The organism is Bradyrhizobium tropiciagri (genome assembly GCF_001189845.1).
GTDB classification, from domain to species: Bacteria; Pseudomonadota; Alphaproteobacteria; order Rhizobiales; family Xanthobacteraceae; genus Bradyrhizobium; species Bradyrhizobium tropiciagri.
This window is the reverse complement of sequence record NZ_LFLZ01000004.1, coordinates 114,164-229,506: the sequence shown is the minus strand read 5'-3', so window position 1 is coordinate 229,506 and position 115,343 is coordinate 114,164. Positions and strand designations below refer to the sequence as shown.

The following is a 115,343-nucleotide window of genomic DNA, read 5'->3' as shown; positions in this document are numbered from 1 at the left end:
TCGTTTCGATCTGCGATCGGTCGATGGTCCATCAGCTGACGCGATCGTGACGCGGAAAGGCCCTACCAAGAACCGTCTGCGCTTGTCGCCGCCATTGGCGGTTGCGGACTCTAATGCCCGTCCGCCCAACCAATGTCACGCAGCGTGAAACCCAACGCATGAAGCGCCAATTCAGCGTCTTCGTCGACCGGGTCGCGCAGCCCCTTTGTATGCGCCTCGTTGGTCTTGCCGCGGGAATGCAGTCTCGCCACGACTTGGGCGAGGTTGCTTACCATGCCTTTTTTGTAAGGTGGCTGGCCGACGATCGTCGCGATCCTTCCAAGGTCTTCGCCGAGAATGGAACGGTCATGCCCTTGGGTGACGAGCCAGCGCGACAGGAGCGCGGTCAAGGCGTTTCGACATTGGTCGATCATTGATACCGGCGTTTCCCGAAAGGCCGAATCGAGTGCGCGCGCGACGGTTTGAGAAATCGCGGGCTCGAATTCTGCGGGAATCGTTGCCATGTCGACCGCAGGAAGGATGCCGAATGCCGAAAACGACTTGAGCGTGATCATGACGCAGCCGTTGGCGACGACCTCGGTTTGTATGATGCGCCAGGCGGAGGCTGCATCCCTCACTCCCAACGCGAGCTTCAATCCCATGCCCCGCTGAGGCTCTCGAAGCAACGACGCGCATGCCTTGTAGCCATAGAGGGTCTTCGTCGTTCGGCCTTGGGCGCCGACGGACCGCCCGTGGGGATCTTCGTATGGGTCCGGCAGAACCTTGTATTGCGCCGGCTGTGCACCCTCCGGCTGGAAAAGTCGCCCGCGTCGAGTGCGCGTGACGGGATCGAACGTGTCTTCCCGGAAAATCCACGACATCGGAGAGTGTGCAATTCCGGTCGGCAGGTCGTTCCAATCTTCCTCGCGCCTGATAAGCTTGGCTTGCGTGACGGTCGGTCTAGGCACGACCGGAAGAACGGGGGCATCGAAGCTTCGTAGACTAGGCCGGACTGTTGGTCGATTCCCAGATACATCGCGGTCCCCTCGTCTCGTTTGCCTGTGCGGTGGTAAGCCGAGCTCCGGGCAAGTCGGATGTTCAATTGTTGCGCAGGCTCGGGGTCTCGACGAAGAACGGATAGCTGATGTTGTCGATGTCCGGAGCATCGTCGACCAGAGCCACTCTCGTCATCGTCAGCTCGGGACCGACATGTCGCTTGAAGATCGCGGCGGTGAAGCCGAATGCGAATTCCGACAGGTCGTTCGCCACCGGCGCCATCTCGCCGAGCAGCTTGCGGGCGGCCTCGTTGACGTCGGACTCGCCCAGCGCCTGCGCCATGCCGTGGACCAACACGTAGTCGGACACGAAGAAGAACGTGTTGAGCAGCGCGGTGTTGAAGTAAGCGGCCCAGTCCGCTTCCTCGCTGTCGATTTCGCCGGCAGCCTTCTCGAAGGCCGCGTCGATGTCGTCGATCGTGGGATGATGGAAGGCGAAGTTGTTGCGGACCGTCGATAGGCCGCTTCCTTTGCCGAACCGCTTCTTCAGGCGGTCCAGCGCCTCGGCCGCCGGTCGGTCGAGCAGCGGCAGGAATTCCCTGCCCAGGGGCCGCTTGAGGAAGCGGTCGTCGACCAAGCGCCACGCTTCCCACATCGCGCCGATCGTCATGTGTGCGGACTCTTTGAGAACGACTCGATCTCCGCATTAGGAACGACTCGATTTCGCTTTGAAAACGACTCGGTTTTCCAAACCCCTGACGCGACTAACGAATTTCCCCTCGATTTTTCGCCGATCTTTGGGCGCGAAAAAACCGAGGGGGTCAAATCGAGTATGCAGAGGCATCATCTCTATGGAAAAACGCTCAAGAAGTACGTTTTTCACGAAGTTGAAGTGGGTGGCACCGCCTTCAAGGCCACTTTCGACGAAGGCACGGCGGGTCTTCACGTCGAAGACGCAACCGGTCGGGAATCCCGAGTCTATCTGATGGGATCAGAATCGCCCTCGCTGTTCTACGCGGAGTCCTGGACTATGAGAGGGCGCGAACTCGGCCCGGTTGGGCGCTCTGTCATGACACCGCGAAGGAACCCGTCATGCATCTCGGCGACCTGACCGATGGCGACATCTCGCACCTTGTTCACGAATTCGGCCTGCACGCCGATCTTTCCAGAGAGGCAGTCATGTTTCCGGAATCGGCCGCGGCCCAATCGCTGAAGCACATCTTTGCGGAGGATCCGGATCGCGCGGCGCTCTTCCGCAAGAATGCTAGATGGCTCGAAGCGTGGCTGGATAACCCACGCGACGAAATTGTTTCTCCGCCGCTTCCAGGATTCTCACGCGCGCCGGAATCTTTTCCCGTTTTGGACCGGACGGTACATCGAATTGAGCGAGCTTTATTCGGCAGCCAATGCTGGTCGTAACTCCGGCTGCTCCGCCGAATTGTGATGGACCCGATCTGCAGTTGGCTTGATCCGAAACCACGCAGCATAAAGCGCAGGAAGGAACAGCAGGATCAGCACCGTGCCGACCGCCGTGCCGCCGATCAGGGTGTAGGCCATCGATCCCCAGAAGACGGAGTGCGTGAGGGGAATGAAGGCCAGCACGGCGGCCAGCGCGGTCAGGATCACGGGCCTCGTGCGTTGTACCGTGGCCTCGATCACGGCGTGATAATCGTCAAGACCCGCAGCTCGATTCTCCTTGATCTGTTCGGTCAGGATCAGCGTATTGCGCATCAGGATGCCGGCCAGCCCGATCAGACCAAGAATGGCATTAAATCCGAAAGGCTGGTTGAACGTCAGCAACATGGGCACGACGCCCACAAGGCCGAGCGGTGCCGTCAGCACGACCAGAGCCATTGTTGAGAACGACCGCACCTGTAGCATGATGACGATCAGCGTGGCGGCGATCATGGCAGGGAAGACCAGAAAAAGCGCGGAATTCGCTTTGCCAGCCTCTTCGATCGATCCCCCCATTTCGATGCGATAGCCGGCAGGAAGAGATGCGATCAGCGGCTCAAGGGCTGTCTTGATTTCCTTGGAGACCTCTGGAGGCTGCGTCGCCTCATTGATGTCCGAGCGGATCGTAATGACGGGCGTACGATCGCGACGCTTCAGAATCGGCTCTTCAAGTCGGACTTCGGAATGGCCGACCTGGTCGAGCGGAATCGAGCGGCCGTCCCGGCTCATCAACGAGAAATCGGCCAGACGCGTCGGATCCAGCCGCTCTCCGCCGGCGCTACGTGCCACAATGGGAACGTTGCGGATGTCCTCGCGGACCTGCGTTACCGTGATGCCCGTGAGAAGGAACTGAAGTTGCCGGCCCACCTCGGCTGGCGAAAGGCCGATGAGGTTCAGTCGGTCCTGATCCGGAATAAAGCGGAGCACGGGCGTGCGATTACCCCAGTCGCGATTCGCCTGCCGCACATCGGGAACGCCACGCATGATATCGAGAGCCTTGTCAGAGATCGCGTACAATTGCGCGGGGTTGGGCCCCATGACCCGAAACTCCACCGGGAACGGTGTGTAGGGTCCGAACACAATCTGGGTGACGCGGACATAGGCCTCAGGCGCCAGCCCTTGTGACACCGCCTCTCGGAGCCGGTGCTTCAAGGCTTCGCGCGCCTCCGCGTCGGGCGTCAGCACGACGATCTTGGCGAAGGCAGGATCAGGCAGTTCCGGCGCCATCGCAATGAAGAAGCGAGGAGCGCCCTGACCGACATAGCTGGTGACGATCTTTGCCTCAGGCTGATCGTGCAGCCAACCTTCGAGTTTCTCGACAGCGGCGGTCGTCGTCTCAATGCTGGTGCCTTCCGGCAGGCGAACCTCCACCAGCACTTCGGGGCGGTCGGATGTCGGGAAGAATTGCTGTTTGAGGGCGCCCATTCCCGCGCCGGAGAGCGCGAACGCGATGGCGACGATGCCTACGGTCAAGAATTTGTGGCGCACGGCGAAGGTGATAAGCCGCCGTAAGCGCCGATAGTTTGGCGTGTCGTAGATCGCATGGTGACCGCCCTCAATCGGTTTGATCGCGGGCAGCATCTTGACGCCAAGATAGGGCGTAAAGACTACCGCAACGATCCACGAGACGATGAGAGCGAACCCGAGGACCCAGAAAATGTTGCCGGCATATTCGCCGGCCGACGAGCGCGCGAAGCCTACGGGCAGAAAGCCGGCGACCGTCACGAGTGTTCCTGACAGCATCGGCGCCGCGGTGTGGCTCCAGGCATAGGCCGCCGCCTTGATGCGGTCCATGCCCTCTTCCATTTTGACCACCATGACCTCGATGGCGATGATCGCGTCGTCGACGAGAAGGCCAAGCGCCAGGATGAGAGCGCCGAGCGTGATGCGGTCGAAGAATCGGCCTGTTTCCAGCATGATGAGGAACACGGCGGCAAGCGTCAGAGGGACGGCAGCCGCCACGACCATGCCGACGCGCCAACCGAGGCTGAGCAGGCTCACCAGCAGTACCACGCTGAGCGCCATCGCAAACTTCATCATGAATTCATCAACCGCCGAGGTGATGTTGACGGCCTGATCAGTCACCTTTTCGAGCGTCATCCCGAGCGGCAGCGTCCGTGCGATCGCTGCGGATCTCTCTTCCAGCTTCCTGCCTAGCGCCAGACCATTCCAGCCCTCCTGCATGACCGCCGCGAGCATGATTGTTGGCTCACCCTGGTGTCGGATGATGTAGGTGGGCGGATCCTCGTAGCCGCGGCGGACCTCGGCAATGTCGGAGAGCTTGAGCGTTCGCCCGCCAGCGACGATTGGCGTGTCGGCGATCGCCTGGACACTGTCATAGGCGCCGTCGAGCCGGATGAAGACTTGCGGGCCCTTGGTGTCGATCGAGCCTGCCGGCGTGACGGTGTTCTGCCGCTGCAAGGCGGCCACAATATCCTGTGCCGACACGCCGAGGGTCGCCAATTTGGCAAAGGAAAACTCAACGAATATCTGCTCAGGACGTTCGCCGAGGATGTTGATCTTCTTGACGCCGGGCACATGCAGGAGTTCCTGGCGGATCACCTCGGCCTTCCTGGAGAGCTCGCGCATCGGCATGCCCTTGGCCTTGAGGGCATAGAGAGCGAAGCTCACGTCCGAATATTCGTCGTTGACGAAGGGGCCGAGCACGCCAGATGGCAGGTTGCGGGCTTCATCCCCGAGCTTCTTGCGGGCCTGATAAAACTCCTCCTGGACGACGGATGGCGGTGTGCTGTCCTTCAGCGTGACGGTCAGATACGCATAACCCGGCCGCGTCGTCGTCTCGACCCGGTCGTACCAGGTCAACTCCTGGAGCCGCTTCTCCAGGGGTTCAGCAACGAGGTCCTGCATCTCGCGCGCAGTCGCGCCCGGCCATACCGTGGTGACCGTCAGGGTCTTGATGGTGAATTTGGGGTCCTCCGCGCGCCCAAGCACAAAGAATGCATAAGCGCCGGCGGCGGCCAGCAGGAGGATGAAGAACAGGGTGACAGCCCGTTCGCGCACGGCGATCGCGGAAAGATTGAAGCTCATGAGCTGCTCCTGTTTTGAGAGGCGGCCCTGACGCGAACACCCTCCTGCAGGAGATGAGCGCCGAGCGAAACAACCCGATCACCAGAGCTCAGCCCAGAGATCACGGCGGTTTCGCTGCTCACGCGCACAAGCTTGATCGGCTGAAAGCGCACGGTCGAGGTAGCGCTGTCGAAAACCCAAACACCGGTCTTCCGGCCGTCATCCAGCACGGCTCCCAGCGGCACCTGGACCTCCGGGTGAGTCTCCCGGCTTGCAAGCCGAATGGTGACGGTCGCGCCAAGCGGTGCCGCCGCAGCCTCGCCGTCGAGCACGTAGCGGGCCTCATAGGTCCTGATCTGGGCATCGGCGGAATCCGACAACTGCCGAAGATGCGCCGCATAGTGCTGTCCATCGCTCCCATACAGGCTCGCCTCGGCCACCGAGCCGATCGCCGGCCGGATTGTTTCAGGAAGCGCGACCACCGCTTCGCGGGGACCAGCCTGGGCAAGCCTGACAACTGTCTGGCCGGCAGAGACAACTTGTCCTGGCTCACCAAGCGTTTGCATGACCGTTCCGTCCGCATCCGCCACCAGGACAGAATATGTCGCCTGGTTCTCGGCCACCTTGGCCTCGGCTTCCGCCGCAGCGAGTTGTGCGTTGGCTGTATCCGACGCGGCCTTCGCCTGCTCGTAGCGCTGTTTGGGAGTCCATCCGTCGTTGACCAGGTTGGCGTATCGTCGCTCATCAGCTTCCGTCTGAACGACTGTTGCGCGCGCCGCGGCAACCGCGTTGCGCTTCGCCGCAAGCGCAAGGCGGAGGTCGGTTTCGTCGACCCGCATCAGCGGCTGCCCGGCTTTGACCTGCTCACCAACATTCACGAGCCGCTCGACTATCTTGCCGGCGACGCGAAAGCCAAGATTGCTTTCGACCCTCGCGCCGATCGTACCTGTGAAGCCGCGTTCGGATCCGCTCACCCGCGCGGCGCTCACCAAGCTGACCACGGGCGGCTCCTGCCTCGGGTCACGCGCTGCCGAGGCTTCATGAGCAGGAATGGCGAGAGTAGCGAAGACGGCTGCTCCGGACGCCGCGACAAGGACGCCTGCCAAGACCACAAGTCTGTTCTTTTTCATCGCCGTCTCCACGCCATTTAGATTTCGTTCGAACTCTATAATCAAATTAGATTTCGTTCGAAATCTAAAATAGTACCCTAACGAGAATGTGATCGCCGAAAACCGGCCATTTCGGCCCTTCGGGACGGTAAATCCGACCAAGCAACTTGATAGATTGCATTCGAACGCTATCTGAGATATAGAGTTCGAACGAAATCCAAATGGAGGTCCAAGATGCGAGTGAGTCGCATTCAGGCTGCGGAGAACCGCCAGACCGTGATCAACGTGGCCAGCCGCCTCTTCAGGGAGCGCGGCTTTGATGGCATCGGGCTCAAGGATCTGATGGAGGGGGCCGGGCTAACCCAAGGTGCCTTCTACAAGCAGTTCGAGTCCAAGGAGGATTTGGCGGCACAGGCGTCCAGACGCGCATTGGAGAGCGCCTCCCAACGCTGGTCCTCCGCGATCGCGGAGAATCCTGATGATCCGCTTGGCGCGGTGATCGCGTCCTATCTGAGTGCGGGCCATCGCGAAGAAAAACTGGACGGCTGCCCCGTCGTGGCGCTCGGCTCTGACGCCGCCAGGCAGGGGCCCGGCGTGAAAGCTGCGTTCGAAGAGGGCATCAAGGCGTATCTCGAAGTCCTCGGCCCCTTGCTTCCCAAGACCGACGGCGAGGATTCCAACAGGAAGGCCATGGTCGTTCTGTCGACAATGGTCGGCGCCATGACGCTATCGCGCGCCGTCAACGACCCGGATCTCGCGCAGGCCTTTCAGAATGCGGCCGTCGAACACATTCGCGAAGCCGCTGCCGCTTGAAGATCGCCCCCTCAGAGCACAGAGAACTCAGCGTGACCGAACTCAAACCAAGTTTGCTGAAAATATCCGACAAGCTAAGCGTACGTTTTCAAAAGACCGGCAGCGGACTTGCGTTGCTCCTCTTGCATACAATCCGCACTCAGCTCGAATATTTCCGGAGCCTTGCGCCCCTCCTGGCGTTTGACGGGGTAAAGTCCGCTAAGGCTGTACGGCAGGCAGAAATCCCGACACGGCTGTTGTTCATCGATATGTTTGCGTCGCGTAAGGACGCTGACGCCTATTTTCAGTGGCGCAGGTCGACAGGAGACCTGGATTTGCTCGCCACGCTTGTCAGCGAGCCGCCAGTGATCGAGGTCTGGCCGCTCATGGCCGGCTCTCCCGGTTGAGCACACTCGAGTTGTGATGGTTGGCGCGAGATAGCCGCGCAGCGTCGTAAGCAGCCGAATTTCCAGTTGTTCGAAATCAAAGATCGGCCTCGATGCCGATGAGGACTTGCCGTGACCAAAAAAACAACTCCCACCTCTGAACATAACCGGATGCCGGTTGCAGTCCTCATCTTGACGCTAAGCACCTTCGCACTTGGTACATCAGAGTTCGTCATCATGGGGCTGTTGCCGGAGGTGGCGCACGATCTTTACGTTTCGATCCCCGCGGCTGGTTGGATCGTCACCGCCTACGCTCTTGGAATTGCTATTGGCGGTCCAGCCATGGCACTGGTCTCGGCGCGTCTTCCCCGAAAGCGCGCTTTAATCACGTTGATGGGCGTGTTTGTACTAGGCAACGCGCTGTGCGCGCTTTCATCGGCGTACGGGTTTCTAATTGTGGCTCGCGTCGTCACCGCGATGGGTCAAGGTTCGTTCTTTGGCATCGGAGCCGTGCTGGCGGCGAGCCTCGTTCCTGAACACCGAAAAGCATCGGCGATAGCGACGATGTTCGCAGGGCTGACCCTCGCCAACGTCGCAGGGGTGCCGCTTGGTACCGCTCTCGGGAATTGGGCGGGCTGGCGCATGCCATTTTGGGCCATCTCGGCTTTCGGCATTGCGGCGTTCGTAGGGCTCGCGACCTTGCTTCCCGTGAGGCACGATGAAGAGCGTGCTGATTTCGTAACTGAGTTTCGCGCCCTCACGGATCTGCGCATCTGGGCCGCGTTAGGCACCACCGTCTTGTTTACTGGATGCGCCTTTCCCCTATTCACATATATCGTCCCGATGATGGAGAATCTTTCAGGCGTTACTCCGAACGCCGTGACGCTCAACCTCCTCTCGGTCGGCATAGGATTAACCATCGGCAATTTCATTGGAGGCCGATTGGCCGATTGGAATGTTGGGCGCGCGCTTGCGCGTATCGCAATCGCGATCGCCATCGTCTCCGTTGCCCTGCGCTGGACGAGTTCTTCGTTGATCCCATCGGAAATCAATTGGTTCTTCTGGGGCGTTACGACCTTCGCGGCAATTCCTGCGTCGCAAGTAAACGTCATGCGCTTCGGAAAACAGGCACCAAATCTGGTTTCCACGTTGAATATTTCCGCGTTCAACATTGGCATAGCCCTTGGCGCTTGGATCGGCGGCGAAGTCCTCGCGACCGGTTATGAACTCGCAGGAATCCCTGTGGCGGCCACCGCCGTCGCTCTGCTCGCCTGGTTTGCGACCGTCACGACGGAAAGGCTAAACCGCCGTTCCGTCCGAAAAATACAGGCGCTTGAGATTTGACCGCGTCCGCCATGCTGGAAGCTCCAGGAGCCCAAGCACGGTGGGTATCGTGGGCGAAACGACGAACAAATTTTCCCCTGACTCCCCACGTCGTTCGATTCAGCCGCGCCATGCATGTGCCGCGCCGGCCGGTGGACCCAGGCAAGCTTGCCGATCGACCAGACGTCGTGCAAAAATAGCGGACCGCGGCCCCCGACCGTCGAGATGTTCAGGCGTCGCTGATACGTGCGCAAGCTGCGTAGCTCAAGGGTGGTCAATAATCAGTCAAGGTGAATCCTGAGCGGAGGTCGCCGGCGCGCGCAGACGCCGCGTAGAGGAGAGGAGCGTAGTAGCGGAAGAACCGTCCTCCTAACCCACGGCGAAAACACTACAGCGTTCGCGAAGAATTGGCGCGAGACCGCGGAATTCTTCGGTGGTTTAGCGGCAAATTCAAACAATCGGATACAGCGGAGAGCTGTGGCGTAGCGTGGCGGAGAGAGTGTCAGTCAATCCTCATTGAAAGAGAAGGCATTTTCGACCTTCGTAGACCAAAACCCACCAATTGAGCTACGGCGAAATTGTCGGTTCCATGCTTCGCTGGGAACCTGAAAGCGAACGTCCGCTTTCCGCCCAAAAATGACTGGATCCGCCATGCGAACTCTTCTCGGACTTCTTGATGAGCATCTTTCACTTTAGCGGCGCCTCCGATTAGTTGCGACAGGCTCCGGGTTGTCGTTCTGCCACCGATCGGAAGTTGCGGGTGCGAAGATCTTCAAAGTGTCATGAGGTCTTTGTTATGCCTTGGCCGTTGGCGTGCATTCGGAACAACTAACGATCTGAAGCCGGCGACCTCGCGCCAAAATCGTAAGTTTGGCGTACAAAATCGCGTAAATGGCGGAGAGAGAGAAACATGTCTCCAACTATTCGCCTTTAAGGGCGCCCCTGTTCGTCGCTACTCTCCGCCGTCGAGAATCCCTTAGAGCTGGCTCGCGTGATACTGGCGACAGAATCAGCGTAATGATCGAACACAGGCGGCAAGCAGAAGCTCGGTGCAACCTCCAAAATGGGCGAACGCACGCTCAGACGCCTACTCATCATCGGCAGTAGCGCCGTCGTAACCCGAGCGAACCTCCATATGGCGCGCAGGCAAGGAAGTGAAGGTAGCCCGAGCACAAGGGTGCGGTTGCCTCGGCGCCGTGCAATGCGCTCACTCTGCGGCGAGCGCGTTGTGTCGCCGTGGCAATCCAAGTCGCCCCCACACATCGACCAGCGCTTCTGCGAGCACGTCGATCAGCACGTAATCGTGATATGGCGTCGGCGTAATGCGCAGCCGTTCGGTCCCGCGCGGGACGGTCGGATAGTTGATCGGCTGGACATAGATGCCGTACTCGGCAAGCAGGAGATCGCTCGCTTCCTTACACTTCTCCGGATCGCCCACCATGACCGGCACAATATGCGTCTCGCTCGGCATCACTGGCAGGCCGGCAGCATTGAGCACGGCCTTGACCCGTGCCGCGCGGTTCTGGTGTCGGTCGCGCTCCCATTGCGAAGTCTTGAGGTGCCGGATCGCCGCGGTAGCGGCGGCGCAGATCGCCGGCGGAAGCGCGGTGGTAAAGATGAATCCCGGCGCATAGGAACGCACCGCGTCGATGACGTCGACGCTGCCCGCGATGTAGCCACCCAGGCATCCGAATGCCTTCGCCAGCGTGCCTTCGACCACGTCGATGCGGTGCAGGGCCCCTTCCCGCGCCGCGATGCCGGCCCCGCGTGGCCCGTACATGCCGGCCGAATGGACCTCGTCGATATAGGTCATGGCGCCGTAGCGCTCAGCGAGATCGCAAATGCGGTTGACCGGCGCGACGTCGCCGTCCATCGAGTAGAGCGCCTCGAACACGATCAGCTTCGGGCGGTCGGGCGCCGCGGCCGCCAGCAGATCTTCGAGATGACTCACGTCGTTGTGGCACCAGATCTTCTTTTCAACGCCGGCGCGCTGCACGCCCTCGATCATCGAATTGTGGTTCAAGGCGTCCGCGAAGATCACGCAGTTTGGAAGCAGCTTGGCGATGGTCGCGATGCCGGTCTCGTTCGACACGTACCCCGAGGTAAAGACCAGGGCGGTCTCCTTGCCGTGCAGGTCGGCGAGCTCGCGCTCCAACTCGACCAGCGGGTGACTGGTGCCGGAAATGTTGCGGGTGCCGCCGGCGCCGGCGCCCATGCGAGTGGCGGTTTCGACCATCGCACCGATCACCTTTGGGTGCTGGCCCATACCGAGGTAGTCGTTCGAGCACCAGATCACCACCGGGCGCGGGCCGTCCGGCGAATGCCAAATTGCGTACGGGAAACGACCGGCAATGCGCTCGATATCGGCAAACACGCGGTAGCGCCGTTCGGCGTGAAGCCGGACAAGCGCAGCGGAAAAGAAATTATCATAGATCATGAGGCAAATCTCCTTTCCGTTTTCTTGGTGCTTCCACACTCATCGAGTTAGACCTCGACGCAATCGCCGCCGTCGATCCGTTCACGGCAGAAGGGCGCGGCCGGTCCTCGGGGGACAGGACCGGCCGCGGGGAGCCACGGCGAGGGAGGGGCGCCGGGGCAAGCTCTTGCGATGCTGTCTGCATCCGCGGAGCAAATTGGTATCCGACAACAAGCATCGGTGCGAGTGAAGCAATGCGAATCTCAGCAAATCGTGGCGAATGAGAATCTGGTTAAGTCAGTCGCAATGCCGCACAGTTTTGGTCTTCTCTTAAGTGGTACGCACGAGCATTAGAGTGCTGATATCGAGCACCCGCCACGGCGTTACCGAAGGCCAGAACAGCCCAAGCGGCCCAAATATACCGATGATATAAGGGGCAGCCACGAGCAAAGGCTCGTCCAGGTGAGTTCAGCACGACAATCCAGCTCAGTCCAGCAGGCTGCCAACCTGATTTCCACCCTAAGCTCCCCTGCCCGACCGCTTGCCGAACTCACAGCGCCATCCCGCAAGTCGCTCGGCCGGATGCTTTCTCCTCCAGTCGGCAAGCTGCGGTGCTCCCATCATGCAGGACTGCATCGAGACGTTAGCGAAGTCAGACGTCGTGACCGCCTGCTTGTGGCAATCCGCCGGCGTGGAGAGAGGCTGCAGAGCACGGCGACTAACTGGATCATAAGAAGGCTCCTTTGTTGCTGTATTGCGAACAAGTCGATTTTCAATGCGACTTGCCGAGTACAAAAGTGAAGGGCACCACGAAGAGAGCTCATCGCTCTGATCGTCGCTGACATGCAGGACCCAGTCGCCAATCCTCAAGGTTACGCTCGTTGGTGAAGGATTGCACCACACGGGTCGCGTGATCGCGCGCCTCGGCGAGGTCGTCCACCACAGCGCCCCGGTGGTCGACGAACACCTTCTTCGTATTAAAGCGGTGGAAATAGTCCTGGGTCACCTCCAGCCTCCTTCAAATGAGACGTGCAGCCGTGAGATCTCAGCGTTGCTGCTGTCCTCGACGGCGCGGTACGAAAGACAGAAGAGGTGATGCCGTGAAAATTTGGAACCACATCCACGTGGTCATAAGGGGAAACAGGATCATTTGCACACTCGCGGACCGTTATTGGTTGAGCAGTTGTGAAGCTCAGCTGCCGCACTTCGCCGCTAACAGGTCGTTGAAAGCGTCAATCACGGAATCGAGCGCGGCCAATACCCTCGCGCCGTCGACGCGGCTGGCTGCGACCTTCCGCAACATCACTGACTCATAGAATGACGCCGCGTAGGCCCGACAACTCTTCCCTTTGTCCTCGGCGTCGACTGGTTGGCTTTGTTCCGTTGGCCAGCGCGTGCAAAAGGCATCGATGTCCTTGTTCGTGCACTCAGCCGCGAGCGAGGGAATCGTGGACGCGTGTAGGGCGGCAGAAGCGATGAGAACAGAGATTCTCCTCATGAGGTAACTCCACAAAGCGAGCTGGTACGAGGAGAGTAAACTTTCTGCGTCTCCATCTTCTATTGCACGCGAGTCGTTCCGAGTACGGCTGTGGTTGCGCAACATAAACCTTCGCTTAGAAAGGTAGGTGACGGTTTGGATGCGGCAGTGGGGCCACCGGCCATATAACGGGTTGGCGGCACAATGCTCCGCCGACAGCGGACGCGATCTGCGCCTCTAGCTCGTAGCCCGCCTTCTACGGCGACAAAGACGAAGGGCTGGGAATGCAGCCTGGCCGCGCGGAAGCTTGGCCGGTCAATCCTAAGAAGCTCGTCTCGAGCTCTGCGCGAACTCTATCCAAGAGCGTTCCGCTCTTCCCTTCCTTACCGTCCCTGATCGTGACAGTTGCGGTCAAGCCCGACACCAGCGGCACGCCAGGCGGCACGTTGTCGATCGCGATCCGGACCGGCACGCGCTGCGCCAAGCGTACCCAGGTATAAACCGGATCGACGTTAGGCAGCCCCTGTGTGGAAGCCGCTGCGTTAGATACGCTGACGCCACGCGTCACCGTTGCGATGTGCCCCATGATCGGCGCCGAGTAACCCATCAGCTTGGCCTCGGTACGGTCAGCCACGCACAAGCGGGCCAGCTTGGTCTCCTCGAAATAGCCGTCGATCCAATAGCTGTCCGTGTCGATGATGGAAACGGTGGTCGCGCCCTGATGCGCGTAATCCCCCTCCCGCAGCAGGAGGTTCGTGACAATTCCGTTCACCGAGCTGCGCACCTCAGTGCGTCGCAGGTTGATCTCGGCCTGACGCACCTGCTGCTGCGCCGAATCGACGGCAGCTTTTGCCTGCAGCGCACTACCCTCGTAAACCTGCTTCTCCTCAGTGCTGCTCGCCAAATCCGACAAGCGCCGCCGACGCTCAGACTGCAACTCCTTCACGTTGAGGTCGGCCATTCTTTGTTGCAAAACCGCCTTGTTCGTGCGCAGCGCGACGTCGAAATCGAAGGGCTCGATGACGTACAGTATGTCCCCCTTATGAACGAATTGATTGTCCACGATTCGCAATTCGGTGATTTTGCCGGAGATTTCCGGCGCTACGCTTGCAACTTGAACCCGCACACGCGCGTCGCGTGTCCAAGGCCCGGCGTTATACTGGTCCCAAGCGACGAGAGCAATCAGCACCCCAACGACTGCGATCCCGGCTGTAGCCACCCTGCGCAACAGAAATCGCACGGTTCGCAAGGCGCCGTCTCGCTGCTGCACCACGGACTTTCCGAAGGACGAGACGATCGGTTTGTTGCTCGAATAGGTCTCCGATACCCTTCGCGCGACGTCGTCGATCTCATCGGCTTGGCGAGGCGATGCGTCACTAACACTCGGCGACGAGTGCGCTGCGAGTGCCTGCACCTCATCTCGCTGAAAGGCCTCAGCACTAATGGTCTCGGTCATGGCTGAGCGCCCGATGGATCGAGTTGATGGCCTCATTGTGGCGGTCCAAGTCCTTCAGGACTTGAAACGCCGCCGTACCCGGCGCACTCCGCGAACGACCGCGTTGCGCTGATTGCGGATGGACCGGCAGGCCCGTTCCAATCCTCGACCTTGAGGATGGGCAGCCCATTATCACTCGCGAAGGCGAACACTAACCCAGCGCGCGTTGAAAGTCGGCACGGCAACGGCTGGAGGCGACGACGGCGATAGCGTGCAACCGAGAGCGCTAATTTCTCGGTCTCGCACCGGATGACGCGCCCGAGCGCGTCGCATGCGACGCTCCAGCCTCCATCGCGGTTGATGTAGTACGCGGCCCAGTAGCCGAAGCAAGGTTTAGCTAGGGTCGTCATTTGCTGTTCCCTTGTGCTGTCAGTCGACCCCTCGACATCCTTGTCGTAGATCGCCTGGTAGTGAGTATACGGCCCCACACCCCAATTCATGCCGTTAGCGTCCATATTTTCAATTTCGCTTCGCATGCCACTCAGGAATCGTCGGGAATGTTGCATTCATCTTTGCGACGCGAGTGCCGCGAGCACGGCGGCTGGCCGGATTGGCAGGTGGCGCAGGCGAATCCCGGTTGCGGCAAAAATGGCATTGCCGATGGCCGGGGCGACGACCGTTGTAGCGGGCTCGCCGAGACCGACCGGAGCCTCGATGCTGTTGATGAATTCGATGTCCAGATCCGGCACGTCACCGATGCGCAGGGGCGTGTAGCTGTCGAAATTCGTGTCCTTGACCTGGCCTTTGACGAACTCGGTTCCCTCGTGGAGCGCCATGCTCAGGCCCCAGAGGGCACCGCCTTCCACCTGAGCGAGCGCACCGTCTGGATGGACGATGGTCCCTGCGTCTACAACGATGGTAAGCTTCTCCACTGCAATGGCGCCACTGGATCGATCGACGTGTACCCGCGCGACGCAAGCGCCCCATGTGGGCATTTCGCGCTCTTGGCCAAATGTGGTGGCAACACCCAGCCCCGTGTCCTTGGGCATGACAGTACCCCACCCGGCTTTTTCCGCTGCTCGCTTCAGCACTGCTGCCTGGCGTTTTGCGCCACCAATCGCATTGGGTGCCGTCCCTGCATTGCGGCCGGCGCCGTCCAACAGCTCGACCCGGAACGTGACGGGGTCCACCTGGGCCATCCGCGCCGCTTCATCCATAAACGTCTCGACGGCCCAGTTCGTCCATCCGGGCCCGACGGAGCGCAGATAGCCAGGACGAAATGCGCTATTGGCGAGCGTGTTTGAGAGCGCGCGCACGCGCTGCGCGCCCACGTTGTACCAATGGTCGGCGCCGTCAATGGCGTCCTGATCATATGGCGTTCCGTCGCGCGTCTTGCGCATGATGGCTGGCGCCACGATGGCGCTCGGCCAGCCGGCTGACGCATGATGCTCCATCGCTGTCACCTTTCCCTGAGCGTCGAATGCCAGCCGCAGCGTCTGGATCGATGGCGAGCGAAACGAGTCGAAGCGCATGTCGTCGGGGCGCGTCAGCACCAGCTTCACCGGTCTGCCGAGCGCCTTGGACGCCAGCGCCGCGGGAACCGCATAATCGCCGTTGAGCCTGCGCCCGAACCCTCCGCCCATCGGATAGGTGCGCATGACGATGCGCTCTTGCGGTAGACGGAGCGCATCGGCGAGCACGGGCAGGACCAGACTTTGCCATTGACTGCCGGTGTGGATCTCGAACCGGCCATCCTTCTCTAACGCGAGAGCGTTCACGGGTTCGAGCTGGGCATGCAGGACGCTGCCGGTGGTGTATGTCCGCTCGAGAACAGATCCGGCCGCTTCAAAGGCGGTATCGACACCTGGGTCGTCGACCACGAGCGCACCGCCGCTTGATGATGCGATCTGCGTCGCACCGTGGTCGAGGATATTCTGTTCGGAGACCTCGGTCGCAGAGCCCGAGGTCCAATCGACTTTGACGAGATCGGCGGCACGGATCGCCGCCGGATAGGATGTCGCGCATACGACCACCCATCCGGGCACCGTGTTGGACGGGTCCTCCAGCACGAGGCTGGTGAGATATCCTTTGACCTGCCTGGCGGCGGAATCGTCAACGGAGCGGACGACCGAATCATTGCGAGTCGGAGGAATCTTTGGCCGCGCGTAGACCATGCCTGACACGGACGCATCGATACCGTAACGCGCGGTGCCATTGATCTTTGCTGGAATGTCCAGCGCGTCGGCCTTCTGTCCGATGAGGCGCCGCTCCGAGGCCAGCTTGATCGGCAGCTCAGCCAGCTCGTTGGGCATGAATTTGCGCGCGGGGCCGCCGCGCCTGACGATCTCACCGTAAGAGATGGATCGATTTGCGGCGAACACGGCTCCGTGGCGCGCGAAGCATCTGGAAGGGCTCGAGCCCAGCAGCTTGGCGCCGGCCTCGATGAGCGCAATCCGGCCGGCGGCACCAGCGCGACTGTAGACCGGGAAATCGTCCGATACCGAGCGGCTGCCACCCGTCACCATGATGCCCCACTTTGGATCGGTATCGACGGCCGAGAGACGAATGTTCCTCCAGTTGACTTCGAGCTCGTCAGCGAGGATGCGGGCGAGGGCTGTGCCGATGTGCTGACCCATTTCCGCCCGAGTGATATTCACTGTCACGATGCCGCTACGGTCGATGCTATACCAGATTGTGGGTTCAAACGGGCTCGTCTCGTCGGCGATGGCTCCCGTCTGCGCGAATCCGAACGCGATTGCGGTTCCAGCCGAGCCGATCAGAAACGCGCGGCGCGAAAGCGTGGATTGATTCTTGAGCTTACTCATCGGCGGCAACCTTCCGGGCCTGGGTGGCGGCTTGCTTGATCGCGTTGCGGATGCGCACATAGGCCATGCAGCGGCACAGATTGCCGGCCATGACGGCGTCGATGTCCTCATCGGTTGGCGCGGGAAAGTCCTTGATGAGTGACGCGGCCTGCATGATCTGGCCCGACTGGCAGTAGCCGCATTGAGGAACCTGATGATCGGCCCAGGCCGTCTGGAGCGGGTGCTTTCCTTCAAGCCCCTCAATGGTCGTGACCTCGGCGCCGGCGACGCTCGCGAGCGGCGTTACACAGGAGCGAGTCGGTCGGCCGCCGACATGAACCGTGCAGGCGCCGCACATGCCGATGCCGCAGCCAAACTTGGTGCCGGTCAGGCCGATCGCGTCACGGATCGCCCACAACAGGGGCATGTCATCTTCTGCATCCACCATCACCAGGCGGCCATTGATATGAAACGACGTCATGCTCGATCTCCAATGGATTATTTTGCTGCGTCGTACTGGCGCCGGATCGCAGCGATCTTCGCGGCGAGGTCTGGCCAGGGCGGTAGGTCCGTGCGTGTTCGCCGCAAATACGCGGCGATGCGAACAACGTCGGCATCGCTGAGTGCGCTGCCAAAGGCAGGCATGACGACACCGGGCATTCCTTCCTTGGCGCTGATGCCGCGCAGAATGACCTGGACCAAGTTATTTGGATCGGCAAGATGCACGGCGCTGTTGAGCGACAGGTCTGGCCGGGCCGCAAGCGGCGCGTTGGTGGCATTGTAATGGCAGGACGCGCAAGCCGCGATGTAGAGCCGCGCGTCGGGGTCGGACGGCGCGCCCTCCTTGGCCAAGGTGCTGGACATGGCAAGGCTGACCGCGCCGGAGACGTAGGGCAGCCGGTCCGCAGCCTTGTCGACATCGGCAAAATAGGTCGCGAGCGCACGGATGTCGGAGTCGGGCAGCGCGCCCAATCCCTGCACGACGGGGAACATCGGCCCGGCGGCGGTCCCGTGTACCTTGCTGGCGCCCGTGCGCAGGTAGTCGTAGAGCTCTTCCTGCGTCCAGGGTGTTGGCGCGGGATTTGCGGCCGTGAGTGGCGGCGCGACCCAGTTGTCAATCACGGAGCCGCCATAAGCGTTGCCGGACTTCTCCGCGCCAAGCAGGTTGCGCGGCGTATGGCAGGCACCGCAGTGGCTCAAGCCCTGCGCGAGATAAGCGCCGCGATTCCACTCCGAACTCTTGCTGACGTCCGGTTCGAAGCGACCAGCCCGGAAATACAACAGCTTCCATCCCGCCTGCAGGTAGCGGATGTTGAATGGAAACGGGATGCCGTTCGGCTGCCGCTCGGTAGGAACCGGAGCTCTGGTCATGAAGTAGGCGTAGAGCGCACGCACGTCATCATCGGAGAGCTTGGTGAAATGGTCGTAGGAGAACACCGGAAGGAGATGCGAGCCGTCGCGTGAAACGCCCTTCTGCATCGCGCGCGCGAAGGCCGCCTCCGACCAAGTGCCGATGCCGGTCTCCGGATCGGGCGTGATGTTGGTCGAATAGATGACGCCAAAGGGGGTTTCCATCGCGTAGCCGCCGGCGAACCTCTCCCCACCCTTCCGCGTGTGACAGGCCGCGCAATAGCCACCGCCCGCAAGAGCTTCACCCTTTGCGACCAGCTCCGGCGCAAAGCTTACCGTCGCGGGAGGCGCGACCGGGGCAATGGCAGGCTGCCATGCCAACAAACCGAAGCCTGCGAGTCCGAGGCTGCCGAGCGCGACGACGGCAAAGACCAACTTCTTGAACACGACGATCTCCTGAAGCCTTGCTCGCGTTTAGGGCACGCGCACGAATCGCCAATAGGCAATCAACGCAACGACGAGCAGCGCGCATCCGACGGCGTCGATCCCCGGCAACATGCTCATTCCATGCGGATGCACATGTGGCACGAGTGATACATTTGCCTGCGCCGGCATGCTGAATGCAGACAGAAGTGCGATGATTCTTTTCATCGGATCACCTGATCGGATCGTTGTGAGAACGAGCCTCGACCGATCGAGGTTCGACGCGGTGCATCGTTCTCGCCCTTGCAGAGTTCTCGACCACCACCTCACTGATCTGAATGATCGGCGTCACATCAGTGAAGTTACGTATATCTCCGTCGATCTCGTGGGCATGCGGTCCAAACGACGACTGGTACTCGTCAAGCGAGTCACACAACAGGTGGCACATGGCGACATATGCGCCCGGAGCTCTTCCGTCCCGGTCCGCAAGGCCTTTGTCGATGGCGTAGTACTTCAAGGTCGCACCCATCCTGCTCTTGATGAGCGGCAGGTGTTTGGTGCGGTAGTAATCGTGGTCGAACCGCGCACCCGGTTTGTTCGAGTACATGACGCTAACTTTGATCATCGCGTTCTCCTGGAGATTGTCATACGGAAGCTCCCGCGCTGCGTAACAGCTCGGAGGGACGCACATGCCTTGGCTGGACTGAATGGTTACACGGTGGCTGTGGCGGAAGTGACGCGCCGTTTCGGCGTTTGCAGAAGTGCATAGGATGATCAGCAGGCCTAGAGCCAAAGGGGAGCGCATCCTGGTCCTCCGTGCGCCGACGATGGCGTCTTCTCCGTCATTCCCTTCGTGCTCACGTCGCGGGCTCGACAGGCTCAGACAGATCCGGCTCCGCCACCCATTCGGCCTTTGCGCGCGCGGCAAGCAATTGCAACAGCATCGCGTCGCGTTCCTGTTCCAGTTCCTCTATGGAGCGCCCACCAGCTTCCTTGAGCGCCCCATCGATGATTGTTCGTTTGATCTGAGGGCTAAAATCGGTGATCTTCCCGAGGTCTTTCCACCATGTCGAGATCGGACCGGAGAGGTGCTCCAGGAAATGCTCAATGCCGCCTCGGCCACCACCGAGGTGGAACAGCAGATTTGGCCCCATTACGCCCCAGCGCAGTCCCGGGCCCCAACACACAGCGGCATCGGCATCAGCGACGTCCAGCACACCCTGTTCGATCAGATAGACGACCTCACGATACAGCGCGCCTTGGATACGGTTGGCGACATGTCCGACCATTTCCTTTCGAACGTGAATGGCCTTCTTGCCGATCGATCTGTAAAACGAGAGCGCTCGCTGCACAGTTTCTGGCGAGGTCTTTTCGCCCGCGACGACCTCGACCAAAGGAATCATGTGCGGAGGGTTGAAGGGATGGCCTATCACGCAGCGTTCGGGGTGCTTACACGCGGACTGGATGATACTCATAGTCAGCCCGGATGAACTCGATGCTATAATCGAGGTCGGGGGAGTAGCCAGATCGATATCTGCAAAAAGCTTTATCTTGAAATCCTGGCGCTCAGGGCCGCTCTCCTGGACAAAGTCCGTGTCCTTGAGCGCAAGCTTAATGTCGCGCTTGAATTCAAGATGATCTTGCGACGCATTCGGCGAAAGCCCAAGTACCTTGAGCGCCTTCCAAGCGGCATCGATGAACCGACGCAGGTCGGTTTCCGCATTGGGCGCCGGATCGGTCGCAACGACGTTGAAGCCGCGGGCCAGGTACAGCGCCGCCCAGCTTGCGCCAATGGCTCCCGTGCCAACGATCGTTATCTTTCGAACTTCCTTGTTCTGCGACATCGTATCGTTCCTCGTTGATTTGGATCATCCATTCCATGCGCTCGCGCGTCCCGCAGACTCGCGCCCGCTTTCGCGCAGCACTTCTGAACGCGCCAAGTCATCCGACGCGTCCTTCCACGTCGTTGCAGCACCTGTTGACGAACCGGTCCGCTAGGCTCAGCTAAAGGCGGATATCCCGGTTTGAGCGCGCCCGAGGATCAACGCGTGGATATCGTCAGTGCCCTCATAGGTGTTTACAGCCATCAAATTCAGCACATGCCGAATGACATGATGCTCATCGACGATGCCGTTCGCCCCGAGCATGTCTCGCGCCGTCAAGGCGATCTCCAGTGCCGTCTTGGCGCAGTGGCGTTTGACAAGGCTGATTGCTTCATGCGCACACTGCCCTTCGTCCAATAGTCTTGCGACTCTCAGACAGGCCTGCGACATCAACGCGATTTGCGTTTCCATATCGGCCAGCTTCCGTTGAATGAGCTGGTTTGCGGCCAACGGTCGATGAAACTGTCTCCGTTCCAACACGTACTCTCTCGCAATCTGCCAGCATGCCTCGGCCGCGCCGATGACTCCCCAAGCGATACTAAATCGCGCCTTGTTCAAGGACATGAACGGAGCCGACAGTCCCCTTGCTTTAGGAAGCATATTTGCCTCGGGAACAAATGCCTTGTCCATTCTGAATTCGCAGGTTGGAGCGGCGCGCAGGCAAAACTTCCCACGTATGTTTTCCACGCTCAGCCCGGGCGTACCCTTTTCGACGATGAAACCACGGACAATCCCCTCTTCATCTCTAGCCCACGTCACAAGAAGATCTGCCATGGTTGCGAGGCCGATCCACTTCTTATGGCCATTGAGCTGATAGCCGCCAAACACTTTGGTCGCCCTAGTTTCCATCGATCCGGGATCGGAGCCGTGATTTGGCTCAGTCAAGCCGAAACACGCGATCAGTTCCCCTTTCGCTAATCCCGGAAGGTATTTTTCCTTCTGCTCATCCGAGCCGTTGAGGTAGATCGCTTCCGTCGCAAGACTGGACTGAACGCTATAGACGGTTCGATATGCCGAATCGACCCGCTCGAGCTCACGAGATACAAGACCGTAGGCCACATGGTTCAGCCCACGGAAACCATAGCCGTGCAGATTGATGCCCAAGAAGCTGTTTTGACCCAATTCCCTCACTAGCGACGGGATGCCCTCATAGTTCTCCGTCCTGTGGGCTTCGAGTACGCGAGGAAGAAGAGTTTCCTGCGCGTACTTGGAAGCTTTTTGTTGAACTTCCTTCTCTGCACTGGTGAGCTGCAAGTCCAGTCGCAGTGGGTCATCCCAATGGAATATCGGCTTTCCCGCTGCGATCGGTTCGGTTATCGTCAACATGACTCGCTCCTTTCTGAAGTTCTGAAATGCTCGTTTGCTTCCTGTGACTGCGCGTTCGAGATGCCAACTGCGGGATAACGCCGCGGGCAAGTAAATCGTCGACCTGCGCCGCTTCGAAGCCTAGTTCCTGCAGTATTTCGAAGGTGTGTTCGCCGAGCTCCGGGGCCAAGTGAGGCGCGACCTTCGGTGACTCCATGATGACCAAAGGGCTGTCGACGGTCATTCTCAAGTTGCCGGTGCCGCCCGCGACCGGAACGAGGATCTGGTTGGCCAGCAATTGCGGGTCCTTCACGATTTCTTCCCAAACTTGTACCACTCCATAGGGAAGCTGAGCCGCATCGAGAACTGACTTCCAATGCGCGAGGGGATACGCGCCGAACACATGATCGAGCTCGGTCACCAAAGCGCCGGAGTGAGTGTGACGGACCACCGAATCGACAAAACGCGGGTCGACGAGTAGGTCGGGGCGCTCAATCGCGCTCGCGAATGTGGGCCAGTTCTTGTCCTCCCGCACGAACGCAAGCAGTATCCAGCGACCGTCCTGGCTTCGGTAACTATTGAAGAGCGCGTTCGGTGGGCGACGTCGGTCTATTTCGCCGCTGAACTCCGCGTTCTGCAGCGCAGCCTGTAGCCACATGGCACTCGCCCAGACTCCGTTGGCTATCAAAGAAGTCTGGACATTGCATCCTTTACCCGTCAGTTCACGTCGGTACAGCCCACTCACGATGCCCGCGTAGACCGAAATCGAAGTAGCATGATCGCCAATGCCTGGCACCGGCAGAACCGGGGGACCGGACGCTTCGCGCGTGACATGCATCAGGCCCGAGCGCGCCCAATAAGCTGTCGTATCGAATCCAGGCTTATCTGCCTCCGGTCCCAATTCGCCGTATCCGGTGATATCTGCATAGACGAGACGCGGATTCAGCGGCGAGACATCTTCATAACTCAATCTCAGCCGCCGTCGCACCCGCGGAGGAAAGTTTGTCACCAGGACATCAGCCCATCTGATCAGCCGGGCCAAGACCTCCACTGCGTGCGGACTCTTCAAATCAACGACCAAGCTTCGCTTGTTGCGGTTGGTGAGCTGCCAAGCGTAGTTCTCGTTCGAGGACGGATTCGGTGGGCTCAGATACGTCTGCCGATATGGATCTCCAATCCCGGGAGCCTCAACCTTGACCACTTCGGCACCAAAGTCCGACAGCACGGTCGTAGCGGAGGGGCCGGCGATAAAGCTGGCGATATCGAGAACCCGAAGTCCCGAAAATAACGGGCGGTCATCGAACAGTGTGTTCGGCAAGATGGATTTCATCGAGGCGCCTTTCATCAATCGGGCCGCATTCTCACACTCGCGTTTAGGGCGCGCGCACGAATCGCCAATAGGCAATCAACGCAACGACGAGCAGCGCGCATCCGACGGCGTCGATCCCCGGCAACATGCTCATTCCGTGCGGATGCACATGTGGCAGGAGTGATTCATGTGCCTGCGCCGGCATGCTGAATGCAGACAGAAGTGCGATGACTCTTTTCATGGGATCACCTGATCGGACATGTTTGGCGACAAGCTTCGACGCAGTGTCTCGGTCTCGCCCTTTGCAGAGTTCTCGACCACCACCTCACTGATCTGAATGATCGGCGTCACATCAGTGAAGTTGCGTATGTCTCCGTCGATCTCGTGGGCATGCGGTCCAAACGACGACTGGTACTCGTCAAGCGAGTCACACAGCAGGTGGCACATGGCGACATATGCGCCCGGAGCTCTTCCGTCCCGATCCGAGAGCCCCTTGTCGATGGTGTAGTACTTCAAGGCCGCACCCATCCTGGCCTTAATGAGCGGCAGGTGTTTGGTGCGGTAGTAATCGTGGTCGAACCGTGCACCCGGTTTGTTCGGGTACATGACGCTAACTTTGATCATCGTGTTCTCCTGGAGATTGTCATACGGAGGCTCCTGCGCTGAGCGCTTCGTGTGGATCGCTTGCGGCTCCAGGCTCATCGGCAATCACCGCGATGGCATGCGCCTGCTTGAGCGCACGGCGCGTAGGACGATTGGCGACATTCGTGCGCGCGAGCTCGAGCGCCCGCCGGCAATCGTTGCCGCTGCCGGCGTAGAACTCCGCGGCGTGGTCCGCAAAGGCGAGCAGATGTCCCTCAAGAAGCTGATCGAAGCCGGACCGCGCGGCATCGAGCTGCCTCTCGGCCTCCTCGAGTCTGCCTTGCGCAACCAGCACATCGGCAAGACGCCAGCGGACCTCCGGATCGCGGCTCGAAAGCGCCGGCAAGAGCAACGCTTCCGCGTCGCCGGTGCGGCCTTCGCTCGCGCAAATTTCCGCCAGGTGCACACGCGCCTTCACATAGCCGGGCAAGTAAGCTATCGCGCGTCGATACCAGAACGCCGCAAGGCTCGGGTCCGGTATGGGCACGAGTTCGCCCCACAGCAGGCCGAGCTGAAAACAGACCCACGCCAGCGGGAACGGCGAAACATCATCGTATGAGGAGAACGCCTGCCGATAGACCGCGTCGGCTTCGGCGAAGCGCTCGAGATCGGCAAGCACGGCGCCGAGAGGCACGAGGTCTTCGAGCCGGCCGCTCGCCGTTGCGAACCCGTGGCGAGCCGCGAGTACTGCATCGAGCTCCACGCCACAGGCCTGATCGATTGTCAACACTTGGCGCTCGATCGCCTCGCGGGGCGCGCCCATCCGCACGGCGCGCGCGAGGTAGACACGAGCATCGTCGAAGCGATGCGCTGTCGAAGCTACCTCGGCTTGAACAAGGAGCGCTCGAGACGATCCGTCTGCGCGTTCGAATTGCAAGGCGAGCGTATCCAGACGGTCGAGCACGTCCAGATCGCCTAAAAACTGGGAAGCCAGACGCTCATTAGCAACAATCTCTTCAGCCACGCCCGGCAGGCGCGGGTCTTGCGCGAAACGTGCCCATGCACCACAGCGGGCGCTCTCCAGGTTGATCGCGGCGATTTCGCCGTCGGTCGCGAATGGGCCGGGATTGTCATGTTCCACGAATGCAGTCATTTCGCGACTCCGAAACGCGGCTTCAGACTTTCGAGGCCGGCCTTGAATAACGTCGTCACGATGACTTTCACGGCCCTGTCGGTCTTATCGGATGTCAGGAATTGCGCGCGCCAATCGACGACGCAGCCGCTGCCTTTCGGCTTTACCTCGAGTGTGCCGCTGTATTGGGAAGCGGCCATCCCAGCGATGTTCGTGTAGCGGAGGAACCGCTTCGCGTCGTCGATCGCCTCGAGCCGTTCGACAATTTTCTGGCCGTCGACCGTCTGGATGGTGCGGAGCTGACCGATGCCTGCGCCGGTCAAGTTGACTCTCGCGGTCAGGGGATGCCAGGCGCCGCCGAACTGTCCGATCAACGACCACACGTCGTCGGGCGTCGCCGCGAGCTCAACGGATTCGGCAACGGTCTGTAGTTCCGTGTTCGGCGTCGCGAAATATGGAAAACTCTTCATGCCAGGCTTCGTCGCCCCGGTCGCACCGCCCTGGAGGAACTCCCGATCTCGATTGACGAGCCAGGTGAGCAGGATGTCGATCGAATTCGCGTCGACCGTGCGACCTCCTCCCGTTTGGTAGGGAAGCCCGTTGATCGTGCTCTTCTCAATCTCGAGGTGGCTTTCGTCGTTGATCGGCTTAGCCACGTCGAACAGCAGAAAATCGTCGAGGAAAACATTAGCGTTCGCGGCAAGCGCTTCGGGCGTCCAATCGGCCTTGCCATCGTGCATGTCCCAGTTGGCGAGGCTGTCCTTCAGTCGCTGCAAGAACAGTGATTGCAGCTCCTTCGAAACCGCAAAGGGCGTCTGCTGATTCCACAGATCGCGCAAATCCTGGATTGCCGATAGCGCCGGGTTGTTAAGCCGGATATTCGTCTGCTCGGGACGTCCGATCCAATCGATGCGGGCGATTGGAGGTGCGATGAGGCTTCGCTGCTGCGGCGGGACGGTCTCCGCGATAGCGCCGAACAACGAGCCCTTTGTGGTGTCGAGCACGCGGCGCGTGTCGAACTCGACGACGATACAAAGAACGTTAGTGTGCTGCAGCAGGTTTGGAAGCTTCGTGAGCTCCGCGACGTCCCAGGCGAGGTAGAAAGGGTCGGAGCGCAGCCCGGCGAACACGCGGACATCGCCCTCCGGCGTTGACGCCCCCTTCTCGTCGCCCACGGTGAGCGACAGCTCGCGGCCGCCCGGCAGTGTGCAAAGGCCGAGCTGGATCGCTTTCCCTGCGGCATCGCGCTTCAGGACGTCGAACCGGAAACTAAAGCGGAACTCGTCGTCTGCGGGCTGAAACTTCGCGCTGTTACCAACGCCTACAACGGTTACGCGGCGAACGGCGATCGAGTACTTGATGATGTTAGAGAATATTGCATCTTCGCCGGCAGACGGGAACACATCTACGGCCAGGACCGTGCGCGTCGGGTTATCTGGACTCGTGAACGCGAACAGGTCGGTTATATCGGCCGAGGGATCGCCAATCGACCGCGGACCGTCAACGTGATCGGACATTGTCAGCCTCCATCATCGGCTTTAAGTCTGCGATCCACCGCAGCGCGCGCAGTCCCGGCATGAAGCAGTATTCGCCACCACGAACAGAAACGAAGCGCGGCACCCCCTTCAGGCGTCGCCGAACCGGAGCTCTGGGAATGGTGAAAACACCCTCGCCATCGTTGTTGCCGATGAGCGGATCCTGCTCGGTTCCGTGGCTGATGAAGTTGCCGTCGGTTATCCACTGTGACTGGATGAACTCGAACTGCCGGTGCAGATACGCCCCGATCAGCAGGAAGACGCCGCCGCGCTCAGCGCCGTCATCTTCGAGCACGCCTTCCGGCAAGGGTGATCCGTAGTTCGTGCCGCGGCGCAGGAAATGGTGGAGATTGACCGCGACAACTTCGTCTTTTAGAGCATCGCGAGGATTCACGCGGCGAATGTGCGCGCTGAACGGGCAACTCAATCCCTTCATGTCATTTGCGTAGCTGAAGTCATTGTTGCGATTTCCATCCGCGCCCAGTGCGGGATCATCATGGTTCGGAGCCAGCACCAGGGGCGCGCCGCTGCGCCAACGGCCAACCATTTTCGCGGCAATCAACTCCTCTTCCTCCGGCGACGAAGCCTCGGCGCGTAGATATCGGCGAAACGCGGCAACGTTCATGTGGAATTTTCGGATCGCGACGAAAGTGCCGTTGCGACGCAGCTCCAGAGGAATCGGGACGTTGGCGGTTTCCCCTTTCTCGTCTGGATAGCTCATGACGAACTCGCCAGCCTTGACCTGTGCTTCTGTGCCGGCTGGCGCTGGTCCGCTTCCCTCGACGTGAGGATTGTGCAGCCCATCCTTGAAGCCGAAAGGATTGCGTCCTTCCGGCAGCTCGCCGAATTCCATACGATACACGACCGAAATTTGCGGGAGGTCGTGATGACTCTTGCGCGCGATGTCCAAGACTTCCTGCAGGTCTTGATTGGTTTTTGCGTATATCGCCAAGGCGATGTGCACGTCCGGTGTGCCGAACGGATATTCCCAATTGGCCGGCGCATTGGCACCGAAATCATGCAGGGTCTCCGCGCGCGCTGCCATCCCCTGTCGGAATTCGATCGGAAAACTGTCGAGCGAAGACTGCGGCACGCCCAGCGCCTTGAGACCCTCGAACGTGAACGCAATCCCGAGCCAGCCCGGCAAGGATGGCACCCACCATTCGTCGGCGGGCGCAACGTGAGGAAGGATCCGACGCAGCATCTCCCGTCCTTGCTCGGCGTTGCCGACGCGGAGAATGACGTATTCTCCACAGTATGGTTTGGGGCGCGGGCGCAAGACGGTTGCCTGTATGTCGCTCACTTCGAGCGCCGGCGAGGGCGTCGAAAGAGCTTCACCAGCAGATTCCTTGAGGGACAACATACGAGCATCCTTTCAGGAGTCCGGTCCATTGCGGACCGGACTCTGAGCGAACGATGAGCGGCGGCTATTGAACCTTGTCGAGGAACTCGTCTACCGCCTTACCGAGGCGCTTCAAGCGCGTGATGTCCTTCACGGTAAGGTCCGGATGGGCGACGTACCACCCGACTGCCGGGATCTGGTGGCTTACAATCCAGTCCTTCACCTTCGGGCTGTGAATCCCTGGCCAACCCTCCCAAATTCCCCCGAAGAGGACGTCAAGGCCGTCCGGGATCTTTGCCGCGAAGTCGTCGATGTAGGGATCCCAATCGCCGTCGTAGGCAGTGGCGAAGAGCATCTTCGTCTCGTTGTCCAGAAGCAGGAAGCGCATGTCGTGGACGGTGCCGACCTTGTCTGTGTCGCTGAAGTCGCCGTCACGCAATTCCAGCATTGCGCGTAGCCGCTCGGCCCCACCGGGCGCCAATGGGGCGATGACGAGCAGCTCCGAGACCTTGCCCTGACGGTTGCCGATCCGGCCGGCGCTTGACATCCGGGTTGCCGGCTCGCGCCGTGACGTTCCCGACTTCAGGTCGCGGATGAGGACCTCCAATGCGGCTTTTCCCACCTCCGAGCCGGTCGCATAGAGCTCGCGCGCACGCTGGATCTTCTGCTCGAAGGTCTGATCTTCCGGTTTAGTTACTGTACGTGTTGCCATCACTGTTTTTCTCCTTTCGGTTTGGATACTTGGTTGCTGTTACAGTTGCCTTGTCTCGCATTGACGTGGCCAACATGACGATGATGAGCGTCATGCAATGATATGACAGAGATGTGCCATCGTTGCGAGTGAAGCTCGGCCAATCGTGCCGAATCGTTGCTAACGAGAGAAGGCGGGACCACGTAGGTCAGACAGGCTGGATCAACGGACAGCTGGAATTTCTCAGGCGATGCGATACGCCGCCCTTCGCGACATCTTGCGCCGCCGCGACACCATTCCACTTCGCGCCCAGGCGCTTTCAACTCGATGTTTCCACCAGTGCCAACCCGCGCTGTGCGGCCATCCGAACCGCCCACGTTCACCCTGCGCGGCGTTGGCGAGCGAGGCGGCGACGAGGGAGAAAGCTCGAGAAGCGGCGCGCGCTCATGAAAGATTGGGCGCAATTCCAGGCGGGATCAAACGTGATCCGCTCGGACGATGACGTGGGTGTGAGGATGGCCGGTGTCGTGATGGTCGACCGCGATCCAGTCGAGGCGGGTGGCGAGATCCAATTCCATCTGGCGCATGAGGTCGCGGGTGAAGCCGCGAAGGTCAGTCATCTCGGTTGCATCCTCGGGTGCGACGATGAACCGGAACTGGTGGCGATCTCCGCGGCCGCGTTCCACGAACGCCTTGCCGTCGGCCTCGTTCTCGAAAGCGGAATAGGCCTTGCCCCGTTCATCGCCTCTAGAAAAGCAGCATCAATAAGCCAAGAATTGTTACGTAAAGACTCAGCTCTGCGACTGAGGCGTGACTGAACATCTTCGCAAAGCCGACGACATGCAAAAGCGGTCGCAGGACAATGATGACGACGAGAGCCATCGCCAAATAGGTTAGAAACGGCGGCAACAGGACGCCTCCGATAGCCAGCTCTGGAAAGGTGTGCGCCATCAGCTTGCCTCCCGAGGGGAATCGACGCCCCTGCTCCGGTCAACGATGTTGCTCGTCAGGACAAGACACGCAGCAACGTCTGCTTCGATCGAGTCTTTCTGTGGGGCCGTTTCTCGCAGCTCGCGCGCAATGGCCCGTAGGGTGGCTGTATCTCGTTCGACGATCGCTGCGCGCGCTTCGTCCGCCAGTGGTGCCAGTGGCCCATCGGCGACCTGCATCAGCTTCGCATCGCAAATCCGGAGTATTGTCGATTGGTCGAAGCAAGAGAGCATTTCCGCAAGGGCGCGACTGTCCTGCGCTCCTCCAACAGCGAGAAATTGCCCGATCCGCGAGGCATCCCGGAACGCTGCTTCCTCCGCAGCTTCACCGTTCTTGCCGGCCGGCTCCTGCAGGTCGCTTCGAGCCTCCGCGAGTAGCCGCATCCTGCGTTTCTCGTCGGAGACGGGAGGGATCAACGTCTGTGCCGCGAGCAGCAGCCCCTCTGCCGCAATGATGAAGAACGAGGCAAAGAGGAAGGCCTGCGGATTGTAGGTCTGCGGATTGCTCGGCGCGAGGATGAGCACGGTGAAAATTAGATTGAGGTGACCAAACGATGACCACAGAAGGTTTTTGGAGGTCATGAGGAGTGCTGCGCCGATCGCAAAAGGAGCAAGGCCGATGGCCAGCAGCGGGAAGGCGTCGGTGCCATCGAGGATGAAGAACTCGAGTATGCCGGTCAGGACAACTATGATCGGCGTAAAAACGAGCGCGAGGGCGGTGAGGCCGCGCGGGTTCGGTGTTGTAGCCCCAAATGCGACAATCACCATCACGGAAGACAGCGAAACGCTCGCCGCAGGCCATCCGGCCCAAACGTAGAAAATCGCGGCAATTGCAACCCATAGGGCGGCGCGGACACCGCTTTCGGCCGCAAATCGATAGGATCGATACAAGGGCGCGCGCCACAATCGCGCCGGCCAATTGGCTGACCTCAGGGCCAGCAGATCTTGTCGAACCTCCTCGTCCCGGCGAAGCAACTCGCTCCGTGCCGAGGCTTCGGTCTCGACGTCGCGTCCATGCACACGACCATTGTTGAAGACCCGAGCCGCCAGCAGTTCAGCGACGAGACCAACAGCCACGCTGCGGGCGGCTTCCCTCGTAACGGGGCCGCTGCTCGATTCGAGAGCCACACTCGCTATTTCGGGACGGAGCGTCACGATGTCCCGGAGTAGCGCCAGGAAGGTGGTCGATTCGGCCGGTTCGCCGCGGAGGGCCGCAGTCGCATACTCGCGAACGCGGCGATGGGTCGCCACGAGCTGCGCTACGAGCCGCGGTTGACGGTCGGGAGCAAACATCAACGTATTGACCACCGCGATCGACAGAATGCCGACCGCGATCGCGGCGCCGCGCGCCATGCCGGATTCAAACACGTGCTGCGGGGTGTCTATCTGCTGTGTCGCAATAAACGCGACCGTGTAGCCGGACAGCACCGCGGCATAGGCCCGGTAGCCGTCTAAGAGCTTCGCCGCAAAGACGCTAACACCAATCCACACGGCAAACGCCGCGAGGATCAGATCCCTCGCCTGCGAGAAGAGGCCAGTGATCGCGATTGACGCTGTCACGCCCACGACAGTGGCGAGCAATCGAAAGGCTGCCTTGTCAAGCGCTTGACCGCGGGTCGGCTGGGCAAGAATTGCAACGGTGACCGCCGCCGTGTGCGGCGCCTCAAGCTGCAGCCAAAAACTCACGAACAAGGCCAGGATCATGGCCAGCCAGACGCGGATGGCGAAGCTCCAGGAGCCGATCGGAATCTTCGCTATAGTGAACGGCTGCTCTGCTGTTGTCGCAACCACGGCAATGCCTCTCGCCACTCGCGTTCAGTTTCCGTGCCCAGACACATCGACCGAGGCGACGAAGCGGTAGCCACGTCCGGGGATGTTGACGATGAACCGATGTCCGTCCCGGCCGTCGCGCAGCGCGCGTCGCAGCGCAGTCATGTGGACCGTGAGGTTGGAGGGGGCGACGGAAAGATTAGGCCAAACGCAAGCAGTCAAGTCTCGCTTGCTGACAAGCTCACCGCGGCGCTCAAGCAAAGCAATTAGGAGCTCCAGGGCACGGCTTCCGAGAGGCACCACCTTGTCGCCCTCCAGCAGGAGAAACTGCGTCGGGAGCAGACAGAACGGTCCAAAGGAAACTTTGGTTGGTGGGACATCGGCGGATTCAGTTCGCTTCTCGACGATTGCCTTGTCCATATCCTGACGGTGAACGGCGCGTCTTACGTTAAGTCCCAATTTTGGAATAAATCGAAGAACCTCACCCATGTTCGCTCCTATTGAGTTCGGGATGCGCCGAGCAGTCCGACAAATGCGGGCATTGCAACCTCGCGTGTGGGGATTCGCCGTTTCTTGAAACGTAATTTGACGGTTTGGCGTGCCGCGCTCAATTGCGCGCAGGGTCCTGTGAGGTCCGCTTGTGGCTGGCCCATGCTAAGCCGTGACTTAGGAACAACGCGGGCGCGAGACCGCATCCGTTAGCCGGATGAGTACGTAACGGCGGACGATCAGCGCTGTCGCAAACGCCGTAGACGGGACTTTGCGCGCATGGATCGCGCGCTCGCGCGAATGCACCGGAACAGGATGGCCTCGAGCCCGGCTTAGAGGCTCTATGGCTGCTGCGGTCTTATATTCAGGATGTTCGCCATCCGTCCGAGCTCGGCAAGCGAACGCGCCTTCAGCTTTCGCATCAGGTTGCTACGATGCACCTTCACTGTGGATTTGGCGAGCCCGATATCGTGGGCAATTTGTTTGTTTACGCGACCGGCCAGGACTTGGAGCATGATTTCACGTTCGCGTGGGCTGAGCTTATCGAAGCGCTCCCTGAGCGCAGCCAATATCCTTTCATTCTCCCGATGGGCACGATCGCGAGCGAGGCCGGCCTCGACAGCGTCAAGCAGATCCTGACCACGGAACGGCTTTGTAAGGAACTCTATCGCACCACCCTTCATCGCTTGTACCGTCATCGGCACGTCGGCATGCGCTGTAATGAAGATGATCGGCACCTGCCTGTTCGCGGCGGCAAGGTCGCGCTGAAGCTCAAGGCCGCTTCGCCCAGGCATCCGCACGTCGAGTATCAGGCAAGTGGGTCCATCCGGTAGATCGGCCTCGAGGAAATCGGCAACTGACGAAAACTCCCGGGCATGCAGGCCGACTGTCCGCAGCACTCGCGCGACCGCATTTCGAAACTCGGAATCATCATCGATGACCAAGACATTAGGATTTGCCTCGCCCATTGCCGTGTCCCGCGTTACAGGGGCTCATTCGTCCCAACGGAGATACTATTTTACGCTCAATCAGTTGGGATGAACAGCATCTTTACCTAAGTGGATAGCCCAAGGGCCTAAGCCACGGCTTAGGGGCACCGGCATTGCGTTATTGGCGAATGTCCCTGACACTTGCAACCAAGCAGGCTGCGCGAAGTGTTGCCTCGCCAGCATGGTGGAAGTGCCTGGAAGCCGCGATGTTGAACCGCAGATTGATACCTATCGTCGATGATGACACGCCCTTTCGCGAGGCAATGCGAAAACTCGTAACGTTGCTGGGCTACACTGTCGAAACGTTCCCGTCAGCAGCTGATTTTCTCGCATCGCATCTCTTGTCTGAAGCCGCGTGCTTGATCGCCGACGTTCACATGCCTGGGATGACTGGAGTTGAGCTGCACAGGCATTTGGTCGAAACAGGGTACGCGATCCCGACGATTCTCGTTACCGCTTACCCCGATGACATCATCAGGGATCGGTCCCTAAAGGACGGGGTCGTTTGCTACCTCAGCAAGCCAGTGGATGTAGACTGCCTCGAGAGATGCTTGCGCTCGGCTCTACAATCCGCAACGCCGATCGAAGACGATTCATGAATCTTTTTGGGTTTCTGAGCTCTCATGGGTTGTCGGCAGTGTGAACTGAAATACAGCCCCCCGAGGCTCATTGGCGCTTATCCACAGTCGGCCGCCATGACCGCTTATGATGGTCTGGCAAATCGACAGCCCCATCCCGAGTCCGCTGGACTTGGTAGTATAAAACGGATCGAAAACTCGATCGAACTCTACTGGATCAATGCCGGGCCCTGAATCGTGTACTCCGACGAGGATGCCGTCGGTTTCGTCTTGCTCGGTTCTGATCGACAATTCTCGCCTGCCCTCAACTGAGCTCATCGCTTCGACCGCATTCAGGATCAAGTTCACCAGTACTTGCTGCAGTTGAACACGATCGCCCTGAACGGGAACCAGTCCAGCCATCAGGCGAGTACTGACCGAGACCCCACTCTCGGCGATTGCGCTTCGCACCATGACAATCACCTCGTTGACGGCGTAATTGATGTCAAAAAGCTCTTTTCGCGGAGGTGCTTTCTTGATCTGGCTTCGGATCCGTCCGACGATATCAGTGGCGCGGTCCGTATCCCTCTCAATACAGGCGAACGCTTCCCTGGCCTCATCCAAATTCGGCGGGATCGTTTCCAAAAATCGCATCCCCGCCCAAGCATTGATGCGGGCGGCTCCGATCGGATGCAGAATTTCGTGGGACAGCGAGGCAGCCAGTTCTCCCATCATGCTCACGCGGTTCATGTGAGCGAAGTCCAATTGCATCTGCTGCACCCGCGCCAACGCTTGCGTGCGATCCTCGATATCCGTCAGGAGAACGTACCAGCGGATAATACGTCCAGAGTCATCGCAAATTGGGACGCCGCGGTTGTCAAACCATCGATATTCCCCGTCGAAACGTCGAATGCGTTGTTCGATATGGTACGGAATCCCGGCGGCGATCGATTTTGTGAACACTTCGGAAACATGGGGAAAATCGTCGGGATGTATCGTCCCGTTTGTTGCCCAATTCCTCAACTCCTCCAGCGACTGTCCGCCATACTCAAGGATTTGGCGATTGACGGCTTCGAGCTCACCATTCGGGGCCAGAACCGCAACTAGACCAGGTATTCCGTCAATTGCCGACCGCAAACTTCGCTCGCTGTCACGCAGCGCCTCCTCTGCCCGCTTGCGCTCGGTCAGATCGAGGACAAATGCGACGCCCTCGTCCCCGCCTTGTTTGAAAAGCGCAGCGCCAATAAGCACGGGAACGCGGCTGCCGTCCTTCCGAACATACTCCTTCTCGAAGGGCTGAACGATCCCTGTTGAGTACAGTTGCGCCCGCGTGATCTCGTCGCGCTCGCGCCATTCCTGCGTACTCAGTTCGGTCCAATGCAGGCGACCCAGGTCCTCACGGTCATATCCTACGATACGTAGAAACGCGTCATTGGCTTCAACAATCCGCCCTTCGCGATCCCTAACGAAAATCCCGATGATGTTTGCATCGACCAAACGCCGAATCTTCCCTTCGCGATCCGCGAGGTCGTGATAGAGCCGCGAATTTTCCAGCGAAATTGCTGCTTGTGATGCAAGCACCTCCAGCAGCGTGACGCGATCAGGCGTGAAAACGTGCGGCGTCAAATTGTTTTCGAGATAGAGAATGCCAATCAGTTTTCCCTGATTGGTCAGTGGCAAACAGAGAATAGACCGGGCGCGATGCTGAGCGATGTAGGGATCGGTAGTGAATGGATTCTGAGACGATGCATCATCGAGAATCACGGTCTCTTGAGTGCGCATTGCGTAACGAACGAGCGCCTCCGGCAGCGTGGCTGGAGTGTAAGCGCCCTCTCGCAACTGCACGATCACATCCTTTCCGCGGGTGGCCGCTTCCGCATCTATGTACAGATCTCCACTTTTCGATGTAATCAGCAGCCCTCGCTCGGCGCCGGCTTGCTCGATTGCTGTGCGCATGAGTTTGCCGATGAGTTTTTCCAGAACCATCTCGCCGGAAACGGCTTGCGACATTTTGATCACGGTCGCGAGATCGAGCTTTTCGACAGGTGCCTCGATCGTGTCCACTGCACTCGGCGCGCGCTCGTCCTGCTTCAGCCGTGGATGGAGCTGATCGAGTTGCCGTACCTTTCCGTCAGCCCCCCAACGCAGATAGCAAGATCGCGCATCCTGCAGGTAGGTATTCGCGATCTTCTCGAAACCACGGGCCGCGTAAAAGCGGGAAGCCAATTCGCAGGCAAGCGCCTCGTTGTGAACAAAGCCGTTGGCGCGTGCGGAGGCGATAGCGCGCTCGTAAAAGTTCATCGCATCGAGAAGGCGTCCCTCGACACGGGCAATCTCGGCGCCGAGCAGCGCTGCTCGGTCCTCGGAGTTCTGCGGACAATTCACCGTCCAGGCCCGAAGCTGTTGCTCGTGCCCTGCAAGCGCTTCTCGATGCTTGGCGTATGGGTCGGGACCCAGGGGTTCGCACCGTGCGGCGCGGGTCAGGCCAGCATAAAGATGGCATTCCCCCTTTTCGGCGGGAAAGAGAGACAGCGCCGGCGAGGTCGCGTACCATGTCTCCACCTTCTCCGCTGCCTCCATTGCTGATGCATAATCGCCGGCGAAGAACCGCGCCTGGAGCTTCCGGATCCAGTAGAAACCCTCCAAAAAGACGCGAGAGGGTTGACCCGTGATGCGCTCCTCGAAGGAGCGCTCCGTGAATCCACCATCGTCGAGGGAGCCGAACTTCATGGTTCTTCCGCGCAGCGTCCGGGCGAGCGCGATAGGCGCGGAAAGTCGGTCAAGGAAAAATCCGTACCTCTGCACGAATGCCAATGCGTCCTCGGCTTCGCGCTCGAATTGCTCGAGTGGATTGCCCGATGCAAGAAGAATGGTGCTGAGACCCCGGGAGGCGAGTGAGGCATATGCCGGGTCGCCGTGATCTTTCGCCATCTGGAAGGCGCGACGTGACGGATCGATGCCCTCTCTGAGCGGTCGGGTCCATGGGACCACAATCGCGAAGCATGTATAGGTTCGGGCCCCAAAGCGGGTCAATCCGCGACGTTCGACTAGATCACAAGCCATCTTTACAAATCGATAGCCTTCAACGTAGTGGCCGAAGCGGGGGCCGGCGAACATCGCCGTTGCCACGTAGTTCACCAGTGATCCGTCACTATTGCCGTGCTCTAGGCTGAGATTGACGGCAGTGCAGGCGCTGAGTGCGAGCAAGTTCGGGTCGGTGTACAGTGCTGGTAGAAACAGGCTGGTGAGCAGCTCGAGCGTCGCCCGGGCTTGCGGATCCTGGATCAGCGGCAGGTCAACAAGATCCTCGATCGTGCGATCTCCGAGCAGTACCCAGATGCGCTCGTACTCGCGGCGCGCTTCCGCCTCAGTGGGATGCGCCGACCAATCGATGCCCACATGCCGCAAGCATTCCAGGGCAACCGGCACCACCCTCTCGGCCGCCCCAAGGATTACGTACAGATCCACGCGCCGCTGTGCCACGATGCATCGTTGAACGTTGTCGACGGTGCGCGTCGCCAGCGCCGCCAGCCGCTGCTCGGCGGCCCGTAGCGCGCCCCCAAAGACCTCGCAGTCGACCTGGTGCAGCTGCAACGCAAAGGCCAGCTCCTGCCGCCGCTGCCAAGCGGCCTCCGGCAACAGCGCCGCGCCGGCGGAAAGATAGGTCAGCGCAGAGGCGTAGGCCGAAGACGCCATGGCGCGTTTGCCCGCGGCCAGGTTCAGCTCCGCGAGCTGCTCGCGTTCGGCCTGTGACGTGATCAGCGGCACGCCGCGGTTCAGTTGGTTGACGATCTCGAAGATTGTCTCGTCACGCTTTTCCGGTGGTGTTTGCGCCAGCAGCAGCCGGCCGATTGTCAAATGCGCAAGGGCGCGCGACCTTTCCGGGATCAACGCATATGCGGCTTCCTGCACGCGGTCGTGAATGAATCTGTAGGAGCGATCGACGCGGTCGATCAATTGTTGGTGCCGAGCCTCCCACAGAGCCGTGTGCACCTCTTCCTCGGGCGCTCCCATAACGATCGAAAGCATTGCGACGTCGGCGACATTGCCCAGGCAAGCAAGCTGCTGCAACGCGTCCTGCGCGCCCACCGACAACCTCGTCAGCTTCCCGGCCAAGAGCTCGACGACGTTCTCCGTGTACCGTTTGGCATGGATGCCTTCGAGGTCCCAAGACCATCGAACCTGCTCGTGATCGAAGGCCACAAGACCTTCGCCAGCAAGGGCGTGAAGAAATTGGATCACGAAGAACGGGTTCCCATCGGTCTTCGCGTGCACCAGCCCGGCCAGCGGGGCGGCGTGTGCCGCGTCGCAGCGGAGCGAGTCCGCGACGAGTTCGCCCAAATCTTCGGTCGTCAGCGGAGCGAGCTTTATGTCCTGCACCCTTCCGGTCGTCCGGATCGCCTCCAGCTTGCGCATGAGCGGATGCGCCGCGGTGACTTCGTTGTCGCGGAAGGCACCGATGAGGAAAAGATTGCGAAGCTCAGACCGGCTCAAGAGGTCATCCAGAAGGTCGAGCGTCGCCGCGTCGAGCCATTGCAGATCATCGAGGAACAGCGCCAGAGGATGTTCCGGCCGAGCGAAGACACCGATGAACTGCCGAAGCACCATCTGGAAGCGTCGTTGCGCGTCCTGCGGCGGAAGCTCAACGACCGGCGGCACCTCTCCAAGGAGGAGCTTCAGTTCAGGAACGAGATCCACCATCAGCCCTGCGTTAGGTCCCAGGGTCTCCTGCAAGGCGTCGCGCCATGGCGCAAGGTCGGCGTCGCTCATACCGAGCACCGGCCGGACCAGGCTCTGAAGCGCCTGTGCCAACGTCGAGTATGGAATGTCGCGTTTGTACTGATCGAACTTTCCGGAAGCGAAAAGGCCGCGCGGCGGCACCAGCACCGGCTGCAGCTCATTGACGAGCGAGGACTTGCCAATGCCGGAATAGCCTGAGACCAGGACCAATTCCGGGACTCCATTGTTGACGACGCGATCGAAGGCGGCGAGCAAGGTGTCGACCTCGCGTTGTCGCCCATAGAGTTTCTCGGGGATCAGCAACCGGTCGGACATGTCGGATTGGCCGAGTGGAAAGTCGTCGATCCGGCGCTCCGCCTCCCATTCGGTCCGGCAGCGGCGAAGGTCCCTTTCGAGGCCGGCGGCAGTCTGATATCGATCTTCGGCCCTCTTCTCGAGCAGCTTCATAACGATGGCCGAGACGGCGCCAGGAATTTCTTTCAGCCGCTCGGCAGGCGGCGCCGGCCGCCTGGCGAGATGGCAGTGCACCCATTCCATGGGATCGGCTGCGGCAAACGGCAAAGCACCGGTGAGCATTTGATAGAAGGTGACGCCAAGGGCGTAGATGTCGCTCCGGGAATCGATGGACCGGTTCATCCGTCCCGTCTGTTCTGGTGCCATGTAGGACAGCGTGCCAGCGATCATCTCGGGAGGGTGAGGCGACTGGCGTTCACGCGAAAGGCGCGAGGCGATGCCGAAGCCGGTCAGCCTCACCTCGCCGGTTGTCTCATCGAGAAGGATATTGGCTGGCTTGATATCCTTGTGGAGGAGCCCGCGTTGGTGAAGCTTACCCAGGGCCGAGGCAATAGCGCCGCCGAGGCGCAAGAAGCGCCCGATATCCATGGGTACGCCGAGCAACATCTCGAGCGGCTTGCCGCCCGCATCATCGAGCACCAGCACGGTTCGATTGGCTTCGCGCACGAGCTCTAATGGCCGCACTGCCCACGTGCCGTCGAGTTCGTCCCTCAGCTCGTATTCGTGACTGAAGTGATCGAGGGTCGAACGAGACGGGTGGTCGGCGGCAGGAGCAACGAGCAGCACGGCGTGCCGCTTGCCCTCATCGTCGAGCCGCCAGCCGCGGTAAAACACGCATTCGCTGTCTTTCCACAAGACCTGGGAGCCACCGTCGGAGTACGCGACGTTCTGCGAATGCGGCACCATCTGTCAGACTCCGGCGTCGGCCAGGTTGCATGCGCGGGCCCCTCTCCGCCCTGCAGAAAATCGTACCTCAATGGCTGAGAAATGCCAGCCGTCCCTTGATCTTGCACCATCCGAAATACGCGGATCGCCTTCGCAGCAATTCCGCGCAATTCGCGATGGCCGCCCGTATGCGTCAAATACAGCCAACGTCGGCAGGTTGCGAGAAGGCAACTACGATACCGAACTATCAGCGAAGCAGAAGATGCAATCGGGGTCTTTATGAAAGACATCTTGACCGTGGTCACGTTCGTCATGGGAGCCCTGTGCTTCGCAATGTTCCTGATCACGGTGAAGCCAGATCCACTCAGTGCAGTCCCCCAACCGGACAAGCTCGCGCACTGCAAAATAACGGTTTCTCGTGAGCCAGTATGCCGCAACGAACCCGGGCGGCTGCCTACCCATGAATAGCGTCTACCTCCCCGCCTTGGCAGCATTGTCCGGCTCCGCAATCGGCGGACTGACTTCGTTCGCGTCGGCCTGGCCCACCCAGCACCATCAGGATCGCGCCAGGCGGCTGTTGGGAGAAAAGGCCCGACGGCAAAAGCTGTACAAGCAGTTCATCAACGAAGCATCGGAGCTTTACGCGGACGCGCTCGTCCATGATGACGCGGAGGTCTCGGCACTGGTGAGCGTGCACGCGCTGATCAGCCGGATGCGTGTCGTATCGAGCTGCAGCGTGATCGAAAAGGGGGAGGCGGTCGCTCATATGATCATCGACACGCATTTCACACCCAACAAGACCTTTTCCGACTTTCGCGAACTGATGAACGGCCACGCCGTCCATCCGTTGCGGGCCTTCAGCGAGGAAGGCCGGACCGAATTGCAGGCGCTCAGTGATCGTTGAGCGCGCGCCGATCGTTGATGCCGCAATGCCCGAATTCAGCAACAGCAAAATGCGGGCGCGGCGCTTTGCGACGACGGTTCGGGTATCGGGCCTCAGCCTTTAATGAATTAGCGACGATTCGTCGGGATTGGGCATTCTTCACTCACACTTCTAGCTTCAGTCAGGTTAGCTATCAGAGAAGCCGCTAGACCCTTGCGACGGCGAGCTAGTGAGCACAAACAATTCCTTGGCTTGAGGAATCAACCACCATGAACACCACCGCGATTCCGCTATCGCGTCTTTCGTTGACCTCACGACCCAGTTTGATGGCGCGACTCCCCTACTTCATCACATTGATGAAGCCGCGGGTCATGGCGCTCGCGCTGTTCACCGCGTTCGTCGGATTGATGGTTGCGCCGACCCGCCTCGGTCCGCTTCCTGGCCTTATTGCAATTCTGGCAATCGCAGCCGGCGCCGGAGCCGCCGGCGCACTGAACATGTGGTACGACGCTGATATCGACCCAGTCATGGCTCGCACCGCGATGCGGCCCATTCCCCGCGGCAAGGTCTCGAAAGTTGAGGCGCTTGTCTTTGGAACCGTCCTTGCCGTTACCGCGGTCGCAGCTCTCGCCTGGGCAACGAACCTCGCAGCTGCCGCGCTGTTGGCCGGTACGATCCTGTTCTATGTCGTCGTGTACACGGCCTGGCTGAAACGGACCACATCCCAGAACATCGTTATCGGCGGTGCAGCCGGCGCGCTGCCGCCCATGATCGGATGGGCCGCGGCGGCCGGACACGTCGGGCTCGAGCCGCTTGCGCTTTTCCTCATTATCTTCCTTTGGACACCGCCCCACTTCTGGGCTCTCGCGCTCAATCGCACTGATGATTATGCCCGTGCCGGCGTTCCCATGCTGCCGGTTGTTGCGGGACGAACTGCGACGACGCGGCAGATCCTGGTCTACAGCGGCCTCCTTGTTCTCGCGTCGGAACTGCCCTGGGCGCTCGGGTTTGCTGGCGCGCTCTATGGCGTGATCGTCGCGGTCTGCAGCGTGGGCTTTCTGCTGCTCGCACACCAGCTGAACAAGAACGGAGCCGATCGCCGCGCTGCTCACAGGCTGTTCCTGTTTTCCATTTTCTATTTGTTCGCACTGTTTGCGGCGCTCCTGTTCGACCACGGTGGTGGTTCATTCCCGCGCACCCCTGCCCCGCACGCTGACCGCAGCGGCGGACGGGTACATGCCGAGGCCCTGCCAAGCGCTGCCTTGGGTGCGAGCAGCCTCATCACTCTCAGCAGGCACGAGGTCTGACATGCGATACGGTTTGCTTGCTGTTGTCCTGATTAGTGCCTCGATGCTCGGTGGCTGCAGTGAAGGCGTGCTCGATCCGAAGGGACCCATCGCCTTTGCCGAGCGGCAGATTCTGTTCAACGCGACCGGCATCATGCTGGCGATCGTGATCCCGGTGGTCATTGCGACGCTTGGCGTTGCCTTCTGGTTCCGTGCATCGAATGAACGGGCGCGCTATCGGCCGGATTTCGTTTATTCCGGCCGCATCGAGATGCTTGTCTGGTCGATCCCGCTGATGACCGTATTGCTCACCGGCACTGTGGCCTGGGTTGGTGCATACGATCTCGATCCGCCCAAGCCGATTGCCTCTTCGACGAAGCCCATCAAGGTCCAAGCCATCTCACTCGACTGGAAATGGCTGTTCATCTATCCGGAGCTGGGTGTCGCGAGCGTCAATCAACTGCCGATACCGGCCGGCACCCCGGTGAGCTTCGAGCTGACCTCATCGGGCGTCATGAACAGCTTCTTCGTCCCGCAGCTCGCCGGCCAGATCTACACCATGGCCGGGATGGTGACCCGGCTCAACTTCCAGGCCGATTTTCCGGGAACGTATCGCGGCATGTCGGCCAATTTCAGCGGCGACGGCTTCGCCGATATGCACTTCAACGTCGACGCGTTGCCGCCCGAACGCTTTGCGCAGTGGGTCGCGTCGACCCGCAGCGCCGGTCTCGCTCTGGATTCGAAGAGCTATGCCGATCTCGCCAGGCCGAGCGCCGCCGTGACGCCATTCACCTTTCATTCGGTCGCGCCTGGCCTGTTTGACAACATCCGGATGTCTTCAATGCGGTCCGACGATGCGTTGTGCCAAAGCTACCCCAATTCGATGAGGGCAGAAAAATGACTCTACTCGGCAAACTGGACTGGAGCGCTGTTCCCTTCGATCAGCCGATCATCATGGGCACGGTAGGCGGCATGGTCGTCGCCATCGTCTCCATCCTTTCGTTGGTCACGCTCAAGGGTTACGTTCCCTATCTCTGGCGCGAGTGGATCACCTCCGTCGACCACAAGCGCGTCGGCGTCATGTATATCGTGTTGGCGCTGGTCATGCTGCTGCGCGGTTTCGCGGACGCAATCATGATGCGCACGCAGCAGGCAATCGCATCCGGCGGAGGACAAGGGTACTTGCCGCCCGAGCATTTCGACCAGATTTTCTCGGCGCACGGCACGATCATGATCTTCTTCGTGGCCATGCCGCTTGTGATCGGATTGATGAACTTCGTCGTGCCGCTGCAACTCGGCGCCCGCGATGTCGCGTTCCCCACGATGAATTCGATAAGCTTCTGGCTTACCGCGTCCGGCGTGCTCCTCATCAACGTATCACTCGGCATCGGCGAGTTCGCAAAGACCGGCTGGTTCGCCTATCCGCCGCTCAGCGAGTTGCAGTTCTCGCCCGGTGTCGGGGTCGACTACTATCTCTGGTCGCTGCAACTCTCCGGCATCGGAACCCTGTTGAGCGGCGTCAACTTCGTCACTACGATTTTGAAGATGCGGGCCCCGGGCATGGGCTATATGCGCATGCCGGTTTTCTGCTGGACGGCGCTTGCTTCGAACCTGCTGATGGTGGCGGCGTTCCCGGTGCTCACCGCGCTTTTCGCAATGTTGCTGCTCGATCGCTACCTCGGCTTTCACTTCTTTACCGTGGACGCCGGCGGCAACGTGATGATGTATGTGAACCTGTTCTGGGTCTGGGGCCATCCCGAAGTCTACATCCTGGTTCTGCCGGCATTTGGCATCTATTCCGAGGTGGCCGCCACGTTCTCCGAAAAGCCTCTATTCGGCTATCGCTCGATGGTGCTCGCCACCATGGCGATCTGCGTGCTCTCCTACACGGTCTGGCTCCATCATTTCTTCACGATGGGCGCCAGCGCGAACATCAACGCCTTCTTCGGCATCACAAGCATGATCATCGGGGTGCCGACCGGCGTCAAAGTCTTCAATTGGATGTTCACGATGTACGGAGGCCGAGTCCGGTTCACGGTCCCGGTTTTGTGGACCATCGGCTTCATAGTGACATTCGTATTCGGCGGCCTGACCGGCGTGCTGCTGGCCTTGCCCCCCGTCGACTGGCAGGTCCACAACACTCTGTTCCTTGTGGCCCATTTCCATCACGTCATCATCCCGGGCGTGCTGTTCGGGGCGTTTGCCGGCTACAATTACTGGTTTCCCAAGGCATTCGGCTTCAAGCTGGATGAGAGCTGGGGCAAGGCGGCGTTCTGGTGCTGGTTCATCGGCTTCCATCTCGCTTTCATGCCGCTTTACGTAACGGGACTGATGGGCATGCCCCGCCGCCTCCAGCATTCCGATGTGCTCGCCTGGCAGCCATGGTTGTGGATCGCGGAGGCGGGCGCAGTGATCATTCTGGCCGGAATTGCCTGTCAGATCGGGCAACTTGTGGTGTCCATCCGCAACCGTGAGAATCTTCGCGATACGACCGGCGACCCATGGAATGGCCGCACCCTGGAATGGGCCACCGCATCGCCGCCGCCGGCCTGGAATTTCGCAGTCCAGCCGCGGGTACATGAGATCGATGCCTTCTGGGCACAGAAGCAGCGCGTGCTCGCGAGGCAAGACCTGCCCGTCCGGCAGCGCGAGTACGCGCCAATCGAGGTGCCCAAGAACAGTCCGACCGGTTTTATTACCGCGTTCTTCTCGGTCGTCACCGGCTTCGCGCTGATCTGGCACATCTGGTGGATTGCCGGCCTGGGACTGCTAGGCGCGGCCGTGACGTTGCTTGCGTTCATGTTCCGCGCCCAGGCCGAGGTCGAGATCTCCGCAGAGCAGATCGATCTGTTCAACCGGGCGCACCCGGTGGAGGTATCGCTATGAACGTCGCAGTCGAGATGGACGCTGTTCGCCACGGCGAACTGCTGAGCGCAAGTGAAGCGGGTCCCGCATCCAAGCGAATCATCGCCGGCTTTGGATTCTGGATATTCCTCCTGAGCGACATCGTGATGTTCTCGGCGCTGTTTGCGAGCTATGCCGTGCTCGCAAAAGCGACTGCGGGCGGTATGACCGGTGTTCAGCTGTTTGACCAGCGGAACGTCGCTATTGAGACCGCCCTGCTTCTACTCTCCAGCTACGCCTGCGGGATGATGTCCTTAGCCATCAACTCGCGGCGATATTTCGCCACCTTCCTTGGCGCTGCAGTGACATTCCTCCTGGGAGCGGCATTTCTTGCCCTCGAGCTTCGCGAATTCCAGGGCATGATTGCGTTGGGAGCGACGCCCCAACGCAGCGCATTTCTGTCCGCATTCTTTACGCTGGTCGGCAGTCACGGGCTGCACGTGACGGTCGGACTTGCATGGCTGGTTCTCATGATGGTTCAGCTGTCACTGAGAGGTTTTCAGGACGTCGTGGTCCGCCGCCTGCATTGCTTCTCCCTGTTCTGGCACGCGCTCGACATCATCTGGGTTCTGATTTTCACCATTGTCTATCTAATGGGAGTGCTTCCATGACTGAAATGCGTTGGGATGTTGCACCGGGAGACAGGCCGACGATCCCGGCCTCGGAGCAAGGAGCTTCTTCCGGCTTCCTTGTGTACACGATCGGCTTGCTGCTCGCAGTGATCCTGACGGTCACGTCCTTCTGGGTGGCAAACACCTCGGTAATCTGGGCGCCCGGCGTGCCGGCCGGGCTTGCCGTCCTCGCAATCGCTCAGATGGGAGTGCACCTGGTGTTCTTCCTTCACATCACGACTGGACCCGACAGCAGCAATAATGTGCTGGCGCTCGCCTTCGGCGTACTCATCGTCTTCCTGGTTCTCGCGGGCTCGCTCGTGATCATGGCCAATCTGAATGAGAATATGATGGCGCATTCCGAGTTGATGAATTTGCAGATGCAGCACTAGCCCAGCGCCTAGCTACGGCTTGAGCGAGAAAAAGACATATAGGAGTACGGAATGTATCCCGATGAATCCTTGCTTCTTCGCGAATTGAATCACAGGATAAATAACGACTTCACGTCTGCAATCTGCGCGGTTTCGGCGAAAGCGATTGACTCTGATAACGTTGCGGTCAAGGTCGCCCTCCTCGACGTCGTGGACCTCCTGCATGAATACGCCGACGTTCACGGCGCATTGCGCACGCCAAGTCGAGGGCGTCTCGCCAATGCCGCGCGATACCTTCAGCAGCTCTGTGTCTCGATCACGAAATGCCGACTGGCGCCCTTGACAATTCGCTTGATGTTTTCAGGGGACGATCTGCCGCTTGAGAAAGAACGCGCCTGGAAGCTTGGACTCATTGTGTCCGAGCTACTGACCAATGTGGCCCGACACGCGCGGTTTGACGGTAGGTGTCCGGCAGTGCGAGTGGAACTAAGTTTTGCTGACAACGTGGCTAAGTGCAGGGTTTCTGATAATGGCTCGGCACCTGAAGCCGTTCGGCGCGGTCGGGGGCTAACCATCATCAGCGAGTTGGCCAACCGTCTGGGCGGCCGCATTCATACGTCTTGCGGCAAGGACGGATCGTCCTTTCTTCTCACCTTCCCAATGACCAAGGCCGAGCAACGCGCCGCCGGTGCGGCACAAATTAGTCCGCTGAGGCGGCGCAGGATCCGCCGCGCTCCGTCCGGCCGGCACCACGATGGTCAGAACGATCGACCGGGCGATGAAGCGATCCAATTGATCTCAGCAGCAGCGATCGCTGCACCCGTTTGATCGAAGATCGGCACTGCGATCGTGCGAAGGTCCATCTCCAGGTCCTCGTCGATCACGTAGCAGCTCCTCTCGCAAGGCAGCCGCAGTGGTGATTGTCTTCGGCGTGTAGGCAGCCAGCCTGGCCGTGAATGCCTCGATGACGGCAGGGCCACGAGCGAGCGACGCCATGAAATTGGGATCGGCAGCTCGCGTCCGGCTCTTCTCTCGTGGGACGTCGCCATGAACAGGTCCACTCGCGTTGGCCAAATCTGGCAATTTCACTTTCGCCTCATCAGCCAAGTTCACGGGAGAGCGCAACCGCTCGTTGCGCGGAGTGGTCGCCCCCCAAGGGAATTGTCTGCCGTCTCCCTTGTCATTCGTAGAAGTCCGGCGCCTTCCTCTGCTGTGCGCTCTGCTGCACATCATGATTGATCCAGAGCTGCGCGTGCTCGGTCAGAAGCAATCTTGCGATCTTCGCGCGCGATGAACGGGTCATCTCAATGCTGACGTTTCTCGCCGGAATCCATTGCCTGTTCCAAGACTCTTCAGAGTGGACGACGTCACCGCTGAGAATGACCGTGCCAGTGCTCTTCAAACGCACAAGCAGCGATTGGTGACCCAGGGTATGGCCTGGCGTTGCGAGGATCTGAACGCTGCCGTCGCCGAACACATCGTAATCACCGTCGATCTTCTTGACCGACTGGCCCGGCAGAAATGGCAGGCCGAGAAGCGGGACGGGATTATTGTATTCCGCGGTCTGGATCAAAAACGTGGCTTGAGGAAACAGCGCCACGTTTCCGACGTGATCAGGGTGGAGATGCGACAACCCAATCAGGTCGATGTCGGAGGGCTTGAGACCAAGCGCGTTGAGCGTGACGAGCAGCTTCTGCTTGCGCTTCCAGGTCGTTCTGATCGCCTCGACACGGAGGCCACCGGGCTGATCGGCAGCTGTGTCCGGCAAACCGGTGTCCCAGAGCAACCAGCCCTTCTCATGCCGAACCAGGTAGCAGTTGTTGGCCATGTCAAATGGCTGGCCAGCATTCTCTCCGGGCGACCAGAGCGACTTGTCGTCTGCATGTCCCTCGCCGCAGTCGATGACAATCAGCTTGTCTGCGTAGTGCGTGGCCCAGGCAGGCGAGACCAGCAGGTGAACAGCCATCCAGGCCAGAAATAATCGCTTCATGGAGACGCCTCGTTATGACAGATACCTTTGCTTCCATGCGTGGACGGAAGCTGATTGCCTTCCATCCGACCGCTTTACGGAGATCATGATGGTTGTACCGTCTGGAGTTGGCTCTGCGGCTTGGGTCTTTACGAACCTTTATGCAGGTCGTGGCGAAGGCGGGATCGAGCTGCGAAGACGCCGCACGATCCCCCTTCTCGCCCCGATCACATTGCAGGACTTTCGAAAGCCGCCAACTCGGATGTCAGAGCGACTTGGAGCTCTTCAGTTTTGCCACGAATACGTCCCCGAACGCTTCGGAGGAGAACGGCTGCTGGCCGCTGACCAGTTCGCGATCCTCGAGCACGTTGACATTCCAGGCGGCCAACCGGTCGACATGTGCGCCAGCCTGAGCCAGGGCGTCCGCTGCATAGAACAGCACCGAGCCTCCCAGCTGCCGTCCATCTCCCTCGATCGCGTGCTCCTCGCCTGACGAGAAGACCGTGAGGCGATAGCCGGCATAGGGCCAGTTTGCCGCGATCTTCTGGGTGGCAGTGAAATCGTTGGCGATGATGGCCTTGCGGAAGGCTTCGGGATCGCTGACGGCAGAGAGCAAGGCCGTCGGCCCGTGACAGATCACGCCGGTCGGCCTTCCGGCCGCATGGAAGCTCGCCAGGATGCCGCCCAGCACCTTGTCATGCGAGAGGTCTTCCATTGGCGCGTGGCCGCCAGGAATGAAGATGCCGACATAGCCCGACGTCCCCTCCTTGGCGATTTCTGCCAAGGTTCTCGGATGCTGAAGCTCCCTGATGTTTTCAACGAACTTCACATTTTCGTCACGGACCTGTTCGCTGCCACCGAAGAACATCTTGTCGTTGGAGACCGGGTCGAAGTCGACGGCATTGCCCTTCGGGTTCGCGAAGACCGGCGTGAATCCGGCGTCGATGATCTTTCGCAGTGGAAGAGACAGTTCGTCGAGATAGAAGCCCGTCCGGTATTGCTTGCCGTCCCGCAGCTGGAGTTGATTTGCGCTCGACAAGATGACCAGGACCTTGCCACCGTCGGCTGCGGCCGCCAGCGTGGACGCATGAGGGAGAGCAAGGCTCGCGATCGCCAGCAAAGCTGCCCTGACGCTCGGAAGTTTGCCTTGGGTTTCCGCCGCCGCGCGATGCTCGCCGGCTTTGGACCGATGGCTAGAGTTCGGCATCTTAAATCCTCTCGGTTCTATTCATGAAAGCGACCCGCTCCCTCCCCTGAGACTCAGCCTTGAGGGCCAGAGCCGAAGTCAGCGGCGGCCTCGGACTTGATCGCGGCAAATCTAGCAATTACCCCTGGTGTATAAACCGGCGCGCAGTTGTTTAATTAGACACCGATGGTTCTTAATCCATGGATCGCCTGAGCAGCATGGCCGTCTTCGTCAGGGTCGCCGATACGGGATCGTTCACGACAGCCGCCAAGGAACTGCGGTTGTCGCCGACAATGATCGGAAAGCACATTCGCTTCCTCGAAGCCCGCCTCGGATCGTCTTTGATCAATCGCTCCACCCGTCGTCAGCAGTTAACGGAGTTGGGACGCAACTGTCTTGACCACTGCCGTCATCTGCTTGAGGAAGCCGAAGCAGGAGATGCTTTGGCCGAGGAGACTCTTCGCACACCCCGCGGAAAGCTTCGCGTCGCAGCTCCCGCCGCTTTCGGCGCCTACGGCCTGACGCCGGCGATAGTGAAATTCATGCAGCTCTATCCGGAGGTCTCGGTCGAGTTGCTCCTGAGTGACGGCATGGCAGACCTGTTCGAAGGGAGCGTCGACGTCGCAATCCGCGTCGGAGCTCTCAACCATTCAACCATGATCGCACGATCGTTATCGCCCTTCAGGCAACTCGTGTGCGCGTCGCCCGATTATCTTGCGGCGAACGGAGTTCCCAAACATCCAACTGATTTGCAACAACACGACTGCATGGCATTCTCTGGCTGGATGGATGGTCCCGGATGGACTTTCTATGGTCCTGAGGGGGAAATCTACGTAGAGGTGAAGAGCCGGCTACAAATCAACAATGCATTTGGAATTCGGCACGCCGCTCTGTCCGGCGCGGGACTCGCGATGCTCCGTCTTGAATTCGTAAACGACGATCTGGATAGCGGCCGCCTTGTAAGAGTGCTGTCTGACTACAAGACACTGTCACGACCGCATCATCTCGTCTGGCTGCAGAGCCGGCGCGTGACACCGAAGCTGCGCGCCTTTATCGACTATATTGCCGAACGCTATGGCTGATCAGGTGGCCGCGAAGGTATTCCGGATCCGCAAGTAGCCGCGAAACTCGAGGCACTTGAGCCCCCGTAATCAAGCAATTGAGAGAAATCCTGCTCGGGCAAAGAAGCACGCGGATGCCAGTGGGCCGACGATCCTTAAGACCTACTGACGTACAGAGTTTCGGCGATACGCACCGGGATCTTCAGCATTTGCATCGACTCGATCACCGCGTGAATTCGACGCCGGATTCCCGTTGATCAACGTCGCATTGATCGCAACCTAGATCAGCCCGGCGCTCCACCGTGATGTTCCACCGCCAGTTTTCTTCCGACGGTTCGAAGACCGTGTTTCTAAAGGACTTCTGCGCTATCGCAAAACGGTGGTGGAGGCAGGGCTTCGCATCCCTGTTGGCGGACGTTCGGGCGGTTCTATTGACCAACCAGACGACCCGCGCTTCCGACATCCACAAAGTCGGCATTCGTCCTCCCACAAGACTTAAAATTCGCCGGATTCGCCGTCCGAGTATTCAGCGAATGCGGTGCCATCCATCAGCCTCCGGCATCCGTCCACCGAACTGAGTTCGGTTCGCCAATCCTAACGTGCGCCGTGGGCGCGCCTCTCTCGCTCGTAGCGCATCGCCTGAAAAATGCCAGCTGCCGGTTTGTCTTGTCTGATCGAGCGTGTCTGCTTCTTCCGCCCTCTCCTTCGCAACAATTTGGCGCGGTTTGCCGGCCTTTACTCGCGACAATGGCACACGTGGGTCAAATATTTGACTGACGATCATCATCTAGCTGTTGGTCACGTCAAAGCGAGAAGGCAACCGTGACGGCAACCGAGCATCTAAACCGAACGGAGAATACCGACATGACAACGCAAACACCGACAAGGCCGGAATCGGATCAGGCGGTCGAGAAAAAGATCGCGAGGGTGCGCGAGCTCTATGCGACTGGCCCAGAGGTGGGCAAAACCGCATTGGAGACCCTAATCCGTGAGCTGAAGTCGGGATCATCACGGCGCGAGCCTGCGACCCGGATGTCAAGCGCTGGCCGGGTCGGCAGCCGTCAGGGCAAGGTTTCTGAGCTGCTCTTCATCGTCCCATTCGCGCCGGGCGGAGCCGAGCGGTTGCGCGCGCTGCTGGAATTGCGCAACGGCGACTTCAGCGACACGGACAGGGTCGGCACCGTCCATGATATGCGCTTCGTCTTTCTGGACAACGACACGAAGTTGCTCTTCGCCACTGCCTACGACGGCGAGTGGGACCCCTACATCGGCGACTTCGCGGCGACGATTCCCGACGGCCTGGACGTCCTCTTCTCGGCATGCGAAGGCTGGCCAGGCATTCGCAACCCCGAGGTAAAGGACTGGATTGCCAAATACCAGATCCCGGCGGTCGGCTGGTACGTCGCCCATCCGGATCTCACCGTGAGGGACATCCAGCGCCTGAAGCGCATCGGCAAGGCCGCTGAAGAGTTCCTCGACAAGATTCAATAGCCGACGCTCATCATTCGCTCAGAGTCCGGTCCGCAATGGACCGGACTCCTGAAAGGATGCTCGCATGTTGTCCATTAAGGAATCCGCCGGCGAGACTCTTTCGATGCGCGCGCCGGCGCTCGAAACGAGCGACATTCAGGCAACCGTTCTGCGACCGCGTCCCAAACCATACTGCGGAGAATACGTCGTTCTACGCATAGGCAACGCCGAGCAAGGACGGGAAATGCTGCGCCGGGTCCTTCCTCATATCGCTCCCGCTGACGAATGGTGGGCGCCATCAGCGCTCGGCTGGTTGGGCATTGCGTTCACGTTCGAGGGGCTCAAGGCGTTGGGCGTGCCACAAGCGTCCTTGGACAGTTTTCCGATCGAATTCCGACAGGGCATGGCGGCGCGCGCCGCGATCCTGCATGATTTCGGTGCCAATGCGCCGGCCAACTGGGAATATCCGTTCGGCACACCCGACGTGCACGTCGCCTTGGCGATATACGCAAAAGGCAATCAAGACCTGCAGGAAGTCTTGGAGATCGCGCGCAAGAGTCATCACGACCTCCCGCAAATTGCGGTTGTGTATCGCATGGCATTTGGCGAACTGCCGGAAGGACGCAACCCATTCGGCTTCAAGGATGGACTGCACAATCCTCACGTTGAAGGAAGCGGTCCAGCGGCAACCACCAGAGAAGAACCATCAATCAAGCCCGGCGAGTTCGTCATGGGCTATCCCGACGAGCGCGGGGAAACGGCCAACGTCCCGATTCCTCTGGAGCTGCGTCGCAACGGCACCTTCGTCGCCATCCGCAAATTCTACATGGATGTCGCGGCGTTTCGCAAATACCTGCGCGCGCAAGCATCCTCACCCGAGGAAGAGGAACTGCTCGCCGCCAAAATGGTAGGTCGATGGCGCAGCGGTGCGCCATTGGTGCTGACGCCCGACCACGACGATCCCTCGCTTGGAGGTGATGCGAACCGCAACAATAATTTCAGATATGCAGATGATAAGAAGGGATTGAAGTGCCCGTTCAGCGCGCACATCCGTCGCGTCAATCCGCGCGATGCCCTGAAAGACGACGTCGTCGCCACCAATCTCCATCACTTTCTACGTCGTGGCACCAATTATGGATCGCCACTGCCTGACGGCGTGCTGGAAGACGACGGCGCCGAGCGGGGCGGTGTGTTCCTCCTGATCGGTGCGCACCTGCAACGGCAGTTCGAGTTTGTGCAGTCGCAGTGGGTCACTGACGGCAACTTCATCAGTCATGGAACCGAGCAGGATCCGCTCATCGGCAACAACGATGGCGAGGGTGTCTTCACCATTCCCAAGGTTCCGGTTCGGCGTCGTCTGCAAGGGCTGCCGAGCTTCGTTTCCGTCCGCGGCGGTGAATACTGCTTCATGCCTGGGCTGCGCGCACTGCGATGGATCGCAGACTTAAAGCCGATGATGGAGGCTGACGATGTCCGATCACGTTGACGGCCCGCGATCGATCAGCGAGCCTGCGGCCGATCTCACCGACCTCTTCGCGTTTATGAGTCCGGAGAGTCCAGCGCACACCGTCCTCGCCGCATGCGTCTTCACTGATGTGACGCCGATCATTCAGATCAGCGAGGTGGTAGTCGAGAACTCCGCAAAAGGCGAGACCGAGACACTGCGTCGAAGCTCGTCGCCAAACATGTCAGATCAGGTGATCTGATGAAACGAATCATCGCACTGCTTCTGCCCGCATTCAGCATGCCGGCTCAAGCTCATGAATCACTCGTGCCACATGTGCATCCGCACGGATTGAGCATGTTGCCGGGCATCGACGCCATCATATGGACGCTCCTTGCGCTCGTCGTTGCGTTGATCGCCTATTGGCGAATTGCGCGCGCGCCCTAACCGCAAGGGTGGCTTTAGGACGTCGTCGTGTTCAGGAAGCTGCTTATCGCGACCGTTGCACTCGGATGTCTCGGGCTTGCGGATTTGGCGCGTTGGCGTGGCGACCGGCCCTTGTCCCGGTCGTCCCTTCCGCGTCGGCAAGCTTTGCGCCGGAATTGGTCGCGAAGGGGCGAACTCGTGCGGGCGGCGGCTATTGCGCAGCCTGTCACACGCGGAACGGTGGAGAGAGGTTCGCCGGCGGCTACGGAATGGAAACCCCGTTTGGCGTGATCTATTCGACCAACATCACGCCCGATCCGGAGACCGGCATCGGCACCTGGTCGAAAGCGGCCTTCGCGCGCGCGATGCAGAAGGGCGTTTCACGTGACAGCTCGCATCTCCTTCCGGTGTTCTACTACGACCATTTCGCCAAGTTCTCCGATGATGACGTACACACTCTCTACGCCTACTTCATGACCAGAACTCCAGTCTATGCGACGCGGCAGCCGAACGGCATCCCATTTCCGTTCAACATCCGCTACCTGCAGGTGGGATGGAAGCTGCTGTTTTCCGGCTCGGGCGCTTCGAACCGGATGTCACCAGGAGTGCGGAGTGGAATCGCGGCGCTACCTCGCGCAGGGCTTGAGCCACTGCGGCGCCTGCCATACGCCGCGCAACCTGCTGGGAGCGGAGAAGCCAAACAACGCCTACGGCGGCGCGGTGATCGACAACTGGGTCGCGCCGCCGCTGACGGCCGCAAATCTCACGATAGCACTCCCTTCCTTCGCCACCAACCAAATGCAAGTGCCTATCGCGGCGTCGGAATGCGAGTCTGATTTGGACCTTGGCTTAAGAGCGCGGATTGGCGGCAGGAGGCCTATGCGACAAAGCGGTTCGTTGCGGCGCTCTGTCGCCCGGTTGGCGCGGCCGAGCATGCCAGGTGACCTGGGACTAAACCAACGTCTAGTCGATTTATACCGATGCACTAGCCCGAGCGTTCCTTGGTCCGATCGCTTGATACCCGCGCGCAATGGCTCCATCAGGTACTCGCTGCTATCCATGAATGCGGAGTGAAGCGCAACGGAACCGGCCTGCGAGCCGGCAGTTGCAGGAAAAGGCCGGCGGCGTAGCGCCCGCCGACCTTTCTCCCGATCGAGCCCGCGTCGCCGCTCCAGTAATTGGTGTCTACCGTCACAGTTGGCTGCGGAGAGTACGCCATGAGAAACATCGCCGATCTCCTAATCCAGTTTTGGCAACGGAGCCAGCCCGCGTCCGATGTTCAGGTTGCGGCTGTGACCGAAGGTCGGGATCAATCCAGCATGGCCGATTTTGTCCGCATACTGCAGGCCTACGATCAAGACCAGCACGGCAGGCGTTAGGCTCAACCGCGTCGCACGAGCGCCGCGACCTTGCGCATGGCGGCGGCGTTTTCGTTCCAGCTCGATGTCGCATCAGCGGTGGCATTGATGGCCGAGAACATCGTCGGTGCGCGGTCACGACCAGAGTGTCATAAATTTTTGTATCGTTCCGTTCCCCTTCGGTGCGTCCGACGACCACCGGCGTCCAATTGAACCGCTGATCACGATCGTCTTTAAGCTGGATGCGTTGGAAAACCGCATTTTTCGAGAGCTGAATCGACCGAAAAGGAGACTTACCAATGTTGCTTTCGCTCATCCACATGATCAAGGCGTTCGGGAACCGTCGGCGCAATATCGCCGAGCTATCCCAATTCAGCGATCGCGAATTGGCCGACATCGGCCTTCATCGCTCGGATATTCTGCGCGTAGCAGCGGGCAACTATAACGGCTGATCCGCCGTTCCCCAACCAGACGTTTCGGCCCGCCTATCCCCAACTCAATATGGGAGCGGAGCGGATTAGCACCGGCCTGACTGCCGTCCGCCATGAAACACAGATTCGGTTGATCATGACGCCAGACAGGACTCGCAAACTGAAAGAGAACCTCGCGCGGCTCACACGCGCTGACCCACAGGCGTCCGCCATGCGCTTCGACGATTGAACGGCAGATTGTTAGCCACAATCCCATGCCGTTTTAAGATGAAGTTGGACTCGGTCACCGGCGACGATAGTCAAGCCTTTCGCGAACCGGCTCTCCACTTGTTGGCAGAACGGTCTCGCCCGTATCCACCGTAGAACTCGGCAGCTTCTACCGTGTAGCCGCACCTACCCATCGGTTAGCAATTTCCTCTTGTGCTTGGTTTCATTGACGCTTCGGCTTGCCGGTCCTAAGCAGAAACGGCCAACACCTATCTATCGCCCACCAAGCTCCAACAGTACCTTGCCACCTGATTGGGCGTGCTTAATTGCCTCATTGATACGACCCAATGGATAGGTCGCGGCAATCGGCACCTGTAGCTTTCCGCTCTCCACAAGATCTGCGCCTGCGCGAAGCGCCTCCTGATAGGCCGGTGAGCCATTGAAGCTGTCGTCTCCCAGCCAAAAACCCCGCACAGTTAGGCTTCGAAAAACAATGCTCAGCGGATTGACCGACGAAGGTTTGCCGCTGAGCGCCGCGTACACAACCATTGTAGCGCCGGGCGCGAGCGTCGTCGCGAGTGAAAATCCAGCTTCGCCTGCAAGCGCGTCTAGCCCAAGCTTAATTTGCGCTCTATTCGTCGTCTCTGCGACGCGAGCCGCAAGATCCCGCCCCTCGATCAAAACAATCTCACTGCCCGTCTCTTTCAATTCACTGACCAGCGACTCTCGCCTGACGACGCTGACAAGACGAAGACCCCATTCGCGCGCGAAAGCTGCAATCGCTCGACCGACTCCGGAGTTACCGGCATTTTGTATGATCCAGTCGCCCCGGGACAGGGGCACAAAGCTCTTCAACATCAATGCGGCGGTCGGTGGATTCACAGCGAGCATACACAGCTGCTTAGGATCTCCTTCTAGAGGCACCACGAAGAGGTCTTTCGCCGGGACAAGAACAGTCTCCTGCCACGCAGCTCTTCCAAACGGCAGTAGAACTCGATCGCCCAGTGCCATGTGCTTTACGCGAGCCCCAAGCGCGACGACGCATCCGACGGCTTCGCTTCCAACGATGGCCGGCAGTTTCGGTCGTACGCCGTAGAGCCCTCGGATCTGCAGCAAATCGGCCGGATTTATCGGCGAATATTCGACCTGTACCAATGCCTCGTCCAGCCCGGGGAGGCCCGGATCTGGTAGCTCCACAAGTTTGGCTACCTCAGCCGGCTCCCCGAATGATGAGATTTGAACTACGCGCATGTCTTCCTCTCAAATCGCGAGCATCATTTTCCGGCGAATCTAGGCACTCGTTTCTCGGCGAACGCACGCCGGGCCTCTTGGGCGTCCTGGCTTGCGAAGGCGCGGCGAATGTTTGCAACTTCGAAGCGAAGCTGATGCTCCATGTCGACTGCACCGCAAGCACTGACCAGACCTCGCTTCAATAGACGCAGGGTGATCGGTGACCAGGCGCCGAGCTCGTCGCAATAGGCTTCCAGGCGGGCCGCGAACTTATCCTCGTCGATCACTTCGCCCGCCAACCCCCAAGTGACGGCCTCCTCGCCCGTCAAGCTGCGGTTCTCCGCCATGAACCGCATCGCGCGTTCGTACCCCATTGCCTGCGGAAGCGTGATCGTTAGTCCCGCATCGGGCGAGCCACCAATGCGGGTATACCCTGCCATGAGGCGAGCACTTCGGCTCACAAGCCGCACATCGGTCGCCATTGCAAGGCCAAGCCCGGCTCCCACCGCGACGCCATTTATCCCACCCACAACGGGCTTGTCGCATCGCTTTCGGATTGAAAGCAGGAAGTGGCCTACCCAACCAAGGTCGTCCAGCTGAGCGTTCTGCGGCGAGAAAGGTGAGAATCGCTCGGGTTCGGAAAGGTCAAGCCCCGAGCAGAACGAGTCGCCCGATCCTGTAATGGCAACGATCCAAACATCGTCATCCTGAGCAGCGTCGTCCACCGCACGAACAACGGCCCACGCAAGGGCCTCACTAAGCGCGTTCTTTTTCTCCGGGCGATTCAGAGCGATTGTTCTGACATGCCCTCTGTCGCTGATCTTGAGCAAGTTCTTCAATCCCTACCAGTTGGGGTGTTTCTTTCAAAGTCAACCCGAATGAACCCGTCAGCTCAGGCAGCGGCTCCGAGCGTTTGACCGAGACGCCGACGAATGATCCCCTCTGCCTCAACCATGATACGGTCAAGCAGCTCTTTGACGGTCGGAATGTCGTTGATGAGTCCGACCACCATCCCGCAGCTCCAGCCGCCGGCGTCCATATCGCCCTCTTTCATGACCCTCGGGTACACCCCAGCGACCTCGGGAGCGACGTCAGCGAAGGTTATCGCCCCACCCAGATCGCGCTCCTTTTGCAACAAGCGCTCGACGCCAGCGTTCTTGAGAACACGCTCGGTATTGCGCAAGGGCCGCATGATCAGACGCGTGTCCAACTCGGTGGCGGCAAGGATCGCTTCCTTCACACGCGGGTGGACGGGGGCTTCCTTGGTGGCGATGAAGCGCGTTCCCATGTTGATGCCGTCAGCACCCATCGCGATTGCGCCGACCAGGCTCCGGCCATCTGCCATTCCGCCGGATGCCACGAACGGAATCTTGAGTTCATCTGCCGCGCGGGGTAGCAAAATGAAGTTTGGAACATCATCTTCGCCGGGGTGCCCACCGCACTCGAAACCATCGATGCTCAGCGCGTCGACTCCGATCGCTTCGGCCTTCAGCGCATGCCGGACGGAGGTACACTTGTGGATGACCTTGATTCCAGCTTCCTTCAGCGCAGGAAGCCACTTCTGGGGATTGTTGCCTGCGGTCTCGACGATCTTGATTCCGCCTTCAATGACGGCACGGACATAGCCGGGATAATCCGGCGGCTTGACTGCCGGCAGAAACGTGAGATTCACGCCGAACGGCTTGTCGGTCATCTCGCGGCACTTGCTGATTTCAGCCGCCAGATGGTCCGGCGACGGCTGGGTTAGCGATGTGATCAGGCCGAGCCCGCCTGCATTGGCCACGGCGGCGGCCAATTCGGCAAAACCGACGTAATGCATGCCGCCCTGGATGATGGGATGCTCGATGCCGAACAGTTCGGTGATGCGTGTCTTCACGGGACTTGCTCCTTGCTGGATGTATCGCGGCCGTGCGGATTACCGCTTCTCGACCTTCTCCGGGGTGATGATTTGGACCTGCACCGGCGCAGCAAAGCATTTGACGGCGACGCGGCCGAATGCGCGCATGTGATCGGTCTTCGAGTGCAGCGGCAGGTATTCCGCCGACTCCCACTCCTCGACGAACACGAGCTTGTTCGGATCGGTGGTGCTTTCGAAGAGCTCATAGGAGACATTACCCTTCTCCTGCCTTGTACCGGCGATGGCGTCGTTGGCTGCGGCGAACAGCTCAGCCTTCATTTCCGGTTTCACCGTCAGCGTCGCAATTACATAGACCATCTTGAATCATTCTTCCTGCGTGATGCCTACGTCTTCCCACGTGGCTACTTTAACGATGCGAAGGTGCCGCCCGCCATCGCGAGCCGCTCCATGAGCGGGGCGGGACGCAGCGTCTCGTCCATGTCGAGACCGGCCATATAGCGGAGGCGCTCGGCGACGATGGCAAGCCCCGTCTGGTCAGCGATGAACATCGGACCGCCAGTCTGCGCCGGCCAGCCATAGCCATAGAGCCAGACGACATCGATGTCGCCTGCGCGCTCCGCGATCCCCTCGTCGAGAATCCGCGCGCCCTCGTTGATCATCGGATAGATCAGCCGCTCGTGGATTTCCGTGTCGCTGATGTCGCGGCGGGTGATGTTGAGGCGGCGGCTGGTATCGAGGATCAGCGCGTCCACCTCCGGATCGGGGGTCGGCGAGCGCGAGCCCCGCTCGTAGCGGTAGTAGCCCGCGCCGGTCTTCTGCCCGAAGCGGCCGCCCTCACAGAGCGCGTCCTCGATCGGCGATGTCTCGCCGGAATCCTTGCGCGAGCGCCAGCCGATATCGAGGCCCGCCAGATCGCTCATCGCAAACGGCCCCATCATGCCGAACTTCGTGGCGACCGCATCGACCTGTTGCGGCAACGCGCCTTCGAGCAGCATCTTGCGCGCCTGCGCGATGCGGACGAGCAGCATCCGGTTGCCTACAAAGCCATGGCAGACGCCGACGACGACCGGCACTTTGGCGATACGACGTGCGACGGCAGCCGCCGTCGCCAGCACGTCCGGCGCGGTCTGCGCCCCGCGCACGATCTCGCACAGCTTCATGATGTTCGCCGGGCTGAAGAAGTGCATCCCGACCACGTCGTACGGCCGCTTGGTCATCGCGGCGATGGCATTGACGTCGAGGAAGGAGGTGTTGGTCGCCAGGATCGCGCCGGGCTTGGCAAGCTTGTCGAGCCTCTCGAAGACATCCTTCTTGATCTGCATGGTCTCGAACAACGCCTCGACGACGAGATCGGCATCGGCGACCTGCTCGAGCCCGATCGCCCCGGTGATCAGGGCGGCGCGACGGGCGGCATCATCCATGGACATGCCGCCGCGCGCGGCCGTCGATTCATAGTTCTTTCGGACCGTGGACAAGCCGCGATCGAGCGCGTCCTGGGCCACCTCGACGAGCTTCACAGGGATGCCGGCGTTGGCGAACGACATGGCGATGCCGCCGCCCATCGTTCCCGCCCCGATCACCGCAACGGAGTTCACCTTGCGCGGGCGAACGTCGGCCGCGACGCCAGTAATCTTGCTGCTGTTGCGCTCGGCGAAGAAAACATGGCGCAGCGCCTTCGACTGCGCGCCATCCTTCAGCCTGGCGAACAGCTCCCACTCGCGCCGGACCGCCTCATCGAATGCAGCATCAAGGCACCAGCCGACCGCTTCCGCGCAAGCTTGCGGTGCATCCAGAGCACGGTTGCGCTTCATGGCTTTCGCGGCGGCCTCGGTCAGGAGGCTGCGATCAGCGCGGACGGGCACCAATTTGGAATCGTCGCCGCGGAGTGACCGGAACGGACGGCGCTCGGTCAGGACCTTGTGCGCGAAGGCGACCCCAGCTGTGACCGGATCACCCTCGAAGATCTCATCGATCAGTCCAAGCTTCAGCGCCTCGGTACCGTCGATCGGATCGCCTGACACGATCAGTTCGACCGCCCGCACCGGGCCGATCGCGCGAGGCAGGCGCTGCGTGCCACCGCCGCCGGGAATGAGTCCGAGCTTCACCTCGGGCTGGCCGAGCTTTGCCTCACGGGTGGCAATCCTGAAATGGCAGCCCATCGCGATCTCAAGCCCGCCGCCGAGCGCAACGCCATGTATCGCGGCGACCACCGGCTTGGACCGGTTCTCGAACAGCGCATTGATCTCGTCGAGGCCCGGCCCCGACATCTCGAGGTCGAATTCCCTGATATCGGCACCGCTGACAAAGGTGCGGCCGGCGCAGGCAACGACCACGGCCCCGTAGGCCGGATTGTCCAGGATCTCGCGCATGCCATCACGCAGCCCATACCGAACCGCGATACCAAGCGCGTTGACCGGGGGACTATCGACGAGGAGAACAGCGACGCCGTCATGGCTCTGGATGGTAACAGAACTGGTCATGATGTCCTCAGGCGTAGCGCTGCGCCGGAATGCCGGTAGTGACAATGGATTTTGCGAATTTCTTGCGCGCGCTCTCGTATTCGCCCCACTGATCCAGCTCCGGTAGTGTCGGGAAGCAGACGCTTTCTTTGAGCTCAAGCCCCTTCAGCGAGGTTGCGACCAGTTGGTCCGCGGTCATGTAGAGATGCTCGGGGAACATCGGCTTGGTGACGCCGGACTGCTCGAAGAACTCGCTGTGCACTGGCCCGGGCAGGATGGTTTGCACCGACACGGCGGTGTTGGCGCATTCCATCTCCAGCGAGCGCGAGAAGTTGAGGACATAGGCCTTCGACCCGCTATACGCCGCAGCACCCGGCGCCGGCCCCAGAGCGATCACCGAGGCGATGTTGATCAGCGTTCCCCGGTTGCGCTTCTGGAAATTGCGCACCGCCGCCAGCGACAGCCGGGTCAGCGCGAGGACGTTGACCAGCACCAGGCTTTCGACCGCGTCGGCATTCGCAGCCGCGGCCGGCCCGAGCGCGCCAAGGCCGGCATTGTTAACCAGGAGATCGATGTCGTCGCGCTCCGACAGCAACGTCTCGACCGAGCGGATGCCCTCCGGCTTGGCCAGGTCAGTGACGAGGACCTCGACCTTGCGCGAGGCCACCTTCGACAGCCGTGCCGCCAGCGCGTCGAGCCGGTCCTTGCGCCGCGCCACGAGGACCAGGTCATGACCGCGCCGGGCCAACTGCTCGGCATAGGCCACACCAATCCCGGACGAAGCACCCGTGACCACCGCCGTGCCAATACTATCGCTCATGCTTCGCTCCCCGCTCATAGCACTTCGAACAGGCCTGCGGCGCCCATGCCGCCTCCGACACACATCGTCACCACGACATGCTTGACGCCGCGCCGCTTGCCTTCAATCAGCGCGTGGCCGACCAGACGCGCACCGGTCATCCCGTAGGGATGGCCGATGGAGATGCCGCCGCCATCGACGTTGAGCCGATCGGAGGGAATGCCGAGCTTGTCGCGGCAGTAGATCACCTGCACGGCAAACGCCTCGTTGAGTTCCCACAGCCCGACGTCGTCGACCTTGAGCCCGAACCGCTTCAACAGCTTCGGCACGGCGAAGACCGGCCCGATCCCCATCTCGTCCGGCTCGGTGCCCGCGACCGCCATGCCCATGTAGCGGCCGAGCGGCTTCAGTCGGCGCGCCTGCGCCACCTTCGCTTCCATGACCACGCAAGCCGAGGCGCCGTCCGAAAGCTGGCTGGCATTGCCGGCGGTGATGAAGGCATCCGGCCCCTTGACCGGTTTCAGCAACGCAAGCCCCTCCCCTGTGGTGTCCGGGCGATTGCCTTCGTCCCTGGTGAGGGTCACTTCCTGATAGCTGACCGCGCCGGTCTCCTTGTTGGTCAGCTTCATCTTCGCGGTGACGGGAATGATCTCGGCATCAAAGCGGCCGGCGGCCTGCGCTGCGGCGGTCCGCTTCTGCGATTCCAGCGAGTACTCATCCTGCACCTCGCGCGAGATGCCGTAGCGGCGCGCCACCACCTCGGCGGTATCGATCATCGCCATGAAGGCGTGCTCGTGCATCGCCAGCAATTCGGGGTCCTGCTCGAACCAGGCGCGCGGCTGCTGGACCAGCGAGATCGACTCGACGCCTCCGGCCACCACCACATCCATCCGGTCAACCACCACCTGCTTTGCCGCAGTCGCAATCGACATCAGCCCGGATGCGCATTGCCGGTCGAGCGACAGGCCGGGAACACTGACCGGCAGACCGGCGCGCAGAGCCGAGTTGCGACCGATCATGCCCTGGTAGCCCTGCTGGATCGCGGAGCCCATGATGCAGTCGTCGACCTCCTCCGGCGCAACGCTGGCGCGCTTTACCGCCTCACGGATCGCGTGCGCCGCAAGCGTTGGGCTCGGAACGTCGTTGAAGGCGCCGCGGTAGGCCTTACCGATCGGCGTCCGCGCGGTCGAAACGATGACGGCATCTCTCATCTTGGGTCCTCTGGCCTCTCTTCGGCGCAGCGCGAGGGCGAGACGCACCGCGCGCACGTTGACAGTGTTGGTAGTGCGGCCGCGCCCCCTCAGCCAGCGTTCATCTGTCGAGCGCCTATTCAGGGCTGAATAGGAGCTGTGCAGCGTGCTAGTTCACGCGCCGCTCGTAGCCCTGCCAGTATTTCTCGCGGAGCTTTCGCTTCAAGATCTTGCCAGACGGATTACGCGGCAGAACATCGATGAATTCGATCGATTTCGGCGTTTTGAAGCCGGCAAGACGTTCGCGCGTGTAAGCCAGTATATTCGCGGCGTCCTCACTCGCGCCCGGCTTGAGCACAACCAACGCTTTGACCGCCTCGCCCCAGCGCTCGTCGGGCACACCTATCACGGCGACGTCGGCAACGGACGGATGCCCGAACATCGCGCTCTCGACCTCGGCTGGATAGACGTTCTCGCCACCTGACACGATCATGTCCTTGACGCGGTCATGGATGTAGAGATAGCCCTCGTCATCGACATAGCCTGCATCGCCCGTGTAGAGCCATCCGCCGCGTAGCGTACGCGCAGTATCCTGGTCGCGATTCCAATAACCCTTCATGTTCTTTGCGGTACGACAGACGATCTCGCCGACCTCGCCTTGCGGCATCGCCTGACCGTTGACATCGACGATGCGCAGCTCGACGCCCCCCATCGGACGGCCGCAGGACTTCATGCGCGGGTGCTCAGGATCGACATGGTCCTCCGGCATAAGAACGGTGATGCCGCCAGAAGTCTCCGTGAGGCCATAGATCTGCACGAATCCGGTCGCGCCGAAGCGCTCGATCGCCCGCCGCAGAAGCTTGGCCGGTATCGGCGAGGCGCCGTAGACAATTCGCCGCAGCGAGCTCATATCCGCCTTGGCCATGCTCGGGTCGTCAAGCAGGAACAAGAGCATTGCCGGCACCAGGAAGGCGACCGTGATGCGCTCCTGCTCGATCAGTGCGATCACCTGCGCTGGCACGAACTCGCGCACCATCATGATGCGCAGGCCGCCGACCAAGCTCAGCATTCCGAGCCCGCAACCGGCGATATGGAATAACGGCATCGCCACCAGCGCCGTGTCTGCCGCCGTCCAATTGCCCCAGGCCTGCAGCGTGCTGGACATCCCTTCGAGCACATTGCAGTTGGCAAGCTGGACGCCTTTCGGGTGTCCGGTGGTGCCGCTAGTGTAAAGCTGCATGGTGACGTCATCGGCCGAGGTCTGCAGTCGAACCTCTGCTGAGGGAAAGCTCTCGCGCCAGGCCTCGTATTCCTGGTTGATGACGATGATCCTCTTCACACTGGTGAGGCGGCCGCGAATGCTGTCGACGAGCTCGACAAAGGGCTCGCCGATGAACAGCACCTTCACCCCGGCATCGTTGATTACATACTCGATTTCGGGTGCGGCCAGACGCGCGTTGATTGGCACGATCACCGCGTTCAACTTCGAGAGACCGAGCCATATCTCAAAGAAGCGGTCAGTGTTCTTGTCGAGAATTGCGATGCGATCGGACGCTTCGACGCCAAGGGCGGAAAGACCGTTGGCCACCCGGTCGGACCGGCGGTTGAGTTCGCGATAGGTGGTATGCCGGCCCTCGAACGTGATAGCCACCCTCTCCGGCGTCAGCTCGGCGTGCCTGCGCACGACGTCGGCGAGCGAATTCAGCTGCAGCTCAGCGGAAGCTGCGATCAATCTGTCCATGATGTTTCCCCCTCGGAGCCTTTATCGGCGCCTTGTCACCACCGCACGTTGGGCCCGTCACTCCGGGCGCGGTAGGCCAAAATGTGACGAACGGCTATTCAAAGGAGAATTGGTGAGAGGCGCGCGTTGCGAGGTACATCGACCTCAACCCGCAACCTCACTCGCACCACCAACAGCAGGCAGGATCGACCGATGACCATCTATCGCGCCCCAGTCAGAGACATGCATTTCCTCCTGGACGATGTCCTCAAGATCGACCGGTTCGACAACCTGCCTGGTTTCTCCGACGCGTCGCGCGATGTCCGCAATGCCATCCTGTCGGAGGCCGCGCGGCTCGGCGAAGAGGTCATGCACCCCTTGACGCCCGCGGCGATCTCGACGGCTGCGTACGCAGTCCGGATGCCAGCGTCACCACCCCGGCAGGATTTCGCGAGGCCTATGCGGAGCTCGGCGCAGGCGGCTGGATCGGCCTGACGGCACCGGCTGAGTACGGCGGACAAGGCCTGCCGACGGCGCTGTCTTGCGTCGTCGGCGAGATATTCTCCTCGGCCAATATGGCGCTCGAAATGTTCGCCGGACTGACCCGGGGCGCGGTCGCCGCCCTGCTGGTGCACGGCACCGAGGAGCAGAAGCGGACGTACATCCCCAACATGCTGTCGGGGCAATGGACCGGAACGATGAACCTGACGGAGCCGCATTGCGGTACCGACCTCGGCCTGATGCGCAGCAAGGCGGTCAGGCAGGCCGACGGCAGCTACAGCATCACGGGCACGAAGATCTTCATCTCCGGCGGAGAGCACGACATGACCGAGAACATCGTTCATCTCGTGCTGGCGCGCGTCGAAGGCGCGCCCGCCGGCATCAAGGGAGTGTCCCTGTTTGTGGTGCCGAAGCGGCTGGTGAACGCGGACGGCTCGCTTGGCGCGAAGAACGCGGTGAGCTGCGGCTCGCTCGAGCACAAGATGGGCATTCACGGCAATCCGACTTGCGTACTCAACTATGAGGGCGCGACGGGCTGGCTGGTCGGCCGCGAGAACAAGGGCATGGAGGCGATGTTCGTGATGATGAACGAGGCGCGCCTTGGCGTCGGAATGCAAGCCACCGCGCAGGCGGAGATCGCCTATCAGAATGCCGCCAACTACGCCAAGGAGCGCCTGCAGGGCCGCGCGATCGGCGCCGCCGCGTACCCGGACAAGCCCGCCGATCCCATCATTGTGCACCCGGACGTGCGCCGCACGCTGCAGGGCATCCGCGCCTTCAACGAGGGCGCCCGTGCGCTGGTGATGTTCACCGCCCTGCGCAACGACGTCGCGCACCGCAGCGACGATGCGGCGCTGAAGGAAGCCAATGACGACTACATGGGGTTGATCACCCCGGTCATCAAAGGCGTGCTCAGCGACCGCGGTTTTGCCAATGCCGTTTCGGCCCAGCAGATGTTCGGCGGTCATGGCTATATCGTGGAGACCGGTGCCGAGCAGTTCGTCCGCGATGCCCGGATCACCATGCTCTACGAGGGGGCCAACGGCATCCAGGCGCTCGATCTTGTCGGACGCAAGCTGCAGCGCAACAATGGCCGCGCTATCCAGGCCCTGCTTGCGGAGATCGACCGCTTCATCGAGGACAATAGCGGCCGGGACGGCATAGCGACCGCCGTCGTCGCCTTGCGTGATGCGGTCTCCGACCTGAAGAAGGCGACCGGGACGCTTATGACGTTTGCGATGAAGAACCCGAATGACGCGATCGCCGGCTCGACTGACTACATGCACCTGCTCGGGCTGCTCGCGATCGGGTACATGTGGGCCATGATGCTCGTAACCGCCCAGGAGAAGATCGCCGCCGGCGATACCTCGGACTACCTGGCCGCAAAGCTGTCGACCGGAACGTTCTTCCTCGAGCGAATCCTGCCGGAGACGGCGCTCCTGCTCCGCCGCATCTCGGCCGGCGGCAAGAGCATCATCGACGTTCCGGCGGAGGCGTTCTGAAGGACATCGGGTGGCAGGCCGCCAATCGGTCACCTCGCCTGCACATTCCAGAGACAACGCCGCGGCCCGCAAGGACCGCGGCGCTTCATCATGCGGCCGCTGATGTCAGGCGGCCACCGGCTCGGCGAAATAGTACATGCCGAGCCATTCGGCGACGATTGCGGGCTTTTCCGCTCCCTCGATCTCGACCGAGACCTCAGACTTGGTCATGATCTCCTTGGGGCCGCGCGGTGTGACTTCGAGCAGCTTGAAGCGCGCCCGCACCCGGCTTCCCGAGCGCACCGGCGTCACGAACCGGATCTTGTCAAAACCGTAGTTGACGCCCATCACGCGGCCCTCGATCGCCGGCAGCCCGTCATAGGCCATCGCCGCCAGCATCGAAAGGGTCAGGAAGCCATGGGCGACGGTGCCGCCGAACGGCGACTCTGCCGCCTTGTTCGGATCGATATGGATGAACTGCCAATCCTCTGTTACATCGGCGAACTTGTCGATGCGCGACTGATCGATCTCGAACCAGCGCGACACCCCGACCTCCTTGCCCCTGAGCGCGGCATATTCCTTCACGTCGATACCTGGCATTTTCTTGACCATGATGGTTGCAAATTGCGCGGTTCTTCCACTGGCGAAACGAACGTCTCCTGGCCGGGCAGGTCGGATTCAATGCTCGTTGCAGCGGCCTCCCACAGCGATCGTTCGGGCCCGCTGACGCGAACCCCGGCACCCGTGCCGTTGGCGAAAACCCTTGAAATCCGGGGTGACACTCGTATCTTGCTGGCAGACTATCTGCATGATGATTGTCATCCACATGGCAAGATGACGAGCAACATCGACATCGTCAAGGGCAATTTCACTGGAGCTGGCATCGTGGGACATTCGAAGGCCGACAAGGCGAAGAGCCGTCAGCGGATACTTGATGCGGCATCGCTGCAGCTGCGCGAGCTCGGGTTCGCCGGAATAAGTATCGGCGAATTGATGAAGTCCGCCAAGCTGACCCATGGCGGCTTCTACGGGCATTTCGAATCGCGCGAGGATCTGGTCGCACAGGCGCTCGACCAGGCGCTGACCGACGGCGAGGCGTCCGCAGTCCGTGCCGGCAGCACCAAGGGTCCGCGCACGCTGAAGTCGTTTCTCAACAACTATCTCAGCCGGATCCATCGCGATGATCCGAGCTCCGGCTGCGCGTTCGCCGCCCTCGCCGGCGACGTCGCCCGTGCCGACCAACGATCGCGCGATATCATGACCCGGCATGCCGAAGCGTGGGTCGACACCCTCTGCAAGCTGCTCGACGACGACCATGCCGGCGAGTTTGCCATGTCCGTGATGTGCGCTGTGGTCGGCGCTGTCACGCTCTCCCGCGCAGTCGGCGACGAGGCGTTGTCGGACAAGTTGCTGCTGGCGGCGCGCAAGACCATCCTCGAGCAGGCCGCGGCGCGACAATCGTCCGGCAACTAGCGCCGGACGACTGCCATCGGCTGAGTTGTCAAACAGCGGTGATGCCGCCGTCGACGGCGAGGATCTGCCCCGTGATGTGCTTACCGGCGTCGCTCGCAAACAGCAGCGCCGCGCCCTTCAGATCCTCGTCATCGCCGATTCGCCTGAGCGGCACGCCTTCGACCAGCTTCTCGATGCCGACCGTCTTGATAGTCCCATGCGTCATCTTCGATGGGAAAAACCCCGGCGCCAGCGCATTCACGGTGATGCCGTACTTGCCCCAGTCGCCGGCGAGCGCACGGGTGAAATTGACCACCGCGCCCTTGCTGGTGTTGTAGGCGATCGTCTGGGTCAGGCCGCGATTGCCGCGAAGCCCGGCGATTGAAGCCAGGTTGACGATGCGGCCATACCTGTTCGGGATCATCGACTTCTTGCCGATCTGCTGGGACAGCACGAACAGCGAGCGGATGTTCAGGTTCATCACCTTGTCCCAGGCGTCGATGGGATGATCCTCCGCCGGTGCGCCCCAGGTCGCACCTGCATTGTTGACGAGGACATCGATGCGTCCGAGCTTGGCGATCGTCTCGTCGGCCAGGCGGACGATGTCATCGTCCTTTGCATTATCCGCAGCGATCCAGTCGACCGTGATGCCGCGGTCGCGCAGATGCTTGACCGCCGCTTCGAGATCGGCGGCCTTGCGCGAGGAGATCACCAGGCGCGCACCCTGATCTCCAAGCGCCTCCGCGACTTGCAGGCCGAGCCCACGGGATCCGCCGGTGATCAATGCATTCTTTCCTGTCAGATCGAATGCTTTCAGAACGCTGTTCATCTTGTAACTCTCCTTTCGAGGTGCGGTCGATTGCCGGTCGATAGAGCGGCATTCATGTCGATCGGCCTGAACGTCTCGCGCCTTGCGAACGGGGAGACAACGAGGTCGCTGCGGCGGCGTCGGCCATGGCGCGTCCCGCACTCAGGATTTCGCCGGCCAGACACTCGTCATCGGCAGCGCGCGCCAGCAGCACCGATCCAACCATCAGCGACAGGGCGGCCATCGCCTCGCAACGCGACATGGCGCGCGATGTCGAGCCTTGTACGATGAGCATGACCATCTCCCGCAGTCCGGCCGTGAAGGTGTTGCGCGCGGCCGCGCCTGCCCGTGACGCTTCGGCGCCGAGCGCAGGCAGCGCGCATCCAGCCCCCACGTCTAGGCGTTGGCCCTCGTTCAAATAGAAGGCGACGATATCCGCAAAGGCTCTGCCTGCTTCCGCACGCGCAGAAATGGATCGCCATTGCCCGACCGATTCGCCGACAGCATGCGCGAAGGCACGGTCGATCAGGTCTTTGCGCGAGTCGAAATGGTAGTAGAAGCCGCCATGGGTCAGCCCCGCCGCCCGCATGAGGTCTACCACGCGCAAGCTGTCGACGCCATGCTTGCGGATATGCCGCGACGCAAGCGCGACAATCCGCGCACAAGTCTCGCTTCCGTTGTCCTTGTCATGGTGCATAGCGATCCAGTCAGCACTCTTTGGGAAGTAGCGGCCGAACGCAGCCAGCAGCTCAGATGGGCCCGTCTGTGGTGATGCCTCTGCTCGCCAGCTCACCCGTTAGCTGCAGCGTCCTGGTAATGAACCAGTACGCATCAGCGCCATCATACGTAAGCGACGCCGCCACGATGAGGTACCGCCAATCTGCTGTCGCGGCTATTCATCACTGAATTGGGCACAAGCCATCATCCGCACGACCGGGCATGCGCCGCCCGCGATTGCCGACAATCACTCCGGGACGAGCAAAGGCGACGGCGCTCAGGCGGTCCGCTGCAGCGGCGTGCGCAGCCCCTGATGGCCCATGAACCACGCCCGGGAATCGTTGAATTCGGCCTCGAGGAAACGGCGCACCTGCCGCGTCATCTTCCTGAGGTCGGTTTCGCGCCGGCGCAGCAGCCAGACGTCCATGGTGGAGGATTCATGCGGCAATACCCGAACCAGTCCTTCAGCCAGGGCGAATGGAACAGCGAGAAACGCCAGACCCAATCCTTCGACCGTGGCCGCAAAGTGGTTGGCGATCGGCATCGTGCGCAGCCAGCCCCTTGTGTCACCGGCCGCCTTGAACCGGGTAAGCAGCTCCAATTCTCCGGTCCGTTCGCCCCGAAGCGCCGCAAAATCGGTCGGACAGCCGATAATCTCGTGTTCACTCAGTTCGGCGAACGATTGAGGTGCGGGATGCCTCGCGAGATAGACCTCCGATGCAAAGATGCCGAAAGACGCCGTCGCCACGCGCCGGCCAATCAATTCGTCGTCGCCCGGATGTCCCATCCGGATGACGAAATCGAGATCGCTGGCAGCCAGATTCTGCTGCTGAACGGTCGAGTTGATTTCCAGCCGGATGTGGCTGTTGAGCGCATGCAGCTTCCTGACGCGACGTAGCAGCCAATGCTTGGTCAATCCCTCGGTCGCGGAAATCTTCACCGCACACGACCTGTCGCCCACGCGGAGGGAAAGATCGCGATGGAAGGATTCGAACGACCGCACCATGCCTTCCGCCGACCGGCGTAACGCCTCGCCTTCCTCCGTCAGCTTGACGCCGGAGGAGACGCGGAAGAACAGCGGCGCGCCGATGTAACGCTCCAATTCCTTCAATCGCCGGCTCAATGTCGGCTGGCTCATCCCAAGCTCGCGCGCCGCACGGTTGACGCTCCCGGTGCTTGCCACCGCGAAGAACAATCTGAAGAGGTCCCAATTCGCCTCGGTCATCCGCACCCGCGGCAACAAGACTGGGGCAGCCTCCCCGGCGCAGGTTTCGGGACTGACATCCTGGCAACCGCCGTCCTCGCTGGCACACCAGGTCGTCCGAAGTTCGGCAGCCATTTTCCACTCCCTGTGAATGTGCCTTCAGCCCCTCGGCGGATGCGGCGTCGGGTTGCACGATTATCGACGTAAAGCGGCGATGCGATTGGATTCGGCCCGCCATCTGCATGATCGACATCATTCAGATTTCAGGATGATGCGTGTCATGCAGAACGTCAAGTGCTTCCTTCACGGGATTGCCGGCCTCTCCCCGATCACCACAACTGAACTCGAATTCATTGCATCCCGGGTAGCCGATGCGCGGCTCGCAAGCCCCAACCATCTGACGGGAGCTGGCCTTGGACAGACCTGTTGATTCCGGCACAAACCGACCCGCGAGATCGACGAGCGGATCGCCATTTACGTTCAATCCCGTGGGGCGCAACGCCCTGTCGAATGGGCGCACGCCGTGTATGGCGACGCATGTTCATGCAACCCGAAGATTGCGTCGATCATGATCGCCAAGCCCAAGCGTGTCTTTGCCCCGCTGGTGACGCCAGAGACATGTATCATCGCCGACCAAGTCTGAGGGCAGCATCGATGATTGCATCGCGGATGCGCACGTCGCGCACGCGACCGCGGCATCACCGACGACGGGCGACAACTGGCATTCAAATCTGAATAGCCTAGCGACAAGAATGTTGTGGCCTGCACTTCGCGCTCGCTGTCATGTGGCGGCGATAGAGGCGACCGCGGCTGCGGCGCATTTTTGGACTTCGTCCTGCATGGGCGGTCCACCACGTGGAGGAACGAGATGAGCGACGAGAAGCCGCAGGCTGGCCGGATTCGCACCGAAGTACACGGCCATGTTTTCAAGATCATCATCGACAACCCGACCAAGAAGAATTCGTTTAGCCCGCAGATGATGTCGGAGATCTCCGACGCCATCACCCTGCTGGACCGCACCGAGGACTTTTGGGCGGGTGTGATCTGCTCCGAGGGTAGCGACTTCACGGCCGGACTCGACATGCCGAAATTCTTCGGCCCGAAGGCTGAAACGATCGAGGAAAAGCCCGACAATATCGACGCGTTCGCGCTCAAGGGACGTTGTCGCAAGCCGATCGTCACGGCCGTGCAAGGCATCGTCTACACCATTGGCATCGAGATCATGCTCGCCGGCGATATCGTAGTCGCGGCTTCCGACAGCCGGTTCTGCCAGATGGAATCCAAACGAGGTATTGCCCCGCTCGGCGGCGCCCATTTCCGCTATCTCACCCGCGCCGGCTGGGGCGATGCGATGTACCACCTCTTCCTCTGCGACGAATTCAATGCGGAGCGCGCCCACAAGATCGGCTTCGTGCAGGAGGTCGTCCCGCCCGGCAAGCAGATCGAACGCGCCATGGAGATTGCGCAGACGATTGCGAAAAATGCCCCGCTCGGGATCCAGGTGACCAAGGAAGCCGCGCTGAAATACATCGAGGCGGGCGAGCGTGCCGCAATCGACTACATTCCGACGGTCAAGGATCGCGTTTTTAGCAGCCAGGACATGATGGAAGGCATCCAGTCCTTCGTGGAGCGCCGCGCTGCGGTGTTCAAGGGACGCTAGATCATGGAGAGCTTAAAAAAGGCATTCGACCTTTTGGGATGAGTCGCCCCGGCGCCGGCAAGCGCATCAACGGACAGATCCTGGCGGTTGACGGAGGGGTCACCGCGGTCTGATCCGCGGTCTAATTCAGGGGAAGATCGATCACCTAATACTCCCGGGACTCGATGAGGCCCTGAGGTCCCCGGCCCAAGGCCGGGGACCCCTTTACATGAACTTCGCCGGCACAATCACCTCGACCAAGCACCAAGCAGATGCGCCGTGCAGCGCGCCCCTCAGCCGGAGAGCGACATGCCCGAATTCAGAACAGTTTCGTTGAGCAACGTGACGTTGCGGGTTGCCATGCAGGGCAAGGGACCGCTGGTAGTCTTCGTGCACGGCTTTCCCGAGTCCTGGTACTCGTGGCGGCACCAGATGGACCCGGTTGCGCAGGCCGGGTACACGGCTTGCGCCATCGATGTTCGCGGATACGGCGGATCGGATAAGCCGCTTCCTGTCGACGCCTACACGCTCGAGGCGCTCAGCGGCGACGTTGCCGAACTCATCACTGCTATCAATGGAGGCCGCCCGGCCGTGGTCATCGGACACGACTGGGGCGCGCCGATCGCCTGGACGACGGCGCTTGTACATCCGGACAAGGTCCGTGCAGTCGCGGGATTATCGGTGCCCTTCACTGGAACGCCACGACGGTCGCTCAATGACGTTATCGACTACCTCTACACCAGCAAGGGACGGTTCTTCTACCAGCACTACCTCGCCCAGGAAGGAATCGCCGAACAGGAGCTCGAGCCGGATGTCCCCAGCAGCCTCCGGCGCTTCTACTACGCCCGGAGCGGCGAAGCGCCGAACGGCACTTGGCCGACCGACAAGCTCCTGGGCGAGAAGCTGTTCGACCGGGTGGAAGACCCTTCCGGCGACATCTCCTGGCTCAGCACGGCCGATCTGGACTACTACGTCGGTGAGTTCGAACGCTCGGGTTTCCGTGGCCCCCTCAATCGCTATCGCAACCACGATCGGGACTATGCCTTTCTCCGCACTTTCGAGGGCAAAACGATCGAACAGCCCGCACTCTACATCGGCGGCGATCGCGACCTTGTCCTCACCATGCTTGGAAACATACTTCCGCTGATGAAGGACGCCCTGCCCGATTTGCGCGGTATGGATTTGCTACCCGGTTGCGGCCACTGGACCCAGCAGGAACGGCCCGACGAAGTAAACAGCAGACTGATCGCCTGGCTGCGAGACATCTGACCACTGTTACCGCGATGCCAAGAAGATACTGCGCTTTTCTCCGATGACATGAGCTCGTGAGCCGAGCGGATTCAGATATCTAGATAGCTCGATATCTAGCTATCGAGCTATCTAGCTATTGACTTGGCTTTATGTTCCTGCTTTGTTCTATTTAATGGAAGTCGTGCTGAGGCCGTATGATGACAAGTGTCGTTCGAGCTTCGAGTGTCGTACTGGTTGGGGCTGCCTCCGACCTCATCCTTCCACCGACTGGCGCGCACGCTGCGGCCCATGTCTCCTCCGAGTGCGGCGAGGCTGGCGCGACCTGCTTAAGCGGGACGAAGTTCCGGATGAGGATCCGCTGCTCAAAACGGAGGATTTCTCTCAAAGAGACGCAACAAGAAGGAGCTTTAGCCGTGCGTCTGTGGATCCTGTCAGATCTGCACGTTGAACTGACACGTGGCTGGGACCTGCCGGCTGGTGAAGCGCGCCCGCAATTCGACGTCCTGGTGGTCGCCGGCGACCTTATCCCGCGTATGGAGCGGGGCGTGAAATGGCTACTCGAGCGCGTCCCGCACAATCCAGTGATCTATGTCCCGGGCAATCACGAGGCCTACGGAACCGACATCGACGGGACCGTCCAAAAGGCGATGGCCGCCGCGGAAGGAACCAAGGTATTCGTGTTGCAGGATCGCTGGATCAAGCTTGGCGAGGTGACCTTCGCAGGCGGCACAGCCTGGACGGATTTTGACATGTTTGGCGACCCATACCGCGCGATGAGAGTCGCGGCTGATCGGATGAACGATTTTCGGAAGATCAGGATGGCGCATCATAAGCAGCGGTTTCGGCCTCACCACGCGTTGGGCCGCCACATACAAACGCGTACCTTTCTCGATATCGAGATGCGTAAGCCGCGAAGCGGGCCATTGGTGGTGGTTACCCATCACGCACCGATACCGAGCCGCGCTTATCGAGTGGCGCCTCATTATCCCGGCTCGCGCCTCTCCGAGGAAGAGGTACTCGACGCCGCATACCGCAGCGACCTGACGGCCTTGATGCGACCTGCGTCCGACGATGATGGACGCGGCCCTTTGAGACCCGCCGATCTCTGGATCTACGGACACACTCATGAGTCTGAGGACACCGTGATCGGCGTGACGCGCGTAGTGTCGAACGCAAAGGGTTACGGGCCATGGCTGCCGCAGCAGCACGCCTGGGACAACCCGCACTTCAATCCGAACTTCGTCATTGAAATCTAAGGTTGGGAAGGACGCCGCACTGCGAGCACTCGAAACGAGAGGCGGCATCGGATGCAATTCCATTGTTCCGTCAACGCGGCTCAAGAGCCCTACCCCGCGTATGGGAACGGGTTAGTACCGAATCTTCGACGGCGCCAAGCGCATCCGGTGCGTGCGCGAGAAAATGGCTTCTCATTCGTAGGAGATGAAGGATGCTGGTGATAACGGTCGATCTCATACCGGGCGGATACGAACCGATGCGGCGTACGATCGCTGCGATGCGAATAGCGAACATTTCTGACCTGACAGAGATCTCGGACTATCAGATCGTGGCGAGCGAAACGAACAATCCCATAGCCGGCACTCCACCTCGCACAGTTCGTTGCCTCGTACACGGACACGCTCGGGCGCAATCGGTATGGGCGTTGCTGGCGAAGGCTTCAGACGAGGTCGTGAAGTCTGATCCGTCGAACTCTAGTGGGGTCGGGTAAGGCGCTTGTTCTTCAGCGCCGGTGTGGTCGACCGCTTGATCGAAAGTATCGAAGCAATAGGCCGACTTTACGACCGGGAGCTGAGGACGCGTCCGCCCTGCTTACGACTGCCGAAAGACAAGAGCTCAAAATGAGTACGGATGCGCTGGAGAATAGCAATCGTCACTCGATGGGACTGGTAACCGACCACGCGCAGTGGAAGGCGGTCCTCGCCGCTCTGGAGTCCGCGGGCATTCCAGCGGCCGCGGCTACGATCCTTCAGGAGCAAAGGTGGGATCAGCAAGCGCTCCGATATTTTATGGGGCCTCACGTCGAGATCGAAATACGGGATGCCCGCACCTGGGCCATGAACGAGCCTGACCGGATCGAGCTGGAAGCGCGGCTTCGCGCGGCCGCGCCGCCAGAATGGAACGGACCTCACCTCGTCGTTGCGTGGCGCCGACCTGTGGCCGGCAAATGGGCGGCGGCCTGGCTCGACGCGATCGATAGGCTCTGGCGCGACTGGCGCCGTCGACGGATCGCAGATGACGCATTCCACGATTCTCTAGACGCGCTGTCCGAGCTTCATCGCCGGGTGTGGTACGAGGCAGAAGACCAAGGTCCGCTCCTGCCGGAGATCGCGGAGATCCTGGCCAAGGCGCGTCGTCATCTACCAGCAGCGCGGCAGTTTCCGCCGCCGCCGCCGGGCCAAGTCGATGTTGCGGAGGTGGTGGACATCTTGCGGCGTATCGCAAGCGGGTCTGCACGCCCACAGGTCGTCTCTCCACAGGATGGCTGGAAACTTTTGTACCATGGCGTCGGCGAGTTCACGGTCGATGGTTGGACGATCCAGGCGTTCAAACGCAATTTCGGGATGAAATACGTGCAGGAAGCGCGGGCGCCCGACGGGCAGACTGGCGACTACCAGTCATTCGCCGCGCGCGAAGGTAACCCTTTCAGTCTTCTCGAAGACGATGAGCAGGACGCCATCTGCGAAATCCTGGAACGACTTTAGGCTTTTTTGGGAGGTCCTGGAATGTCCGAGGTCACCTACTACGTCGCCCTGCCCTTCGTCGCCACCTGCAACGGCATCCTCCCTGGCGAGGCTGTCGAGTGCTTCAACCCGAATTCGGCAGTGATGCGCGCCAAGGCGTATTCGCACAAGCCCGGCTACGTCGGCGCGCTTGCGTTCAGCCGGACGGGTGATCCGGCGACGGGAGATTTTCGGGACGCCAAAATCATCTGCTCGTTCGGCAAGGTACCGAACGATCTGAGCAAATTGTGATGCGGCTTTTCGGCGACGCCTCGCGGCCTCCTCGCCGTACTACACCAAGGCGATCATACGCAGCCAAGCCTGCGCGCATCGAGGAACTGAGTAATGGCTCAGGACGTAACAAGCGATTCGGTATTGATGCCTTTGCCGGTCGAGCTTCTGTGTCTGTCTGGCTGGCCCCCGGCGGCACTGCTGTTCTGGGCGCGCATTGGCGAGAGCGAAGGTCTTCGCGATCAAGTTGCGGCCGATTTCTGGTCGGGCAGGAAGGAACGCAGCAAGCAGGCCTGCGAGAAGCTCGCCGACGGCTTGTTCGCGGTTGGCCGCGGCGAGGAGGCGCTCGCGGCGCTCATGCTCGCGGCCGATCCCGGTAAGCAGAAAACCTTCGAAGTTGTGTTGCCGCAATTGGCTTACGCCATTGAGCACCTATGGGACTCGCCCATCGTCAATGTATGTAAACCTCTGGCGCTTCGGCGCCTCGGCATCTGGTGGCGTGCGGCAAGGGGCGATTTCAAGGACGAACCGCGGAGCATCTTTTACATCGCCTATCTCGAGACGCGGGATCAGGACGCCTCCTCACATGAGCCGCCAGCCTCGCGGGAACAGAACAAGGGAGAGCAGCAAGATGAGCCCACGGAGCCCGGGCTTGTCGTCATGCCCAAGGACAAGGCATCCGCTCTTGATAGGCAGTCTAGCTTCAAGGACCTCCTCGATCTGAGGCTTCCGCTGGTCGTAGCGCGCGACCTTGGCAGGGTGCGCGCCACGTTGATGACCGAGTATCCGCACGCCACCACCGCAATCGATCTCGTACTGCGCAACCTGGGCAACGGTGAACCAGTACGGCTCAAACCTCTGCTTCTGACCGGGCCTGCCGGCGTTGGCAAGTCGCGCCTCGTGCGCAGGATCGGTGATCTGCTCGGGATCGGCGTCTACCGCTATGACGGGGCCAGCGCCTCTGACAACATGTTCGGCGGCAGTCCGAAAGGATGGAGTAACACCACACCATCAGCACCTGTGCGCGCTATCCATCAGATGCGCATCGCCAACCCAATTCTGATGGTCGACGAGATTGAGAAAGCTGGCACGTCATCGCACAACGGCCGACTATGGGACGCCCTTTTGCCGTTCCTCGAGAGCGAGACCGCGGCGAGGTACCGCGACGTCTCACTCGATGTCGAGCTAGACCTGTCCTTTATCTCCTATATCGCGACTGCAAACTCGATCGATGCCCTGCCCGCCCCGTTGCGGGATCGCTTCCGTATCATCAAGATCCCAGCGCCTCGGGTGAGTGATCTGCCGCTCCTTGCAGCCAACGTATTGCAGGATCTCGCGATCGAGAACGGCGACCAGGCATTCATTTGGCCACTTGCCTATGATGAGCTCGACCTAATTGCCCGGTCCTGGGAACGGTCCGGATTCAGCATCCGCAAGCTGCAGAAAATCGTTGCAGCCACCATTGAGGCGCGCAATGCCACTGCGGTGAGGCACTGAATGTCGCTTGTACAGGACCATTTCGACCGAGTGCTTAGACTGGATGTCGAGCGCTATCTCAAGGGCCAAGGACCCAGACCGGTTGAGCTTGCAAGCGCCCCTCTCCTAGAGCGGTGGTGTGTGAACCTTGTGTACGAAAGAATCGAGACAGCATCCTCGGTGTTGTTCAAGGACACCATGTCGCTCAGTGGCCATGTCGCCAAACGTCCCGGGCTAACCGACGAAGTTCTGGTTACGATGACAATACTGATATGGCTCGACCGCAATGAAAAATGGGCGAGAACCAAGCATCTTCTCTACCGACTCGGAAGCCGGTCCGACGTAGCGGGTTAGCGCCAAGTCGGACAAATGATTGGGACTTTCCACATGCCCCCAGAGGATCGTGATGCCGCGGCGAAGTTGAAGCGCGACTTCGAATCTTATCTGAAGGGCGGAGAACCGTCGTCGCCCGAACTCTCCTGCGCCCCTCTGCTCGAGTGCTGGCGCACGACTGTGTTGCGGTTCAAGCGCGAACGAGATCCTTGGCCAAGGGTCGTCGTATTGTTGGGACGCGTCACCGGGCATCCGCAGCTCTATGACACCGCGACAATTCGCACCTCGCCATTGATCTGGCTTGACCGCAACCGCAAATGGGCCCGCACGTGGAATCGGGTCTACCGGCTTGGAACGCAAACAACCGAAGAAGCCTCAACATCGACCTGATCAGTAGCAACTACCAATGAACGTCGTCAGCACGAGGTTAGTCCGACGCCCTGGCGATAGGGTGCCCTTAGTTCGGAAATTGTACGTGGCTGATGACGCGATTTCCCGACTATCGGTCATCGGTGTCCACCTTTGGCCCGCGACGATCTTCACGGCTCGGCACTTGTAGCGGAGCCAGTTCGATGGAGAATGCTCACTTTGGCACGATCTTACGTCTTAGTCGGTTTGCGACTTTTCCGTTTGAGCTCTGGCTTCTGCGCTTTCCATTGCGCCCCATTGGTGTCCGTCTGCAACCGGCGAATCCGGTTCCAAATTGATTCAACTTTGAGAATGGCCTGCTGCAATTCCAGAGGACTGAGGGGAGCTTCCTCTAGTATTGCGCCGATCGCCGAAGCCGAGATGCCAAGCCGTTGCATTATCTCTTGTACAGGTACGCCGCTCGCTCGCAACTGTAAGACCCGGCTTCTTCTTAGTGCGCGTGGAGTTGTCTCATTGTGTAGCCCGAGTTGGTTGCGTAGATCCCTGGCGGCCAACTGAATGACTCTCGCGGTCAACCGCTCGCCGCGCGATCCGACGAACAGGGCTGATCCATTTTCAATTTCGTGAGGGCAAACTTCCAAGTAGGCTACAATGTCCTCGGCGACGTCGGCCTCAATCACAATAACACGAGGACACCTCCCACTGACAATATTCAGGGTGCAATCGACGAGGCGCAAATGCTCACGATCGATTGCCAATGTCTCGGCGATGGTTAAGCCATCGACTGAAATCAATCGCAAAATCGCTCTGTTCCTCACATGCTCCCACGTCTCGTCTTCCGATTCTTCACAGCGTATCAGACTGTTGCAGTCCTCCTCTCCAGGGGTGTGCATCGATCGGGGTGCAATTCGAGGGAAGCGACTCGCCAGCAAGGCTCCGCACACAGCGTGACCATGCTGAACAAGAAATTTCGCGAACGAACGAAGCGCAGCTATTCGCAACCTGATAGTTGGATCGGGCGCGCCGTCTTCAATCATAGTTTGCTGCATTTGCTCAAGAACTAAGCGATCGACAGACGATATTGTCTGCACGTTCACCTCGAAAATGCAGTTTGATTGGATCGTCGCGATGCAACGAGAAAGCGCTGGCGCGTATGTAGAGATTGTTGAATGAGACTTATTCTGTTTCCTGAGCTGCGCGATCCAACCGCCGAAGAATGGATCAAATCCAGGCAACTCAGCAGGTCTTCCGTCTTCTAGAAAGACCACCTCACTTTTGTCAGGCGCACCATTTTCAAACGGACTTCGTGACCGCACCGCTCACTCCAGCGCCAGAAATTGAACTCGAAACGAAGTCAAATTCGCGGCTCGCGACCTGGATTAGGGACGGTACTACGCTCTTACTTTCCTCGGCGGAAAGCGGGAATAGGTCAGCTGCAGCCGGCTTCATTTATGAAGATAGCACGCGACGGTCATAAAAGGTGGCTCTATTTGCAAAGCCGCGATTGCACCAGCTCGGCCAGACGGCACCAATCCAGTCGACCACCTAGTCGAGCGAAATCCAGCTCTGCAGCCCCGCGGGCGCTTATGATTTACTCCTGCGCTTGACCTTCTTCAGGTATTGCACGATCGCCTTCTCGGCGAGCTCGTAGGCTGGCTTATCTTGCGAAAGGGCTGCAACTTTAAGCTCCCGAATTATGTCTGGCAGCAGATAAATTAGAAGCTGACTGCGTCCGTCAGCTCTTTTGCGGACACTAGAGGCATCTTCCCGGGGCTTTCGCACCAATTCTCTCCTGGACAGCTCGGGTCCCTAGATAGCCGACTATCTGTCCGCTGAATACCATTCCTGCGCCCGAGTCGAAAGACTGAAAATTGGCATCACGTCGCCCGCCCCCATGCGGCCTCAGGCCGAGCAAACTTCTCCTGTATCAACAACACGATAGCCTTAATCATAGATAGCTAGATAGCTCGCTATCTATTGACTAAACCTAACTGACTGCTTAGTGTTGCTGCGGGCCTCGAGGTATTCCGGGCCTATCTGTTGTTGGATTTGCCGAGGAAATGGAACCGATGGGGCGCAAGGAGCTGCCACCCAATGGAGTGAAATCCCATCGCGCTCGGAATCTCCCTGCGCGGACCAACTCCACGGGCGGTAGGTTCAACAGCAAACTGTTAGCCAATCAGCGTGCACTCGAAGCAGCGATCACTTCTAGCCGCTCTCCTTCATTGCACGATCTCCGCATTCAGCTCTCGCTCGACCCCTCCGTTCGGTCAATCAGCTTCATGGAATCTCTCGCGCTCGATGGCGACGAAGTTCCGGTTCGGATGATTGTGGCGGACAGGAACGATGGTCGCGTCGCCTACGACATTATCGACAAGCGACCCTACCGAGATATCGATACCCAAGGGCTGCTACTGATTGCCCTTCAAGGAAGTGGGATACGTTTGATCGAGATCGACAGTTCGATAATCGATGCCGAGCCCCGCGCAGCCAACTGCCGCCGGATCTGGCGATATCGTGACCACCCCGTTCCGGCGCCTGTGATCGAGAGTGTCGTGTCTGCTCTGGCTCGACGTCGCCGTATGGCAATTCGAACGTTGGGCGCGAAGGTTGGGTTGAGAGATCCGATGCCGACAGCCTGCGCGCTGATCTGCCGCGGATTGATCGCGACTAATGTTTCCAAGCCGCTGAATACGAACTCGGTTGTTTCCAACGCGGCCGATCGTGTCACCCCCTCCCTCGGGATACCCTTTCCCACCTAGTGAAAAGCCATTGCCATGGTCGAACTCATAAGCTGGGAGCAAGCGCTTATCCGAAGTCATCAGAAACTGTTCGTTCGCAGCTTCCATGGCGCTCCGTTCGCCCCCGGTTTTCCCAAGTGCGGGCCAGGCTGGCGCCGTATCGTAATCAAGCTCGTGGATCGGGTCTCGAACGCCGCGGCAGATTATCCCGTACGCTTCGTTCAGATCAGCGAGAAATGGGGACGGCTAGAGATTTATTGGACCGCCAAAGTAGGACTTCCTCAAGAAGTCGAACATGCGATCGACGAAGCAGTTGCACTGGCCGAGGCAGCGTCGGTGTGCACCTGCTCAAGCTGCGGCGCCGAAGGTCAGCTGTTCAGCGACTACGGTTGCCTTGTCACAGCCTGCGTTGACCATGCGCGCGGCACGCCGGTGCTCACTCCCCTAGGCTTTGCGAATGCTCACATTGTCAGAGAATATGTTGAAACGGACATACCGATTGCTCGGTGTCGGCGTTACGATCGAACGCTGGATGCTTTTGTAGACGTAGATCCCGAAGCACTACTCTGAGCCCTACCTTCGATCGGGTAAGCACAAAGATAGGGCGAATCATGATTCAAGGACCCCCCCCTGAGCACGCAACTCATCTCTTAGGTATTTTATTACCATAGCTGTTCGCGACCGCGTTTTTATGCCCCAAACCGCGGGACGTCGATGCGTGGCGCGGGAGATGCCGGCTCAGCACGTGCTGTGGTCGAGCTTAAGCCAAGAGTTCCCAACGATAGTGCATTGGGAAAAGACAAGGCTACGGTCACGGCCGATCATCGAATCCTTAAAGGATGGATTCGATCGGACAAAGCTCCTGAAATTCAGCACTCTCCTGCCGACAATCGAATCCTTGAAGGGCGCCCGCTTCGTTAAACGAATCCTTGAAAAAGCGACAGCAAATCCTTGAAATAATTTATTGTTTTTTGGAAATTACCCCCTATCCAGCCTTCCCTCCACACGCTAAACTTGACCCGACTTGGTCGGTCGGGAACACCGCGGATCGACCAAGGTCGCGCACGTTCTTAGGCGCCTCCAAAGGGCGCCGAATCCTAGCTGTGAGGATCAAGCCAATGGCAGAGGTCGTCTGGGCTGAAGGATGTTTCGCAAGGACTGCCTTGCTGATGTGCAAGGGGAACCCGCTCCACTCCACCCATCCACTTCCCCTGACACTCGGTACGCCGTTTGCTGGCAATCCAGCGTCGGGAGCTCCCCTAATTCGCAGTTCCGGTCCTTTTGCGCAACGGCGAGTGATCGCCCTAACCCAAGCTCAGGCCGCGATGACCTGAGCCAGCGAAGTCCTTAGCGGCTGCCACTAGAGAGGGCGCTGGCGTGGGCAGACGAAATCGAGACGCCGCAACCAACTGGAATGCCCCAGTCAAAACGATTGGCATCGCCACGATGGCCGACGGAGGGCCTGTTCGCGAACTGATGAAGTTGTTTTGGACCAAGAAAGGCATCAGTCCGGTCTTTGGCGATACACAAATCACTTGGGAGGGTGAGAACGAGCGCCGCACCTTATGGTTTGAGCGCCTTGTACGTCGCGCCCTATCGGCGGTTTCGCAGCCGGAGATTATTCGATTTGAAGTCGACGGACGGATCGTCGACCACGTCACGGATTTTCTGGTCGAGCGACCTAGCGGATTTGTTCGTCTCGGCGTGAAGGGCGTAACCGGATTCGCCTATGCTCCTTGGCTGGCAGATAAGTTTGGCGCGATCGCTCGCGCCTACGCGCAGAAGGGGCTCCTGTTTGAAACGGTAACAAGCGAGGATTTGTATCGTCTACCTCTCGCTGACTGCGTCGACGAAATTTGGCGAGCGAGGCGCGTCCGTGTTGATGCCAATGCGCGGAACGCAGTTCTTTCCGCGCTGGCCCACGGCCCCATGCTTCTCGGCGACGTGATCACAATCCTGGGGACCGGCGATCCGCGTCGCGCCCTCGCTCTCCACGCCGACGGAACGATCACAATTGATCTTCATTTGGGTCCGATCAACCACGGGTCGACCGTGCGTCTCGGCAGCATTGATCTTGGTTCATACACGGTCGCAGCCATGATGAACAATCTATCTCAGCGTCTGACAGACGCCGTTCCCCTACCCGGCCTGTATGAGGATTGGCCCGGAGATCCCGGAGCTAATGCCGATGACAATCCTCCATTCCCAATGAAAATCGGAGAACGGTATCAATTTTGGGATGCCGTGTTCTTTTACAAAAGGCGCGCTACTACGGGATTATTTTGCTTCGAACCGGAAGACGGCGCTACACCAATCAACCGTTCTGCTTGGCGCTTACGTACCGAATTTTCCGAACGAATCCTTGTGCGCCTCGATCGCGGAATTCGTGTGTGCCCGTCGCGTGCGCACGAAGCGGCGGCGAAGGGAATGATTAGCAATGAACGCCTTGGGAAACCTCAGGCGCATGTTTGGGACAATAGGACTTTTATTCCCCTGATCAGAGAAGAGTTTCGCCGACGCCAGTCGGAAGGGCTTCCCAAGTTGCACATAACCGGCCCGAGTGAGGAAGGTGGAAAGTCCGAGCCGCACCATCCGCCGAGAGATCTCGCCGAACTGATCGCAAACCTTGCTCAAGACGAAGGTATCCCCCTCGGAAAGCAACCGAGCTGGAAGACGGTCGCGAAAACCCTGAAGCGGGTTGCTCATCTGGACGTGATTCCGGCAAGCCAATTGGTCGACGGTCGAACGATTGCCCATCATCCAGCGCGCACCGACAAACCGGTGCAGCGGGCTGCATTGGATGTCATCGAGACCGATTTCGCGACCAGAGAATTTGAGAGCGTTTCGGGCACAGTTCTCAGGGTGAACCAAAGTATAGACGCCAAGAACGCATCGCGGTCCTCCGAAGATCAACTGCCCTACATCGGTCGCACAGCAGTTGACAATCTGATTTCGTCACTTCCGGGCATGGATCTTTGCGAAGCAACGCTCGGACGCAAAATCGCTCGCCAGACCTACGACATCGTGGGCAAGCTTCCGATTCCAAAAGAGCCCTTTACGAGGGTCGAGTTCGATTGGCACTTGATCGACCTTGAGAACACATATCCAGCTCAAGCGGAATTTCTAAGTGAGCTTGCGGGAATTCGGATTCCTCGCTTGTGGCTAATCGCCGGCATAGACACCACAACAAGTTGGCCCGCTGGCTACGCCTGGTCGGTTGGTGGCCCAAGCGAAGCAGATATCATGCGCGCGTACGCCCATATCTGCAGAGACAAACCAAGCTATAGTCACCATGGAGCGCAGGATTGGTTAGCAGGCGGCTTCCCCAAGATAATCTCGCTTGATCATGGCAAGGCAAACCTCGCCCGTGACGTTGTAAGGGCCTCAGGCAAATTCGGGATTGAGATTGAGGCTGCTGAGAAGGAAAAACCGAAGAGGCGACCGCACATTGAGCGGTTCTTCGGTGTCGTCGAAACGGACTTCTTCTCAAAACTGCCTGGAGCGATCGGCCGCAATGTCTTAGTGCGCCCGGAGAAACGAGCTACCCCAGGCGAACTGTTGGCTATAGACGAGCTCGATCGTCGGTTTATTCTCTGGGTCTGCAATCGGTATGCGAACCACGTTGCGCGGACACGCACACACTCGGCTCGCGATGCATGGCGGCATTATCAGAAGACGCATCCAGGCTGGTCGACCGATACTGCCAGTTCAGAAGAAGAGCTCGATCGCGAACTCCGCGTGAGCATTTTGGGAACGGCAACGAGGGAAGGCGTTGTATGGAAGGGTGTTCCATACAACGGACCCGCCGTTCAAAAAATCAGGTCCGATCACCACGCACATAAAAAAGGCAATCCGCAGGTAGAGATGCGGATGCGCCCCGACGATATCACCAACGTTATCATCCACGATCCCCACCCAAAGACCGGCGGATGGCGGAAGCGGCCCGAGATCGACTGTCTCTACCGAGGCTATGCTCCGGGCAAATCAATGGATGTTCACGAAATCATCCATAACGCTGCAATGAAGGCGAAAAAGAAGCGCCAGAAGCTTACGGAGCAACTATTGGCAGATACCTACGTGGAGGTTACTCGGCGCGCGGTTGAGAAGGTCATGAAGCGTAGAGCAACTACAAGGACGGTCGGTCAGGTAGCTCGACTCGGTCAGCTAATGACGTCCCACGGTGCCACGCCATTTCCGCTGCAGGACGAGCCGGTCCCCCCTCATCATGAGGCTCCACATTCCAATCTTCTGCCTGAGGCCGACTTGGCATCGGACCCAGCAGCCGCGCGCGCTCGGCTGATGGACGACTGGCCCGATACCGTTCAACCCGAAACTCAAGATTATCCTCGCAATTTTAGCCCAACCAACGATTCCAGCGTGAACGACGATGAGTACTGACGCATCCAAACCGGCGAGCAACACGATTGAAGCGCAGTTGCGCGAAACGATAACGCGCATCCACGTCGATCTGCCAGATCAATGCGCTGTGGTCAAACGCGCTCACGCACTCGTCTATCGAAGTCCGCTGCAACCCGCGCAGATGCTGGTTATGGAAGCCGAACCACTGTTAGGCAAGACTAGGGTGCTGAACCTCATCAGTGGTGATATCCGGAGCAACTATGTTTCGCCCATTGCTGGATGGACCTGTCGTACAGAATGCAGGTCACCCACCAACGCGAGCGCTTTGGGATTGCTACTGTGTCGCGCGCTGGGTACGCCAATAATCGGGCTCGGCAATGTGCCCCGGCTGGCCGAATACCTTTGCAAACGGATTGAGAGGCACGAACGCAAGCCGGCGTTGCTTGCCGTCGACAATGCCCATTTGCTAACCGAGGAGACTCTCGACGTCTTGGCGGCAATTATTGCATCTGGAGTTGCGCCAATCATCTTGTCAGGCCGGACGGGGACTTCTGCACTGGCGGGGCAGCTTCTGCACATGGTCGGACATTTTGCGGAGTTTGTAGATCTCGCTCCGCTTGCATACACTCGCGGAGCGGACTTGGGCAAAGTCCACGATTTCTTGCTAGTTATTCAGCAAGAGCTGCGTTCACTCCTAGATCAGCTCGGAATCAAGCTGATACTGGCAACAGACGATTGGGCCAAATGTTTCTGGGCAGGCTCCTGGGGTTCTCCTGGAGGAATCGTTGCGCTGGTCCGTGAGACCCTTCTTACTGTTGTTAGGGAGCGTAAGGAAAAGAGACGCAATTCCCCATATACCGTCACGCGTGACGATTTTGCCGAAACATGGCGCCTCCAGATGGCGCGGGACTCGCCGCTCAAATTCAATCCATTTAAGCGCGATGATGCGCCTACCCTCACCGAAATACAGGAAGTGCGAAAGGAAGTAGAACAAAGGCGATTTGCGAAGCCCAAGTTGCCCACGGCGCCAAAGGGCAAAGGCGCGATGATTTGGCGCTAAAAGTGTGGCGAGCTTTCTTCGCCTTTCTGCAATTTTCCCTGCTGCTCATGGGGAGTCCCTACTGAGCTGGGTGTCCAGGCTATGCGACGCAAACGACGTCTCCACTTCGGAACTCACTTCGCAGATAGTAGGAAGAGATTCGAGAGAGTTTGCCGCACTCGCCACGCGGGTTGAACATGCCATAGCCTTAGGATGTGTCACTGGATGCGGGACCGCGATCATCCGCGCGATGATGCATTCCGAAGTCGATCCCGCGATAACGACGTTCTTCGATCAGCCAATCCCATGGTCAGCACTCGAGCGCGGCAAACGCCGGATTGCTCCGGGTCAAGTAACAAAAGGCGAAGTGCCCTTCCTGCGCGCGTTGTGGTCAATACGAGTGATTAGTTGTGATCCCACGTCTGGAGAACGCTTGATCGACCGTTGTCCCTGCGGCAACCCCTTGTGGTGGCGGAGCATGCACCATCTGTTGAAGTGCAGTGCTTGCGGGCAAGACATAAGATTGGTCCCAGCGGTCCTCGGAAGCGAAAGGCAAATCGAAGTCAGCCGTTTCTGGGCGTCGATGTACTCCTTTCAGCCTCGGAAGCGCTTGGAAGCTCGTTCGGCGCTGTATTCGCCGATCAGAGATTGCGATCCAGGGCGGTTGATGCGACTAGCAGAATATCTGGGATCCATTGAGGAATTGGCACATCCCCGCGGCTTGGATAGCGGCACGTTGCTGCTTAAGGGGCTTCCTGGAAGCGTCGATCATCTTTCGTTTAGTTGGCGTTCAGCCGTGAAGCATACAATCGACCGAATCCGCGCCTCACGACTTTAATGAGCAGGGTGACGTTCCAAAGCAGCGCTTGGAGATATCAGAACTCCGGCCGGCACTTGTTGCACCGCAGCGCAAACGCTCTGGCTATCGGATCACGTTTCCGATGAATAGATTCCAATGGGGCTTTGCGGGACTCCGGTCCAACCGCGAATTTCGGCCTGCCGACTCGTATGGAACCAGAGCGGACTCGAATGCAGCGAGAAATTCCAGTTAGAATATCAAGGGTTTTCTGGCACCGAGACTCCAGCCCGGCCCGAAACTACACCTGGGGTGATGCCGCACTGGACCAGGCGTCGCTGCTGGACGCCCTCCGCGACCCGACGGCCGCATACAGCTCACGACATCGAGGCGACCACCTCCAGCATCACCTCGGTTGCGCCGCCGGCAATGGGCAGGACGCGCGCGTCACGCGCGATGCGCTCGATCGGGCTCTCGCGCATGACGCCCATGGCGCCGTGGAACTGGACGCAGGCATACGCGACCTCGTTGACGAGTTCGGCGCAGATCGCTTTCAGCATCGAGATCTCACGGATGCAATCGTCGTCCGCCGCCATGCGCCACGCGGTGGCATAGAGAAACTCGCGGTTTGCCTCGACCTTCGCGGCGAGCATCGCGAGGCGTTGACGGATCGCTTGCAAGTCCCACAGGACGCCGCCGAAGGCGCGGCGAACTTTCACATGGGCGAGGGTCATATCGATCGCCGCCTCGGCCATTCCGATCGCCATGGCGGCGAGGACAAGGCGCTCGTTCTGGAAGTTGCGCATGATGGAGTAGAAGCCCTGCCCCTCCGCGCCGAGCACGTTCTCGGCGGGCACCCGGCAACCGTCGAAGACGAGTTCCGCCGTGTCGGAGGAGCGCCAGCCCTGCTTGTCCAGCACACGGCCGACGCCGAAGCCGGGCGTGCCTTTCTCGACAAGAAACATCGTGATCCCGTTGCTTCCTGCCGAGGGATTGGTCTTGGCCGCGACGCAGTAGAGATCCGCGTGGACACCGTTCGTGATGTAGAGCTTGGTGCCGTCGAGGATGTAGGTGTCGCCCTCCCGGAGCGCGCGCGTGCGGATGGCCTTCACGTCCGAGCCGGCATCCGGTTCGGTGATGGCAACCGCGGTGATCACCTCGCCGCGGATGATGCCCGGCATCCAGCGGGCCCGCTGGGCTCTGGTCCCGTCATGAAAGACATACACGGACGCCATCTCGGCCTGGACCAGCATCGCATCGGCGACTCCCCCATACGTCGAGCGCCCAAGCTCCTCGGCGAAAACCGTCGACGCGACCGCGTCCATCTCGGCACCGCCATACCCGCTTGGGTAACGGATACCGAAGAAACCGAGTTCGCCCATGCGGCGCAGGACCGGTCGGGGAATGAACCCCTGCTCTTCCCAGCTATCCGCGCAGGGCTTGATCTCCTCCTCGACGAACCGGCGGACCTGATCCCGCAGCAGCTCATACTCCGCCGCCGTCCAAGGCAGCCCCGGTCCTCGCGCCGCTCCCAAAGCTTTGTCCATCATGTTCGTGCGCTCTGCCATCAGTCCAACGCAAATGTTTCCGTCCGGATCGGGAGCGTGCCGCCACGCTACAGTTCGATTTCCTCTCTCGGTCCCTCCGATGCAGAAGCGGCTTCGGAATGGGCCACCCAGCGCATCCCGTCGATCACTTCCGCCAGTTCGGACAGTGTCGGGCGCTCGAACAGGTTGCGAATCTGCACGTCGACGCCGAAGACCTTTCGCATCCGCGCCACCGCCCGCACCACCAGCAGCGACTCGCCGCCCAGCTCGAAGAAGTTGTCGCGACGTCCGATCGACTTGACCTTCAGCAGATCGCACCACAACCCGGCCAGCGTCTTTTCGGTCTCCGTCGCGGGAGCGGTGAATTCCTGCGCTGGCCGGATGTTTTCCGCCGTCGGCTCGGGCAGCGCGGTGCGGTCGACCTTGCCGTTGGAGGTGAGCGGCATCCGCTCAAGGCGAACATAGTGCGTCGGAATCATCGCCTCCAACAGCTCTTCGGCCAGGTGGGCGCGCAGGTCCGCAACGGCCAGAGCGTCTGGCGAAACATAGTAGGCCGCAAGTCGTGCCATGCCGCCTCCGGCCGCGGACGGCTCGATGACGGCGACCGCGCATTCCTGCACCTGCGGGTGCTTGAGGAGCCGCGCTTCGATCTCGCCGAGCTCGATACGCGCACCACCGACCTTCACCTGATGATCTGCGCGGCCGAGAAATTCGAGGCGTCCTTCCGGACTCCAGCGGGCAAGATCGCCCGTCTTGTAGAGCCGCAGCTTCGTGAACCCGTCTCGGGGATCGATCGCCGTGCGGAAACGGTCGTCGGTCAGGTCAGGCCGATTGAAATAGCCCCTCGCAAGGCCGTCGCCGGCAATGAACATCTCACCGATGATGCCGGGACCGGTCGGCTGATATGCTTCGCTGAGGACGTAGATTCCGGCATTGGCGGCCGGAACGCCGATCGGGACCGAGCCCGCTTGATCCCGGTCGATGTCGAAACGGTGAATCATGCAGCCTACCGTGCCTTCGGTTGGTCCGTATTCGTTGTAGATCTCGACCGGATGCGGGATGGCCTTCGTGATGTCGCGGGCCAGTTCGGTCTTGAAGTCCTCACCGCCCACGATGAATTTCCGCAGGCGTGTGGTTTCAAGATTGCGGTCGCGTATCATCGCCAGATGCGCCGGCGTCAGCTTCATGATGTCGACGGCATTGTCGTCGATGACCTTGAGTACGACCATACTCTGCACGCCGGGATCACCGAGATAGACCACGATGCGGCCTCCGGTGATGAGGGGCGTGAAAAGCGTCGTGACGGTCAGGTCGAAAGCGAGAGATGAGAACAGAGGCCAGGCCAGACGTTCGCCCGAACTGTAGACCTGGGCGGCCCACCAGATGTAGTTCACCAGGCTCCGGTGCGTGATCTCGACGCCTTTGGGTGTGCCGGTCGAGCCAGAGGTGAAGATGATGTAGGCGGTGCCGTCCGGCGTGGCAGCGGACGGCCGGGCAGAGTCCGGTTGACTCGCAATCGCAGCGAAGTCGGCCTCGAGCACGACAATCTCGGCAAGATCGGGCGAAATGGCGGATTCCAGGCGCGCTGCGTGATCACGACCGGCGACCGCCCGTCGGTTCCGTTGGCAATATCCGTCAGGATCGTTGCGATGCGCCCCTTCGGCGTTGCCGCGTCCACCGGCACATAGGCTGCGCCGGATTTCAGGACGCCCAGGATCGCGACGACGACCTCAATGGAGTGCTCCATGAACACCACGGCAATCCGACCCGGCCCTACGCCCATCGCGCTCAAATGCCCGGCCATCTGATTGGAGCGTCCGTCGAGCTGCTGGTACGTCAGCATGACATCGCCGAAGCGGATCGCTTCAGCGTCCGGGCTACGCGTCACCCGGTCGCGAAACAGATCGATGATCGTCCGGTCCGACGGGTAGCTTGCCGCCGTGGCGTTGTACGCGACAACCAGCGTTTGATGATCGGCACTGTTCAGAAGGGGAAGCGCTACGCCCTCCTCCACAATGGGCAGGACTTCATTCATGAACCACGCTCCATCAAGCAATCAATAATCAAATTGCATCAGTGAAATTGCGTCAGTCGCTCAGTTCCTGGGTCGCCTGGCGATAAAGCGCTGCGATCGCGGACACGTCAGGTTCTTCCAGCATGGAGTCCGCGTGACAGCCCTCGGGCCCGAAATAGAATTCGGCATGAGGCACCGCACGAAGCCATCGGCGCGGCCCCGCCCCCGATCGCAGCCAGGCCTTGTTCGGAAGGAATATGCAGACCCGCCCCGAATACGGAGCGGGAACGTACTGCCGAAACGCGGTGATCGCCGTGGATTTGAGCCGGACTCTGCTCGCCAGCACCAGATCTGTCGCGATCGGCTCCTTGCCCTTCCGAACGAAGCTCACGAGAACGCGGAGACGGCTGCCGAAATATTGCAGACGAGCGCCGAACGTCGGACGCTTCGCCATCTCGCGCTGAATTGCTTCGCGTCTGTTCCTGGCGGAGAAATAAAGCAGACGCGGCAGTTCCTGATAGGTGGTCGGGTGAAGAGGGCCAAAGAGCGCGATGCATGGGACCTCCGCTCCGCGGCGCCCAAGGATTTTCGCGAGTTCGAAAGCAGTTGGCGCGCCGGAGCAATATCCGGCGATGATGTACGGACCGCTGGGCTGATACTCGACGATCTGGCGGGCGAAATACTCGGCGATATCTTCGACGCGGTCCATCGGCTCGCTCTGCCCATCGTAGCCGGTGGGTTGCAGTGCGTAGAATGGCTGATCGCCGCCTAGATGCTTCGACAGGTCCGAGAATGTGAACGGCGCCCCGACATGCCCGGGGACGGCGTAAATCGGCGTACGTGTTCCGCCGGACTGCAGGGGAATGATTGCAGGCTGTCGCGTGGCCGCCGTGGCCATGTTCAGAAACGCGATGATCTCGCTTTTCCGGTCCTGCAACTGGTCGCGAAGCTCTGACGTGAGTGCGCCAGCCGGCGCGTTGCACCGCAGCCGGTCGCCCTCCACCCAGAGCCTGATGTCCCTGACCGCGAGGGCTGCGAGGAGCTCGGAAAACTGTATCAACTGCGCTGACATGGGGCTGGCCCGTGTTCTCGTCTGCGACCGCCATGTGCGGGAGCGAAGTGCGGCGCGTATGAGCCCCCGTGCAGTCTAATGGACTTCGATGAGCCTGCTCGTTCAATGCATAGTGACATCGCGCGAATGCCCGTTCGGGATGACCACGCTCCCGATATACCCACTTCGAGGTATGAACCTTCGGACGACCCAATCCCTTTCATTCCAGGACATGGACTGTCCCAAGCCGCACCCCAAGGCCTTGGAGATAGCTTCCATCTGCGTCCAACGCCGGAAGAAGCCCTCCAGCCGGTCTTCCGTGCCAAGGGTGGCGTAGGACCTGCCCTCGGATGCGGAAAAACAGAGCGCTGCGATCTCGTCCGCTTCGGGCACAGGGAGTACCGCCTCGATGTCCACGCCGACCTCTTGCCCGGTCGAGAGGGCCACGACTGCCACAGCGCCGGATCGGGAGAAGCTGAAGCGCAGATTGCGCGCGGGCATGCGGTGCGACAAATAGGGTTTGCCAAGCGGTCCGTATTCCAGTTCGACGTCGGACGGCGAAATTCCCAGCTTGGAAGCGAGGACCCGGCGCAACTGGCCGCGTCCAACAACAAAGCGGCGGCGGTCCCGCTCCAGTCTCAGCCGCTCGGCGCGCCGGCGTTCCTCCTCGTTCAGGCCGACATCCATGGCGCCAATGATGTCCGGCTCCGCATCGAGCGTGAATGCCAGGACCTCCAAGCCGTCATTTAAGCCGTCATTCTCGAGAACGGGCGTGATCATCCCGGGTCTCAGCTCGACGGTTTCATCGAAGGAGCTCAGACTGCGTGACGCTGTTCCCCGACTCGCACCCAATGCGCCGTCGCGATCGTCTCTGCACGCGACGGAAGCTTGGCAAAAGTCGGGCTCGGGGCGGCAGTCAGACGTCATACGTGCATTCCGATCGCGAGAGCGCGCTCACGCGCAAGCCAATTGCCTCCGACGAACAGCCGCGCCGTTCGTGCAGATTTCGTCGATTAAGCGATCGGGAAGACACGAAAGCAAGGAGCGGCGGGTGGCTATTTGGATGTATGGATGGGCTACCCCTCACGGCCATAATCCGTGTTAGCGCCCCCTGAAGCGTGGCTTGCGCCGTCCGAGGAAGGCCGCGACGCCTTCCTTGTGATCCTCGGTCAGGCTCGCCAATGCGAACTGGTCGAGATCCATGTGGCTGGCGAGATCGTCGAGCGCATGCGCCAGCCGGTTGACCGTCAGCTTGGTCATCGCGACCGAGATCGGCGGCTGCGCGGCAACCTTGGCCGCGAGCGCCATCGCGGCCTCAAAGGATTTGCCGGGATCAGCCACCTGCTCCACCAAGCCCCATTCGTAGGCTTGCTCGGCCGAGATCCGGTCGTCGGCCAGGATGACGGCCTGCTTGGTGCGCGCCGGCCCCATCAAATGCAGCATGCGCGGCACGCTCTGCCAGCTCATGTTCATGCCGAGCGCGATCTCCGGCACCCGCATGTGGGCATCGCGCGCCATGACGCGGAAATCCAGCGCGACCGCGAGCGCAACGCCGCCGCCGACGCAAAACCCCTCGATGGCGCCGATCGTGACCTGCTCCATGTCCTGCCAGGCGCGCGTCAGCCGCGGCCCGAGCTTCAGGTGCCGGCGCAGCGTGCCCATGTCCATGGTCGCGCGCGAACGCCCTTCGGCATCCTTGAGGTCGAAGCCGGCGCTGAACGATCTGGCGCCGCCGGTCAGCACCACCACCGAGGTCTCGCCGTCGTCCTCGAAGCTGCGCGCCGCGTCGGTCAGCTGCCGCAGCGCCTCCGGCGACAGCGCGTTGATACCGTCGCCGCGGTCGAACCGCACCACGGCGATGCGCCCCTCCGGCCCGAGGCCTTTCTCGATCGTCACATAGTCAACCACGCATACCTCCCAGCTCGCATTGTTGTGTACGGCTTGCCTCGACATAGCATGGCGGTTTCGCCTATTCTCTGGGCATGAGCGAACATGATCACCACCACCACGATCACGACCATTCCGAACTGTCGGAGACCGAGCTGCGCGTCCGCGCGCTGGAATCGATCCTGACCGAGAAAGGCTATGTCGAGGCTGCTGCGCTCGACGCCATCGTGCAGGCCTACGAGACCAAGATCGGCCCGCATAACGGCGCCCGAGTGGTCGCCAAGGCCTGGACCGATCCCGCCTTCAAGCAGGCGCTGCTCGAGGACGCCAGCAAGGCGGTCGGCACCCTCGGCCATGTCAGCCGGGTCGGCGACCATCTGGTCGCGATCGAGAACACGCCTGGCCGCCACAACATGGTCGTCTGCACACTCTGCTCCTGTTACCCCTGGGAAATGCTCGGGCTGCCGCCGGTCTGGTACAAGGCCTCGCCGTACCGTTCGCGCGCCGTCAAGGATCCGCGCGGCGTGCTCGCCGATTTCGGCGTCAGCCTGCCGAAGGAGACGGAAATCCGGGTCTGGGACTCCACGGCTGAGACGCGCTTCCTGGTGCTGCCGATGCGGCCCGCAGGCACCGAGGGCTGGAGCGAGGAGCAACTCGCCGAGCTCGTGACGCGCGATTCCATGATCGGCACCGGCTTCCCGAAAGCCCCGGGAGCGCCGTCATGAACGGCGTCCACGACATGGGCGGCATGGACGGCTTCGGCAAGGTCGAGCCCGAGCCGAACGAGCCGATGTTCCATCAGGAATGGGAATCGCGCGTGCTCGCCATGGTCCGCGCAATGGGCGCGGCCGGCGCGTTCAACATCGATGCCTCGCGCTTCTATCGCGAGACCCTGCCCCCGCAGGTCTATCTGTCGAGCTCCTATTACCGGAAATGGCTGCTCGGGCTCGAGGCCCTGCTGCTCGACAAGGGCTATATCTCGAAGGACGACGTCGCTGCCGGACATTCCGTCGCGCCGGCGAAAGCGCTCAAGCACGGCAAATTCTCGACCGCCGATATCGAACGCATCATGGTGCGCGGCAAGTTCGGCCGCACCGCGCCGGCTGCTGCGAAATTCAAGGCCGGCGACCGGGTGCGGGCGAAGAACGTCCATCCGGCCACGCACACCCGGCTGCCGCGCTACGTGCGTGGTCATGTCGGCGTGGTCGAGCGCGATCATGGCTGTCACGTTTTCCCCGATACCGCGGCGAACGACGCCGGCGAGCATCCGCAATGGCTGTACACCGTCGTGTTCGACGGACGCGAATTGTGGGGACCGGACTCCGATCCGACCATCAAGGTTTCGATCGACGCGTTCGAGCCGTATCTGGAGGCCATCTGATGGATGCCGGAGCCGCTGCGCGCGCGACCAGCGCCGTGTCCAGCATTCCGCGCGATCAGGACGGTCCAGTGTTCCGCGCGCCCTGGGAGGCGCAGGCGTTCGCCATGGCACTGACGCTGCATGACCGTGGCGTATTCACCTGGCCCGAATGGGCGGCTGCGCTTGCCGATCAGATCAAGCGCGCGCAGGCCGCCGGCGATCCCGACACCGGCGAGACCTACTACCAGCATTGGCTGGCGACGCTCGAGCACCTCGTCGCCGCCAAGGGCGTCACGACACACGAAACGTTGCATCGCTATCGCGACGCCTGGGATCACGCCGCCGACCGCACCCCGCACGGCCAACCGATCGTACTGACGGCGGCGGATTTCGAGTAGCGTTCGAATGCCATGCGTGTGGCTCTCTCCGTCGTCCCGGCGAAGGCCGGGACCCATACTCTGCGGCGGATATTGTGTGAACGCGACTCGTCGTTCCACCGCCTCTCAACAATGACCATTCGTGGTAATGGGTCCCGGCCTACGCCGGGACGACGGATAGGTGAGTTCGCGATTCAAGGCGCTGTCATCACCCGCGTGTGCGCATGCAGGTGATGAGTACTAGCAGTGCTTGAGCCGAGAGGCCGCAACGCACTGCGCCGCCCGGTCAACGAGCTGCTCGATTTCGGAATAATGGAAAAGTACGGCTGATTTGCCCGACGTGTCAAGGGGGCCCTGTCGGACGTCGACCGCCGACGGCTACTTTGCATGGGGTTGTTTTCGATATTTTGGCAGAGCGCCGCCTGCGACGCAGCGTTGGATGCGATCGCTGAGGGGGCCGCGCCGTCAGGCAACTCAATGATTGTCGCCACCGGCCTGCGCGACATATTCCCGCCAGCCCTTGGCGCGCAGGCTGCAGGCCGGGCATTCGCCGCAGCCATAGCCCCAATCGTGCTGCGCGCCGCGTTCGCCGAGATAGCAGGTGTGCGAGTGCTCGCGGATCAGATCGACCAGCCCTGCCCCGCCCAGCTCGTGCGCGAGCCGCCAGGTCGCGGCCTTGTCGAGCCACATCAGCGGGGTGTGCAGCTCGAAGTCCTTGGCCATGCCGAGGTTGAGCGCCGACTGCAGCGCGTTGATGGTTTCGTCGCGGCAATCCGGATAGCCGGAATAATCGGTCTCGCACATGCCGCCGATGATGTGGCGGATGCCGCGCCGGTACGCCAGCGCCGCGGCGAAGGTGAGGAACACGAGGTTGCGGCCGGGCACGAAGGTGTTCGGCAAGCCGTCCGCGCCCATTTCGATGGCGACGTCGCGGGTCAGCGCGGTGTCCGAGATATCAGACAGGGTCGGGATATCAAGCGTGTGGCTGTCGCCGAGCTTCGCCGCCCAATCGGGCCGCATCTGCTTGATCCCGGCCAGCAGCCGGTCGCGGCAATCGAGTTCGACGGCGTGGCGCTGGCCGTAGGAAAAGCCGAGCATCTCGACGCGCGCAAACCGCGACAAGGCCCAGGCCAGGCAGGTGGTGGAATCCTGGCCACCGGAAAACAGCACCAGCGCGGTGTCGGAAGTGTTCTGATCGGTCATGGAACGCGATTTAGCATCTGACGGCGCCTGTGGCCAATCGGTGGACAGCGCCGTGATTCCGGCGCGTTTTTCTGGGATCGGCTGGGCCGATTTGGCATAACGCGTCTACCCTTCACAGTCCGGTGTCCCATGACCCCTTCCCGCGACATTTCCCGCCTGATCGAGATCATGGCCGCGCTGCGCACGCCGGTGACCGGCTGCCCATGGGATCTCATTCAGAACTTCGGGACCATCGCCCCCTACACGATCGAGGAGGCCTATGAGGTCGCGGACGCGATCACGCGCGGTGACCTCGACGATCTGCGCGAGGAGCTCGGCGATCTGCTGCTGCAGGTGGTCTATCACGCCAGGATGGCGGAGGAGCAGAACGCGTTTGCGTTCGGCGATGTGGTCGAGGCGATCACGAGGAAGATGATCCGCCGTCATCCGCATGTCTTTGCCGACAAGGACGGCAACATTCAGCCCGCCGGCGTCAAGAGCGCCTGGGAGCGCATCAAGGCCGAGGAGAAGGCCGAGCGCGCGGCGCGCCGTCCGCCGGAGGACACTGCGCACAAATCCTTGCTCGCAAGCGTAAAGGCGGGCCTGCCTGCCCTGACGCGCGCGATGGAATTGCAGCGCAAGGCCTCCACCGTCGGCTTCGACTGGAACGACCCGCGCGCGGTGCTCGCCAAGATCCGCGAGGAGGCCGACGAGATCGAGGCCGCGCTCGACCGCAACGACAGGCAAGAAATCGCGGAGGAGACCGGCGACCTGATGTTCGCGCTGGTCAATCTCGCCCGCCACGTCGACGCCGATCCGGAAACCGCGCTGCGCGCGACTAACGCCAAGTTCGAGCGGAGGTTCGCGTATATCGAGAAGGCGCTGGCGGCGAAGGGGCGTTCGCTGGAGGGGGCGTCGCTCGAGGAGATGGACGCGCTGTGGAACGAGGCGAAATCTGCCGTCGTCCCTACGAAAGCAGGGACCCACACCGCGTGATCTGTCGATTGGATGACGGAACCTGTCCCGCGCAATTCCAGAACCAGGCGCCGTCGCAGCTGAACTCACACCGTGCTCAACAATGAGGGCCGGTGGTTATGGGTCCCTGCTTCCGCATTGCTTCCGCAGGGACGACGTTGAGCATGTCGACGGAGCTGCGTCAAAAAATGCAGCCCCCTCGCCTCACAACAACGTCCCGCGCAATATAACCGCGGCAACACCGAAATAGATCACGAGGCCGGTCACGTCGACCAGCGTCGCGACGAACGGCGCGGAGGCGCTGGCTGGATCGAAGCCAATGCGCTTGAGGATGAACGGCAGCATCGAGCCGCACAGCGAGCCGAAGGTGACGATGCCGACCAGCGCAGCGCCGACGGTCGCGGCCACCAGCACCCAATGCGGGCCGTAGTCGAACAGGCCGAGCGTCTGCCAGAGCGTGATCCTGATTATGCCGATCAAGCCGAGGATGGCGCCGAGCACGATGCCGGTCGGCAGTTCGCGAACCGCGACACGCCACCAGTCGCGCAGCCGCACCTCATGCAGCGCCAGCGAGCGGATCAGCAGCGAAGTCGCCTGCGAGCCGGAGTTGCCGCCGGAGCTCATGATCAGCGGGATGAACAGCGTCAGCACGATCGCCTTCTCAAGCTCGCTCTGGTACGACTGCATCGCAGTCGCGGTCAGCATTTCCGAGAGGAACAGCGCACACAGCCAGCCGGCGCGCTTCTTGATCATCTCGCCGAAACCGATCCGCAAGTATGGCTCGTCGATCGCTTCCATGCCGCCGAACTTCTGGGCGTCCTCGGTCGATTCCTCGACGATGGCGTCGATGACGTCGTCCACCGTGACGATGCCGAGGATGTGGCCGGGACCGTCGACGACCGCGACCGCAAGCAGGTCGTAGCGCGAGATCAGCCGCGCCGCCTCCATGCGGTCGGCCTCGGGCGCGATCATCAGCGGCTTTCGCGCAGGCGCCGCGGTCAGCACATTGGCGTGCGGATCGGCCGAGATCAGGCGGCGCAGCGGCACGGCCTGGATCAAGGTCTTCTTGACCGGGTCGATCACGAAAATCGAGTACACGGTCTCGCGGGTGCGCTCGACCATCCGGATGTGATGCAGGACCTCGGCGATGGTCCAATTCGAGGGCACGCTGACGAACTCTGTCGTCATGATGCTGCCGGCGCTGCGCTCGGGATAGGCCAAGAGCCCCGAGATGACGTTGCGGGTATCGGGATTGAGGCCGTTCAGCAGCGTGGTGCGCAGCGGCTCGACCAGTTCCTTGAAAATGTCGGCGGCGCGGTCGTCGGAGACGCCTGAGAGCAGCGACACCGCGGTGTCCTGCGGCAGCTCGGCCAGGATCTCGCAGGTGTTGTCGAGCCCGGGCAGGTCGAGCACCTCGATCGCCTTTTCGGCGGGCAGCGATCGCAGCAGCGCGGCGGCATCCGCCGGCTCGCGGGCGTTCAGGGCATCGACGATCTCGGGTGCCCGCACATGGGCAAGGTCCCCGTTCGGGCTGAGCGTCTCTTTGGTCATGGTTTCGGAGTCTTGCATCGATCGCCCTCGCCTTTGCGTCCTGCAGCGCAATGAACCAAGGCGGCGGAGATTTCAAACGGAAAGTGCGGCGGCGGGTCGCAGGTGTGCCGGAGCGAGGCCGCGTCACGGCGCCGTCATGTTTCGGTGGATTACGGCGCGCGGCGCAGGAGACTCACGCCACGTGCGGCACGGCGGCGAACCGGCTCACCACGATGTCGCGCTTGGTCTCGTCGACCCGCACCGTCATGTCGAAGCGCTCGCCATGGAGCTCCTTGTTCAGGACCTCGGCATTGCGATGCAGCCAGCTGATGCCGGCGCCGTCAGAGGCGTCGATCGAAAGCTGCAGCGTCATGCGCTTGGCCGCCAGGCGATCCTCGATCGCCGACAGCAGTGCGTCGATCCCTTCGCCGGATACAGCCGAAACCAGGAAGCAGGGCCGCTCCGGCGGCCGACGCGCCGCGATGTTGCGCAGATTGTCCCGCTCCTCGGGATCGAAGCGGTCGATCTTGTTCCAGACCTCGATGATGCGCTGGCCGCCGTCGGCGTCGGGATCGATGCCGAGCTGGCGCAGCACGCCCTCGACGTCGCGCTCCTGCGCCTCCGCATCCTCATGCGAGATGTCGCGGACATGCAGAATGATGTCGGCTTCCAGCACCTCCTCCAGCGTGGCGCGGAACGCGGCCACCAGCTGGGTCGGCAGATTGGAGATGAAACCGACCGTGTCCGACAGCATCGCCTTGCCGCCATGCGGCAGGTTGAGCGCGCGGAGCGTCGGGTCGAGCGTCGCGAACAGCATGTCGGCGGCCTGCACGTCGGCCCGGGTCAGGCGGTTGAACAGCGTCGATTTGCCGGCATTGGTGTAGCCGACCAGCGCCACCACGCGGTACGGCACGCGCTGGCGGCCGGCACGATGCAGCCGCCGCGTCGCCTGCACCTTCTTCAATTCGCCTTCGAGCTTGGTGATGCGCTCGGAGATCAGGCGGCGGTCGGCCTCGATCTGGGTTTCGCCGGGGCCGCCCATGAAGCCGAAGCCGCCGCGCTGGCGCTCGAGATGGGTCCAGGACCGCACCAGGCGGCTGCGCTGGTAGTTGAGATGGGCGAGCTCGACCTGCAGCGCGCCTTCCTTGGTCTTGGCGCGGCGGCCGAAGATTTCCAGGATCAGGCCGGTGCGGTCGAGCACCTTGGTGCTCCAGGCCTTCTCGAGGTTGCGCTGCTGGATCGGCGACAGCGCGCAGTCCATCACCACGAGCTCGACATGGTTGCTGGCGACGAGGCCGTTGATCTCCTCGACCTTGCCCTTACCGAGATAGGTCGCGGGCCGGATCTGGCTGATCGGCGCGACGACGGATTCCACCACGGTGAGGTCGATCGCTCCGGCAAGGCCGGCGGCCTCCTCGATCCGCGCTTCATAGTCGCGGACAGAGGACTCCGTTTGCGCGTCGCCGTCGCCACGACGCACGCGCAGATACGGGCCGATGACGATCACCCGCCCGCTGCTGCCGTTCCCCGCCGACCCGGGCCTAGACTTGGTCCGGTCGGCGCCCCCTTCACGATCGAAGGGTTCCAATCAGTTCACTCTCAAGCCGGTGCGTCCTCACCACCTTCGAACAGCTGAATCGGGGCTCCGGGCATGATGGTCGAGATCGCATGCTTGTAGACAAGCTGCGAGTGACCGTCGCGCCGCAGCAGCAAACAGAAATTGTCGAACCATGTGACAATGCCCTGCAGCTTTACTCCGTTGACCAGAAATATCGTCAGTGGCGTCTTGGTTTTACGAACGTGATTAAGGAAGGTGTCTTGTAGATTTTGTGCGCGGTCTGCCGCCATTGTTTTTGTCCCGCAAGCTTGTGCTTCTTTTTATTGAACCGGTTGCGGCTCTCTGACGGAGCCTCCCCCGGCTGCCCACCTGCCCTGAGATCCCCCTCTGGCAGGCGTAGCGGTAGGATTAGAGGCCACGCGCGGTTTTTAGGCAAGCCGGTTCGCGGTGCAGTCGGTAGGAACACGGTGGCAATTCTAAGAAAGAGCGAGGAAAGAGACGAATATTCTCGTGGAGAGTGGATAAATCCCCCGGTTGTACCGGCCTCACCCTCGCCTCGCTCGCCCGCCTACCAGGCCCTGACCCTGGTCCTGCCACCCCGGCGGGTGATCGCCGGGGCTTAACGCCAAGTCGCCCGCATTCCAGTCGCCGGCCCGGTGCGCGGGGTCAGCCGACCCCGAGCGCCTTCAGCTTGCGATGCAGCGCCGAACGCTCCATGCCGACGAACTCCGCGGTGCGCGAGATGTTGCCGGAGAAGCGGCTGATCTGGGCGATCAGATAGTCGCGCTCGAACACCTCACGCGCCTCGCGCAGCGGCAGGCCCATGATGTGCTCGCCATTGTTGGAGGTCGGCATCGCCGGCACCATGGAGCCGACGTCCTGCGGCAGCATGTCGGCGGTGATGATCGCCTCCGGGCCGCCGCCGGCCAGGATCATCACCCGCTCCACGTTGTTGCGCAGCTGACGGACGTTGCCCGGCCAGACATGGGACTGCAGCACGGCCATCGCGTCCTGTCCGATCTGACGTTTCGGCAGGCCGGTGGCCGCCGAGATCTGGTCCATGAAATAGTCGATCAGCTCGGGGATGTCCTCGCGGCGCTCCGACAGCGGCGGCACCCGGATCGGCACCACCGAGAGGCGGTGATAGAGGTCCTCGCGGAAACGCCCGCCGGCGATCTCCTCCTCGAGATTGCGCGCGGTCGAGGAAATGATGCGGACGTCGACATGCACCTTGCTGGTGCCGCCCTGGCGCTGGAAGGTCTGATCGACCAGCACGCGCAGGATCTTGTTCTGGGTCTCGCGCGGCATGTCCGCGATCTCGTCGATGAACAGCGTGCCGCCATGCGCTTCCTCGAGCGCACCGGCCTTGCGCTGCTGCTCGCCGTTCGATCCCTCGATGCCGAACAGCTCGATCTCCATGCGCTCCGGCGTGATCGCGGCCGCATTGATCACCACGAACGGCCCTTCAGCGCGACCCGACGCATGGTGCAGCGTGCGCGCGGCGAGCTCCTTGCCGGCACCCGAGGGACCTACGATCAGGATACGGCTGTTGGCCTTGGCGGCGCGGTCGATGGTCTGGCGCAGCTGGTTCATGCAGGCCGAGCGGCCGGTCAGCACGCTCGCTGCGGGCGCCAGTTGCTTGAGCTCCTTCACCTCGCGCTTCAGCCGCGAGGTCTCGAGCGCACGGGTCGCGACCAGGATCAGCCGGTCCGACTTGAACGGCTTCTCGATGAAGTCGTAGGCGCCGCGCTTGATCGCGGCGACCGCGGTCTCGATGTTGCCGTGGCCGGAGATCATCACGACCGGCAGATCGGCATTGTCCTTCTTGATCTGCTCGAGCAGTTGCAGGCCGTCGAGCTTGGAGCCCTGCAGCCAGATGTCGAGGAAGATCAGGTTCGGGCGGCGGTTCGCGATTTCGGCCAGCGCCGAATCGCTGTCGCGCGCGGTGCGCGTGGAGAACCCCTCATCGTCCAGGATACCCGCGACGAGGTCACGAATGTCAGCTTCGTCGTCGACAATCAGAATGTCACTTGCCATGGGTTACACCTGCCTTGTCAGTCGCCCGTCGCGGCTTTGATTTTTGGCTCTTGGCTTCTTGGCTCTTGCGCATTTGGCTCTTGGTTATTTGCTTCTTGGATTTTTGGTTCATTGTTGGTCGTCTGGGCCGGGCCGTTGGTCGGCTCTTCCGGCGGATTTTTTTCACTGTCGGGGTCGTTCGATTCCGGTTTCACGTCCGGCTTTTGGTCCTTGCTCTCGGGCTTGTTCTCCGGCTTGGCCGCCTGGCCGGTGACGGAAAAGCGCAGCCGCATCCAGGCACCGCGCTGGCCCTCGCGGAAATCTGATGCGTCCTTGAGCTCGATGCGGCCGCCATGGTCCTCCAGAACGCGGCCGACGATCGCAAGTCCGAGGCCGGTGCCCTTCGCCCGCGTCGTGACATAGGGCTCGAGCAGCCGCGCGCGCGCGACTTTGGGCAGGCCGATGCCGTTGTCGACGACGTCGATCAGGATGTCGTCGTTCTCGCGCTGCGCCACGACGTCGATGCGGCCCTTGCCGAGCTCCTCGGGCGGCACCTGCTCGATCGCCTCGGTCGCATTCTTGATGATATTGGTCAGCGCCTGCGAGATCAGCCGGCGGTCGAACTGCGCCGGCAGCGGCGACTGCTTGATGTCGGCCTCGATGGCGAGATCGGGATGCGCGACCTTCATCAGGAACACCGCCTGGCGCACCACGTCGGCGACGTCCTCGCCTTCCATCACGGGCTTCGGCATCCGCGCAAAGCGCGAGAACTCGTCGACCATGCGCCTGATGTCGTCGACCTGGCGCACGATGGTGTCGGTGCACTGCTCGAAGATCGACTTGTCCTTCTCTTCGGTGATGGTCTTGCCGAACTTGCGGCGGATTCGCTCGGCCGAGAGCTGGATCGGGGTCAGCGGGTTCTTGATCTCGTGCGCGATGCGGCGGGCGACGTCGCCCCAGGCCGAGGTGCGCTGCGCGGAGACCAATTCGGTGATGTCGTCGAGCGTGATGATGTAGTTGTCGCGCGACTGGCTGGTCTGCTCGCCCGAGACGCGAACCGACAGATTGCGCTCATGGCCGTCGCGCAGGATCGTGACCTGCCCCTGCACTAGGCGCTGCGTGCCCTCGCGCGCGGTCTTCATCATCTCATCGAGCTCGGGCAGCACGTCAGAGAGCGGATGGCCGAGCGTCTCGGACTCGGCGTGCCCGATCAGCTTTTCCGCCGAGCGGTTGAGTACGCCGATAGTGCCCGACGCGTCGACCCCGATGATGCCGGCAGAGGCCGACGACAGCACCGCTTCGATGAAGCGGCGGCGGCTGTCGATGGTCTCGCTGGCGTCGACCAGCTCGTTGCGCTGGGTGCGCAGCTCCTGCGTCATCTTGTTGAAGATCTCGCCGAGCAGCGCGAGGTCGCTGGCCGATTTGTGGACCGGCACCTGGACGTTGAGGTTGCCGGTCGAGACCTCGCTCGCCGCGCCCATCAGCTGGCGGATCGGCGACACCAGCCCGTTGGCGAAGTTCAGCCCGATCAGCACCGAGGCCATCAGGATGGTCAGCGCGATCACCGCGAACATCAGCGCGAACGCGACCTGGATACCGAGCCTTCGGGTCTCGAGCTGGGCATATTCGGCGGCGCTGGTCTGGGTCTGCTTGAGCTGGGCCACGACCGCCGGATCGAGCAGCCGCGCGACGTACAGGAACATGTCGTCATAGGCCCGCAGCCGGACCACGGAGGCGACGTAATTTTCCGGGAACACCGAGATCTTCGGCTCGGTCTCGTTGATGTCCTTCAGGATGTCGGGCGGCGGCGCCTCGTAGTTCAGGCGAACTCCGGTTTCGGCGCTGGCGACGATCTTGCCATCCTTGTCCATCAGCACCGCGACCGGCAGGTTGCGTGACTCGGCGCCGGCTGTCATCAGCTGCAGGAACGTCATGCGGTCCTGGTCATAGAGCGGCCGCGCATGGGCGAGGTCATTGGCCATCGCCAGCGTGTCGCCGTTGATGAGCTGGGCGTGCTCCTGCATGTAAGCGCTAGCGATCGTCAGCGAGTTCTGGATCACCTGCTTGGTGGGGCCCGAGAACAGCCGGTCGAGGCCGCGCTCGATGGTGACGTTGGCGACGATCGACACCAGCACGGCGGGCAGCACCGCGATCACCGAGAACAGGCCGACGATCTGGACGTGCAGCCGTGCCGCCGCCCGGCCCCGCCGCCTCGCCTGCACCATCTGCCAGACTTCCCGGACGATGATCCCGACCAGCAGCAGGATCGTGCCGGCGTTGATCATCAGGAAGGAGCGGACCACCTCGGAGGTCGGCTCGATCGGGGTCAGGCCGGTCAGGACCACGAAGGTCAGGAAGGCGGAGAGCAGCGCGATGGCCACGGCGAACGGCGCCAGCCAGCGGCGCAGCGGAAAGCCCCGCGCCTCTGCATGGGGCTCGGCCGGCGGCGCGTGTAACGTTGAAGCGGTTGTCTCTGCGCTGGTCATACCGGCAATTGAGCTGAGTGCGATCGCCCGCGGGAATTGCGAACTGATGCAATCATATCACAATGTTGCCGAATTGCGACATTTCCGCGGCGCAAACCGCAGTGCGGCGCCGTGTCCTCAAAACCATTTGTGACTACTCAATAACGGTGACTGCACCGCCCGGATTCGCTGGAGCTTCGGGTCTGATCAAGTCAGAACCGAAGCTCTAGCCCTTTGTTCCAGCGCGTTTTCTTTACGCGAACGGCACCCGCTTGGATCGAACACGCCCTACCCGCCGCTCCGGTAGACTTGGATATCCAGGTCGCGGATCTTCTTGCGCAGCGTATTGCGGTTCAGGCCGAGCAGATCGGCGGCCCGGATCTGGTTGCCGCGGGTTGCCGCCAGCGCGGCGGTCAACAGCGGGATCTCGATCTCCTTGAGGATCCGGTGGTAGAGGCCCGGCGGCGGCACTCCGTTCGGGAAGCCGGAGAAGTGCGAGGACAGATAGGCCTCGACCGCGCCGCCGAGATTGTCGACGCCGACGGTCGCGGTGCTGCCCGACGTGACCGCCGGCGGCGCCAGTTCGCCATCGATCACCGAGGAGGTGATGACGTCCTGCGGATAGAGCGCGGCGAGCCGCCGGGCGAGGTTTTCCAGCTCGCGGACGTTGCCCGGCCAGCGGTGCTGCTTGAGCCGCTCCAGCGCCTGGGCGTCGAGCTTCTTCGGCGGCAGACCGTCCTTCTCGGCGAGCGAGAAGAAGTGCCGGATCAGGTCGGGCAGATCCTCGATGCGCTCGCGCAGCGGCGGCAGCCGCAGCGGCACCACGTTGAGACGGAAGAACAGATCCTCGCGGAACAGGCCCTGCTGGATCAGGATGCGCAGGTCCTTGTTGGAGGCCGCGACGATGCGCACGTCGGTCTTGATCGGGGTGCGGCCGCCGACGGTGGTGTATTCGCCCTGCTGCAGCACGCGGAGCAGACGGGTCTGCGCCTCCATCGGCATATCGCCGATCTCGTCGAGGAACAGCGTGCCGCCCTCGGCCTGCTCGAAGCGGCCGGAGGCGCGGGTGTTGGCGCCGGTGAACGCACCGCGCTCGTGGCCGAACAATTCCGACTCGATCAGGTCGCGCGGGATCGCCGCCATGTTGACCGCGACGAACGGGCCGTTGCGGCGCCGGCCGTAGTCGTGCAGCGCGCGGGCAACCAGCTCCTTGCCGGTGCCGGACTCACCCGAGATCATCACGGTGAGATCGGTCTGCATCAGCCGCGCCAGCACGCGGTAGATTTCCTGCATTGCCGGCGAGCGGCCGACCAGCGGGATCGAGTCGAACTCGCCGTCATCGGCGGGACTTGAGACCCGCTCCTTCGGCTCGGCCAGGGCGCGGCCGACGATGGTGATGAGCTCCTTCAGGTCGAACGGCTTCGGCAGATATTCGTAGGCGCCGCGCTCGGAGGCGCGGATCGCGGTCATGAAAGTGTTCTGCGCGCTCATCACGATGACCGGCAGGTTCGGCCGCATCTTCTTGATCCGCGGCAACAGATCGAACGCGTTCTCGTCAGGCATCACCACGTCGGTGATGACGAGGTCGCCCTCGCCCTGGCTGACCCAGCGCCACAGCGTGGCGGCGTTGCCGGTCAGGCGCACCTCGTAGCCGGCGCGGGACAGCGCCTGGTTCAGGACGGTCCGGATGGCTGTGTCGTCGTCAGCGACAAGTATGCTACCTGCAGGCATTGGTGTTCCTCATCGTGCATCCTGAGAGGCAGGCGAGGACGTACCCGGAACGTCATCGCGGTTGCTATGGTCGTGTTGCTTGGCGGCGCTGTACATCGGCATCAGCACGCGGAACGTCGTTTTGCGCGGCTGCGACTCGCATTCGATGATGCCGCCGTGATCGCCGACGATCTTGGCGACCAGCGCGAGGCCGAGCCCGCTGCCGGTCTGCTTCGTGGTGACGAAGGGATCGAACAGGTTCGGCAGCAGGTCTTCCGGCACGCCTGAGCCATTGTCCTTGACGCAGAATTCCAGCGGCAGCGAGACCCGCGATTTCTTGCCGGGCACCGACAGCCGCACGCCCGGCCGGAACGCGTGGTGAGATGGATCTCCGCATCGGTGCCGAGATCGGCGACCGCTTCGGCCGCGTTCTTCACGAGGTTGAGGAACACCTGGATCAGCTGGTCCTGGTTGGCGAGCACCGGCGGCAGCGACGGATCGTAGTCCTCGATGAAACGGACGTTGCGGGCAAAGCCGGACTGCGCCAGCCGCTTCACGTGGTCGAGCACAGAATGGATGTTGACCGGACCGCGCGCCACCGGACGGTCGTCGCCGAACACCTCCATGCGGTCAACCAGCGTCACGATACGGTCTGCCTCGTCGCAGATCAGCCGCGTCAGCAGCCGGTCCTCGGAGGACGCCTGCTGCTCCAGCAGTTGCGCGGCGCCGCGGATGCCGGACAGCGGGTTCTTGATCTCGTGCGCGAGCATCGCGGCCAGCGCGATCACCGAGCGCGCCGCGCTGCGATGGGTGAGCTGGCGGTCCATCTTGTCGGCGATGGTGCGCTCCTGCAGCATCACCACGATATGCCCGGGCCGTTCGGTCAGCGGCGCGACGTGCAGGTCGACCTGGCGATCGCCGCCGATCCGCGGCGTGCCGAGATCGACCTTGTACTCGTTGACCGGCGAGCCGCTCGCCCGCACCTGCTCGATCAGCGCGAGCAGCGGGCTGCCGAACGGCACCAATTCCTTCAGCGACTGCCGGCGCAGGAACTGGGTCGAGATCTCGAAGAAGGATTCGGCGGCGATGTTGGCATCGACGATCCGCCCGTCGGGTGCGACCAGCAGCACCGGGTTGGGCAGCGCATTGAGGATGGCCTCACCGTCGGTCGGTACGGGCCGGCGGAATTCCATGGCTGACGTCATGCGGCAGCACTCCAGGCAAAATCGTCGTAGGCGTCCTCGAGCGCGCGATGCACGCTGGACGGCTCCTCCGAGGTCAGGATCGCCTGCCGCCAGGTCTTCAATGTTGCCGCCGGTGCGCAGCTATAGGCCGCGGCGGTCTCCAGCGCCCAGCCGAGATGCTTGCGCGCATGCTTGAGGCCGATCCGCAGGCCATAATGGCTGCAGACCTCGTCATAGAGCGCGCGAACATGCTTGAGCTGCTCGGCGAGCGACGGGGCGGCTTCGGCGACCCCGGTCTCGAGGCGGCGGCCGATCTGGCCGGGCAGCCAGGGCTGGCCCTGCGCGCCGCGACCGATCATGACGGCGTCGGCGCCCGACATCTGAAGCGCATCGACCGCCTTGTCGAATGAGGTGATGTCGCCGTTGACCACGACCGGGATCGTGACGGCGTCCTTGACCGCGCGCACCGCGTTCCAGTTCGCGTCGCCCTTGTAGAACTGGCAGCGGGTGCGGCCATGCACGGTGATCATCTGCACGCCAGCCGCCTCAGCGCGGCGCGCCAGTTCGGGCGAATTGAGCGAGCGATCGTCCCAGCCGAGCCGCATCTTCAGCGTCACCGGCACCTTGACCGCCGAGAGCGTCGCCTCGATCAGCGTGACCGCGTGGTCGAGGTCGCGCATCAGCGCCGACCCGGACTGCCCCCCGGTCACGTGGCGCGCCGGACAGCCCATGTTGATATCGATGACGTCGCGCCGGCGCCCTCGGCAATCCGTGCGCCCTCCGCCATCCAGTGGGTCTCGCAGCCGGCAAGTTGGACCACATGCGGCCCGATCCCGGCCGCCTCGCAACGCAGCCTCGACATCGGCTTGCCATTCACCAGATCGTCGCTGGCGGTCATCTCGGAGACCACCAGGCCGGCCCCCAAAGTGGCCGCGAGTCGCCGGAACGGCGCGTCGGTGATCCCGGACATGGGCGCGAGAAGAACCCGGTTGGCGACAGCAATATCGCCTATCTTCAACGGGTTACGAGGAGTACTTTGCACGCCGGTCACAGCCGTCTCGTCGTTCTGTCAGCAACGCCATTGCAGCTGACCTGGTCCATTCTGCGCACAATTCTTGTGCAGTCAAGGCTCATGCCTACGGTTTAGACATTCCTACCACCGACGCAAGTGCACCGCAACAAAATCTGCTTTTCCCACAGTCATCGCAAACGCTCTGTTTTTGCGCAGCGGTCATGCTAAGGGCTGTGCGCGGCGGGCGATCCCCGCCGTCCCCCTCATCCCCGATTCGTCTGTCACTGGTTCAAAATGCCGAAGCCTGAGCGTACCGCAGCCATCCTTGTCGCAGCCGGCCGTGGACTGCGCGCCGGCGCAGGCGGTCCGAAGCAATACCGGACGATCGGCGGACAGACGGTGATCTTCCGCGCCATGGAGGCGTTCTCCGGACACCCCGACGTGTTTGCGGTGCAGCCGGTGGTCAATCCTGACGATGCCGCGCTGTTCGATGAAGCGGTCGCAGGCCTGCGCCATCAATCGCCAACGTCCGGCGGCGCGACGCGGCAGGCCTCGGTCCATGCCGGCCTCGAGGCGCTCGCCGGCGACAAGCCGGACATCGTGCTGATCCACGATGCCGCGCGCCCCTTCGTCACCGCAGCCGTGATCTCGCGCGCAATCGCCGCGGCTGGCCGGACCGGTGCAGCGATCCCCGTGATTCCCGTCACCGACACGATCAAGCTCACCGGCGATACCGGCGACGTCGAGGCGACGCCGGTGCGCGCGCGCCTGCGGATCGCGCAGACGCCACAGGCGTTTCGTTTCGACGTAATATTGGAGGCGCATCGTCGCGCTGCGCGCGAGGGCCGCAGCGATTTCACCGATGATGCCGCGCTTGCTGAATGGGCGGGATTGACCGTTGCGACGTTTGAAGGCGATGCTGCCAACATGAAACTCACCACACCCGAAGACTTCGTGCGCGAGGAAGCGCGGCTCGCAAGCCAGCTCGGCGATATCAGGACCGGCACCGGCTACGACGTGCATGCCTTTGGTGACGGCGACCATGTCATGATCTGCGGCGTGCGCGTGCCGCACACCAAGGGATTCCTGGCCCATTCCGACGGCGATGTCGGACTGCATGCGCTGGTCGACGCCATCCTCGGCGCGCTGGCCGATGGCGACATCGGCTCGCACTTCCCGCCGAGCGATGCCAAGTGGAAGGGCGCGTCCTCCGACCAGTTCCTGAAATATGCCGTCGAGCGCGTCACCGCGCGCGGCGGACGGATCGCCAATCTCGAAGTGACCATGATCTGCGAGCGGCCGAAGATCGGTCCGCTGCGCGACACCATGCGGGCGAAGATCGCGGAGATCTCCGGCGTTCACATCTCGCGCGTGGCGGTCAAGGCCACCACCAGCGAGCGGCTCGGCTTCACCGGCCGCGAGGAAGGCATCGCGGCGACCGCGAGCGCGACGATCCGCCTTCCCTGGGACGACAAGAGCTGGAGTGCCTGACATGGGCGGCAGCGACGCTCGTGCCCTCTCCCGCTCGCTGCTCGACCTGTGCCGGATGCGCAAGCTGACCATCGCGACCGCCGAATCCTGCACTGGCGGCCTGGTCGCGGGCGCGCTCACCGATATCCCCGGCTCGTCCGACGTCATCGACCGCGGCTTCGTCACCTATTCGAACGAGGCCAAGCGGGTGATGCTCGGCGTCAAGGCGGCGACGCTTGAGACGTTCGGCGCGGTCAGCAAGGAGACCGCGACCGCGATGGCAATCGGCGCGCTGGAGAAGGCCGGTGTCGACCTCGCGGTCTCGATCACCGGCATCGCGGGCCCTGGCGGTGCGACCCCGGGCAAGCCGGTGGGCCTCGTGCATTTCGCCGTCGCCGCGCGCGACGGCCGCATCCTGCATCGCGAGCAGCGCTTCGGCGCGATCGGCCGCAGCACGGTGCGGCAACGCTCGGTGGTCGAGGCGCTGCGCATGTTGATGGAGCTCGCGCGCCCGCCGCAGGCTGCAAAGCCGCGCCGTGAGGCTACCAGCCGGTTGCGGCCCCGGGTTGCCCGTTCGCCGCGCAGCCACGCCGCGAAACGTCGGCGCCCGCCGCGCGGTTAGGCCCGCCCAAGTCAAGTCGCACGAGCGATGGCCGGCGATACATTCGAGTCAACTGCGACCCAGTGCCGCCCACCTCGGGTGGAACGTTGACGTCGCCTCGCCGTTTCTCCTGATCCAACTCTGCTGTTGCAACTGTTCTTCGAACAGCAAAATCCCACAACAAGGAGAAAATGATGAAGTTGGGAACTGTGGTCGTGGCCGCAATCACCGCTGGCGCCATGACGCTGTCGACTGTTATCCCCTCGCTCGCCGCACCGCTCGCGCCCGCCGCCCGCTTGCAGGACCAGCCTACCTCCGTCGAGCATGTGCAGTATCGTCACTGGCATGGCGGGCCGCGCTACGGCCATCGGGGTGGGTACGGCTATCGTGGCGGATATCACCACCACCACCACGGTGGCGGAAACGGCGCTGCGGTCATTGGCGGGCTTGCGGCCGGCGCGATCATCGGCGGCGCGATTGCGGCGAGCCAGGCGAAGGCCAACAACGACGCCTATTGCTCGCAGCGTTTCCGCTCCTACGACCCGGCTTCCGGCACCTACATCGCCTCCGGCGGCGTGCGGCGTTCCTGCCCTTAGCGGCGGCGAACGCGCATACACGTCATACGTCATGCCCGGCCTTGTGCCGGGCATTTGCGTTTCGGGAGGAAGACGGCTTCGCTAGGTCGAGATCGCCGGCCTGCCGTAGACTTGGTCGGCGCGCTTCTCGAACGCGTAGGCAAACCGCCCGAAGGCGGCATCGAACATCGAGCCCATCAGCATCGCCAGCATCCGGCTCTTGAATTCGTAGTTCAGGAAGAAGCCGACATCGCATTCGGTCTCCGACTTCGGCTCGAAGCTCCAGCGGTTCTCCAGATTGCTGAACGGGCCGCGCAGATATTCGACCAGGATCTTCAGATTGGGCCGGTCGAGCGTCACCTTGCTGGTGAAGGTTTCCCGCACCAGCTTGAAGGAGACCGTCATGTCGGCCACCACCACCTCGGTGCCGTCGTCCTTCGGCGTCCGCTGACGGATCTTGAGCGCCTGGCACAGCGGCACGAACTCCGGATAGCGCTCGACGTCGGCGACTAGGTCGAACATTTGAGGCGCGGTGTGGCGGACCCGCCGCTTGCTGGAGAATCGTGGCATCAGTGGATACTCGCACGGTTTGGCGGGAGTGCGAGGTTGTTCAGATAGTCGTCGGCCTGCCCCCGGTTGGTAAAGCAGACCAGCGATTGATCGGCACGCAATCCTGAAAAATATTCGATCAGGTTCGGCCGTTGCTGGCGGCGATAGGTCCAGACGTAGCGGAAGAATTCCAGATCGATCTTCTCCGGGCAGCCTTCCGCCATCTCCGGCCGCACCTGGCCATAGCTCGCGGCAATGCGGCCGAGGATTCCGAGCATGCAGGTCGATCGCGGCAGGTCGAACCAGATGATCGTATCGGAGAGTTCTCTGCGCAACTCACCTGCACCACTCTTGGTGTAGTTCCCATCCATGATCCAGCGCGGCTCGCGCGCCGCTGCGGTCATGCGGCGGTTGAATTCGTCCTTGTCGGACTCGACCCAACCCGGCTTCCAGAACAGCGCGTCGATCGACACGGTCGGGATGCCTGTCAGGGCGGACAGCCGCCGCGCAAAGGTCGACTTGCCGGATCCCGACGATCCCATCACCAGAACGCGCTGCATTGGTCCCGTCCAAGGTTCGGTCAAGGTTCGGTCGAGGCTCGATCAGGCTCGATCCGGCAACGGCGCAGGATGACGCCGGCTTCCCGCTCTCTATCAAAATCTAGCGGCCGCGTGCCGTGCGTGCCGCCTGCAGTTTCGCAAAATCCTCGCCGGCATGATGCGACGAGCGCGTCAGCGGACTCGCCGACACCATCAGAAAACCCTTGGTATAAGCAACGCGCTCGTATCCCGCGAATTCGTCAGGGGTCACGTAGCGCATCACGGCGTGATGCTTGCGCGTCGGTTGCAGATACTGGCCGATGGTCAGGAAATCGACCTCGGCCGAGCGCAGATCGTCCATCACCTGCAGCACCTCGTGCCGCTCCTCGCCGAGGCCGACCATGATACCCGACTTGGTGAAGATGGTCGGGTCCATCTCCTTGACCCGCTGCAGCAGCCGGATCGAATGGAAGTAACGAGCGCCGGGACGGACCGTCAGGTAGCGCGAGGGCACGGTTTCCAGATTGTGGTTGAAGACGTCGGGCTTGGCTGCGACCACGCGCTCGAGCGCGCCGTCCTTGCGCAGGAAGTCCGGCGTCAGGATCTCGATCGTGGTGGTCGGGCAGCGCGCGCGGATGGCGCGGATCACCTGCGCGAAATGCTCGGCGCCGCCATCGGCGAGATCGTCGCGATCGACCGAGGTGATGACGACGTGGGCCAGTCCCAGCTTGGACACCGCCTCGGCGACGTGTTCGGGCTCATTGGCATCGAGCGCGCCGGGCATACCGGTCTTGACGTTGCAGAACGCGCAGGCGCGTGTGCAGGTGTCGCCCATGATCATGAAGGTGGCGTGCTTCTTGTCCCAGCACTCACCGATGTTGGGGCAGCCCGCCTCCTCGCACACTGTGACGAGGCCGTTCTCCTTCACGATCCGACGCGTATCCGCATAGCCGCGCGTGTTGGGCGCGCGAACCCGGATCCAGTCCGGCTTCGGCGGCGACACGGCATCCGGCCGGTTCACCTTTTCGGGGTGACGCGGGCGGAGCTGAGTGGTGGAGATGGTGTCGACGATGGTGACCATAGGTGCCTGCAAGTCGCGAGAAACCATAGCTAATCGGTGTTGGCGCGGCTCGCAACCCGCGCAGCGACCCTAGCAGATCAGCCCAGATATTGGCAGTGTTGCAGTCCGATCCATGCCGATTCCCACCTCAAAATGGCTCAAAATCCCCGATCGACCCGTGCGACCGCGCCGCGCCTCGGCAAGGCGCTGAAACGCGCCTTCTTCGATCGAAGCGTCCATGAGGTCGCACCCGACCTGATCGGTGCGACCTTCCTGGTCGATGGCGTCGGCGGCATCATCACCGAGGTCGAGGCCTATCATCACACCGAGCCGGCGGCCCACTCGTTCAATGGCCCGACCCCGCGCAATCAGGTGATGTTCGGCCCGCCGGGGTTCTCCTATGTCTACCGTTCCTACGGCATCCACTGGTGCGTCAATTTTGTCTGCGAGGAAACCGGTTCGGCCAGCGCCGTGCTGATCCGCGCGGTCGAGCCAACCCATGGGCTCGCCGCGATGCGCCGGCGGCGCGGACTGGAAGACGAGCGCGCGCTGTGCTCGGGACCGGGCAAGCTGTGCGAGGCGATGGGCATCACCATCGCCCACAGCGAGTTGCCGCTCGACCGTCCGCCGATTGCGCTCCATGCGCGGCTGGAGACGCCCGACATCGTCACCGGAATCCGGATCGGCATCACCAAGGCCGTCGAGCTGCCGTGGCGCTACGGCCTGAAGGGATCGAAATTCCTCAGCAAGCGGTTTTGAGCGTCACAGCGTTGCTCGCTATGATGCCTTCTTCAGCCGCTCGATCGCCTCGAGGATCTTGGCGCGGCGCTCCTGCGCCGCCGCGCGCTTTTCCTTCTCTTCCTCGACGAGCTCTTCCGGCGCGTTGGCGACGAACTTCTCGTTGGAGAGTTTGGCGTCGACCCGCTTGATGTCGGCGTCGGCCTTGCCGAGTTCCTTCTCCAGCCGCGCCCGTTCGGCCGCGAGATCGATCACGCCCTTGAGCGGCAGTGCGACGACTTCACCGCGGACCAGAAGCTGCATCGCGCCTTCCGGCGCGGCGTCCGCGAACGAGATCTCCGACAATCGCGCAAGGCGCTTGATGGTGTCGTTCCAGCGCTGCGCGCGATCGCGCGTTTCGTCAGATGTCGTCACGATCACCAGCGGCGTCAGCGTCGACGGCGGGATATTCATCTCCGCCTTCACCGACCGCATCGTGGTGA

Annotated in this window: 102 protein-coding genes and 6 pseudogenes (2 of these 108 running past the window's edge); 43 read left to right on the top strand and 65 right to left on the bottom strand. The window is 61.3% G+C overall.

The window, feature by feature from the left end:
* On the top strand, window positions 1-50 hold the end of the coding sequence (locus AKN84_RS05715; RefSeq protein ID WP_347337300.1) for a Mov34/MPN/PAD-1 family protein. It extends 454 nt beyond the left edge of the window; 50 of the gene's 504 nt are visible here — the last part of the coding sequence; the start codon falls outside the window, past its left edge; the stop codon is at window positions 48-50.
* Window positions 51-110: 60 nt separating this feature from the next.
* On the opposite strand, the gene AKN84_RS05710 is transcribed toward AKN84_RS05715, so the two are convergent.
* On the bottom strand, window positions 111-860 hold the full coding sequence (locus tag AKN84_RS05710; protein WP_050419774.1) for a hypothetical protein: 750 nt from the start codon (window positions 858-860) through the stop codon (window positions 111-113).
* 217 nt (window positions 861-1,077) lie between these two features.
* Window positions 1,078-1,644 carry a hypothetical protein gene (locus AKN84_RS05705; RefSeq protein WP_193399629.1) on the bottom strand — a complete coding sequence of 189 codons (567 nt, stop codon included), beginning with the start codon at window positions 1,642-1,644 and terminating at the stop codon, window positions 1,078-1,080.
* Window positions 1,645-2,066: 422 nt separating this feature from the next.
* On the opposite strand from AKN84_RS05705, the gene AKN84_RS44650 reads away from it, so the two are divergent.
* Window positions 2,067-2,393, top strand: coding sequence for a hypothetical protein (locus tag AKN84_RS44650; protein WP_128970474.1), 327 nt, complete (start codon window positions 2,067-2,069; stop codon window positions 2,391-2,393).
* On the opposite strand, the gene AKN84_RS05695 is transcribed toward AKN84_RS44650, so the two are convergent.
* Window positions 2,367-5,477 (bottom strand): efflux RND transporter permease subunit, encoded by a 3,111-nt coding sequence (locus tag AKN84_RS05695; RefSeq protein WP_050419772.1) that lies wholly within the window; start codon window positions 5,475-5,477, stop codon window positions 2,367-2,369. The two genes, AKN84_RS44650 and AKN84_RS05695, sit on opposite strands and share 27 nt — an antisense overlap.
* Window positions 5,474-6,586, bottom strand: coding sequence for an efflux RND transporter periplasmic adaptor subunit (locus AKN84_RS05690; RefSeq protein WP_050419807.1), 1,113 nt, complete (start codon window positions 6,584-6,586; stop codon window positions 5,474-5,476). The genes AKN84_RS05695 and AKN84_RS05690 overlap by 4 nt, the downstream gene beginning before the upstream one ends.
* A 213-nt stretch (window positions 6,587-6,799) precedes the next feature.
* Between AKN84_RS05690 and AKN84_RS05685 the strand changes: the two genes are divergently transcribed.
* The 3 genes from AKN84_RS05685 (at window position 6,800) to AKN84_RS05675 (ending at window position 9,087) form a co-directional block, all read left to right on the top strand.
* Window positions 6,800-7,378 carry a TetR/AcrR family transcriptional regulator gene (locus AKN84_RS05685; protein ID WP_050419771.1) on the top strand — a complete coding sequence of 193 codons (579 nt, stop codon included), beginning with the start codon at window positions 6,800-6,802 and terminating at the stop codon, window positions 7,376-7,378.
* A 32-nt stretch (window positions 7,379-7,410) separates the two neighbouring features.
* Window positions 7,411-7,764, top strand: a complete 354-nt coding sequence (locus tag AKN84_RS05680; protein WP_128970473.1) for a putative quinol monooxygenase — start codon at window positions 7,411-7,413, stop codon at window positions 7,762-7,764.
* Window positions 7,765-7,875: 111 nt separating this feature from the next.
* Window positions 7,876-9,087, top strand: coding sequence for an MFS transporter (locus AKN84_RS05675; RefSeq protein ID WP_244484939.1), 1,212 nt, complete (start codon window positions 7,876-7,878; stop codon window positions 9,085-9,087).
* Window positions 9,088-10,273: 1,186 nt separating this feature from the next.
* On the opposite strand, the gene hemA is transcribed toward AKN84_RS05675, so the two are convergent.
* From hemA to AKN84_RS05560, 25 genes and pseudogenes are all read right to left on the bottom strand, one after another.
* Window positions 10,274-11,503 (bottom strand): 5-aminolevulinate synthase, encoded by a 1,230-nt coding sequence (gene hemA / locus AKN84_RS05670; protein WP_050419768.1) that lies wholly within the window; start codon window positions 11,501-11,503, stop codon window positions 10,274-10,276.
* A 498-nt stretch (window positions 11,504-12,001) separates the two neighbouring features.
* Window positions 12,002-12,213: pseudogene (locus tag AKN84_RS50275) on the bottom strand (hypothetical protein).
* Window positions 12,214-12,302: 89 nt separating this feature from the next.
* A complete protein-coding gene (locus AKN84_RS44635) occupies window positions 12,303-12,488 on the bottom strand; it encodes a DUF6894 family protein (protein ID WP_430649887.1) in 186 nt (61 codons plus the stop codon).
* Window positions 12,489-12,674: 186 nt separating this feature from the next.
* The gene (locus tag AKN84_RS05660; RefSeq protein ID WP_128970472.1) at window positions 12,675-12,980 is read right to left on the bottom strand and encodes a hypothetical protein; all 306 of its coding nucleotides are present in this window, start codon (window positions 12,978-12,980) and stop codon (window positions 12,675-12,677) included.
* Window positions 12,981-13,215: 235 nt separating this feature from the next.
* Entirely contained in the window at window positions 13,216-14,415 is a 1,200-nt protein-coding gene (locus AKN84_RS05655) for an HlyD family secretion protein (protein ID WP_050419765.1), read from the bottom strand.
* A 32-nt stretch (window positions 14,416-14,447) separates the two neighbouring features.
* A complete protein-coding gene (locus tag AKN84_RS05650) occupies window positions 14,448-14,930 on the bottom strand; it encodes a hypothetical protein (RefSeq protein WP_050419764.1) in 483 nt (160 codons plus the stop codon).
* A gap of 30 nt (window positions 14,931-14,960) precedes the next feature.
* Entirely contained in the window at window positions 14,961-17,219 is a 2,259-nt protein-coding gene (locus AKN84_RS05645) for a xanthine dehydrogenase family protein molybdopterin-binding subunit (RefSeq protein ID WP_050419763.1), read from the bottom strand.
* A complete protein-coding gene (locus tag AKN84_RS05640; protein ID WP_050419762.1) occupies window positions 17,212-17,679 on the bottom strand; it encodes a (2Fe-2S)-binding protein in 468 nt (155 codons plus the stop codon). Before AKN84_RS05640 ends, AKN84_RS05645 begins: the two co-directional genes overlap by 8 nt.
* A 17-nt stretch (window positions 17,680-17,696) precedes the next feature.
* Window positions 17,697-18,995, bottom strand: coding sequence for a cytochrome c (locus AKN84_RS05635; RefSeq protein WP_050419761.1), 1,299 nt, complete (start codon window positions 18,993-18,995; stop codon window positions 17,697-17,699).
* Window positions 18,996-19,022: 27 nt separating this feature from the next.
* Window positions 19,023-19,199: a hypothetical protein gene (locus AKN84_RS47190; protein ID WP_157863254.1), complete on the bottom strand. Its 177-nt coding sequence runs from the start codon at window positions 19,197-19,199 to the stop codon at window positions 19,023-19,025.
* A 4-nt stretch (window positions 19,200-19,203) separates the two neighbouring features.
* The gene (locus AKN84_RS05630) at window positions 19,204-19,596 is read right to left on the bottom strand and encodes an EthD family reductase (protein WP_128970471.1); all 393 of its coding nucleotides are present in this window, start codon (window positions 19,594-19,596) and stop codon (window positions 19,204-19,206) included.
* Window positions 19,597-19,828: 232 nt separating this feature from the next.
* Window positions 19,829-20,815 (bottom strand): 3-hydroxyacyl-CoA dehydrogenase NAD-binding domain-containing protein, encoded by a 987-nt coding sequence (locus AKN84_RS05625; protein ID WP_050419760.1) that lies wholly within the window; start codon window positions 20,813-20,815, stop codon window positions 19,829-19,831.
* Window positions 20,816-20,971: 156 nt separating this feature from the next.
* Entirely contained in the window at window positions 20,972-22,180 is a 1,209-nt protein-coding gene (locus AKN84_RS05620) for an acyl-CoA dehydrogenase family protein (protein WP_050419759.1), read from the bottom strand.
* Window positions 22,125-23,489 (bottom strand): CaiB/BaiF CoA transferase family protein, encoded by a 1,365-nt coding sequence (locus tag AKN84_RS05615; RefSeq protein WP_128970470.1) that lies wholly within the window; start codon window positions 23,487-23,489, stop codon window positions 22,125-22,127. The genes AKN84_RS05620 and AKN84_RS05615 overlap by 56 nt, the downstream gene beginning before the upstream one ends.
* A 43-nt stretch (window positions 23,490-23,532) precedes the next feature.
* Window positions 23,533-23,709 (bottom strand): hypothetical protein, encoded by a 177-nt coding sequence (locus tag AKN84_RS47185; protein WP_157863253.1) that lies wholly within the window; start codon window positions 23,707-23,709, stop codon window positions 23,533-23,535.
* Window positions 23,706-24,092, bottom strand: coding sequence for an EthD family reductase (locus AKN84_RS05610; protein ID WP_128970469.1), 387 nt, complete (start codon window positions 24,090-24,092; stop codon window positions 23,706-23,708). Before AKN84_RS05610 ends, AKN84_RS47185 begins: the two co-directional genes overlap by 4 nt.
* 19 nt (window positions 24,093-24,111) lie before the next feature.
* Window positions 24,112-25,203 (bottom strand): tetratricopeptide repeat protein, encoded by a 1,092-nt coding sequence (locus AKN84_RS05605; protein ID WP_128970468.1) that lies wholly within the window; start codon window positions 25,201-25,203, stop codon window positions 24,112-24,114.
* The gene (locus AKN84_RS05595; protein WP_050419756.1) at window positions 25,200-26,699 is read right to left on the bottom strand and encodes a DUF4331 family protein; all 1,500 of its coding nucleotides are present in this window, start codon (window positions 26,697-26,699) and stop codon (window positions 25,200-25,202) included. The genes AKN84_RS05605 and AKN84_RS05595 overlap by 4 nt, the downstream gene beginning before the upstream one ends.
* A complete protein-coding gene (locus tag AKN84_RS05590) occupies window positions 26,683-28,080 on the bottom strand; it encodes a Dyp-type peroxidase (protein WP_050419755.1) in 1,398 nt (465 codons plus the stop codon). The genes AKN84_RS05595 and AKN84_RS05590 overlap by 17 nt, the downstream gene beginning before the upstream one ends.
* A 64-nt stretch (window positions 28,081-28,144) precedes the next feature.
* Entirely contained in the window at window positions 28,145-28,771 is a 627-nt protein-coding gene (locus AKN84_RS05585) for a hypothetical protein (RefSeq protein WP_050419754.1), read from the bottom strand.
* A gap of 470 nt (window positions 28,772-29,241) precedes the next feature.
* Window positions 29,242-29,502: pseudogene (locus tag AKN84_RS05580) on the bottom strand (relaxase/mobilization nuclease domain-containing protein); the annotation flags it as partial.
* Complete coding sequence (locus tag AKN84_RS05575) at window positions 29,498-29,701, bottom strand: DUF1656 domain-containing protein (protein ID WP_050419752.1); 204 nt, start codon at window positions 29,699-29,701, stop codon at window positions 29,498-29,500. The gene AKN84_RS05575 and the pseudogene AKN84_RS05580, both read right to left, overlap by 5 nt.
* Complete coding sequence (locus tag AKN84_RS05570; protein ID WP_050419751.1) at window positions 29,701-31,530, bottom strand: FUSC family protein; 1,830 nt, start codon at window positions 31,528-31,530, stop codon at window positions 29,701-29,703. Before AKN84_RS05570 ends, AKN84_RS05575 begins: the two co-directional genes overlap by 1 nt.
* Before the next feature lie 24 nt (window positions 31,531-31,554).
* The gene (locus AKN84_RS05565) at window positions 31,555-31,998 is read right to left on the bottom strand and encodes a winged helix-turn-helix domain-containing protein (RefSeq protein WP_128970467.1); all 444 of its coding nucleotides are present in this window, start codon (window positions 31,996-31,998) and stop codon (window positions 31,555-31,557) included.
* 341 nt (window positions 31,999-32,339) lie between these two features.
* The gene (locus AKN84_RS05560; protein WP_050419749.1) at window positions 32,340-32,966 is read right to left on the bottom strand and encodes a response regulator transcription factor; all 627 of its coding nucleotides are present in this window, start codon (window positions 32,964-32,966) and stop codon (window positions 32,340-32,342) included.
* Window positions 32,967-33,115: 149 nt separating this feature from the next.
* On the opposite strand from AKN84_RS05560, the gene AKN84_RS05555 reads away from it, so the two are divergent.
* Window positions 33,116-33,586 carry a response regulator transcription factor gene (locus AKN84_RS05555; protein ID WP_347337299.1) on the top strand — a complete coding sequence of 157 codons (471 nt, stop codon included), beginning with the start codon at window positions 33,116-33,118 and terminating at the stop codon, window positions 33,584-33,586.
* Here the strand turns inward: AKN84_RS05555 and AKN84_RS05550 are convergent.
* Window positions 33,581-39,484, bottom strand: a complete 5,904-nt coding sequence (locus AKN84_RS05550; protein WP_050419748.1) for an AAA family ATPase — start codon at window positions 39,482-39,484, stop codon at window positions 33,581-33,583. The genes AKN84_RS05555 and AKN84_RS05550 overlap by 6 nt on opposite strands.
* A 439-nt stretch (window positions 39,485-39,923) precedes the next feature.
* Here AKN84_RS05550 and AKN84_RS05545 point away from each other — a divergent pair, with 439 nt between their 5' ends.
* The 7 genes from AKN84_RS05545 to AKN84_RS44630 all read left to right on the top strand — a co-directional run bounded on the left by AKN84_RS05545 (window position 39,924) and on the right by AKN84_RS44630 (window position 46,346).
* Window positions 39,924-40,367 (top strand): hypothetical protein, encoded by a 444-nt coding sequence (locus AKN84_RS05545; protein ID WP_128970466.1) that lies wholly within the window; start codon window positions 39,924-39,926, stop codon window positions 40,365-40,367.
* A gap of 248 nt (window positions 40,368-40,615) precedes the next feature.
* The gene (locus AKN84_RS48765) at window positions 40,616-41,653 is read left to right on the top strand and encodes a heme o synthase (RefSeq protein WP_128970465.1); all 1,038 of its coding nucleotides are present in this window, start codon (window positions 40,616-40,618) and stop codon (window positions 41,651-41,653) included.
* Window positions 41,583-42,533 (top strand): ubiquinol oxidase subunit II, encoded by a 951-nt coding sequence (gene cyoA / locus AKN84_RS05535; protein WP_347337302.1) that lies wholly within the window; start codon window positions 41,583-41,585, stop codon window positions 42,531-42,533. The genes AKN84_RS48765 and cyoA overlap by 71 nt, the downstream gene beginning before the upstream one ends.
* The gene (gene cyoB / locus AKN84_RS05530) at window positions 42,530-44,518 is read left to right on the top strand and encodes a cytochrome o ubiquinol oxidase subunit I (RefSeq protein WP_050419746.1); all 1,989 of its coding nucleotides are present in this window, start codon (window positions 42,530-42,532) and stop codon (window positions 44,516-44,518) included. The genes cyoA and cyoB overlap by 4 nt, the downstream gene beginning before the upstream one ends.
* Window positions 44,515-45,147, top strand: a complete 633-nt coding sequence (locus AKN84_RS05525; RefSeq protein ID WP_050419745.1) for a cytochrome (ubi)quinol oxidase subunit III — start codon at window positions 44,515-44,517, stop codon at window positions 45,145-45,147. Before cyoB ends, AKN84_RS05525 begins: the two co-directional genes overlap by 4 nt.
* On the top strand, window positions 45,144-45,539 hold the full coding sequence (gene cyoD / locus AKN84_RS05520; RefSeq protein ID WP_050419744.1) for a cytochrome o ubiquinol oxidase subunit IV: 396 nt from the start codon (window positions 45,144-45,146) through the stop codon (window positions 45,537-45,539). The genes AKN84_RS05525 and cyoD overlap by 4 nt, the downstream gene beginning before the upstream one ends.
* 51 nt (window positions 45,540-45,590) lie before the next feature.
* Entirely contained in the window at window positions 45,591-46,346 is a 756-nt protein-coding gene (locus AKN84_RS44630) for an ATP-binding protein (protein WP_128970463.1), read from the top strand.
* 352 nt (window positions 46,347-46,698) lie between these two features.
* On the opposite strand, the gene AKN84_RS05510 is transcribed toward AKN84_RS44630, so the two are convergent.
* The gene (locus AKN84_RS05510; protein ID WP_128970462.1) at window positions 46,699-47,508 is read right to left on the bottom strand and encodes an N-acyl homoserine lactonase family protein; all 810 of its coding nucleotides are present in this window, start codon (window positions 47,506-47,508) and stop codon (window positions 46,699-46,701) included.
* A 244-nt stretch (window positions 47,509-47,752) separates the two neighbouring features.
* Entirely contained in the window at window positions 47,753-48,694 is a 942-nt protein-coding gene (locus tag AKN84_RS05505; RefSeq protein WP_128970461.1) for a type 1 glutamine amidotransferase domain-containing protein, read from the bottom strand.
* Between the two features lie 197 nt (window positions 48,695-48,891).
* On the opposite strand from AKN84_RS05505, the gene AKN84_RS05500 reads away from it, so the two are divergent.
* The 8 genes from AKN84_RS05500 (at window position 48,892) to AKN84_RS44620 (ending at window position 54,884) form a co-directional block, all read left to right on the top strand.
* Window positions 48,892-49,755 carry a LysR substrate-binding domain-containing protein gene (locus tag AKN84_RS05500; RefSeq protein WP_244484937.1) on the top strand — a complete coding sequence of 288 codons (864 nt, stop codon included), beginning with the start codon at window positions 48,892-48,894 and terminating at the stop codon, window positions 49,753-49,755.
* Window positions 49,756-50,598: 843 nt separating this feature from the next.
* Complete coding sequence (locus AKN84_RS05490) at window positions 50,599-51,225, top strand: hypothetical protein (RefSeq protein ID WP_050419739.1); 627 nt, start codon at window positions 50,599-50,601, stop codon at window positions 51,223-51,225.
* 64 nt (window positions 51,226-51,289) lie between these two features.
* Window positions 51,290-52,690 carry a Dyp-type peroxidase gene (locus tag AKN84_RS05485; protein ID WP_202814664.1) on the top strand — a complete coding sequence of 467 codons (1,401 nt, stop codon included), beginning with the start codon at window positions 51,290-51,292 and terminating at the stop codon, window positions 52,688-52,690.
* Entirely contained in the window at window positions 52,674-52,910 is a 237-nt protein-coding gene (locus AKN84_RS05480) for a DUF4331 family protein (RefSeq protein ID WP_050419737.1), read from the top strand. The genes AKN84_RS05485 and AKN84_RS05480 overlap by 17 nt, the downstream gene beginning before the upstream one ends.
* Complete coding sequence (locus tag AKN84_RS05475) at window positions 52,910-53,095, top strand: hypothetical protein (protein WP_050419736.1); 186 nt, start codon at window positions 52,910-52,912, stop codon at window positions 53,093-53,095. The genes AKN84_RS05480 and AKN84_RS05475 overlap by 1 nt, the downstream gene beginning before the upstream one ends.
* A gap of 248 nt (window positions 53,096-53,343) precedes the next feature.
* Window positions 53,344-53,910 (top strand): hypothetical protein, encoded by a 567-nt coding sequence (locus AKN84_RS44625; protein ID WP_050419735.1) that lies wholly within the window; start codon window positions 53,344-53,346, stop codon window positions 53,908-53,910.
* A gap of 381 nt (window positions 53,911-54,291) precedes the next feature.
* On the top strand, window positions 54,292-54,453 hold the full coding sequence (locus AKN84_RS47965; protein WP_167351834.1) for a hypothetical protein: 162 nt from the start codon (window positions 54,292-54,294) through the stop codon (window positions 54,451-54,453).
* A gap of 278 nt (window positions 54,454-54,731) precedes the next feature.
* Entirely contained in the window at window positions 54,732-54,884 is a 153-nt protein-coding gene (locus AKN84_RS44620; RefSeq protein WP_128970460.1) for a DUF1127 domain-containing protein, read from the top strand.
* Window positions 54,885-55,343: 459 nt separating this feature from the next.
* On the opposite strand, the gene AKN84_RS05460 is transcribed toward AKN84_RS44620, so the two are convergent.
* The 8 genes from AKN84_RS05460 to AKN84_RS05425 all read right to left on the bottom strand — a co-directional run bounded on the left by AKN84_RS05460 (window position 55,344) and on the right by AKN84_RS05425 (window position 64,347).
* Window positions 55,344-56,321: a zinc-dependent alcohol dehydrogenase family protein gene (locus tag AKN84_RS05460; RefSeq protein ID WP_050419733.1), complete on the bottom strand. Its 978-nt coding sequence runs from the start codon at window positions 56,319-56,321 to the stop codon at window positions 55,344-55,346.
* 23 nt (window positions 56,322-56,344) lie between these two features.
* On the bottom strand, window positions 56,345-57,130 hold the full coding sequence (locus AKN84_RS05455; protein ID WP_157863252.1) for an enoyl-CoA hydratase/isomerase family protein: 786 nt from the start codon (window positions 57,128-57,130) through the stop codon (window positions 56,345-56,347).
* 62 nt (window positions 57,131-57,192) lie between these two features.
* Window positions 57,193-58,176 (bottom strand): NAD(P)H-dependent flavin oxidoreductase, encoded by a 984-nt coding sequence (locus AKN84_RS05450; RefSeq protein WP_050419731.1) that lies wholly within the window; start codon window positions 58,174-58,176, stop codon window positions 57,193-57,195.
* A 39-nt stretch (window positions 58,177-58,215) separates the two neighbouring features.
* Window positions 58,216-58,515 carry a putative quinol monooxygenase gene (locus AKN84_RS05445; protein ID WP_050419730.1) on the bottom strand — a complete coding sequence of 100 codons (300 nt, stop codon included), beginning with the start codon at window positions 58,513-58,515 and terminating at the stop codon, window positions 58,216-58,218.
* Window positions 58,516-58,559: 44 nt separating this feature from the next.
* The gene (locus tag AKN84_RS05440; RefSeq protein WP_050419729.1) at window positions 58,560-60,638 is read right to left on the bottom strand and encodes a 3-hydroxyacyl-CoA dehydrogenase NAD-binding domain-containing protein; all 2,079 of its coding nucleotides are present in this window, start codon (window positions 60,636-60,638) and stop codon (window positions 58,560-58,562) included.
* Between the two features lie 7 nt (window positions 60,639-60,645).
* Entirely contained in the window at window positions 60,646-61,437 is a 792-nt protein-coding gene (locus AKN84_RS05435) for an SDR family NAD(P)-dependent oxidoreductase (RefSeq protein WP_050419728.1), read from the bottom strand.
* Between the two features lie 14 nt (window positions 61,438-61,451).
* The gene (locus AKN84_RS05430) at window positions 61,452-62,627 is read right to left on the bottom strand and encodes an acetyl-CoA C-acyltransferase (RefSeq protein ID WP_050419727.1); all 1,176 of its coding nucleotides are present in this window, start codon (window positions 62,625-62,627) and stop codon (window positions 61,452-61,454) included.
* Between the two features lie 148 nt (window positions 62,628-62,775).
* Entirely contained in the window at window positions 62,776-64,347 is a 1,572-nt protein-coding gene (locus AKN84_RS05425) for a fatty acid--CoA ligase (RefSeq protein ID WP_050419726.1), read from the bottom strand.
* A 192-nt stretch (window positions 64,348-64,539) separates the two neighbouring features.
* Between AKN84_RS05425 and AKN84_RS05420 the strand changes: the two are divergent.
* Window positions 64,540-66,329, top strand: a pseudogene (locus tag AKN84_RS05420) (acyl-CoA dehydrogenase C-terminal domain-containing protein).
* 105 nt (window positions 66,330-66,434) lie between these two features.
* On the opposite strand, the gene AKN84_RS05415 reads toward AKN84_RS05420, so the two are convergent.
* Window positions 66,435-66,908: a MaoC family dehydratase gene (locus AKN84_RS05415; RefSeq protein ID WP_157863251.1), complete on the bottom strand. Its 474-nt coding sequence runs from the start codon at window positions 66,906-66,908 to the stop codon at window positions 66,435-66,437.
* A 234-nt stretch (window positions 66,909-67,142) separates the two neighbouring features.
* Between AKN84_RS05415 and AKN84_RS05410 the strand changes: the two genes are divergently transcribed.
* Complete coding sequence (locus AKN84_RS05410; RefSeq protein WP_244484936.1) at window positions 67,143-67,781, top strand: TetR/AcrR family transcriptional regulator; 639 nt, start codon at window positions 67,143-67,145, stop codon at window positions 67,779-67,781.
* Window positions 67,782-67,809: 28 nt separating this feature from the next.
* Here the strand turns inward: AKN84_RS05410 and AKN84_RS05405 are convergent, their stop codons facing one another.
* The 4 genes from AKN84_RS05405 to AKN84_RS44615 form a co-directional block, all read right to left on the bottom strand.
* Complete coding sequence (locus tag AKN84_RS05405) at window positions 67,810-68,589, bottom strand: SDR family oxidoreductase (protein ID WP_050419724.1); 780 nt, start codon at window positions 68,587-68,589, stop codon at window positions 67,810-67,812.
* Between the two features lie 52 nt (window positions 68,590-68,641).
* Window positions 68,642-69,265, bottom strand: coding sequence for a TetR/AcrR family transcriptional regulator (locus tag AKN84_RS05400; RefSeq protein WP_050419723.1), 624 nt, complete (start codon window positions 69,263-69,265; stop codon window positions 68,642-68,644).
* Window positions 69,266-69,562: 297 nt separating this feature from the next.
* On the bottom strand, window positions 69,563-70,624 hold the full coding sequence (locus AKN84_RS05395; RefSeq protein WP_244484935.1) for a LysR family transcriptional regulator: 1,062 nt from the start codon (window positions 70,622-70,624) through the stop codon (window positions 69,563-69,565).
* 121 nt (window positions 70,625-70,745) lie between these two features.
* Window positions 70,746-71,009, bottom strand: coding sequence for a hypothetical protein (locus AKN84_RS44615; protein ID WP_128970459.1), 264 nt, complete (start codon window positions 71,007-71,009; stop codon window positions 70,746-70,748).
* Between the two features lie 348 nt (window positions 71,010-71,357).
* Between AKN84_RS44615 and AKN84_RS05390 the strand changes: the two genes are divergently transcribed.
* The 7 genes from AKN84_RS05390 to AKN84_RS44610 all read left to right on the top strand — a co-directional run bounded on the left by AKN84_RS05390 (window position 71,358) and on the right by AKN84_RS44610 (window position 78,547).
* A complete protein-coding gene (locus AKN84_RS05390; RefSeq protein WP_050419721.1) occupies window positions 71,358-72,149 on the top strand; it encodes a crotonase/enoyl-CoA hydratase family protein in 792 nt (263 codons plus the stop codon).
* A gap of 288 nt (window positions 72,150-72,437) precedes the next feature.
* Window positions 72,438-73,397, top strand: a complete 960-nt coding sequence (locus tag AKN84_RS05385) for an alpha/beta fold hydrolase (protein WP_050419720.1) — start codon at window positions 72,438-72,440, stop codon at window positions 73,395-73,397.
* Between the two features lie 395 nt (window positions 73,398-73,792).
* Window positions 73,793-74,635: a metallophosphoesterase gene (locus tag AKN84_RS05380; RefSeq protein ID WP_050419803.1), complete on the top strand. Its 843-nt coding sequence runs from the start codon at window positions 73,793-73,795 to the stop codon at window positions 74,633-74,635.
* A gap of 600 nt (window positions 74,636-75,235) precedes the next feature.
* Entirely contained in the window at window positions 75,236-76,099 is an 864-nt protein-coding gene (locus AKN84_RS05370; protein WP_128970458.1) for a DUF7693 family protein, read from the top strand.
* Window positions 76,100-76,120: 21 nt separating this feature from the next.
* Window positions 76,121-76,369, top strand: coding sequence for a hypothetical protein (locus AKN84_RS05365; protein ID WP_050419717.1), 249 nt, complete (start codon window positions 76,121-76,123; stop codon window positions 76,367-76,369).
* A gap of 93 nt (window positions 76,370-76,462) precedes the next feature.
* Complete coding sequence (locus AKN84_RS48760; RefSeq protein ID WP_244484934.1) at window positions 76,463-77,845, top strand: AAA family ATPase; 1,383 nt, start codon at window positions 76,463-76,465, stop codon at window positions 77,843-77,845.
* Window positions 77,846-78,193: 348 nt separating this feature from the next.
* Window positions 78,194-78,547, top strand: a complete 354-nt coding sequence (locus tag AKN84_RS44610) for a DUF6634 family protein (RefSeq protein ID WP_157863250.1) — start codon at window positions 78,194-78,196, stop codon at window positions 78,545-78,547.
* Between the two features lie 209 nt (window positions 78,548-78,756).
* Here the strand turns inward: AKN84_RS44610 and AKN84_RS44605 are convergent, their stop codons facing one another.
* Entirely contained in the window at window positions 78,757-79,842 is a 1,086-nt protein-coding gene (locus AKN84_RS44605; RefSeq protein ID WP_128970456.1) for a tyrosine-type recombinase/integrase, read from the bottom strand.
* A 753-nt stretch (window positions 79,843-80,595) separates the two neighbouring features.
* Here AKN84_RS44605 and AKN84_RS05345 point away from each other — a divergent pair.
* The 5 genes from AKN84_RS05345 to AKN84_RS50590 all read left to right on the top strand — a co-directional run bounded on the left by AKN84_RS05345 (window position 80,596) and on the right by AKN84_RS50590 (window position 87,503).
* Window positions 80,596-81,288, top strand: coding sequence for a hypothetical protein (locus AKN84_RS05345; RefSeq protein ID WP_128970454.1), 693 nt, complete (start codon window positions 80,596-80,598; stop codon window positions 81,286-81,288).
* A 15-nt stretch (window positions 81,289-81,303) separates the two neighbouring features.
* Complete coding sequence (locus AKN84_RS05340; RefSeq protein ID WP_050419713.1) at window positions 81,304-81,837, top strand: hypothetical protein; 534 nt, start codon at window positions 81,304-81,306, stop codon at window positions 81,835-81,837.
* 807 nt (window positions 81,838-82,644) lie between these two features.
* Window positions 82,645-85,665 carry a hypothetical protein gene (locus AKN84_RS05335; RefSeq protein ID WP_128970453.1) on the top strand — a complete coding sequence of 1,007 codons (3,021 nt, stop codon included), beginning with the start codon at window positions 82,645-82,647 and terminating at the stop codon, window positions 85,663-85,665.
* Window positions 85,655-86,686: an AAA family ATPase gene (locus tag AKN84_RS44595; protein WP_128970452.1), complete on the top strand. Its 1,032-nt coding sequence runs from the start codon at window positions 85,655-85,657 to the stop codon at window positions 86,684-86,686. The genes AKN84_RS05335 and AKN84_RS44595 overlap by 11 nt, the downstream gene beginning before the upstream one ends.
* A 4-nt stretch (window positions 86,687-86,690) precedes the next feature.
* On the top strand, window positions 86,691-87,503 hold the full coding sequence (locus tag AKN84_RS50590; protein WP_128970451.1) for a TniQ family protein: 813 nt from the start codon (window positions 86,691-86,693) through the stop codon (window positions 87,501-87,503).
* Between the two features lie 335 nt (window positions 87,504-87,838).
* Here the strand turns inward: AKN84_RS50590 and AKN84_RS05325 are convergent, their stop codons facing one another.
* From AKN84_RS05325 to AKN84_RS05305, 6 genes and pseudogenes are all read right to left on the bottom strand, one after another.
* Window positions 87,839-89,011, bottom strand: coding sequence for an acyl-CoA dehydrogenase family protein (locus AKN84_RS05325; protein ID WP_244484933.1), 1,173 nt, complete (start codon window positions 89,009-89,011; stop codon window positions 87,839-87,841).
* Between the two features lie 65 nt (window positions 89,012-89,076).
* Complete coding sequence (locus AKN84_RS05320; RefSeq protein ID WP_244484932.1) at window positions 89,077-90,549, bottom strand: non-ribosomal peptide synthetase; 1,473 nt, start codon at window positions 90,547-90,549, stop codon at window positions 89,077-89,079.
* 149 nt (window positions 90,550-90,698) lie between these two features.
* Window positions 90,699-90,851, bottom strand: a pseudogene (locus AKN84_RS48755) (AMP-binding protein); the annotation flags it as partial.
* Between the two features lie 244 nt (window positions 90,852-91,095).
* Window positions 91,096-92,094 (bottom strand): TubC N-terminal docking domain-related protein, encoded by a 999-nt coding sequence (locus tag AKN84_RS05315; RefSeq protein WP_050419710.1) that lies wholly within the window; start codon window positions 92,092-92,094, stop codon window positions 91,096-91,098.
* A gap of 102 nt (window positions 92,095-92,196) precedes the next feature.
* Window positions 92,197-92,853: a 4'-phosphopantetheinyl transferase family protein gene (locus tag AKN84_RS05310; protein WP_244484931.1), complete on the bottom strand. Its 657-nt coding sequence runs from the start codon at window positions 92,851-92,853 to the stop codon at window positions 92,197-92,199.
* Between the two features lie 321 nt (window positions 92,854-93,174).
* The gene (locus AKN84_RS05305) at window positions 93,175-93,981 is read right to left on the bottom strand and encodes an enoyl-CoA hydratase/isomerase family protein (protein ID WP_050419799.1); all 807 of its coding nucleotides are present in this window, start codon (window positions 93,979-93,981) and stop codon (window positions 93,175-93,177) included.
* Between the two features lie 74 nt (window positions 93,982-94,055).
* Between AKN84_RS05305 and nthA the strand changes: the two genes are divergently transcribed.
* Genes nthA through AKN84_RS05290 form a run of 3 tightly spaced genes read left to right on the top strand, consistent with a single transcriptional unit; the run spans window position 94,056 to window position 95,718 of the window.
* Window positions 94,056-94,685, top strand: coding sequence for a nitrile hydratase subunit alpha (gene nthA, locus AKN84_RS05300; protein ID WP_050419709.1), 630 nt, complete (start codon window positions 94,056-94,058; stop codon window positions 94,683-94,685).
* Window positions 94,682-95,341 (top strand): nitrile hydratase subunit beta, encoded by a 660-nt coding sequence (gene nthB / locus AKN84_RS05295; RefSeq protein ID WP_050419708.1) that lies wholly within the window; start codon window positions 94,682-94,684, stop codon window positions 95,339-95,341. Before nthA ends, nthB begins: the two co-directional genes overlap by 4 nt.
* Entirely contained in the window at window positions 95,341-95,718 is a 378-nt protein-coding gene (locus AKN84_RS05290) for a nitrile hydratase accessory protein (RefSeq protein WP_050419707.1), read from the top strand. Before nthB ends, AKN84_RS05290 begins: the two co-directional genes overlap by 1 nt.
* Window positions 95,719-96,171: 453 nt before the next feature.
* Here AKN84_RS05290 and queC read toward each other — a convergent pair whose 3' ends face one another.
* Window positions 96,172-96,900 carry a 7-cyano-7-deazaguanine synthase QueC gene (gene queC, locus AKN84_RS05285; RefSeq protein WP_050419706.1) on the bottom strand — a complete coding sequence of 243 codons (729 nt, stop codon included), beginning with the start codon at window positions 96,898-96,900 and terminating at the stop codon, window positions 96,172-96,174.
* Window positions 96,901-97,029: 129 nt separating this feature from the next.
* Between queC and mazG the strand changes: the two genes are divergently transcribed.
* On the top strand, window positions 97,030-97,875 hold the full coding sequence (mazG, locus tag AKN84_RS05280; RefSeq protein ID WP_050419705.1) for a nucleoside triphosphate pyrophosphohydrolase: 846 nt from the start codon (window positions 97,030-97,032) through the stop codon (window positions 97,873-97,875).
* 183 nt (window positions 97,876-98,058) lie between these two features.
* Here the strand turns inward: mazG and mgtE are convergent, their stop codons facing one another.
* From mgtE to dusB, 8 genes and pseudogenes are all read right to left on the bottom strand, one after another.
* Window positions 98,059-99,423 (bottom strand): magnesium transporter, encoded by a 1,365-nt coding sequence (mgtE, locus tag AKN84_RS05275; RefSeq protein ID WP_050419704.1) that lies wholly within the window; start codon window positions 99,421-99,423, stop codon window positions 98,059-98,061.
* A 154-nt stretch (window positions 99,424-99,577) separates the two neighbouring features.
* Window positions 99,578-100,972, bottom strand: coding sequence for a GTPase HflX (hflX, locus tag AKN84_RS05270; protein ID WP_050419703.1), 1,395 nt, complete (start codon window positions 100,970-100,972; stop codon window positions 99,578-99,580).
* An 11-nt stretch (window positions 100,973-100,983) separates the two neighbouring features.
* Window positions 100,984-101,232 (bottom strand): RNA chaperone Hfq, encoded by a 249-nt coding sequence (gene hfq, locus AKN84_RS05265; protein WP_006020546.1) that lies wholly within the window; start codon window positions 101,230-101,232, stop codon window positions 100,984-100,986.
* A gap of 376 nt (window positions 101,233-101,608) precedes the next feature.
* Window positions 101,609-102,979, bottom strand: coding sequence for a nitrogen assimilation response regulator NtrX (gene ntrX / locus AKN84_RS05260; RefSeq protein ID WP_050419702.1), 1,371 nt, complete (start codon window positions 102,977-102,979; stop codon window positions 101,609-101,611).
* A 17-nt stretch (window positions 102,980-102,996) separates the two neighbouring features.
* Window positions 102,997-105,444: a sensor histidine kinase NtrY-like gene (locus AKN84_RS05255; RefSeq protein WP_050419701.1), complete on the bottom strand. Its 2,448-nt coding sequence runs from the start codon at window positions 105,442-105,444 to the stop codon at window positions 102,997-102,999.
* A 267-nt stretch (window positions 105,445-105,711) separates the two neighbouring features.
* Entirely contained in the window at window positions 105,712-107,154 is a 1,443-nt protein-coding gene (gene ntrC, locus AKN84_RS05250; RefSeq protein WP_050419700.1) for a nitrogen regulation protein NR(I), read from the bottom strand.
* A 9-nt stretch (window positions 107,155-107,163) separates the two neighbouring features.
* A pseudogene (locus AKN84_RS05245) lies at window positions 107,164-108,338 on the bottom strand (two-component system sensor histidine kinase NtrB).
* A pseudogene (gene dusB / locus AKN84_RS05240) lies at window positions 108,335-109,335 on the bottom strand (tRNA dihydrouridine synthase DusB). Before dusB ends, AKN84_RS05245 begins: the two co-directional pseudogenes overlap by 4 nt.
* Before the next feature lie 288 nt (window positions 109,336-109,623).
* Between dusB and AKN84_RS05235 the strand changes: the two are divergent.
* The 3 genes from AKN84_RS05235 to AKN84_RS05225 all read left to right on the top strand — a co-directional run bounded on the left by AKN84_RS05235 (window position 109,624) and on the right by AKN84_RS05225 (window position 111,996).
* Window positions 109,624-110,820, top strand: a complete 1,197-nt coding sequence (locus AKN84_RS05235; RefSeq protein ID WP_050419699.1) for a bifunctional 2-C-methyl-D-erythritol 4-phosphate cytidylyltransferase/2-C-methyl-D-erythritol 2,4-cyclodiphosphate synthase — start codon at window positions 109,624-109,626, stop codon at window positions 110,818-110,820.
* 1 nt (window position 110,821) lies between these two features.
* Window positions 110,822-111,421: a CinA family protein gene (locus AKN84_RS05230; RefSeq protein ID WP_050419698.1), complete on the top strand. Its 600-nt coding sequence runs from the start codon at window positions 110,822-110,824 to the stop codon at window positions 111,419-111,421.
* A gap of 170 nt (window positions 111,422-111,591) precedes the next feature.
* Window positions 111,592-111,996 carry a BA14K family protein gene (locus AKN84_RS05225; RefSeq protein ID WP_050419697.1) on the top strand — a complete coding sequence of 135 codons (405 nt, stop codon included), beginning with the start codon at window positions 111,592-111,594 and terminating at the stop codon, window positions 111,994-111,996.
* A gap of 81 nt (window positions 111,997-112,077) precedes the next feature.
* Here the strand turns inward: AKN84_RS05225 and AKN84_RS05220 are convergent, their stop codons facing one another.
* The 3 genes from AKN84_RS05220 to lipA all read right to left on the bottom strand — a co-directional run bounded on the left by AKN84_RS05220 (window position 112,078) and on the right by lipA (window position 114,144).
* A complete protein-coding gene (locus AKN84_RS05220; RefSeq protein ID WP_050419696.1) occupies window positions 112,078-112,545 on the bottom strand; it encodes a type II toxin-antitoxin system RatA family toxin in 468 nt (155 codons plus the stop codon).
* Entirely contained in the window at window positions 112,545-113,084 is a 540-nt protein-coding gene (locus AKN84_RS05215; protein WP_050419695.1) for a P-loop NTPase family protein, read from the bottom strand. The genes AKN84_RS05220 and AKN84_RS05215 overlap by 1 nt, the downstream gene beginning before the upstream one ends.
* Window positions 113,085-113,184: 100 nt before the next feature.
* Window positions 113,185-114,144, bottom strand: a complete 960-nt coding sequence (lipA, locus tag AKN84_RS05210) for a lipoyl synthase (RefSeq protein ID WP_050419694.1) — start codon at window positions 114,142-114,144, stop codon at window positions 113,185-113,187.
* Window positions 114,145-114,276: 132 nt separating this feature from the next.
* On the opposite strand from lipA, the gene AKN84_RS05205 reads away from it, so the two are divergent.
* Window positions 114,277-114,882, top strand: a complete 606-nt coding sequence (locus AKN84_RS05205; RefSeq protein WP_050419693.1) for a DNA-3-methyladenine glycosylase — start codon at window positions 114,277-114,279, stop codon at window positions 114,880-114,882.
* Between the two features lie 18 nt (window positions 114,883-114,900).
* Here AKN84_RS05205 and AKN84_RS05200 read toward each other — a convergent pair whose 3' ends face one another.
* Window positions 114,901-115,343, bottom strand: partial view of a valine--tRNA ligase gene (locus tag AKN84_RS05200; protein WP_050419692.1) — the end only. 2,425 nt of this gene lie beyond the right edge of the window; the window shows 443 of its 2,868 coding nt (coding positions 2,426-2,868); the start codon falls outside the window, past its right edge — the gene reads right to left on this strand; its stop codon occupies window positions 114,901-114,903.

Bases quoted from the DNA above. Each gene is read 5' to 3' on its own strand.
- AKN84_RS05660 (WP_128970472.1), bottom strand. From the start codon at position 12,980: ATGAGGAGAATCTCTGTTCTCATCGCTTCTGCCGCCCTACACGCGTCC.
- AKN84_RS05585 (WP_050419754.1), bottom strand. From the start codon at position 28,771: ATGGCAACACGTACAGTAACTAAACCGGAAGATCAGACCTTCGAGCAG.
- AKN84_RS05690 (WP_050419807.1), bottom strand. From the start codon at position 6,586: ATGAAAAAGAACAGACTTGTGGTCTTGGCAGGCGTCCTTGTCGCGGCG.
- AKN84_RS48760 (WP_244484934.1), top strand. From the start codon at position 76,463: ATGGCTCAGGACGTAACAAGCGATTCGGTATTGATGCCTTTGCCGGTC.
- AKN84_RS05405 (WP_050419724.1), bottom strand. From the start codon at position 68,589: ATGAACAGCGTTCTGAAAGCATTCGATCTGACAGGAAAGAATGCATTG.
- AKN84_RS05460 (WP_050419733.1), bottom strand. From the start codon at position 56,321: ATGCGCGTAGTTCAAATCTCATCATTCGGGGAGCCGGCTGAGGTAGCC.
- AKN84_RS05685 (WP_050419771.1), top strand. From the start codon at position 6,800: ATGCGAGTGAGTCGCATTCAGGCTGCGGAGAACCGCCAGACCGTGATC.
- AKN84_RS05625 (WP_050419760.1), bottom strand. From the start codon at position 20,815: ATGTCGCAGAACAAGGAAGTTCGAAAGATAACGATCGTTGGCACGGGA.
- AKN84_RS05490 (WP_050419739.1), top strand. From the start codon at position 50,599: ATGACAACGCAAACACCGACAAGGCCGGAATCGGATCAGGCGGTCGAG.
- queC (WP_050419706.1), bottom strand. From the start codon at position 96,900: ATGACCGATCAGAACACTTCCGACACCGCGCTGGTGCTGTTTTCCGGT.
- AKN84_RS05255 (WP_050419701.1), bottom strand. From the start codon at position 105,444: ATGACCAGCGCAGAGACAACCGCTTCAACGTTACACGCGCCGCCGGCC.
- AKN84_RS05610 (WP_128970469.1), bottom strand. From the start codon at position 24,092: ATGATCAAAGTTAGCGTCATGTACCCGAACAAACCGGGTGCACGGTTC.
- AKN84_RS05390 (WP_050419721.1), top strand. From the start codon at position 71,358: ATGAGCGACGAGAAGCCGCAGGCTGGCCGGATTCGCACCGAAGTACAC.
- AKN84_RS44595 (WP_128970452.1), top strand. From the start codon at position 85,655: ATGAGTACTGACGCATCCAAACCGGCGAGCAACACGATTGAAGCGCAG.
- AKN84_RS48765 (WP_128970465.1), top strand. From the start codon at position 40,616: ATGAACACCACCGCGATTCCGCTATCGCGTCTTTCGTTGACCTCACGA.
- AKN84_RS05555 (WP_347337299.1), top strand. From the start codon at position 33,116: ATGTCCCTGACACTTGCAACCAAGCAGGCTGCGCGAAGTGTTGCCTCG.
- nthB (WP_050419708.1), top strand. From the start codon at position 94,682: ATGAACGGCGTCCACGACATGGGCGGCATGGACGGCTTCGGCAAGGTC.
- AKN84_RS05525 (WP_050419745.1), top strand. From the start codon at position 44,515: ATGAACGTCGCAGTCGAGATGGACGCTGTTCGCCACGGCGAACTGCTG.
- AKN84_RS05500 (WP_244484937.1), top strand. From the start codon at position 48,892: ATGGCCGTCTTCGTCAGGGTCGCCGATACGGGATCGTTCACGACAGCC.
- AKN84_RS05510 (WP_128970462.1), bottom strand. From the start codon at position 47,508: ATGAAGCGATTATTTCTGGCCTGGATGGCTGTTCACCTGCTGGTCTCG.
- AKN84_RS05325 (WP_244484933.1), bottom strand. From the start codon at position 89,011: ATGATGGACAAAGCTTTGGGAGCGGCGCGAGGACCGGGGCTGCCTTGG.
- AKN84_RS05645 (WP_050419763.1), bottom strand. From the start codon at position 17,219: ATGAGTAAGCTCAAGAATCAATCCACGCTTTCGCGCCGCGCGTTTCTG.
- AKN84_RS47190 (WP_157863254.1), bottom strand. From the start codon at position 19,199: ATGAAAAGAATCATCGCACTTCTGTCTGCATTCAGCATGCCGGCGCAG.
- nthA (WP_050419709.1), top strand. From the start codon at position 94,056: ATGAGCGAACATGATCACCACCACCACGATCACGACCATTCCGAACTG.
- AKN84_RS47965 (WP_167351834.1), top strand. From the start codon at position 54,292: ATGAGAAACATCGCCGATCTCCTAATCCAGTTTTGGCAACGGAGCCAG.
- AKN84_RS05395 (WP_244484935.1), bottom strand. From the start codon at position 70,624: ATGGCTGCCGAACTTCGGACGACCTGGTGTGCCAGCGAGGACGGCGGT.
- AKN84_RS05560 (WP_050419749.1), bottom strand. From the start codon at position 32,966: ATGGGCGAGGCAAATCCTAATGTCTTGGTCATCGATGATGATTCCGAG.
- AKN84_RS05435 (WP_050419728.1), bottom strand. From the start codon at position 61,437: ATGAGCGATAGTATTGGCACGGCGGTGGTCACGGGTGCTTCGTCCGGG.
- AKN84_RS05705 (WP_193399629.1), bottom strand. From the start codon at position 1,644: ATGACGATCGGCGCGATGTGGGAAGCGTGGCGCTTGGTCGACGACCGC.
- AKN84_RS05235 (WP_050419699.1), top strand. From the start codon at position 109,624: ATGCCGAAGCCTGAGCGTACCGCAGCCATCCTTGTCGCAGCCGGCCGT.
- AKN84_RS05505 (WP_128970461.1), bottom strand. From the start codon at position 48,694: ATGCCGAACTCTAGCCATCGGTCCAAAGCCGGCGAGCATCGCGCGGCG.
- hfq (WP_006020546.1), bottom strand. From the start codon at position 101,232: ATGGCGGCAGACCGCGCACAAAATCTACAAGACACCTTCCTTAATCAC.
- AKN84_RS05565 (WP_128970467.1), bottom strand. From the start codon at position 31,998: ATGGGTGAGGTTCTTCGATTTATTCCAAAATTGGGACTTAACGTAAGA.
- AKN84_RS05575 (WP_050419752.1), bottom strand. From the start codon at position 29,701: ATGGCGCACACCTTTCCAGAGCTGGCTATCGGAGGCGTCCTGTTGCCG.
- AKN84_RS05430 (WP_050419727.1), bottom strand. From the start codon at position 62,627: ATGAGAGATGCCGTCATCGTTTCGACCGCGCGGACGCCGATCGGTAAG.
- ntrX (WP_050419702.1), bottom strand. From the start codon at position 102,979: ATGGCAAGTGACATTCTGATTGTCGACGACGAAGCTGACATTCGTGAC.
- AKN84_RS05440 (WP_050419729.1), bottom strand. From the start codon at position 60,638: ATGACCAGTTCTGTTACCATCCAGAGCCATGACGGCGTCGCTGTTCTC.
- AKN84_RS44620 (WP_128970460.1), top strand. From the start codon at position 54,732: ATGTTGCTTTCGCTCATCCACATGATCAAGGCGTTCGGGAACCGTCGG.
- AKN84_RS44650 (WP_128970474.1), top strand. From the start codon at position 2,067: ATGCATCTCGGCGACCTGACCGATGGCGACATCTCGCACCTTGTTCAC.
- AKN84_RS05710 (WP_050419774.1), bottom strand. From the start codon at position 860: ATGTCGTGGATTTTCCGGGAAGACACGTTCGATCCCGTCACGCGCACT.
- AKN84_RS05595 (WP_050419756.1), bottom strand. From the start codon at position 26,699: ATGTCCGATCACGTTGACGGTCCGCGGTCGATTGGCGATCCCTCGGCC.
- mazG (WP_050419705.1), top strand. From the start codon at position 97,030: ATGACCCCTTCCCGCGACATTTCCCGCCTGATCGAGATCATGGCCGCG.
- AKN84_RS05225 (WP_050419697.1), top strand. From the start codon at position 111,592: ATGATGAAGTTGGGAACTGTGGTCGTGGCCGCAATCACCGCTGGCGCC.
- AKN84_RS05475 (WP_050419736.1), top strand. From the start codon at position 52,910: ATGAAACGAATCATCGCACTGCTTCTGCCCGCATTCAGCATGCCGGCT.
- AKN84_RS05545 (WP_128970466.1), top strand. From the start codon at position 39,924: ATGAATAGCGTCTACCTCCCCGCCTTGGCAGCATTGTCCGGCTCCGCA.
- AKN84_RS05205 (WP_050419693.1), top strand. From the start codon at position 114,277: ATGGCTCAAAATCCCCGATCGACCCGTGCGACCGCGCCGCGCCTCGGC.
- AKN84_RS05345 (WP_128970454.1), top strand. From the start codon at position 80,596: ATGGGGCGCAAGGAGCTGCCACCCAATGGAGTGAAATCCCATCGCGCT.
- AKN84_RS05410 (WP_244484936.1), top strand. From the start codon at position 67,143: ATGACGAGCAACATCGACATCGTCAAGGGCAATTTCACTGGAGCTGGC.
- AKN84_RS05370 (WP_128970458.1), top strand. From the start codon at position 75,236: ATGAGTACGGATGCGCTGGAGAATAGCAATCGTCACTCGATGGGACTG.
- AKN84_RS44610 (WP_157863250.1), top strand. From the start codon at position 78,194: ATGATTGGGACTTTCCACATGCCCCCAGAGGATCGTGATGCCGCGGCG.
- AKN84_RS05650 (WP_050419764.1), bottom strand. From the start codon at position 14,930: ATGCGAAGCGAAATTGAAAATATGGACGCTAACGGCATGAATTGGGGT.
- AKN84_RS05215 (WP_050419695.1), bottom strand. From the start codon at position 113,084: ATGCAGCGCGTTCTGGTGATGGGATCGTCGGGATCCGGCAAGTCGACC.
- AKN84_RS44625 (WP_050419735.1), top strand. From the start codon at position 53,344: ATGGAAACCCCGTTTGGCGTGATCTATTCGACCAACATCACGCCCGAT.
- AKN84_RS05365 (WP_050419717.1), top strand. From the start codon at position 76,121: ATGTCCGAGGTCACCTACTACGTCGCCCTGCCCTTCGTCGCCACCTGC.
- AKN84_RS05315 (WP_050419710.1), bottom strand. From the start codon at position 92,094: ATGTCAGCGCAGTTGATACAGTTTTCCGAGCTCCTCGCAGCCCTCGCG.
- AKN84_RS44630 (WP_128970463.1), top strand. From the start codon at position 45,591: ATGTATCCCGATGAATCCTTGCTTCTTCGCGAATTGAATCACAGGATA.
- AKN84_RS05695 (WP_050419772.1), bottom strand. From the start codon at position 5,477: ATGAGCTTCAATCTTTCCGCGATCGCCGTGCGCGAACGGGCTGTCACC.
- AKN84_RS05655 (WP_050419765.1), bottom strand. From the start codon at position 14,415: ATGACCGAGACCATTAGTGCTGAGGCCTTTCAGCGAGATGAGGTGCAG.
- AKN84_RS05630 (WP_128970471.1), bottom strand. From the start codon at position 19,596: ATGATCAAAGTTAGCGTCATGTACTCGAACAAACCGGGTGCGCGGTTC.
- cyoA (WP_347337302.1), top strand. From the start codon at position 41,583: ATGCCGAGGCCCTGCCAAGCGCTGCCTTGGGTGCGAGCAGCCTCATCA.
- cyoD (WP_050419744.1), top strand. From the start codon at position 45,144: ATGACTGAAATGCGTTGGGATGTTGCACCGGGAGACAGGCCGACGATC.
- ntrC (WP_050419700.1), bottom strand. From the start codon at position 107,154: ATGCCTGCAGGTAGCATACTTGTCGCTGACGACGACACAGCCATCCGG.
- AKN84_RS05290 (WP_050419707.1), top strand. From the start codon at position 95,341: ATGGATGCCGGAGCCGCTGCGCGCGCGACCAGCGCCGTGTCCAGCATT.
- hemA (WP_050419768.1), bottom strand. From the start codon at position 11,503: ATGATCTATGATAATTTCTTTTCCGCTGCGCTTGTCCGGCTTCACGCC.
- AKN84_RS05485 (WP_202814664.1), top strand. From the start codon at position 51,290: ATGTTGTCCATTAAGGAATCCGCCGGCGAGACTCTTTCGATGCGCGCG.
- AKN84_RS05230 (WP_050419698.1), top strand. From the start codon at position 110,822: ATGGGCGGCAGCGACGCTCGTGCCCTCTCCCGCTCGCTGCTCGACCTG.
- AKN84_RS05220 (WP_050419696.1), bottom strand. From the start codon at position 112,545: ATGCCACGATTCTCCAGCAAGCGGCGGGTCCGCCACACCGCGCCTCAA.
- AKN84_RS05620 (WP_050419759.1), bottom strand. From the start codon at position 22,180: ATGTTGACGATAACCGAACCGATCGCAGCGGGAAAGCCGATATTCCAT.
- AKN84_RS05590 (WP_050419755.1), bottom strand. From the start codon at position 28,080: ATGTTGTCCCTCAAGGAATCTGCTGGTGAAGCTCTTTCGACGCCCTCG.
- lipA (WP_050419694.1), bottom strand. From the start codon at position 114,144: ATGGTCACCATCGTCGACACCATCTCCACCACTCAGCTCCGCCCGCGT.
- AKN84_RS05445 (WP_050419730.1), bottom strand. From the start codon at position 58,515: ATGGTCTATGTAATTGCGACGCTGACGGTGAAACCGGAAATGAAGGCT.
- AKN84_RS05425 (WP_050419726.1), bottom strand. From the start codon at position 64,347: ATGGACAGATTGATCGCAGCTTCCGCTGAGCTGCAGCTGAATTCGCTC.
- AKN84_RS05615 (WP_128970470.1), bottom strand. From the start codon at position 23,489: ATGAAATCCATCTTGCCGAACACACTGTTCGATGACCGCCCGTTATTT.
- AKN84_RS05550 (WP_050419748.1), bottom strand. From the start codon at position 39,484: ATGGTGCCGCATTCGCAGAACGTCGCGTACTCCGACGGTGGCTCCCAG.
- AKN84_RS05605 (WP_128970468.1), bottom strand. From the start codon at position 25,203: ATGACTGCATTCGTGGAACATGACAATCCCGGCCCATTCGCGACCGAC.
- AKN84_RS05340 (WP_050419713.1), top strand. From the start codon at position 81,304: ATGGTCGAACTCATAAGCTGGGAGCAAGCGCTTATCCGAAGTCATCAG.
- AKN84_RS05385 (WP_050419720.1), top strand. From the start codon at position 72,438: ATGCCCGAATTCAGAACAGTTTCGTTGAGCAACGTGACGTTGCGGGTT.
- AKN84_RS05640 (WP_050419762.1), bottom strand. From the start codon at position 17,679: ATGACGTCGTTTCATATCAATGGCCGCCTGGTGATGGTGGATGCAGAA.
- AKN84_RS05400 (WP_050419723.1), bottom strand. From the start codon at position 69,265: ATGCACCATGACAAGGACAACGGAAGCGAGACTTGTGCGCGGATTGTC.
- mgtE (WP_050419704.1), bottom strand. From the start codon at position 99,423: ATGCAAGACTCCGAAACCATGACCAAAGAGACGCTCAGCCCGAACGGG.
- AKN84_RS05310 (WP_244484931.1), bottom strand. From the start codon at position 92,853: ATGATCACGCCCGTTCTCGAGAATGACGGCTTAAATGACGGCTTGGAG.
- AKN84_RS47185 (WP_157863253.1), bottom strand. From the start codon at position 23,709: ATGAAAAGAGTCATCGCACTTCTGTCTGCATTCAGCATGCCGGCGCAG.
- AKN84_RS05480 (WP_050419737.1), top strand. From the start codon at position 52,674: ATGTCCGATCACGTTGACGGCCCGCGATCGATCAGCGAGCCTGCGGCC.
- cyoB (WP_050419746.1), top strand. From the start codon at position 42,530: ATGACTCTACTCGGCAAACTGGACTGGAGCGCTGTTCCCTTCGATCAG.
- AKN84_RS05415 (WP_157863251.1), bottom strand. From the start codon at position 66,908: ATGCCAGGTATCGACGTGAAGGAATATGCCGCGCTCAGGGGCAAGGAG.